99 protein-coding genes and 1 tRNA gene (2 of these 100 only partly in view) are annotated in these 115,343 nt (G+C 60.9%); 33 read left to right on the top strand and 67 right to left on the bottom strand.

Annotated elements, in window-relative coordinates:
• From AT395_RS18130 to AT395_RS18160, 7 genes are all read right to left on the bottom strand, one after another.
• A protein-coding gene (locus AT395_RS18130; protein WP_045852671.1) for an ABC transporter substrate-binding protein crosses the window boundary here: on the bottom strand, nt 1–699 show its 5' portion. 324 nt of this gene lie to the left of the window's left edge; the window shows 699 of its 1,023 coding nt (coding positions 1–699); the start codon lies at nt 697–699; its stop codon lies off the left edge, out of view.
• Nucleotides 700–773: 74 nt separating this feature from the next.
• Complete coding sequence (locus AT395_RS18135) at nt 774–1,595, bottom strand: ABC transporter permease (protein WP_052765687.1); 822 nt, start codon at nt 1,593–1,595, stop codon at nt 774–776.
• On the bottom strand, nt 1,592–2,443 hold the full coding sequence (locus AT395_RS18140; RefSeq protein WP_052765688.1) for an ABC transporter ATP-binding protein: 852 nt from the start codon (nt 2,441–2,443) through the stop codon (nt 1,592–1,594). Before AT395_RS18140 ends, AT395_RS18135 begins: the two co-directional genes overlap by 4 nt.
• Before the next feature lie 84 nt (nt 2,444–2,527).
• Nucleotides 2,528–3,121, bottom strand: coding sequence for a glutathione S-transferase family protein (locus tag AT395_RS18145; RefSeq protein ID WP_048629905.1), 594 nt, complete (start codon nt 3,119–3,121; stop codon nt 2,528–2,530).
• Nucleotides 3,122–3,186: 65 nt separating this feature from the next.
• On the bottom strand, nt 3,187–3,558 hold the full coding sequence (locus tag AT395_RS18150; protein WP_048629906.1) for a RidA family protein: 372 nt from the start codon (nt 3,556–3,558) through the stop codon (nt 3,187–3,189).
• 34 nt (nt 3,559–3,592) lie between these two features.
• Nucleotides 3,593–4,723, bottom strand: a complete 1,131-nt coding sequence (locus AT395_RS18155) for an LVIVD repeat-containing protein (protein ID WP_048629907.1) — start codon at nt 4,721–4,723, stop codon at nt 3,593–3,595.
• An 11-nt stretch (nt 4,724–4,734) separates the two neighbouring features.
• A complete protein-coding gene (locus AT395_RS18160) occupies nt 4,735–5,874 on the bottom strand; it encodes a cupin domain-containing protein (protein WP_231606172.1) in 1,140 nt (379 codons plus the stop codon).
• A gap of 308 nt (nt 5,875–6,182) precedes the next feature.
• Between AT395_RS18160 and AT395_RS18165 the strand changes: the two genes are divergently transcribed.
• Nucleotides 6,183–6,818, top strand: a complete 636-nt coding sequence (locus AT395_RS18165; RefSeq protein WP_042116918.1) for a FadR/GntR family transcriptional regulator — start codon at nt 6,183–6,185, stop codon at nt 6,816–6,818.
• A gap of 248 nt (nt 6,819–7,066) precedes the next feature.
• Here AT395_RS18165 and AT395_RS18170 read toward each other — a convergent pair whose 3' ends face one another.
• Both AT395_RS18170 and AT395_RS25695 read right to left on the bottom strand, forming a co-directional pair.
• On the bottom strand, nt 7,067–9,172 hold the full coding sequence (locus AT395_RS18170; RefSeq protein ID WP_042116919.1) for a putative bifunctional diguanylate cyclase/phosphodiesterase: 2,106 nt from the start codon (nt 9,170–9,172) through the stop codon (nt 7,067–7,069).
• A gap of 191 nt (nt 9,173–9,363) precedes the next feature.
• Entirely contained in the window at nt 9,364–9,534 is a 171-nt protein-coding gene (locus AT395_RS25695) for a hypothetical protein (RefSeq protein ID WP_156219784.1), read from the bottom strand.
• Nucleotides 9,535–10,440: 906 nt separating this feature from the next.
• On the opposite strand from AT395_RS25695, the gene AT395_RS18175 reads away from it, so the two are divergent.
• Entirely contained in the window at nt 10,441–14,082 is a 3,642-nt protein-coding gene (locus AT395_RS18175) for an autotransporter outer membrane beta-barrel domain-containing protein (protein ID WP_082164883.1), read from the top strand.
• Nucleotides 14,083–14,185: 103 nt separating this feature from the next.
• On the opposite strand, the gene AT395_RS18180 is transcribed toward AT395_RS18175, so the two are convergent.
• The 4 genes from AT395_RS18180 to AT395_RS18195 all read right to left on the bottom strand — a co-directional run bounded on the left by AT395_RS18180 (nt 14,186) and on the right by AT395_RS18195 (nt 17,841).
• The gene (locus AT395_RS18180) at nt 14,186–14,977 is read right to left on the bottom strand and encodes an EAL domain-containing protein (RefSeq protein WP_048629974.1); all 792 of its coding nucleotides are present in this window, start codon (nt 14,975–14,977) and stop codon (nt 14,186–14,188) included.
• Between the two features lie 91 nt (nt 14,978–15,068).
• Entirely contained in the window at nt 15,069–16,388 is a 1,320-nt protein-coding gene (locus tag AT395_RS18185; protein WP_048629909.1) for a sensor domain-containing diguanylate cyclase, read from the bottom strand.
• Nucleotides 16,385–16,756 carry a PAS domain-containing protein gene (locus AT395_RS18190; RefSeq protein ID WP_197090708.1) on the bottom strand — a complete coding sequence of 124 codons (372 nt, stop codon included), beginning with the start codon at nt 16,754–16,756 and terminating at the stop codon, nt 16,385–16,387. The genes AT395_RS18185 and AT395_RS18190 overlap by 4 nt, the downstream gene beginning before the upstream one ends.
• A gap of 290 nt (nt 16,757–17,046) precedes the next feature.
• Complete coding sequence (locus AT395_RS18195; RefSeq protein WP_042118903.1) at nt 17,047–17,841, bottom strand: DNA-binding transcriptional regulator; 795 nt, start codon at nt 17,839–17,841, stop codon at nt 17,047–17,049.
• A 289-nt stretch (nt 17,842–18,130) separates the two neighbouring features.
• Here AT395_RS18195 and AT395_RS18200 point away from each other — a divergent pair, with 289 nt between their 5' ends.
• The 6 genes from AT395_RS18200 (at nt 18,131) to AT395_RS18225 (ending at nt 25,872) form a co-directional block, all read left to right on the top strand.
• Nucleotides 18,131–19,999: a bifunctional 3-(3-hydroxy-phenyl)propionate/3-hydroxycinnamic acid hydroxylase gene (locus AT395_RS18200; protein ID WP_048629911.1), complete on the top strand. Its 1,869-nt coding sequence runs from the start codon at nt 18,131–18,133 to the stop codon at nt 19,997–19,999.
• A gap of 3 nt (nt 20,000–20,002) precedes the next feature.
• On the top strand, nt 20,003–20,962 hold the full coding sequence (locus tag AT395_RS18205) for a 3-carboxyethylcatechol 2,3-dioxygenase (protein WP_042116926.1): 960 nt from the start codon (nt 20,003–20,005) through the stop codon (nt 20,960–20,962).
• Nucleotides 20,963–20,977: 15 nt separating this feature from the next.
• Entirely contained in the window at nt 20,978–21,763 is a 786-nt protein-coding gene (mhpD, locus tag AT395_RS18210) for a 2-keto-4-pentenoate hydratase (RefSeq protein WP_042116928.1), read from the top strand.
• A 108-nt stretch (nt 21,764–21,871) separates the two neighbouring features.
• Nucleotides 21,872–23,149, top strand: a complete 1,278-nt coding sequence (mhpT, locus tag AT395_RS18215) for a 3-(3-hydroxy-phenyl)propionate transporter MhpT (protein WP_042116929.1) — start codon at nt 21,872–21,874, stop codon at nt 23,147–23,149.
• Between the two features lie 111 nt (nt 23,150–23,260).
• The gene (locus AT395_RS18220) at nt 23,261–24,142 is read left to right on the top strand and encodes an alpha/beta fold hydrolase (protein ID WP_048629912.1); all 882 of its coding nucleotides are present in this window, start codon (nt 23,261–23,263) and stop codon (nt 24,140–24,142) included.
• 539 nt (nt 24,143–24,681) lie between these two features.
• Complete coding sequence (locus AT395_RS18225) at nt 24,682–25,872, top strand: tyrosine-type recombinase/integrase (protein ID WP_048629913.1); 1,191 nt, start codon at nt 24,682–24,684, stop codon at nt 25,870–25,872.
• Between the two features lie 90 nt (nt 25,873–25,962).
• Here the strand turns inward: AT395_RS18225 and AT395_RS18230 are convergent, their stop codons facing one another.
• The 14 genes from AT395_RS18230 to AT395_RS18295 form a co-directional block, all read right to left on the bottom strand.
• Nucleotides 25,963–26,940: a 3-keto-5-aminohexanoate cleavage protein gene (locus AT395_RS18230; protein ID WP_197090709.1), complete on the bottom strand. Its 978-nt coding sequence runs from the start codon at nt 26,938–26,940 to the stop codon at nt 25,963–25,965.
• 30 nt (nt 26,941–26,970) lie between these two features.
• Nucleotides 26,971–27,894 carry a 3-keto-5-aminohexanoate cleavage protein gene (locus AT395_RS18235; RefSeq protein WP_048629915.1) on the bottom strand — a complete coding sequence of 308 codons (924 nt, stop codon included), beginning with the start codon at nt 27,892–27,894 and terminating at the stop codon, nt 26,971–26,973.
• Between the two features lie 44 nt (nt 27,895–27,938).
• Nucleotides 27,939–29,291, bottom strand: a complete 1,353-nt coding sequence (locus tag AT395_RS18240) for a spinster family MFS transporter (RefSeq protein ID WP_167370737.1) — start codon at nt 29,289–29,291, stop codon at nt 27,939–27,941.
• A 148-nt stretch (nt 29,292–29,439) separates the two neighbouring features.
• Complete coding sequence (locus AT395_RS18245; RefSeq protein WP_231606173.1) at nt 29,440–31,191, bottom strand: AMP-binding protein; 1,752 nt, start codon at nt 31,189–31,191, stop codon at nt 29,440–29,442.
• 91 nt (nt 31,192–31,282) lie between these two features.
• A complete protein-coding gene (locus tag AT395_RS18250; RefSeq protein ID WP_039365123.1) occupies nt 31,283–32,752 on the bottom strand; it encodes an aldehyde dehydrogenase family protein in 1,470 nt (489 codons plus the stop codon).
• A 14-nt stretch (nt 32,753–32,766) separates the two neighbouring features.
• Nucleotides 32,767–33,564, bottom strand: a complete 798-nt coding sequence (locus AT395_RS18255; RefSeq protein ID WP_048629917.1) for an SDR family NAD(P)-dependent oxidoreductase — start codon at nt 33,562–33,564, stop codon at nt 32,767–32,769.
• A 58-nt stretch (nt 33,565–33,622) separates the two neighbouring features.
• The gene (locus AT395_RS18260; protein ID WP_039365119.1) at nt 33,623–36,100 is read right to left on the bottom strand and encodes an efflux RND transporter permease subunit; all 2,478 of its coding nucleotides are present in this window, start codon (nt 36,098–36,100) and stop codon (nt 33,623–33,625) included.
• A 40-nt stretch (nt 36,101–36,140) separates the two neighbouring features.
• Nucleotides 36,141–37,199 (bottom strand): WD40/YVTN/BNR-like repeat-containing protein, encoded by a 1,059-nt coding sequence (locus AT395_RS18265; RefSeq protein WP_053086419.1) that lies wholly within the window; start codon nt 37,197–37,199, stop codon nt 36,141–36,143.
• A gap of 102 nt (nt 37,200–37,301) precedes the next feature.
• Complete coding sequence (locus AT395_RS18270; protein WP_048629918.1) at nt 37,302–38,687, bottom strand: DUF1329 domain-containing protein; 1,386 nt, start codon at nt 38,685–38,687, stop codon at nt 37,302–37,304.
• A gap of 365 nt (nt 38,688–39,052) precedes the next feature.
• Nucleotides 39,053–40,237: a thiolase family protein gene (locus tag AT395_RS18275; RefSeq protein ID WP_231606174.1), complete on the bottom strand. Its 1,185-nt coding sequence runs from the start codon at nt 40,235–40,237 to the stop codon at nt 39,053–39,055.
• Nucleotides 40,238–40,255: 18 nt separating this feature from the next.
• Nucleotides 40,256–41,554 (bottom strand): amidohydrolase family protein, encoded by a 1,299-nt coding sequence (locus AT395_RS18280; RefSeq protein WP_039365107.1) that lies wholly within the window; start codon nt 41,552–41,554, stop codon nt 40,256–40,258.
• A gap of 47 nt (nt 41,555–41,601) precedes the next feature.
• Nucleotides 41,602–42,498, bottom strand: a complete 897-nt coding sequence (locus tag AT395_RS18285) for an FAS1-like dehydratase domain-containing protein (protein ID WP_048629919.1) — start codon at nt 42,496–42,498, stop codon at nt 41,602–41,604.
• A gap of 34 nt (nt 42,499–42,532) precedes the next feature.
• Entirely contained in the window at nt 42,533–43,336 is an 804-nt protein-coding gene (locus AT395_RS18290; protein ID WP_039365101.1) for an enoyl-CoA hydratase, read from the bottom strand.
• A 24-nt stretch (nt 43,337–43,360) separates the two neighbouring features.
• A complete protein-coding gene (locus tag AT395_RS18295; RefSeq protein WP_237165727.1) occupies nt 43,361–44,209 on the bottom strand; it encodes a MaoC/PaaZ C-terminal domain-containing protein in 849 nt (282 codons plus the stop codon).
• A 242-nt stretch (nt 44,210–44,451) separates the two neighbouring features.
• Between AT395_RS18295 and AT395_RS18300 the strand changes: the two genes are divergently transcribed.
• Complete coding sequence (locus tag AT395_RS18300; protein WP_039365095.1) at nt 44,452–45,318, top strand: SDR family NAD(P)-dependent oxidoreductase; 867 nt, start codon at nt 44,452–44,454, stop codon at nt 45,316–45,318.
• 84 nt (nt 45,319–45,402) lie between these two features.
• A complete protein-coding gene (locus AT395_RS18305; protein WP_376738410.1) occupies nt 45,403–46,569 on the top strand; it encodes a lipid-transfer protein in 1,167 nt (388 codons plus the stop codon).
• 117 nt (nt 46,570–46,686) lie between these two features.
• Here the strand turns inward: AT395_RS18305 and folE are convergent, their stop codons facing one another.
• The gene (gene folE, locus AT395_RS18310) at nt 46,687–47,250 is read right to left on the bottom strand and encodes a GTP cyclohydrolase I FolE (protein WP_048629921.1); all 564 of its coding nucleotides are present in this window, start codon (nt 47,248–47,250) and stop codon (nt 46,687–46,689) included.
• Between the two features lie 197 nt (nt 47,251–47,447).
• On the opposite strand from folE, the gene AT395_RS18315 reads away from it, so the two are divergent.
• From AT395_RS18315 to AT395_RS18325, 3 genes are read left to right on the top strand one after another with little or no spacing between them, the layout of a single operon-like run.
• Nucleotides 47,448–48,389, top strand: coding sequence for an alpha/beta fold hydrolase (locus tag AT395_RS18315; RefSeq protein ID WP_048629922.1), 942 nt, complete (start codon nt 47,448–47,450; stop codon nt 48,387–48,389).
• Nucleotides 48,379–49,992 carry a class I adenylate-forming enzyme family protein gene (locus AT395_RS18320; RefSeq protein ID WP_048629923.1) on the top strand — a complete coding sequence of 538 codons (1,614 nt, stop codon included), beginning with the start codon at nt 48,379–48,381 and terminating at the stop codon, nt 49,990–49,992. The genes AT395_RS18315 and AT395_RS18320 overlap by 11 nt, the downstream gene beginning before the upstream one ends.
• Nucleotides 49,989–50,813, top strand: coding sequence for an SDR family NAD(P)-dependent oxidoreductase (locus AT395_RS18325; RefSeq protein ID WP_048629924.1), 825 nt, complete (start codon nt 49,989–49,991; stop codon nt 50,811–50,813). The genes AT395_RS18320 and AT395_RS18325 overlap by 4 nt, the downstream gene beginning before the upstream one ends.
• A 44-nt stretch (nt 50,814–50,857) precedes the next feature.
• Here the strand turns inward: AT395_RS18325 and AT395_RS18330 are convergent, their stop codons facing one another.
• Nucleotides 50,858–51,907 (bottom strand): phosphotransferase family protein, encoded by a 1,050-nt coding sequence (locus AT395_RS18330; protein ID WP_197090711.1) that lies wholly within the window; start codon nt 51,905–51,907, stop codon nt 50,858–50,860.
• Between the two features lie 72 nt (nt 51,908–51,979).
• Nucleotides 51,980–53,215 carry an acyl-CoA dehydrogenase family protein gene (locus AT395_RS18335; RefSeq protein ID WP_237165730.1) on the bottom strand — a complete coding sequence of 412 codons (1,236 nt, stop codon included), beginning with the start codon at nt 53,213–53,215 and terminating at the stop codon, nt 51,980–51,982.
• A 246-nt stretch (nt 53,216–53,461) separates the two neighbouring features.
• On the opposite strand from AT395_RS18335, the gene AT395_RS18340 reads away from it, so the two are divergent.
• Complete coding sequence (locus tag AT395_RS18340) at nt 53,462–54,289, top strand: SDR family NAD(P)-dependent oxidoreductase (RefSeq protein ID WP_072632872.1); 828 nt, start codon at nt 53,462–53,464, stop codon at nt 54,287–54,289.
• Between the two features lie 38 nt (nt 54,290–54,327).
• On the opposite strand, the gene AT395_RS18345 is transcribed toward AT395_RS18340, so the two are convergent.
• Nucleotides 54,328–54,930: a MarR family winged helix-turn-helix transcriptional regulator gene (locus AT395_RS18345; protein WP_167370738.1), complete on the bottom strand. Its 603-nt coding sequence runs from the start codon at nt 54,928–54,930 to the stop codon at nt 54,328–54,330.
• A gap of 136 nt (nt 54,931–55,066) precedes the next feature.
• Here AT395_RS18345 and AT395_RS18350 point away from each other — a divergent pair, with 136 nt between their 5' ends.
• Nucleotides 55,067–55,957, top strand: coding sequence for an alpha/beta fold hydrolase (locus AT395_RS18350; RefSeq protein ID WP_048629977.1), 891 nt, complete (start codon nt 55,067–55,069; stop codon nt 55,955–55,957).
• Nucleotides 55,958–56,049: 92 nt separating this feature from the next.
• On the opposite strand, the gene AT395_RS18355 is transcribed toward AT395_RS18350, so the two are convergent.
• Nucleotides 56,050–57,666: a DUF1302 domain-containing protein gene (locus AT395_RS18355; protein ID WP_197090712.1), complete on the bottom strand. Its 1,617-nt coding sequence runs from the start codon at nt 57,664–57,666 to the stop codon at nt 56,050–56,052.
• 378 nt (nt 57,667–58,044) lie between these two features.
• Between AT395_RS18355 and AT395_RS18360 the strand changes: the two genes are divergently transcribed.
• Entirely contained in the window at nt 58,045–58,992 is a 948-nt protein-coding gene (locus AT395_RS18360; protein WP_072632873.1) for a TetR/AcrR family transcriptional regulator, read from the top strand.
• An 81-nt stretch (nt 58,993–59,073) separates the two neighbouring features.
• On the opposite strand, the gene AT395_RS18365 is transcribed toward AT395_RS18360, so the two are convergent.
• The 6 genes from AT395_RS18365 to AT395_RS18390 all read right to left on the bottom strand — a co-directional run bounded on the left by AT395_RS18365 (nt 59,074) and on the right by AT395_RS18390 (nt 65,133).
• The gene (locus AT395_RS18365; protein WP_048629929.1) at nt 59,074–60,219 is read right to left on the bottom strand and encodes an acyl-CoA dehydrogenase family protein; all 1,146 of its coding nucleotides are present in this window, start codon (nt 60,217–60,219) and stop codon (nt 59,074–59,076) included.
• A gap of 4 nt (nt 60,220–60,223) precedes the next feature.
• On the bottom strand, nt 60,224–61,453 hold the full coding sequence (locus tag AT395_RS18370; protein ID WP_231606176.1) for an acyl-CoA dehydrogenase family protein: 1,230 nt from the start codon (nt 61,451–61,453) through the stop codon (nt 60,224–60,226).
• A gap of 17 nt (nt 61,454–61,470) precedes the next feature.
• Nucleotides 61,471–62,670, bottom strand: a complete 1,200-nt coding sequence (locus tag AT395_RS18375; RefSeq protein ID WP_197090713.1) for an acyl-CoA dehydrogenase family protein — start codon at nt 62,668–62,670, stop codon at nt 61,471–61,473.
• Nucleotides 62,667–63,782 (bottom strand): acyl-CoA dehydrogenase family protein, encoded by a 1,116-nt coding sequence (locus tag AT395_RS18380; RefSeq protein WP_048629930.1) that lies wholly within the window; start codon nt 63,780–63,782, stop codon nt 62,667–62,669. The genes AT395_RS18375 and AT395_RS18380 overlap by 4 nt, the downstream gene beginning before the upstream one ends.
• A gap of 10 nt (nt 63,783–63,792) precedes the next feature.
• Nucleotides 63,793–64,200: a Zn-ribbon domain-containing OB-fold protein gene (locus AT395_RS18385; RefSeq protein ID WP_039375736.1), complete on the bottom strand. Its 408-nt coding sequence runs from the start codon at nt 64,198–64,200 to the stop codon at nt 63,793–63,795.
• Nucleotides 64,201–64,341: 141 nt separating this feature from the next.
• Nucleotides 64,342–65,133, bottom strand: coding sequence for an SDR family NAD(P)-dependent oxidoreductase (locus AT395_RS18390; RefSeq protein ID WP_039375737.1), 792 nt, complete (start codon nt 65,131–65,133; stop codon nt 64,342–64,344).
• A gap of 196 nt (nt 65,134–65,329) precedes the next feature.
• On the opposite strand from AT395_RS18390, the gene AT395_RS18395 reads away from it, so the two are divergent.
• Complete coding sequence (locus AT395_RS18395) at nt 65,330–67,354, top strand: oxidoreductase (RefSeq protein WP_048629931.1); 2,025 nt, start codon at nt 65,330–65,332, stop codon at nt 67,352–67,354.
• Between the two features lie 35 nt (nt 67,355–67,389).
• Nucleotides 67,390–68,160 carry an SDR family oxidoreductase gene (locus AT395_RS18400; protein WP_039375741.1) on the top strand — a complete coding sequence of 257 codons (771 nt, stop codon included), beginning with the start codon at nt 67,390–67,392 and terminating at the stop codon, nt 68,158–68,160.
• A 34-nt stretch (nt 68,161–68,194) separates the two neighbouring features.
• Here the strand turns inward: AT395_RS18400 and AT395_RS18405 are convergent, their stop codons facing one another.
• From AT395_RS18405 to AT395_RS18415, 3 genes are all read right to left on the bottom strand, one after another.
• Nucleotides 68,195–69,712 carry an AMP-binding protein gene (locus tag AT395_RS18405; RefSeq protein WP_048629932.1) on the bottom strand — a complete coding sequence of 506 codons (1,518 nt, stop codon included), beginning with the start codon at nt 69,710–69,712 and terminating at the stop codon, nt 68,195–68,197.
• Between the two features lie 177 nt (nt 69,713–69,889).
• Nucleotides 69,890–70,834 carry an electron transfer flavoprotein subunit alpha/FixB family protein gene (locus AT395_RS18410; protein WP_048629933.1) on the bottom strand — a complete coding sequence of 315 codons (945 nt, stop codon included), beginning with the start codon at nt 70,832–70,834 and terminating at the stop codon, nt 69,890–69,892.
• A gap of 12 nt (nt 70,835–70,846) precedes the next feature.
• A complete protein-coding gene (locus AT395_RS18415; RefSeq protein WP_048629981.1) occupies nt 70,847–71,596 on the bottom strand; it encodes an electron transfer flavoprotein subunit beta/FixA family protein in 750 nt (249 codons plus the stop codon).
• 220 nt (nt 71,597–71,816) lie between these two features.
• Between AT395_RS18415 and AT395_RS18420 the strand changes: the two genes are divergently transcribed.
• The gene (locus AT395_RS18420) at nt 71,817–72,428 is read left to right on the top strand and encodes an NIPSNAP family protein (RefSeq protein WP_167370739.1); all 612 of its coding nucleotides are present in this window, start codon (nt 71,817–71,819) and stop codon (nt 72,426–72,428) included.
• A 62-nt stretch (nt 72,429–72,490) separates the two neighbouring features.
• On the opposite strand, the gene AT395_RS18425 is transcribed toward AT395_RS18420, so the two are convergent.
• From AT395_RS18425 to AT395_RS18440, 4 genes are all read right to left on the bottom strand, one after another.
• Nucleotides 72,491–73,441, bottom strand: a complete 951-nt coding sequence (locus AT395_RS18425; RefSeq protein WP_048629935.1) for a VOC family protein — start codon at nt 73,439–73,441, stop codon at nt 72,491–72,493.
• A 51-nt stretch (nt 73,442–73,492) separates the two neighbouring features.
• Nucleotides 73,493–74,344 (bottom strand): fumarylacetoacetate hydrolase family protein, encoded by an 852-nt coding sequence (locus tag AT395_RS18430; RefSeq protein ID WP_039373539.1) that lies wholly within the window; start codon nt 74,342–74,344, stop codon nt 73,493–73,495.
• Nucleotides 74,345–74,409: 65 nt separating this feature from the next.
• Complete coding sequence (locus AT395_RS18435; protein ID WP_048629936.1) at nt 74,410–76,047, bottom strand: FAD-dependent monooxygenase; 1,638 nt, start codon at nt 76,045–76,047, stop codon at nt 74,410–74,412.
• A 58-nt stretch (nt 76,048–76,105) separates the two neighbouring features.
• Nucleotides 76,106–76,792: an SDR family NAD(P)-dependent oxidoreductase gene (locus AT395_RS18440; protein ID WP_048629937.1), complete on the bottom strand. Its 687-nt coding sequence runs from the start codon at nt 76,790–76,792 to the stop codon at nt 76,106–76,108.
• Between the two features lie 190 nt (nt 76,793–76,982).
• Here AT395_RS18440 and AT395_RS18445 point away from each other — a divergent pair, with 190 nt between their 5' ends.
• Nucleotides 76,983–78,170, top strand: coding sequence for an amidohydrolase family protein (locus AT395_RS18445; RefSeq protein WP_039373534.1), 1,188 nt, complete (start codon nt 76,983–76,985; stop codon nt 78,168–78,170).
• A 39-nt stretch (nt 78,171–78,209) separates the two neighbouring features.
• Here the strand turns inward: AT395_RS18445 and AT395_RS18450 are convergent, their stop codons facing one another.
• From AT395_RS18450 to AT395_RS18460, 3 genes are read right to left on the bottom strand one after another with little or no spacing between them, the layout of a single operon-like run.
• Nucleotides 78,210–78,530, bottom strand: coding sequence for a 2Fe-2S iron-sulfur cluster-binding protein (locus AT395_RS18450; RefSeq protein ID WP_048629938.1), 321 nt, complete (start codon nt 78,528–78,530; stop codon nt 78,210–78,212).
• A 20-nt stretch (nt 78,531–78,550) separates the two neighbouring features.
• Nucleotides 78,551–79,159, bottom strand: coding sequence for a TetR/AcrR family transcriptional regulator (locus tag AT395_RS18455; RefSeq protein ID WP_048629939.1), 609 nt, complete (start codon nt 79,157–79,159; stop codon nt 78,551–78,553).
• A 40-nt stretch (nt 79,160–79,199) separates the two neighbouring features.
• Complete coding sequence (locus AT395_RS18460; RefSeq protein ID WP_048629940.1) at nt 79,200–80,519, bottom strand: cytochrome P450; 1,320 nt, start codon at nt 80,517–80,519, stop codon at nt 79,200–79,202.
• A 383-nt stretch (nt 80,520–80,902) separates the two neighbouring features.
• Between AT395_RS18460 and AT395_RS18465 the strand changes: the two genes are divergently transcribed.
• The 4 genes from AT395_RS18465 (at nt 80,903) to AT395_RS18485 (ending at nt 86,099) form a co-directional block, all read left to right on the top strand.
• Entirely contained in the window at nt 80,903–81,946 is a 1,044-nt protein-coding gene (locus AT395_RS18465; protein WP_048629941.1) for a hypothetical protein, read from the top strand.
• Nucleotides 81,947–83,238: 1,292 nt separating this feature from the next.
• The gene (locus tag AT395_RS25700; protein ID WP_072632874.1) at nt 83,239–83,769 is read left to right on the top strand and encodes a helix-turn-helix transcriptional regulator; all 531 of its coding nucleotides are present in this window, start codon (nt 83,239–83,241) and stop codon (nt 83,767–83,769) included.
• 282 nt (nt 83,770–84,051) lie between these two features.
• Nucleotides 84,052–84,975: a phage/plasmid replication domain-containing protein gene (locus tag AT395_RS18475; protein WP_072632875.1), complete on the top strand. Its 924-nt coding sequence runs from the start codon at nt 84,052–84,054 to the stop codon at nt 84,973–84,975.
• Between the two features lie 24 nt (nt 84,976–84,999).
• Nucleotides 85,000–86,099 (top strand): IS3 family transposase gene (locus AT395_RS18485; RefSeq protein ID WP_125347636.1). Its coding sequence is split into 2 segments (ribosomal slippage): nt 85,000–85,261 and nt 85,261–86,099, totalling 1,101 coding nucleotides; the frame shifts between segments, so codons are not numbered across the junction.
• Between the two features lie 102 nt (nt 86,100–86,201).
• Here AT395_RS18485 and AT395_RS18490 read toward each other — a convergent pair.
• From AT395_RS18490 to AT395_RS18505, 4 genes are read right to left on the bottom strand one after another with little or no spacing between them, the layout of a single operon-like run.
• A complete protein-coding gene (locus AT395_RS18490; protein WP_048629945.1) occupies nt 86,202–86,744 on the bottom strand; it encodes an HD domain-containing protein in 543 nt (180 codons plus the stop codon).
• A gap of 45 nt (nt 86,745–86,789) precedes the next feature.
• Nucleotides 86,790–87,263, bottom strand: coding sequence for a hypothetical protein (locus tag AT395_RS18495; RefSeq protein WP_048629946.1), 474 nt, complete (start codon nt 87,261–87,263; stop codon nt 86,790–86,792).
• Between the two features lie 53 nt (nt 87,264–87,316).
• Nucleotides 87,317–87,985, bottom strand: a complete 669-nt coding sequence (locus AT395_RS25705; RefSeq protein WP_125347935.1) for a lysozyme inhibitor LprI family protein — start codon at nt 87,983–87,985, stop codon at nt 87,317–87,319.
• Complete coding sequence (locus AT395_RS18505) at nt 87,982–88,374, bottom strand: hypothetical protein (protein WP_048629948.1); 393 nt, start codon at nt 88,372–88,374, stop codon at nt 87,982–87,984. Before AT395_RS18505 ends, AT395_RS25705 begins: the two co-directional genes overlap by 4 nt.
• A gap of 117 nt (nt 88,375–88,491) precedes the next feature.
• Between AT395_RS18505 and AT395_RS18510 the strand changes: the two genes are divergently transcribed.
• Nucleotides 88,492–88,803: a helix-turn-helix domain-containing protein gene (locus AT395_RS18510; protein ID WP_048629949.1), complete on the top strand. Its 312-nt coding sequence runs from the start codon at nt 88,492–88,494 to the stop codon at nt 88,801–88,803.
• 116 nt (nt 88,804–88,919) lie between these two features.
• Here AT395_RS18510 and AT395_RS18515 read toward each other — a convergent pair.
• The 5 genes from AT395_RS18515 to AT395_RS18535 form a co-directional block, all read right to left on the bottom strand.
• Nucleotides 88,920–89,010 (bottom strand) — tRNA-Ser (locus AT395_RS18515).
• A gap of 103 nt (nt 89,011–89,113) precedes the next feature.
• The gene (gene serS, locus AT395_RS18520) at nt 89,114–90,418 is read right to left on the bottom strand and encodes a serine--tRNA ligase (protein WP_042116933.1); all 1,305 of its coding nucleotides are present in this window, start codon (nt 90,416–90,418) and stop codon (nt 89,114–89,116) included.
• 163 nt (nt 90,419–90,581) lie between these two features.
• On the bottom strand, nt 90,582–91,988 hold the full coding sequence (locus AT395_RS18525) for a replication-associated recombination protein A (RefSeq protein ID WP_231606177.1): 1,407 nt from the start codon (nt 91,986–91,988) through the stop codon (nt 90,582–90,584).
• 123 nt (nt 91,989–92,111) lie between these two features.
• Nucleotides 92,112–92,762 (bottom strand): outer membrane lipoprotein chaperone LolA, encoded by a 651-nt coding sequence (gene lolA, locus AT395_RS18530; protein ID WP_042116935.1) that lies wholly within the window; start codon nt 92,760–92,762, stop codon nt 92,112–92,114.
• 5 nt (nt 92,763–92,767) lie between these two features.
• Nucleotides 92,768–95,089 (bottom strand): DNA translocase FtsK, encoded by a 2,322-nt coding sequence (locus AT395_RS18535; RefSeq protein WP_048629983.1) that lies wholly within the window; start codon nt 95,087–95,089, stop codon nt 92,768–92,770.
• A gap of 415 nt (nt 95,090–95,504) precedes the next feature.
• On the opposite strand from AT395_RS18535, the gene trxB reads away from it, so the two are divergent.
• From trxB to AT395_RS18550, 3 genes are all read left to right on the top strand, one after another.
• On the top strand, nt 95,505–96,461 hold the full coding sequence (gene trxB / locus AT395_RS18540) for a thioredoxin-disulfide reductase (protein WP_048629951.1): 957 nt from the start codon (nt 95,505–95,507) through the stop codon (nt 96,459–96,461).
• A gap of 98 nt (nt 96,462–96,559) precedes the next feature.
• Nucleotides 96,560–97,237, top strand: a complete 678-nt coding sequence (locus AT395_RS18545) for a Smr/MutS family protein (RefSeq protein WP_042116938.1) — start codon at nt 96,560–96,562, stop codon at nt 97,235–97,237.
• 121 nt (nt 97,238–97,358) lie between these two features.
• On the top strand, nt 97,359–97,979 hold the full coding sequence (locus tag AT395_RS18550) for a trimeric intracellular cation channel family protein (RefSeq protein ID WP_042118911.1): 621 nt from the start codon (nt 97,359–97,361) through the stop codon (nt 97,977–97,979).
• A gap of 173 nt (nt 97,980–98,152) precedes the next feature.
• Here the strand turns inward: AT395_RS18550 and AT395_RS18555 are convergent, their stop codons facing one another.
• The 3 genes from AT395_RS18555 to AT395_RS18565 form a co-directional block, all read right to left on the bottom strand.
• Entirely contained in the window at nt 98,153–98,491 is a 339-nt protein-coding gene (locus AT395_RS18555; protein WP_010805431.1) for a P-II family nitrogen regulator, read from the bottom strand.
• Between the two features lie 123 nt (nt 98,492–98,614).
• A complete protein-coding gene (locus AT395_RS18560; protein ID WP_048629984.1) occupies nt 98,615–100,720 on the bottom strand; it encodes an NAD(+) synthase in 2,106 nt (701 codons plus the stop codon).
• 178 nt (nt 100,721–100,898) lie between these two features.
• A complete protein-coding gene (locus AT395_RS18565; RefSeq protein ID WP_048629952.1) occupies nt 100,899–102,035 on the bottom strand; it encodes a GNAT family N-acetyltransferase in 1,137 nt (378 codons plus the stop codon).
• A 176-nt stretch (nt 102,036–102,211) separates the two neighbouring features.
• Here AT395_RS18565 and AT395_RS18570 point away from each other — a divergent pair, with 176 nt between their 5' ends.
• Nucleotides 102,212–102,826: an NAD(P)H-dependent oxidoreductase gene (locus AT395_RS18570; RefSeq protein ID WP_042116941.1), complete on the top strand. Its 615-nt coding sequence runs from the start codon at nt 102,212–102,214 to the stop codon at nt 102,824–102,826.
• A gap of 29 nt (nt 102,827–102,855) precedes the next feature.
• Nucleotides 102,856–103,458, top strand: a complete 603-nt coding sequence (locus tag AT395_RS18575; protein ID WP_042116943.1) for a TetR/AcrR family transcriptional regulator — start codon at nt 102,856–102,858, stop codon at nt 103,456–103,458.
• A 98-nt stretch (nt 103,459–103,556) separates the two neighbouring features.
• Here the strand turns inward: AT395_RS18575 and ppa are convergent, their stop codons facing one another.
• The gene (gene ppa, locus AT395_RS18580) at nt 103,557–104,084 is read right to left on the bottom strand and encodes an inorganic diphosphatase (RefSeq protein ID WP_042116944.1); all 528 of its coding nucleotides are present in this window, start codon (nt 104,082–104,084) and stop codon (nt 103,557–103,559) included.
• Between the two features lie 102 nt (nt 104,085–104,186).
• A complete protein-coding gene (locus AT395_RS18585) occupies nt 104,187–105,371 on the bottom strand; it encodes an alpha-hydroxy acid oxidase (RefSeq protein ID WP_048629953.1) in 1,185 nt (394 codons plus the stop codon).
• A gap of 153 nt (nt 105,372–105,524) precedes the next feature.
• Between AT395_RS18585 and AT395_RS18590 the strand changes: the two genes are divergently transcribed.
• Nucleotides 105,525–106,382 (top strand): IclR family transcriptional regulator, encoded by an 858-nt coding sequence (locus AT395_RS18590; RefSeq protein WP_042118915.1) that lies wholly within the window; start codon nt 105,525–105,527, stop codon nt 106,380–106,382.
• Nucleotides 106,383–106,473: 91 nt separating this feature from the next.
• Here AT395_RS18590 and AT395_RS18595 read toward each other — a convergent pair whose 3' ends face one another.
• The 5 genes from AT395_RS18595 to AT395_RS18615 form a co-directional block, all read right to left on the bottom strand.
• Nucleotides 106,474–107,385 carry a dihydrodipicolinate synthase family protein gene (locus tag AT395_RS18595; RefSeq protein WP_042116948.1) on the bottom strand — a complete coding sequence of 304 codons (912 nt, stop codon included), beginning with the start codon at nt 107,383–107,385 and terminating at the stop codon, nt 106,474–106,476.
• Between the two features lie 47 nt (nt 107,386–107,432).
• A complete protein-coding gene (locus AT395_RS18600) occupies nt 107,433–109,139 on the bottom strand; it encodes an ABC transporter permease subunit (protein ID WP_094068436.1) in 1,707 nt (568 codons plus the stop codon).
• A 99-nt stretch (nt 109,140–109,238) separates the two neighbouring features.
• Nucleotides 109,239–110,360 carry an ABC transporter ATP-binding protein gene (locus AT395_RS18605; protein ID WP_042116952.1) on the bottom strand — a complete coding sequence of 374 codons (1,122 nt, stop codon included), beginning with the start codon at nt 110,358–110,360 and terminating at the stop codon, nt 109,239–109,241.
• Nucleotides 110,361–110,405: 45 nt separating this feature from the next.
• Nucleotides 110,406–111,449, bottom strand: a complete 1,044-nt coding sequence (locus tag AT395_RS18610) for an ABC transporter substrate-binding protein (RefSeq protein ID WP_048629985.1) — start codon at nt 111,447–111,449, stop codon at nt 110,406–110,408.
• 192 nt (nt 111,450–111,641) lie between these two features.
• A complete protein-coding gene (locus AT395_RS18615) occupies nt 111,642–113,078 on the bottom strand; it encodes an FAD-binding oxidoreductase (protein WP_042116953.1) in 1,437 nt (478 codons plus the stop codon).
• A 272-nt stretch (nt 113,079–113,350) separates the two neighbouring features.
• On the opposite strand from AT395_RS18615, the gene AT395_RS18620 reads away from it, so the two are divergent.
• Nucleotides 113,351–114,817, top strand: coding sequence for an aldehyde dehydrogenase family protein (locus AT395_RS18620; protein ID WP_048629954.1), 1,467 nt, complete (start codon nt 113,351–113,353; stop codon nt 114,815–114,817).
• A 173-nt stretch (nt 114,818–114,990) separates the two neighbouring features.
• On the top strand, nt 114,991–115,343 hold the start of the coding sequence (locus AT395_RS18625; RefSeq protein WP_042116956.1) for an SDR family oxidoreductase. Its footprint extends 406 nt past the window's final position; the window shows 353 of its 759 coding nt (coding positions 1–353); its start codon is at nt 114,991–114,993; the stop codon falls past the right edge of the window.

Consider the following 115,343-nt stretch of genomic DNA (forward strand, 5'->3'; position numbering starts at 1 on the left):
TTGCGGGTTCGCGGCAATCATCTTGTCGGAGGCGAACATGCCTGAGCCGTATACATTCAGCCCATGATCCGCCGCCTGCAATATCGACAGCGAGCCCGGGCCACCCGTCTTCTCTTCGAGCAGCGGCACCTCGGCGTCGATATATCCGGGCACGGCGTCGACCCGGCCCAGAACGAGATAATTTTCATAGGGCGGCGCCACCGTGCTTTGCCTGATGTCGGCGAGCGACATGCCGTTCTTGCTGAGGAACGCTTTCAGGAACACGTACGTTGAACCGGCGGGATGCACGCCGACATTCATGCCCTTGAGGTCTCTGGCGGAATTGAGCGGCTTGCGCGATTTGACCGAAACCATCGCCAACGGACTCTTCTGGTTCACCGCCACCAGCGTGGTGTTCGACGCACCTTGTGTGCGGGCGACCATCAGCGTCGAGAGGTCCCCGAAGCCGAACTGCGCGCTGCCATTGGCCACCATGCGCAGCGCGTCGACCGAGCCGGTGCCCTTGCGGATCGCCGTCACGTTGATTCCTTGTTTGGCGAACATGCCCTTGTCGCGCGCCACAAAGAACATCGCATGGTTGGCGCGCACGATCCAGTCCAGTTGGACGATGACGTCGTCGGCCGCCGACGCCGGCGCTGCCGCGACCAGCAACGACATCGAAACGAGAAGAACCGAAAACAGTTTGCTCAATCTGCTCACGCTGGTACTCCTGCAAGAAGGAACGCTAAGAAAGAAGACGCAACGACAACCCGGCGAGTGGCGCTCAGTGGCGCTTAGTGACGCGCTTCGCCGCCCCACGTAATGAAGCGGTACTCGAACCACTCAACGGCGTAATAGAACAGCACGCCGAGCAACGACACTTCGACGAGTGCCGCGAAGACGAGCGGCATCTGCATTTGCGTCGAGGCAAACTGAATCACATAACCGAGACCTGCCGAGGCGCCGGCAAATTCGCCGACAATGGCGCCGATAACGCTCAGCGTGATCGCGACCTTGATACCCGCCATCAAGGCAGGCAACGAGTGGGGAATCTGCACTCGCATCAGAATCTGGGTTCGTGTGGCGCCCACCGACTTGAGCAGCGCGACCAGATTCGGATCGGCCGAGCGCAGGCCCACCAGCATGTTCAGCGCCACCGGGAAAAACGCCATGACGACGATGAGGAGAATCTTGGGCATCAGGTCGTAGCCGAACCAGAGCACGAAGATCGGCGCGAGCGCGATCTTGGGCACGTTCTGGAAGACCACCATGAGCGGATAGACAGCACTGCCCAGTCGTTCGAAACGGGCGATGCAGATGGCCAGAGCCGCCCCCACGACGGAAGACAGCACGAATCCGTACAGCACCTCGCGGGCCGTCACCCACGCGGCAACGGCGAGTTCCGATTGCTTCGCCACCAACGCCCCGACGATCTGCGTGGGTGTCGGCAGTACGAATGCCGGCACGTCGAACACACGAAGCCCCGCCTCCCACAACACCAGCAATGCGATCAACAGGGCTACCCCCGGCCCCGCGCGCCACAGGCCGCGGAATGGTTTCGGGGCAGCGCGCCCGCGCGCGCCGGCCGGCACGACATCGGTAGGCGATGCACTCATGATGTCCTCCCGGCCCGATGGCCCTCTTTGAGACGTTTGCGCAAATGCGAGGCCGTCTGGGCAAACGCCAGCGTGGCGTAGCTATCTTCGTTACGGGGATACGCCAGCGGCACGGTCAGGCATTCGAGAATGCGTGCGGGGCCGGTCGCCATGACCGTGACTTCGCGCGACAGAAACACGGCTTCGTCGATCGAGTGCGTCACGAAAACGATTGTCTTGCCCGTGCGCTTCCAGAGGTCGAGCAGAAAATCGCTCATCTCTTCGCGCGTAATGGCATCGAGCGCGCCGAACGGCTCGTCCATCATCAGCACTTCCGGATCAAGCGCCAACGCCCGCGCAATCGCGACACGCTGGCGCATCCCGCCGGACAACTGCGACGGCTTGCGATCCACCGCGTGTCCCAGCCCCACGATGTTCAGCAACTCGAGCGCGCGCGTGCGTATGGCGTCCTTCTCGCGCAGCGTGCCGACCAGTTCCATCAACAGACAGACGTTGTCGAACGCGCTCTTCCACGGCATGAGCGCCGCCTCCTGAAACACCAGACCGATGCGGCGCTGCCGGACTGCCTCGGCCGGCGTCATCCCGCCCACGCTCACCCGTCCGTGCGTGGGCGCCAGCAATCCTGCAAGCACCTTGAGCAACGTGCTCTTGCCACAGCCGGACGGCCCCACCAGCGAGGTGAATCCCCCGCGCTCCACCGACAGATGAATGTCGTTGAGCACGCGATTGATCCGCCCATGCGTCTCGAAATCGACGCACAGGCCGCTGACGCTGATGTACGGCTCAGACGATGTCGCTGCCGCCGGGAAGGTTGGCGGCGGCATCTCCGGCCGATCGAGACTTGCCATAGGGATGCTCCAGTCTTGCTGTGTAATTGGAATATCGCCGCGCCTCGATGGGCGTGCGGCGAGCCCGTCTGCTTCGATATTCGCTTAGCCGGCACTCGTGGCTTTCACAAATGCCGGGCGCTGCTCGATGCGCGCCAGCCATGCCGTAATACCGCGCAATTCCGGCAACTCGAAGGGGAAGTTCACACAGCGCCTGACCAGCGGCGCCAGCGCCACGTCCGCCAGACTGAACGACTGGCCGGCACACCAGGGAACCTCGCGCAGGTGGGTGTCCAGAATCTTCAGCTCGGCAGCCAGGTTCGGCCCTGTATCGGCAGACTGTTCGTCCTTCGGCTTCTTGGCGTCCTTGAACCCTGCGAGGTAGACAGGGTTGAGCGACGCGAGCGTCCAGTCCATCCAGCGCTCGACGAATGTGCGCTGCGCGGGATCGTCCGGATACAGCGACTTGCTCTGACGGGCGAGGTAGCGCAGGATCGTGTGCGACTCCCAGATGACGAGTTCGCCATCGGTGAGCGTGGGCACTTTATTGGTGGGATTCATCGCGAGATATTCCGGGGTGCCGGTGTTGCCGAACTGGCGGCCGTAGTCGAGCCGTTCGTAGGGCTTACCCAGTTCCTCGAGAAGGAAAATGACTTTCTGCACGTTGCCGGAAGTTGCACGTCCGTAGAGCTTCAGCATGTCGATGTCCTCAGATGATGATCAGTGTCTCGGCCGATTCGGTTGCTTCAGGCGAAGCACGGGCTTCATAGCGGCCGGTAAGCAATGCATTCGATCTCGATGCGCGTCGTGATGACGGCGCGCGCTTCGACCGTGGTTCGTGCAAGGCGGCCGTCAGGGAAGAATTCCTTGAACACGCCGTTGTAGCGGCCGAAGTCACGCGCATCTTCCAGATAGACCGTCGCCTTGACCACGTCCGGCAAATCGCACCCCGCCTCGTGCAGCACGCGCTGCACGGCGAGGATCGTGGCGCGGGTCTCCTCTTCGATGGTGCCGCTGACCATGCGCCCCGCTTCGTCCTTGGCGACCTGCCCGGAAACGAACACGTAATCCCCTGCGCGAACCGCCGGATGAAACGGCAGGTTGGGGTTCTTTTTGCCATGTACCGAAATCGTCATTACCGTCCTCTTCGTTTTCGTAGGGGCCCTGAAGTCATCCCGGGAAACACTCGATGATGTCGACCCCCTGTTGCCGGTCGAGCAGATACACGAGTCCGCGGTCGTCGATCGTGACGTCGTTGGACGAAGCGCGCTCGCAGCCGGCCGGGGCGTCCGGTTCGTAGAAAGCGATTTCCTTCGGCGCAAACGGATCGGAGAGATCGACAAGGCGCATGCCCTTGGCGAACCAGGCGAACGGCAATGTCGTTCCCACGAAGCGTTCCGAGGGTTGGTGACAACCCGACATCGGCTCGCGCGGGGCGCCGTCGGGGTCGACACCGGCGACCTGAAACGTGGATATCGGCATCGGCTGACGTTCGTCGGTGATGTCGTAGACCCAGGCGAAGGACGGTGGCGACGGCCGCAGTTTGGCAACGTCTTCGTCGGCCACCACCATGACGCGACGCCCTTTGACGAGACCGGGAATCGGCAGCGCGGTGTGCGTCGGGTGCGGATGCGCCGGGCTGCTGTTGATGCCCGAGATCAGCTTCGGCGACGACATGTCCGAAATATCGAGAATGAAGAAGCCGTGGTGCCAGTAGGAGACGTAGAGGCGATCGCCCATGCGCAGCGGGTGATGACAGCGCGGACGGACGTAGTCGTCCCACGGATACGCTTCGCCCGCACCGACGTTCTGGCCGGGAATCCACCAGCGCCCCACTTCCTCGGGACGCTCGGGCGTTGCCAGATCGAGAATCTTGACGATGTTCCCGACGAAGCCTTCTGCGGTTGGCGAGATATACGCGTAGCGGCCATCGAAGTCGTAACGATGTACCCCGCCGGCCTCGCCGCCGGAGTACCAGCGCGAGATCAATCGAGGCTCGGACGGGCGCGTGATATCGAATATCCCGAGCCCGCCGCCAAAGTCCGGCGCGCCCTCACGAAATTTCTCGTAGTTCACGAGCATCACACCGTCCTGAACGCGAACCTTGTGCGAATGCCAGCCCATCGGCACTTCGAGCGTCGCCAGCAAGCGCGGATGCTTAGGATCGGAGACGTCATAAATCGACGTGCCCGCGGGCGGACGCATGTGCGAGACATACAGGATGTTGCGATCGATCCACACCTGCCCGCCGCCGGGGCAATCGATGTGGCTCACGAGCCGCGTATTCCACGCCTTGGCCATGGACGCGCCCCTTAGTCGAGAAGCATGACGTCGCCGCCAGCGGTCTTGCCCCAGCGTTGCAGCAGGCCGAACGCGCGCAGCGCCGGCTCGTCGCTCGCAATGAATACGATGGCCGGCTGCGTGGCGCTCGTGTTCTCGAATTCGGCCCACGTCCCGCCGGGTACGGCGAGCGTATCGAATTGCCGGGTCTCGAAGGTTTCGCCGTCGAGCACGGCTCGCACGTCGCCCTCCATCGGCGACACCAACAGACTTGCCGTCTGCTTCATCGGCAATGTGCGCTCGCCGGGACGCAACATCTGCATGAAGAACGTCATCGTCTTGTAGACCGGACCGCCCCGTAGCGGGTCGACGTACTCGATGCGCAGCCCTTCATACGGGTTTTCGGCCCACTCGCGATGCTTCTCCAGCAATTCGCGCACCGCTTCGTAGCGATAGATGAACATCGGCGACGAACCGTTGGCACCGCGGCGATGGTCGACAAAACGCGGCATCAGGCCACCGGCCCCGTAGGTAATCGCCGAGTAATCCGCAGGGAAGCGCGCGGATTGCTTGCGCATGGCCGCGCCGCCCTCGCTGTAGTCGTGATCGAACGAGAGCGCGTTGAGCGTTTCGACCAGCGGGTAATCGAGCACCGAAAGGTTGATGGCCGGCTCGTTGCCGACGTTACCGTGGTTGTGCCATGTGTCGCGCGGCGTCAGCACCATGTCGCCGGGTCCGAAAACGACGTCTTCCCCCTCCACGCCGGTGAAATTCTGCGATCCGGTCAAACCCAGCCGGACGGCGCTTGCGGTATGGCGGTGCGGCGGCATGATCTCGTTCGGATCGTTAAGCCGGTACGCCGTGTACATGGTGGTCACTGTTGCCCGTCTCGGCTTGAGGCCCGGATTGGTCAGGATCAGTGAGCGACGATCGGAGTCGGCGGTGGAAATCAGGCGCGCCGACTGCTGCAACAGTGGTTCGAGCACCTCTTTGTAACGCCAGACATAAGGCACAGCGCGCTGGCCCTGCATCAGTTGCCTGATCTCGTCGTGTTCGATGTCCGAACTTCTGGCCCAGAACGGGAACAGATGCGCGTTACCAATCTCCTCGTACATCTGCCGGGTCTCCTGTTCGCTGCTGCGAACGGCGGCTTCCTGCGTGGCTTGCATCATGCTGCGCTACCTCCGAGTGGGGTTTCACGAACCGCTGACGCAAACGATTAGATCAATACAAATTTTTCATGTCAACCAAAAATGTATTTGGTCGTTTTGGTTGATATACTTTGGTTGAATTTTTGGTTGAACCGAATTTCCACCATCCGGGGGCAAAAACCTCACTTTCGCTTTGATTACAAAGCGCCACATTGAATTAGCAAAGCGTCCAGCGCGTTAGCCGATGGTTACGAATTCCGCTATCATGCTGCCTCTGGGATTTTTACTGCATGCAACCAGACACCTTGGTTGCGGCAAAGAGAAAAGTAATGGTCGATTTGGTTGAGAGTTTGCGAACCCGCCTCGCCAACGGCGAAGCGTTGCCGGCGGAACGGCAATTGGCAGACGAGCTGGGCGTGAAACGCCATCAGTTGCGTAACGCACTGAAGGTACTGCGCGACGAGGGTGAACTGGAATCGCCGCGCGGACGCGGCGAGGGGCAATCCAGACGCAACGGAGAGATATTGGCCGGGCACACGAATGTGCTGGAGGTGATCGAACTTCGGCTGGCGCTTGAACCGTTTCTGGCACGGCTGGCAGCAGTCCGCGCCACTCCGGTCGAGATTTCGCGCATCGAGCGTGCAGCCACGACCTCGCCCGGTGCCGATCGGGGATCGACCGACCTGGCCTTTCACCGCGCGGTCGCTGCGGCATCGGGCAATGCACTGGCTGCCGATATCTATCAGATCATTCGGCGAGTCGGCTCGGATATCCGCTTACATGTGCAACAACCGGTTCCGCACTGCCCGGAGCGCATTCGACAGCGTGACCGGGAGCATCAGGCGATTGCCGAAGCCATACGGAATCGGGCGCCTGACCTTGCCGAAACGGCAATGCGCGAACACCTGATCCGCGTGCGGGAGCAAATCATGGCGCGGATGGTGCCCGGGAGTCAGAACAACTAACGAGCTGGCCCCCGTGGAACGTCGATACGCGCCCGCGCCAGTTGCCGCCGGTTGAGCCCGGTTGAGGCCAACCGCCGAGAACACTTCACCTCGCACCGTCGGCATCGAGCATGCATGCCAATCAAGGAAGTTATTCCCCCAGTTTCAGCATGTCCGAAATTTTCAGGACAGGTCAGTCGCAGCAAGCGCCGGAGAGTGGGAACCGGTACGAAGAGCGCCTGACCCAAGCCGGCTCGCGCCGTACTATCCTACGCATCGCTGACAACAATCGGTTCTGCGCCGGTGAGCGTATCCCGACGTGAGGCGGCCTCGAAGAAAGACTCGGCTGGCGCAGGCTTGCCCAGGAGATATCCTTGCAAGGAGTCACAGCCAAGAGTCGTTAAAAACTCTTGTTGAGCGGCGGTCTCCACCCCTTCCGCAACCACATTGAGTTTGAGGGTGCGGCCGAGCGCGACAATCGCGGAAACAATTGCAGCATCCTCCGTGTCGTGAGTCAGGTCGCTAATAAACCCACGATCAATCTTTAATTCGCTGGCAGGCAGTCGCTTTAGATACAGCAAACTCGAATATCCCGTACCGAAATCGTCGATCGAAATCCGTACCCCCAAGTCATGCAGTTGCTGCAGAATTGCCAAACTGGCGTCTGCGTTTTGCATTGCTGTCGATTCGGTAATTTCGAGCGTTAGGCAGGAAGGTGCTAGTTTGTGGCGAGTCAGTACTGCTTGGACGGTCTGAAGCAAGTCAGTATGGGCAAACTGCAGGGGGGATAGATTGATCGCAATAGTCCAATCGGTGTGTCCAGCCTGATGCCAAACGCTCATCTGCCTGCACGCCTCGTCCAGCACCCAGGCGCCCATCGGTATGATCAGACCCGTTTTCTCCGCCGCGGAGATGAACTGATCCGGTGACAGAAGCCCGTGTACGGGATGATTCCAGCGCACAAGCGCTTCCGCACCAATCACCGGCCCGCCTGGCGCGGTAAATTTGGGCTGGTAGTACAGCACAAACTCGCATCGCTCCAGAGCCACTCGCAGATCCTGAACAAGCGCCAACTGGGCACGAACGTTCTCGTTCATCGACTCTTCAAAAAAACATCTCGTATTGCGACCGAGACGCTTCGCGTGATACATCGCGGCATCCGCGTTGGTTATCAGTTCGTGCAGGCTTGCCCCGTTACCGGGGTACATGGCGATACCGATACTGGTCGACACGCGCAGTTCGTGTCCGGCAACGTCAAATGGCGCGTGGATAGCATGTACGAGCTGGTCTGCCAGTGTCGCGGCATCCGAGGGTTCATTGACACTTGCAAGCAAGACGAACTCATCTCCACCGACACGCGCTACGGTGTCCTGGGCCCGGACACTTTGTGTGATGCGCTTTGCGACCTGCTCCAGAAGCAGGTCGCCGACATGATGGCCGTAGGCGTCGTTGATTGCCTTGAATCCGTCAAGATCCAGGAACATCAGCGCGAAGCCTGCCTGCTCGCGATCAGCGCGCTGCATCGCCTGCTCGATCCGGTCTTCCAGGAGTAGACGATTTGGCAGCCGGGTCAGGCCATCGTGGAGGGCGAGATAGGTCAGTTCCCGATTCGCCTCGGCAAGTGACACGGCCAGCCGAGCCGTACGAGACTCCAACCGTCTATCGAGCACCGAGACTATCAATGCTATGGCGAGGATGGACAACGTGCCCACCGTAATCACGAGCGCCAACCATCCGCTGCTCATGCCACTACGTGCCGCTCCGCAGATACTTCCCAATTGGAATTGCGCCGCTGCCATTCCCGTGTAGTGCATGCCGGCAATGGCAAAACCCATGACCACAGCTGCACCGAATCGGAACATGCGGGCTCGCGGAGATTGTCTGCGCAGGTGGAACGCGAGCCATAGCGCCGCCCCCGACGCGACCACCGCTATCACCACGGAAAGTCCGAATAGCGATGGGATGTACTGGATTCCGGGGTCCATGCGCATCGCGGCCATGCCGGTATAGTGCATCGAAGCCACACCCAAACCCATCAATAGAGCGCCCATCGCCCATCGCAGAATAGGCAGCGTCTCTTGACACACTAGCCATAGGGCAAAGGCCGACAGCGAAATAGCGATTAACAATGAAGCTAAGGTCACCAGCGGATCGTAGCCAAGCTCGATCGGCAGGGAAAAGGCCAGCATACCGACGAAATGCATCGACCAAATGCCGATGCCCATCGCGGTGCCTCCTCCCACAAGCCACCAAACGGCAGCCCTTCCCTGTGTAGTTGAAATGCGGCCGGCCAAGTCCAGGGCGGTATATGAGGCGAGTATTGCAACTAGTACTGAAACAAGCACCAGCAAAGTGTTGTAGCTACCGACGTACATGGACCGACTCCGGGATAGTGGTCAGATTGATACTTTGGATATGGGAGGGCATTACGGCCGATTGTTGGCTAGAGATGGAACGAGATAGATTTGCCCATGTACTTACACCTGACCTGATACGCCTATTCCAGAACTGATTTCCGTACCCCTGTATCCGGTACGTGCGCAACCATAGGATGAATGAAAAACAACTACTTGCGGCACAACGCATACCCACGACCGTTTTCGCGCGAAGCCCCCTCTTGCGCGGCGGTCACGAACGTCATGCCAGCGATGCCAAACTTCACCATTACGTGGGGGCAGTGGATCAGGTTTCGGGTTTCGCCCGACAACACCTGTAAGGTGTCATTGGGATGCGTCATACCTTCGCGTGAGATGTGTGCCACGTAGCGAATCTCGATACGGTAGGCACTGAGAATCTTGTCTTGCTCCCCAAGGTCGGCAGCCTGCGAGTATTCAAGGCGATGCCTGAAACCCTGACCACCGGCAGAACGAGAGAATGGCGGCGCCGAAGAGAATCTTGAGCTATGCCAATGACATTGCACCCACAACGCGTGCGCCTGACGGACATCTGCGGTCTGACTCGTACGAGACAATCAGAGCATGAATGCCAGATGGGCCGCAATATCGATTGCTTATAGTTAATCTATAAAGTGCTGCTGAAAACGTTTCCGGTCATCGTTCGTGGTTTGGCTGCAACAACAGGTTTCGCCTTTGTGGCTACGTCGGGGGATGCACACGCCCGTCAGACCTTTCGAAGCGGGTTAAGCAACGACCGAACACTCCCGGAACCCGGAACTATTCTTCACCGGTAGTTGCGACGAGCGACTGCTCGGCATGATTACGTCGGCAGCCGACAGGCGGCTGATAAACAATCGCCGAAGGCATTGCGGGGGACATGAATTCCGCGTTGCCATTCACTATCGGATAGCGAAATAGATTTTTCGCTGAGTCCGTTACTCGCGCCATGCAAAGCCGCCTCAAATATCCGGTGTAGACGGGCCGGTTTCAACCTCGATCGCAAACCTGAAGGTCCTTATGGAAGAACGCCCACGCAGCGAATCCCAGGATCAGCGTCAACGGTTTACCATGGACTTCAAATAAAATCAGATCAAGCGCCTTCTGGATTTTCCACCCATGAAACGAGACGTCATTTACGACATACCATTCGCACAAATAATTAAAAATACTTATGATCTTATCAAAATAAATCGAGATTGATCGCCAATTGGAGGAGAACCGTGCCAGGCAAGACGAAACCCGCGTTAATGAGCTCCCCCAGTACCAAACGCCACGTCTTGGCCACCGTCGTGGCGGCAATGCTGCCTTCGGCGCAAGCGCTGGCCCAGTGCGCCCCGTCGCCGGCCGCAGTCAACCTGTCGTCTGGCAGTTGCACCGATCCGGCCCTCACCGTACGAGAAAGTGCTGGTGCAGCCCCCGTCGTGCAAGTCTCCGGCACCGGGATCTACAGCGGCACGTCTGTCAGTCTTACCGGAACTGGCACTGGTCTGGGCGTACAGGCGACCGGCCAGGGAAGAGTGATGTTGGACGGCACGCCGCTGAGTGGTTCTACGATCACAACCCAGGGCGCAAGCGGGCATGGCATGTTTGCCGACGGTGGTGGCCAGATCACCGGCAGCTATACGACCGTCTATACGAGCGGTGCCAGCGCCAACGGCGTTGGCGCCATTGGCGCAGGCAGCGGGGTGACACTCAGCGATAGTGCCGTGAACACCAGCGGCGATGGCTCGTATGGTGCTTATGCGGCAAATGGCGGCACGCTTTCTCTGACCCGCACCGACATCACAACCACAGGTGCAGGCGCGTCGGCCGCCTTCGCAGACGCCGGGGGCTCGATCACCCTGAACAACCTGAGCACGTACAGCTATGGCGACAATGCCCCTGGCGCGGTTGCATCAGGCGCCGGCAGCAATCTCAGCCTGCTCGGCACTTACGTGAATATCTACGGCAACGGTAGCGCGGGGTTGTTTGCCACCGGAGGGGGAAGCATCACCATCAGCGGCGGCGCCATAGCGACCGGGGATTATTACGGAGGCACGGTCATCGCCAACTCCCCGGGCATGCTCGCTCGCGGCCCTGGAAGCAGCATCGTCGTGAGCAACGGCGCGACTTCGGCCACCTATGGCGCAAACAGCCCGGGCGTATGGGCCGATGCCGGGGGCAAAATCGACTTCTCGGGCTATGGCATCTTCACCTACCAACCCAATTCGCCAGGCGCGCAGGCCACTGGCGCCAGCACGATCACACTGACCAACACCATCGTCCGTACGTCAGGCCCGTCGAGTGCGGGCTTGCTTGTCAGCGATGGCAGCACGGTGCTCGCGACGGGCACCGAGATCACCACCGGATATCGGGTAAGCGGCAGCTCCCCGCCCGTCCTCCAGTTCCCGGACGCGCAGATTGGCCTGGAAGCACATGGCGTGAATGTGGTCGGTAACGGCAGTCAGTTGCAGGCCCAAAATAACAACGTGACAACCAACGGCGACGGCGCCGTCGGTATCTGGACCCAACAAGGGGGAACGGCTTCCGTTACCGGCGGCACCATTACGACGCATGGCGCCGATACTGCCTCTGCCGGCGGGGCCGATGCCGTCCGAGCCAGCGACAGCGGCAGCCTCATCGGCCTGACGGGTACGCGGGTCAGCACCACGAACATCAATGCTATTGGCTTGCACGCGGCGGCCGGCGGCACGATCACTGCCACCGACATTACCGTGAACACGCAGGGACAGAGCGCTCTCGGCGTCCAGGCGCAAGACGCCGGCAGCGCCATCACGCTGAACCGTGCCGCCATTACCACTGCAGGCGATGCGGCCAACGGTATCCAGGCCAGCAATGCGGGCCGCGTGCAAGTCACCGACAGTTCTGTCGCGACCACTGGCAGTGCGGCGCATGGGATCGCGGCTATCAACGGCGGCACGCTATCGGCCACGGGAACTGCGATTGCGGTAAGCGGCAACGGATCGGCGGCGATCTATCTCTCGGGCAGCGCCCCGAGCGCTGTCTCGGTGACCGGCGGCAGTCTGAGCGCCACCGGCGGCGCCGTCGTTCGGGCCGAAGGCGGCACTGGCTCCGTCACGCTCAGCGGCGTCAATACGATCGTTACGGCGGCAGTCAATGGCCGACAGTTACTGGCCCTGGCGACCGAAGACACTACGGGTACGCCGTCCAATCTGACGCTCAACATTCTCGACATGCCGACCGTCTCGGGCGACATCGTCGTCGATCCCTCCACCCTCACCTACCGTGTCGCCAACAGTCGCTGGGCCGGAGATCTGGTGCTGAGCGGCCCGGGCAATACCGCGAACGCGAGCTTTACCGCATCGCAATGGACGGGGAACTTGCTGGCCGATGCCGGCAACACCGCGAACGTCGCGCTGCAAAGCAGCCTCTGGACCGGTCTGGCGCGCAACGCCACCAATGTCACGATCGATGGCAGCAGCGTGTGGAACGTCACGGGGAATTCCAACGCCATTGGTGCGGTGAATAACGCGGGCCTGATCCAGTTCCTGGCCCTGCCGGGATCGTACAGCACGCTGACAGTGGGCAGCTACACCGGCAGCACCGGTAGCCGTATCGGTTTCAACACCTATCTCGGCACCGACAACTCACCGACCAATCTTCTGGTGGTCAATGGCGGCCAGGCCAGCGGAACCAGCGCACTTCTGGTCAATAATGCCGGCGGCCCCGGCGCGCAAACCACGGCAGATGGCATTCGACTGGTTCAGGTGACCGGGGGCGGCGCCTCCACGACGAATGCCTTTACGCTGGGCCAACGTGTCGCCGCCGGCGCCTATGAGTACCAGCTCTTTCGCGGTGGCAGTACCGGCGCAGACGACTGGTTCCTGCGCTCGCATTTGACCGTGGCATTGAGCAGCCCATCGGCGCCGGCCACGGAAATTCCACTCTACCGCCCCGAGGTGGCGCTCTACATGCCGGTACCTGCGCTGGCCCGGCAAATGGGACTGGCCACGCTCGGCACCCTGCATGAACGGGTTGGCGAGGAAGAAAATCTTCGTGGCATTCCGGAAAGCCGGACCTATGCCAATGGGAGCTGGGCGCGCGTGTTCGGCACGCACGTGAGCAACCGCTGGGCGGGCACGGTCGATGCCAAGGCGACCGGCAATCAGGCCGGGCTGCAGGTCGGCTTCGACCTTCTGCGACGCACGACAGACAGTGGACATCGAGACCATGCCGGCGTCTACGCCGCCTATACCGACTACAGCGCTTCGTCGGTGAGCGGCTTCGCGCTCGGTACGCAAGACCTGGAAGTCGGAAAGCTATCCATGCACGGGCCGTCCGTCGGCGCGTACTGGACACATTTCGGCCCGAGCGGCTGGTATACCGACGCCGTCTTTCAGACAAGCTGGTACGACATCAACGCAAGGTCGAACTACGGCGCCGAAATATCGCCCCATGCCACCGGCTACGCCGCCTCGCTCGAGACGGGGTATCCGATCCATTTCGGTGACGAGAGCGACTGGCAGTGGGAACCGCAGGCGCAGATCATCTGGCAGAGCCTATCGGTGAATCACACGCAGGACGCATACTCGAGCGTGGACTGGAATGCGGGCAACGCCGTGACGGGCCGGCTGGGCATGCGGCTTCAACGCACGGGACGAGACGCGCGGGGCACACTCTGGCAACCGTATGCCGTGGTGAATCTCTGGCACGCATTTTCGGGCAGCGACCAGGCGACGTTCGGAACGAATGCGCCCATCGCGAGCCGCTTCGGAGAGACGGCGCTGGAGATCGGCGGCGGTGTGACAGCGCGAGTGAACGCGAATACGAGCTTCTACGGCCAGGCGAGCTACCGCTTCTCGCTCGACGACAGCCGCTCGCGGCAGTCTGCCGCCCAGGGCATCATCGGCGTTCGATTGAACTGGTGAGGCGTCCCCTGGTGGCACAGACTGCGGCTGTGCGGAGAAAGCAACCTCAATGAAATGGGTGACGACGAACATAGGGACGTCGCCCTCGTTGGCAGCGCCGCCCTTAGGGGCGATATGACGCTTCGTCGATCACGGGAATTGCCTTGAAGGCCGGCTTTGCAAAAAAGTAGCCCTGCATCAGGCTCACGCCGTGCGAGAGGAAGAAATCGCGCTCGCCTCTGGTCTCGATACCCTCTGCGACGACCCGAATGCCCAGGTCGTGACACATGGAAATGACATTTCGTACGATTCGCTGCCGAACCGTATCCGTGTCAATGCCGCGCAGTAGCGCCATATCGAGTTTGATAATGTCGGGCTGAAAATCCACCAGAAGCGAAAGTCCCGAGTACCCCGCCCCGAAGTCATCGATTGCGGTCAGGAATCCGTATTCCTTGTAGGCCCTGAAAATATGGACCAGGTGAGTACGGTCAGCCAGATGCTCCCCTTCGACCGTCTCGAAGATGATTCTCTCGATCGGGAAATGGTTTGCGTGCGCTGCGTCCAGAGTGCTCCTTATGCAGACCTCCGGTCGGTAGACGGCATTGGGCATGAAGTTGATGGACAGAAACGCGTCGAGACCCAACGCGGCCGCACGGGTAATTGCAGTTTGCCGGCAGTATTGGTCGAACTGGTATTTCCCGGCAGCGTCGATTTTCGAGAGCACGGAATGCGCCGACTCCCCGTTCGCACCACGCACCAGCGCTTCGCATGCGAACACAGTCCTGGCGTTGACGTCGACAATTGGCTGAAACGCAAAATCTATCTCGACGGGCAAGGGCGCCGTGTTCCTGCATCCCGAGCACCCTGCCGATTGACTGGCCGCCTCGCCGTGGCTACGAATCCTGAAAGCATCCATCTTCATCCGTCTGTCTTTGGGCTGCGTCTATGGGTTGGGTTTGCGCCCGTTGGCGGCGGCCGGACAGTCGCTACGTTCGAACCGCCCGGCCTTATTTACCGAGGAAGTTAGCGGCATCTTCCGCCTGCACAGCAAAGCCGCGCACGCAATTCCGACCGGCTTGCTTTGCGTCATACAGCGCATGGTCGGCAGCAGCCAACAAGTCCTGAAGCGTATGGTTCTCGTCGCCAAGACTGGCAACGCCAAGACTGATCGTTACACTCAATGGCCCAACCGCCGTTTCGATAATCGCCTGCTCGACGGCCACGCGTAGCCGCTCCGCAACCGTCATTGCCTCTCCCGACGTTATCGACGGGAGCAGCAGAATGAACTCTTCCCCACCGAGCCGGGCGACGATGTCCGACCTTCGCAAAAGCGCCCTCGCCTCTTCCGTGATCCGCTTAAGGACCTCGTCGCCGGCCTGATGCCCTGCATTGTCGTTGATGCGCTTAAAGTGGTCTGCATCCAGCATCACCAACGACAATGTACGACCATTTCGCTTTGCCCGCGCCACTTCGGATTCCCCGATCTCGAAGAAGTGGGCTCGGTTCGTTACGCCGGTCAGATGGTCTGTCGTGAGAAGACGCGCGAGGTTCTCACTGTTGATCTTCCGTTCCGTGATATCTCTCAGAACGGCCGAATATCCCGATACCTCTCCGTCCTCCTCACGTAGCACCGCAACGAGCAGTTGCCCCCAATAGCGCCGACCGGATTTTGTCTTGCACCAGAACTCTTCCACATGCCAACCGTCGTCACGCGTCAGCGCCATATGTTCGGGCGAACAGTGCAGAACAATCTCGTCGTCGGCGTAGAGGCGCGAGAGCATATGACCGAGCAGGTCGGCCGCTTCATAGCCCGTCAGGCGCTCGATCGACGAATTCCAACTGTCGATGCAACCTTGCGCATCGAGCGTAAAGTACGCGAAATCGTTGACGCTCGTGTAAATGCCTGCAAGCCACGACTCGGTCTGTCGCGCACGGCGCTCCGCGGCGACCTGGCGCGAAATGTCCGTCAACACCATCATCAGCACGTCCGCACTCACCTTGATGATGGAACATGCCAGTACGACAGCGTCATCCTTGGCCGGCGTGACGAGAATGCGGTGGTTTTCGCAAACCGGCCCGCGCTCGGCCTCAAAACTGGCCACCAGATTGCGAAGCTCCGGCGCTACGGAGGCGAGGCTGTCGAAAATGTTCTCGATACTCCCACCGCTTATCAGAGGCATGAGCAACTGCGCGGCAAGCGGGTTCATCATGTCGACGGCGCCGGATTTGTCGCTACGGACAATCCCGACCGGCGATAGATACATGAATGACAGCAATGCTTCGTACTCGGACTCCAGGTCATACTTGTCCGTATTCGGCGCATTCAATTGTTCGTCCTCCGCTCAATCAGGACAAATCGAGTCGCACAGATCGGGGTCTTGAGCAGTCGCAAACGCACCGGCGTCGGGCGCATACGCAAGGTCAAGACATACGGAATGATGTCGTCCAGTTCGACCATGTCGTCGAACCGTTGCGCGACCATGAAGTTATTCATACAAGGCGCGACTTCTTCAAAAAAATGCTTGCCCAAAACGCGTTGCGGGCTTAATCCGGCATTTCTCGACTCCGTGGCGTTGTAGGTCGTAACAATTGCGTCCGACGTGAACCCGATTACGCCGAATGGCAACGCATCCAACCCTTGAGCGTCTAACTTTTCGAGTGCGGTGATCGGTACGTTTTCAAATTCGCTGTCCACACTTCCCCCACGTAGCATGATTTCATCAGGTCGGGATATTCGACCTTTCAATCGACCGTTATGCAACACTGGCCTCCCGCAAACATCCGTCAGACGCGATGTCGGGATGAGACCTCACGCAACGTATTATCGGCCGGTGGAAATAGAACTTTAGACTGGCTAACCTTGCGTGGAAGGTTCGCACCCTGATGTCTCGAGCCTCCCCCCAGGGGAGCCGGTCGCCGATGACGCAAAAAATCCGGTGCAAGGCCGGATTTTCCTGAAAGCGTTCGACGGTTCTCACTGTCCGATCAATCGGGCTCGGCCGGCGCCACTGCCGCCGCCATCTGTGCCGCCGCCTCCTGCAGCGGCGGTACGAACCGCCGCACGGCCTCGGCCGGGCTCACGGCCTGGTCGAGATAGATCACGTTCAGGCTTGCCAGCACACGTCCCTGCGACGGGATGGCGACCGCCACCGCGCCGATCTTGCGCTGGTCGAGCCAGTCCCCATGATTCGAGCCGAAGCCATTCTCGCGTGTCTGACGCACGAGATTGCGGATGAACGCATCGTCGCTGGCGAAACGCTGCTGCAACTCCCCGCCCGCGCCCGTTCGCAGCAAATCGAGAATATCCTCGCGCTCGGCCTCCGGACACATGCCGAAATACGCGCGTCCGGCAGCCGTGAACAGCATCGGCAAGCGCCGGCCAACCATGGCGCGGTGAAAAGACAACGGGCTGAAACGATGGGTCGTCTCGCGGATGATCATGGCGTCGCCGTCGGGCGTGGTCAGATCCGAAGGCCACACCACGCGCTGCATTAACTGCCCCATGATCGGCGGCGCGATCGTCGCGATGCGTTCGTCGTCCGTGAAGCCCTCGCTGAGCGAGCGCACCGCGAGCGCCAGACGGAAGGTGTCGTCGGAAGTGCTGCGTCGCACGAATCCGTCTTCCAGCAATGTCTCCAGCAATCGGCGCACAGTGGTGCGGTGAAGCCCCGTCGCGTCGCTCAACTGCTGCGGCGTTGCGCGGCCGCGCTCCATTGCATTGAGCGCCCGAAGCACCAGCAAGCCACGCGACAGGCCGCGCACGTTTGGATATTTGCCCATGAAATTGTCTTTCAAATCAACAATGTGCATTCTATGCACATTTCGTTGAAATTGTTGAGCGCTTTTCGCGACCTGCCTAGACTCATCGAAAAATCAGAGAGCGAATGGAGACACCTTCTTTTCCGTATGAGCGAGCGTGACCGACGTCACGTCGTTCGACGGCCGGCCCCAGCCCGACGATTAGCGGACGACACGAGCCGCGATTGAATCAACAAACGCAGCACGCCATTCGAACGCGCCAGACCGGCGCGCGGGGCGCGCTCGCGCTCAAAAAACAGGAGCGAGACACATGAGTGCATTCGTCAATGCCACCAATGCGGCCGATGCCGCGGCCGACACTACAGCCGACATCACGACGGACGTGGCCATTGTGGGCGCCGGACCGGTCGGGCTGATGATCGCGAATATCCTCGGCTTGCAGGGCGTGCGCGTCACGATTGTCGAGAAGCTCGACCAACTCATCGATTACCCGCGTGCCATCGGTCTGGACGACGAGGCCTTGCGTGTGTTCCAGGCGGTCGGCCTTGCCGACGCGCTGCTTCCGCACACAACCCCCGATCACTGGATGCGGTTTCTCACGAGCGACGGCCACTGCTTCGCGTCGATCGAGCCGCGTACCGACGAATTCGGCTGGTCGCGCCGCAACGCTTTCATCCAACCGCTCGCCGATCGGGTGTTGTTCGAGGGGCTCGCGCGCTTCGCGCATGTGGACGTGCGCTTCGGCCACAGCGTCGAGACGCTCGCGCAAGACCGCCGGGGGGTGACGCTGAGCACGCGAACCAGCGATGGCGAAGTCCGCACGATTCGCGCGGCGTACGTCGTGGGCGCCGACGGCGGCAACAGCATGATTCGCCGCCTGCTTCAGGTGCCGTTCGAGGGACGCACGAAGCCCAACCAGTGGATCGTGGTCGACGTGCGCAACGACCCGGTGGGTGCGCCTCACGTCTATCTGCATTGCGATCACGCGCGTCCCTACGTTTCGGCGGCCCTGCCGCACGGCATTCGCCGTTTCGAATTCATGGTCATGCCGGGCGAGACGGAAGAAGAACTCTCCAGACCCGAGAACATGGCGGCACTGATCCGCAAGGTGGTCGCGCATCCGGATCGGGTCGATTACATCCGCAAGCGGGTCTACACGCACAACGCGCGACTGGCGGAAACGTTCCGCGTCGATCGCGTGCTGCTGGCGGGCGACGCGGCGCACATCATGCCCGTATGGCAGGGCCAGGGCTACAACAGTGGCATTCGCGACGCCAACAACCTTGGCTGGAAGCTTGCAATGGTGATCAAGGGGCAGAGTCTTCCGAGCCTGCTCGATACCTACACTGCGGAGCGCCGGCCACATGCGCGCTCGATGATCCATCTCTCCGAAGTCGCGGGCGACATCTTTGCGCCGACCACGCGCTTCGGCGTGCGTTTCCGCGACGCCTTCGTGCGCAGCTTCAACCTGTTTCCGTCGGTCAAGCGCTACTTCGTGGAGATGCGTTTCAAACCGATGCCGCGCTACGAAGCGGGGGTGGTGCTGCTTCCTCCCGCGAAATCTACCGGCGGCTGGCTGGCCGCTTTGTTGAAGCGATCCGGCAATTCGGCGCCGGGCCGCCTGCTGGGCCTGATGAGCGAGAAGCGGGATTCGTGGCTCGGGCGCCGGGTGTATGGCCACGACCCGTTCGCCAGTTCGCCGGTCGGCCGTCTGTTCATTCAGCCCAGGGTGCGCACGTCGCGCGGCGATCTCCAGCGTCTGGACGACGTTATCGGCAATCACTTTGCTGTGCTCGGCTGGGGGGCGGATCCGACGTTCGGTCTGACCGCGCGTGCGCGCGCCGTCGCCGAGACGCTGGGCGTGCGCTTCGTGCTGGCCAAGCCCGATGTTCAGATGGCGCACACCGACGATGTGCCGCAGGGCGTGATCGCGATCGGGGATCCGCTCAATCGCCTGAAGGACTGGTTCGGCGCGCGTTCGCAATCTGTGGTGTTGCTGCGCCCCGATCGATTCGTCGCGGGGGTTTGCGCACCGCAGGAAGTGTCGGACGCCCTGATCGAACTGGCAGGCAAGGTAGCGCTCGCCGACGACGCAATGCGGCAACCGACGCCACTGCGCGCACCAACGAACCACACCGCCGCCGTCGCGCGGCAATCGCAACAAGTTGCCGGAGCCTGAGTGATGCCAATTCATCTCGAGTGTATTTCGCATACGCCGTTGCACGGGTACTTCGATCCGCCCGACGCGGTCGTGTCAGAAGTGAAGCGGGTGCAGGCGCAGGCACGCGAGCGCGTGCGCGCGTTCGATCCCGAACTGGTCGTCGTATTCGCGCCGGATCACTTCAATGGCTTCTTCTATGACGTGATGCCACCGTTCTGCATCGGCGCGGCGGCCACGGCCATCGGCGACTTCAACAGTCTTGCCGGCAAGCTGCCGGTGCCGTCGGACATCGCGCATGCGCTCGCCGAGCATGTGCTCGCGTCGGAGGTCGATGTCTCGCTGTCTTACCGCATGCAGGTCGATCACGGCTGCGCCTATGCCCTGGAAGTACTCACCGGCGGACTCGATGCCTACCCCGTCGTGCCGGTGTTCATCAACTCCGTTGCGCCGCCGATGGCGACGCTGCGCCGCTCGCGCCTGCTAGGAGATGCCATTGGCCGGTACCTGACCCGCACCGGCAAGCGCGTGCTGGTCGTGGGGTCGGGCGGCATCTCGCACGAGCCGCCCGTGCCCGAGCTGATCGGCGCGACCGAGGAAGTCGCCGAGCGCCTGATCGCCGGGCGTAACCCGTCCGCCGAGTCGCGCGCGGCGCGTCAGGCACGCACGGTGGCCGCCGCCGAAGCGTTCACGGCAGGAAAGAGTCATCTGCATCCGCTCAATCCGCAATGGGACCGTGCGTTTCTCGCCTTGCTGAGCAGCGGGAATCTGAGCGCCGTCGACGAAATCGGCAACGACATGATCACGCGCGAGGGCGGCAAGTCGGCCCACGAAATCCGCACATGGGTCGCCGCGTTCGCGGCGCTCGCCGCTTACGGCGAGTACGGCGCGTCGCTCGATTACTACCGTGCGATTCCCGAGTGGATCGCCGGCTTTGCCGCGATGCACGCCGTGCCGCAAACGACACTGGCTGCGGCCGCCTGAGAAAAGGAGTTTCCGATGTCGAGTTCCCCGCTGATTCAGACCCTCGCCGAGCGTCTTCGCCGTGCCGAGGTCACGCGCCAGCCCATTGCGCCGGTTCGCGGCGAGATCGCCCCCGACGACATGGCGACCGCCTATGCCGTTCAGCAGTGCAACGTCGACGCGCGGGCCGCCAGGGGCGAGCGCATCGTCGGCCGGAAGATCGGCCTGACATCGCTCGCCGTGCAGCGCCAACTCGGGGTGGATCAGCCGGACTTTGGCGCGCTGTTTGCCGGCATGGCTTACGGCGACGCGCAGCCCATGCCGCTCGCGAGCCTCATTCAGCCCAAGGTCGAAGCCGAGATTGCGCTCGTGATCGAGCGCGATCTCACATGCGAGAAACACACGTTCGCCGACATTCTGCGCGCTACCGCCTACGCAATCGCGGCTGTGGAAGTCGTCGACAGCCGCATCGAGCACTGGGATATCCGTTTCGTCGACACCGTGGCCGACAACGCGTCGAGCGCGATGTTCGTGCTGGGCAGCCGGCCGGTCTCACTCGCCGACATCGACCTGACGGCCTGCGAGATGACGCTGTCGCGCAACGGCGAGGTGCTCTCGCGCGGCAACGGCGCGGCTTGCCTGGGCAACCCGCTCAATGCCGCGGTCTGGCTTGCCGATCGCATGGCACAACTCGGCACGCCGCTGCGCGCGGGCGACGTGGTGCTCACCGGCGCGCTTGGCGCAATGGTCCCTGTGACCGAGGCGGGCACGTTCGTGACGGAAATCAGTGGTCTGGGCAGCGTACGCGCCACGTTCGCGTAAGAAAGCCCGAGGGCGTCAGGACAAGCATCGAGAGGTAAAAAGCGCAATTCCCGAGATATCACATGACCGCCGAGAAGAGCGGATTTTCCTGGAACTGGAGACAAAGCAATGCAAGCATCATCACCGCAAGGCGCGGCACCCACGAAGGGTAGCCTCGCGACCATCGGACTGTGTTTGGCCATCGCGCTGCTCGAAGGCCTCGACCTGCAATCGGCAGGCGTGGCGGCACCGCGCATCGCCAAGGAGTTCGCGCTTTCCGTGGCACAGATGGGATGGGCGTTCAGCGCCGGGGCCATCGGGTTGTTGCCGGGCGCCGCGCTCGGCGGGCGTCTTGCCGACCGCTGGGGACGCAAACGGGTGCTGATGCTGTCCGTCGCCCTGTTCGGCATCTTCTCGCTCGCCACGGCACATGTCTGGAACTTCGAATCGCTGCTCACGGCGCGCTTTCTGACCGGTCTCGGTCTGGGGGCTGCCATGCCCAATCTGATTGCGCTGTGTGCGGAAGCGGCACCGGAAGGCCAGCGAAACACGGCCGTGGGCGCCATGTATTGCGGCATGCCGTTCGGTGCTGCATTGGCGGCAGCGATCGGCATCGTCAGTCCGGGCGACGAAGGATGGCGTCACGTGTTTTACGTCGGTGGCTTCGGCCCCCTGCTGATGGTGCCGTTGCTGGGGCTTTGTTTGCGTGAATCGGCCCAGTTCGTCGCCATGCGCGTCACGCGTGGCGCCGGCACTACGGCAAGGCACACCGTGCAACGCGAGACGCCGAGTATCACACACGCGCTCTGGAAAGAGGGTCGCGCTCGCACGACGATCGCCCTGTGGACGAGCTACCTCGGCACGCTCATCGTCCTGTACTTCCTGATGAACTGGCTGCCATCGATGGTCGTGGCCAACGGGCTGTCGCGCGCGCAGGCGGGCATGGCCATCATGATGTTCAACATCGGTGGCGGCCTCGGGGCGATCGGTATTGCCAATGTGATGGATCGCTGCTCGCCGCGGCTGACCGTGATCGGCATGTATGTCGGCATTGCCTTGTCGCTGGCCGGCCTGTCGGGGGCCAATGGTGCTTTGACGATGGCCTGCGGCGCGTTCTTCTGCGGATTGTTTCTGGTGGGGGGGCAGTCGGTGCTGTATTCGATGGCCGGTCAGGCGTATGCCACGGAAGTGCGGGGCACCGGCGTGGGCGCGGCGGTGGCCGTCGGACGTCTCGGCTCGATCCTGGGGCCGTTGATCGCCGGTCAGTTATTCGCGCTGGGACAGAGTGCATCGATGCTGGTGTCGTCGAGCATTCCGTTGATCGTGATTGCGGCCATTGCCGCGCTCAGCGTGGTGAGCACGTTCGCGCCGCGCGTTGTCGCCGGCATCGCCCAGCCGGGGCGATGACCGGGCGGTGCTGAGCATCATCGAGTGCTTGAGAGCGTTTTTGGGAGGGCGGCGCTTTTCGTGACGAAGGGCGCCGCCTTCAACGATTGAATATTGTTAGAGGGAGTCATCATGACGACAACGCAGGCTGGCACGACGTTCACGGAAGCGTCCACGAGCCGTTTCGTGACGATCTGCGACGCGGACACGAGCACGGAATTTCGCATTCACTACAACGATGCCGGCAGCGGCGCTGAGACGGTCGTGATGCTGCATGGCTCCGGACCGGGTGCGACCGGCTGGGCCAATTTCAGCCGCAACGTCGAGCCGCTGGTCGACGCCGGCTACCGCGTGCTACTGGTCGATTGCCCCGGCTGGGGAAAAAGCGATCCGGTGGTGAGCACCGGGTCGCGCTCCGAACTGAACGCACGGGTACTCAAGGCCGTGCTCGACGCGCTCGACATCGAGCGCGTGCACATCATCGGCAATTCGATGGGAGGCCACAGTACTGTGGCGTTTGCGCTGGCGAATCCCGCGCGCGTCGGCAAGCTAATTCTGATGGGCGGCGGCACCGGCGGTCCGAGCCAATTCGTGGCCATGCCGACGGAAGGCATCAAGCTGCTCAACGGTCTGTACAGGGAGCCGACGCTAGAGAACCTGAAGCGCATGATGAACGTGTTCGTCTTCGATGCCAGCGCGATCACCGATGCGTTGATGCAAGCCAGGTTGGATAACATGCTCGCGAATCGCGAGCACCTCGAGAACTTCGTGAAGAGCCTTGCTGCGAATCCGAAGCAGTTCACGGACTATGGCGCACGGCTGGGCGAAGTCGCGGCGCCGACGCTGATCGTCTGGGGACGCGAAGACCGGTTCGTGCCGATGGACGTCGGCCTGCGACTGCTGGCTGGCTTGCCAAATGCGCAACTGCATGTATTCAACCGCTGCGGACACTGGGTGCAGTGGGAGCACGCAGACGCGTTCAATCGCATGGTCATCGACTTCTTGTCGCACTAGAGGAAAAGCCCGTGTCGGATTTCGTGGCATGGGGTCAATCCACGCTGAAAAATCCGACAGGCAAGAGTGTGCTCGGCTATACGCGATGGTCGTAGGTGTCGGCGCGCCACCGTCCACAATCGACCAGGCGGTGGCCGTCGATATCGAAGTACGTGTGCAAGAGGGTTGGTCAACGCCGATGTCGATTGATTCGGGATAGGAGACGTATCCTCGAACATCGGGATGCACGGAGTACGCAACGATATGCGCAGTTGCGCCGTCGACTCGCTGGCAAGCGCAGTGAACAGGAAAGACAGAAAATCCCCACCGCAAAAACAAAAATGCCCGCTAGATTAAGCGGGCATTTCTTTGCAAAGCCAAATTCTTGGCGGAGAGGGTGTCTTTCTAACTGCATTCCAAAAAATTCCAACAAGATCCACACACCCCCTTATTTCAAAGGGCTTTCCGTGGTTTTCCATCCCCTATCGTCCGACATGTTCCAGATGAATCCAGCGACAATTTGATAGTCATTTTGATAGTCGACGAGGTAAACTGGCAACATGGCAAACGCAATCAACAAACTTAGCGCGCTTCAGGTCAATCGACTGTCGGAGCCTGGACTGTACGGCGACGGAGCCGGCCTTTACTTGCAGATCACTAAGGGCGGAGTGAAATCTTGGCTGTTCCGATACATGAGGAGCGGCCGAGCGCGCGGCATGGGTCTCGGCTCGGTGCACACAGTCAGTCTGTCGGAAGCACGCATCAAGGCCCTCGAAGTCCGCAAGCAGCTTCTCGAGGGAATCGATCCGCTCGACGCGAAGCAACAAGAGCAGGCGCTAGTCAAGGCCAGTGCAGTCAAGGCAACCACGTTTGACGAATGCTCTGCAGCCTACATTGACGCTCATTCGAGTGGCTGGAAAAACGCGAAGCACGCTGATCAGTGGCGCAATACGCTCGCGACCTACGCTTCCCCTCATTTTGGGTCCCTGCCAATCACTGAACTCGACACCGACCTAGTCATGAAGGCACTCGAGCCGATTTGGGCCTCAAAGACCGAAACTGCCTCGCGCGTTCGTGGCCGGATCGAATCTGTACTCGACTGGGCTACCGCACGTGGCCATCGCACCGGCGAGAATCCTGCAAGATGGAAAGGCCACTTGGACCATCTGCTTCCCAAGCGCTCCAAAGTTCAAGCAGTGGTTCACCACGCAGCGCTACCTTATGCGGACGCCCCCAAATTCATGACGCAGCTTCGGACCATCGACACGATGGCCGCGAAGGCGTTGGAGCTACTGATCTTGACGGCCACGCGGACCAGCGAAGTCATCGAAGCGCGTTGGGACGAGTTCGACCTCGCAACTGCCATTTGGCGAATCCCAGCGGAACGAATGAAGGCCGGAAAGGAGCACCGCATCCCGCTGTCACCATCCGCAGTGACGTTGTTGAAACATATGCAGGCCATTAAGCAGAACGAGTTCGTTTTTCCGGGCCAGCGCAAAAATAGGCCGCTGTCCAATATGGCTCTCCTCCAGCTGCTGAAGCGCATGGACCGGTCAGGTCTCACTGCGCACGGGTTCCGCTCCACGTTTCGCGATTGGGTCGGAGAAACCACGCACTACCCACGTGAAGTGGCGGAGGCCGCACTGGCACACCTACTGAAGGACAAGGCAGAAGCAGCCTACGCCCGCGGTGACTTGTTTGAGAAACGGGCATCCATGATGTCCGACTGGGCCATATATCTTAGTCAGTAAATTGGGGGATTTTGTATGTGAACTCATCCACACGTCATGACGGGAAGCGCCGTGCCAAAGGGATACGGCAACTTCCGTTCAGACAAGAAATCAAGCAGCGAGCGCTGCGTGGGGTCGCTTCAGCACGTCAAGCGCCTCAGCCCCTCTTGCAATGGGGCGGCCGACTTGTCTTGCCAATTCCACCGCAGCCTCCACCGTCTGCGCGTTCGTCAGGGTGGTACAGCCAGCCGTGTCTTCCACGCCAACGCGCAAATGCCCCCCCAGTTCAAGGGCATATCGCGCCAGGGGAAGATCAAGCAACGCGCCGCCCTGCACGCTGACACACCACGGCATGTCGACATCTGCCAGCATGCCCAGGTACGTGTCGAGGCTTTCCGGGGTCGGCGCAAGACCGAAGGTCACGCCAGGCACTCGATCCTGGCCCATCAGATAATCACCGCCGAAATACAGCTTGATGATCGATCCGGCCGGGAACTTCCCGGCACGAGCATAGGCTCGAATCCATCGCAAATTGCCCGGCTCATACACCCCTATCGAGATGGGCACGCCCACCTTACGCCCGAAAGCCACCATCGCGTCCGATTCCGCATAGGTCGCCCCCCCTGTGACGGAGGCCGACGGCAAACCTTCCGCATCCATTTGACCGAAAAGCGTGAAACCAGGATCCAGCGCGAACATTCTGAGCACACCCGCGTCGTACATCGGCTGTAGCAGCGCGTCAGGCTGATAACGTCGGCCAATCGCACGATCGGAATCACGACCGGCAATATAGTCGGGATAGATCAATGCCGAAGGATAGGCGTCAAGAATTCCTCGTCCGATATCGACAATCTGCTGGGTTGCCTCCTCTCGCGACAGTCGAAAATCATGATGATGATGAATGACGGCCGCGCCGGCCGCCAGACAGGCCTTCGCCTCGGCAATCGTAACGTCGGCAGGCTGCAGAGGTGCCCCCTTGCGAAGCGGGGTCACCGCAGCCTCGATCACCACCGGCGCGCCATTGTGCTTCTCACTATTGGCCATGATATGGGTAGCTCCTGAATCGGGTGTTGGTGTAAATGACATCATTGGTTGGCGCACAAATCTTTGCGTCGAACGTCAACCGGCCAATCTCTCGGTGACGGGATCAAGCCCCAATACGCACCGCGCCTGATCGGGTGTGGCGACCGGACGGCCGACGGATTGTGCCAGGGCCACCGCGACTTCAACCATCTCTCGGTTGGTCATATCCGAGCGCCCGGCCGCGTCCTCGATTCCCACCCGCAAATGCCCACCAAGCTGCAACGCGTGACGGGCGATCGGTGTGTCCAGAAGCGCATCGCCCATCACGCCCACGCTCCAGGGCAACCCGGTACCCTCGAGCATCGAGACATAGGCATCGAGCGCGGCCGTGGTCGGAGGCAACCCAAAGTTGAGCGCACGCCTGCCAATCTTGATCAGGCTGTACTCGCCACCGAAGTAGAGTTTGATCATTGAACCGACCGGCAGCGCGCCAATGGCATGCTCCGCGAGCGCCCAGCGCAGATTGAACGGCTCCGACACCCCCACGGTCAACGGCAACTTGCAGTCGTTAGCCGCACGCAGCGTGGCGTTGGCATCGTCAAACGTGAAGCGAACTTTGTTGGACCCCATCGGCGCGCCGGCGTCGTCCAACTGCCCCGAGAATGCGCCACCGGGATCCACCGGGCAGAAATCCATCACGCCCGCATGGGTCAGCGGCGCAAAATGGGCAATCCATTCGCCGACCACGTTACCGCTGAGAAAATCCGGGTACAGCATGGCTTGCGGATGCGCCGCCTTCACGGCACGGCCCATGGTGAGCATTTCATCAATCGACGCCGCGCTGTCAAAGCGCATATCGTGATGGTGATGAATGATGGCGGCTCCCGCTGCGATGCATGCCTTCGACTCGTTGATCATGCCGTGCACATCCCACACGGGCGCCATTGCGCGGTACGGACAGATGGCAGCCTCAATGACCACAGGACGGTCTTGCAAAGCCACAGTTGAGCTCACGGGCATCGGTGTCTCCTAAACCATTCGAAGTGTTTTGAAATGCGCCTGGGTTAAGGGGCTCGCGTGCCGAAGCGCCGCCCACAAGCCCGGGCGGACAATGCAAAGGTAACGGCGGCCAGCACCAATGAAACACCCCCACCGGTCATCATCGCCAATCGCAACGATTGCGAGCCACCATAAAAGTCGCTTAACCAGCCGACTGCGAACGGCCCCACGCCATAGCCCACAAAGTTGGATACGATCTGAAGTGTTGCCGAGGTCGTCCCACGCATTTGCGGTGCGGTGATACCCAGCATCGTGCCGAACGCCGCCGGGAAGACCACGAAAATGCAGAACATCGTCAGACACAGTGCGCCCAATGCCGCGTACTCGGAAGTGCTCCACAACCCACACATCGCCAGCAGCACTGCCACGAGACACGCTGCGGCAGAGAGATCCATACGGCGGCGAACAGCCGTATTGGCGAGGCGATCGCTCAGGAATCCCCCGGCCAGAGAACCGAGCGAACTAAATAAACCCCCTGCGATCGCGGCAGAAAAACCGGCTTCCTTCAGGCTGAATCCATGAAAACGCATCATGTATGACGGTAACCAAGCCGCGATGGTCGACACCCCTCCTGCCGCAAAACACACCCCCAGCAACAGGTTTCGCATCGCCGGGTTGGCAAAAGCGTGACGCAACACATCCCAAATGCCGGCAGACTCGCGGTTGACGACGCCCATGGTTGGGTCATTCGCACCACGCACCGGATGGCGCACGGTGAGCAGCGTGATAAATGCCAGCAGCACACCGGGGATACCCGCGACCATCATGGCGGCCCGCCAACCGTAGTGTGCTGACACAAAACCACCGATCAGAAAACTCGCAAGTGCGCCGATACCCGTTGCCAGGAAAAAATAGCCGACCGCCGTGGAGCGCTTGTTCGGGGGAAATAGATCACCAATCAATGACATGGACGTCGGCGACCCCCCTGCCTCTGCGGCACCGACACCCATTCGAGTCAGCAGAAGATGATGAAAGGACTGCGCAAAGCCCGCCAACACCGTCATGCCGCTCCAAATGAACACTAGCCCCGCGAGCAGGCGCACCCGATTCACCCGATCGACCAGCAGCCCGATCGGGATTCCTGCCAGCGCAAATGTCGCGCCGTATGCCAGGCCTGTCAAAAGACCAATCTGGCTGTCATGAAGGCCGAACTCGGCACGCACCGGCTCCACGATGATCGAAATCATGGTGCGATCGAGGAAGTGGCACGCATTGATCAACGTCATGATCGCCAATGCATACCAACTGGCTCGTGCCACCTTGCTCGCGACCGTCGAACCCGGCTTGAGCGCATCGGCCGGCACGGTATTGCCATGATCGGTACCGGAACTTGCTGTGAGTGAATCTGGTGTCGACATGAACATGTCTCCATAGTCCCAAGCCCGGCACCGGGACGAACGAATCCCCGGCAAGCATGCCGTGCGAGGCTCCGTCGCACCGACGGGTGAAGTCGAAGGGAGCGCAATAGGTGTGCAGGTCATGAGACCTCCACACCCTGCGTTCAAACTAGCGCTTGATCAGTACGATGTCGGATTTTTCGCGATCCCATGTGCCTGGCGTGACGCCCTGATCGCGCAACTCGTACTTCTGCACCTTGCCAACCGGACTGCGCGGCAACGCCGTCCGGAACTCGATGTAACGCGGCACGGCGTAATAAGGGAGTTGGTCGATCGCCCAGCGACAGAGGGCCTCTTCAGTCAGTTGAGCCCCGTCGCGCAAGACAATTGTCACCTTGAGCTCGTCCTCACCGAGTGTGTCGAGCACGGCATGGGCGGCCACATCTTCGATCGCCTCATGAGCTCGAAACGCATTCTCAACTTCGAAGCTCGAGATGTTTTCTCCGCGACGACGCAAATAATCCTTCTTCCGATCGACGAAGAAGAAATAGCCCTCCTCGTCGAACCTGCCAATGTCACCGGTGTGAAACCACAGGTTCTTCATCACCTTGAGGGTCTCTTCCGGACGACGCCAGTAGCCGTCAAACATGATGTTCGGCATGCGCGGGCGCACGATCAGCTCGCCCGGCGTATTCGCCGGCAGCTCGTTCTCGTTCTCGTCGACGATACGCACGTCGAACCACTCATTACGCATGCCCGAACTGCCGGGCTTGGCGGGCGTGCCGAATGGCAGCACCGTCATCAGCGAACACTCCGTCAGGCCAAAACACCCCGATGCGGTATAGCGCAAGCCGAAACGATCTTTCCAGACCTGCTGGATCTCTGCCGGAAACGGTGCCCCCCAGGCGGCGTTGAGCTGTCCCTTGCAACGCTTCATCGCCTCATTGTCCGGAGCGTTGGCCAGCATCGGGAACATGGCCCCGAGAATGGAGACCTCCGTGGCCTTCGTTCGCTCGATTTCCGGCCAGAAATTCGACACGGAGAAACGCGGATACAGGGAGACTCGTGCGCCGACAATCAGATTGACCATGACCGTCGAGCAAATCGAGTTCATGTGGAACAACGGCAACGGCGTCCATGTATGGGTTTCGCTATTGCGGTTGGTCATCTTCAGCATTTGCTGGCAGAAGACGTAGGTGTAATTGTGGCTGAGCATGCACCCCTTCGACGGCCCAGTGGTGCCACCGGTATACACCAGCATCGCCAGATCCGTGGGCTTGACCACCACGTCCTGATCGGTCTTGTCGTCGGAAACGATCTCCGCCCAGGGCAGCACATCGGCACGCAGTTGCCCCAGCGACGGCTTCGCTCCCCGATAGACCAGCGTGCGCAACGACGGTAGACGATCGGCCACCGCAGCCACTCGTTCAGCATAGTCGTGCTCGGCCAGCACGACCGCGGCATCGGCATCACTGAGTTGATGACGCAAGAACTCCCCTTTCAGCGCGGTGTTGACCGGCACGCTGATGGCGCCCAACTTGTTGATGGCCAACCAGATGAACACTGCGTCGGGAGAGGTATCAAGGATCGTGACGACGGTATCACCGTGCTTGACGCCCAAGGCTTTCAACCCGTTTGCCAAACGGCAGGCATGATCGTTGACGTCAATAAACGAATACTCGTCGCCGAGAAATTCAAGGAACATTCGATCGCCGTAGGTGTGCACGGCACGACGTAATACATCGTTCACCGTCCCTTGTTCCGTCGGCTTCCAGGTTTCAGCGCAGACTGCGTTCATTGTGGCGAACTCCTCCAGATAGTTCGTTGGAGCAAGCGCCAGTGCATCAGTGCACCTGTGTATGCCGCCTACTCCGTGTCTCCCGCATTCAACCTTTCTCATCAGGTTGTATGCAGCGATCATGCCATAAATTTCAAATAAATGAAATTATGTCAGCTTTTAAAGGGGATTTTCGCCCCGTCAGTGTTTTACGAGGCGAAATACCTGTGCTTCTTTAGGTAGAACGAATCCAGACGGCCTTGACGGCCATGAACTCATCGATGTGATCCACCCCGCCTTCGCGGCCGAACCCGCTCATCTTGTAGCCACCAAACGGTACCGCGGCGTCCATGAGTTGATAGCAGTTGACCCAGACCGACCCTGCGCGCAAGCCTTGTGACACCCGCTGGGCAGTGTTCAGATTCGTGGTCCACACGCCACTCCCCAGGCCATATTGGGTCGCATTGCCGCGAGCGATCACTTCCTCGACGGAGTCGAATGGCATCGCCGCCACCACGGGGCCGAAAATCTCCTCCCGCGCGATGCGCATGCTTTCATCCACGCCACAAAAGACCGTTGGCTTGACGAAGTAACCGTTGGCCAGGTCTCCTTCGGTCGCTTGTTCCCCACCCGCGGCAACACGCGCGCCCTGCTCGCGCCCCGAGTCGAGGTAACCGAGAACGCGGTCGAGTTGTTCTTTCGAGACCACCGGCCCCAAGTGCGTTGCGGGATCCATCGGGTCGCCCAGGCGGAGCTGGCTTGCATAGCCGGCGACACGCTCGACAAACTCGTCATGAATCTTGCGCTCCACGTACAACCTCGATCCGGCACTGCAGATTTGCCCGGAATTCGCGAAAATTGCCATCGCAGCACCGGGCACGGCCAGATCGAGGTCGGCATCGGCAAATACGATATTGGGCGACTTGCCCCCCAACTCGAGCGTCACGCGCTTCACGTTGCCGGCAGACGCCCGGAGGATTTTCTGACCGACTTCCGTCGATCCGGTAAACGTAATCTTGTCGACATCCGGATGCTCGGCCAGTGCCGCACCCGCCTCACCAAAACCGGTGATGACGTTCACGACACCCGGCGGAATTCCGGCCTCTAGACACAATTCGCCAAGTCGCAACGAGGATAGCGGTGCCTGTTCAGCCGGTTTGAGTACGACCGTGCATCCTGCCGCGAGAGCGGGCGCCACTTTCCATAACGCCATGAACAGCGGACCGTTCCACGGAATGATCGCCCCGACCACGCCGAGGGGCTCCTTGACCGTGTAGGACGCGATGTTGCCGGGCTGCGAGTTCTCGATGGTCCGTCCATGCGTGGCCGTCGCCAATCCCGCGTAATACCGCAGCGTCGTGAGCGCTCGCTCGCGACGGCGCGGCAGACTGGAGATCGGGCCGCCCATGTCGAGTACGTCGAGCACACCGATCTCATCGAAGTCCTGCTCGATCAGGTCCGCCAGACGCAACAGCACACGTTGCCGATCCACCGGCTTGAACTGTTTCCAGGGCCCTTCGAACGCGCGGCGCGCGGCAGCTACCGCCAGATCGACGTCGGCCGCATCCCCATGCGCCACGGTAGCAAGGACTTTGCCGTTGTAAGGATTGATCGTATCGAAGGTGCGGCCCGATTGAGCCTCGACCCACTTGCCGTCAATCAGCAGTTGCTTCTGCTTGCCATCCAGAAAAGGAGTGCGTGTCATGATGTTTGTCGTCCTTAGATTGCCGTATAGCCGCCATCGACCGTGAGTTCGCTTCCGGTCATGTAGCAAGAGGCGTCGCTCGCCAGAAAGCCAATGCAGCCGGCAATGTCGCTGGTCACCCCCATGCGGCCAAGCGGGATAATCCGCTCCATATTCGCGCGTGCCTGCTCAAGCGAGATGACATTCCCGGCAGCATCCTTGGGCGGGTCCCAATCGGCGCTCAGGTTGGTGAGAATCGCGCCCGGATGGATCGTATTGACTCGGATGCCGGCGCGCGCGAATTCAAACGCTACGGCCTTGGACATCAGACGGATCGCCCCTTTCGACGCGCTATAGGCGGCAAACGTCGGGCCGGCCACCTGACCGAACACCGATGCCACATTGATGATCGACGGCAATGCCCCCTTGTCCCGGGCGGTGCGCTGCATCAGGGGCAGCGAGGTCTGCATGCCGATAAACACGCTTTCGACATTGACGCGCTGCTGGTGCCGAAAATCGTCCAGCGAGGTCTCCAGAAAGCCTCGCTTGAGCATGATGCCGGCGTTATTCACCAGCACGTCGAGCCGCTGTGACTGGCTGCCGACACGCTCGATCGTCGCGGCCCAGGCCTGCGCATCCGTGACATCGTGGGCCAGGGCGACCCCAGGCGTAGGCAACGTTTCCACCAGGGCTTTGACGCCCATTTCGTCGCGATCGGTGGCATAAACGGTTGCGCCAAGGTGAGAGAGCACAAGTGTCGTCTCGCGACCGATGCCGGATGCTGCGCCAGTGACCAGCGCAACGCGCCCGGTCAGGTCGAACAAATTTTTCATGAGTTGTTTTCCACGGTGTTGTGTGTGATCGGCGCTCGCTTGGAATGACCTCACAGCGTCATTCGTTGGTCACGGAGCGCAACGCACCTGTGATATCCGTCCGGCGTGTGTCGTCCACGACGGGGGCATCGGATTGCGATACCCCCTTGGCGGAAACCCTCGGCAGCAGGAAGTGTGAGAGTGCGGGAATCAGCATGAGCGCGCCGATCATGTTCCACAGGAACATGAAGGTGAGCAAAATGCCCATGTCGGCCTGGAACTTGATGGGAGACCAGACCCAAGTCACCACCCCGGCAGCCATGGTCACGCCTACCAGTCCGACAATCTTTCCGGTGAAGTCGAGCGAGCCACGATAGGCGTCACGCAACGAGGCTCCCTGACGCTGCAAGTCCAGTTGGATACTCAACAAGTACAGCGCATAGTCCACCCCTACGCCTACGCCGACCGCAATCACCGGCAGGACAGCCACCTTGATACCGATGTGCAGCCACACCATCAGCGCCTCGCACAGAATCGAGGTCAGCATCAATGGAATGATGGCGACGAGCGTTGCACGCCAACTGCGGAAGGTCAGCAGACATAGCAGGATCACAGCGCCGTACAGCACGAAGTGCATCGTCCAGAAGCTCTTCTTCACCACAATATTGGTGACCGCCTCAATGCCTGCGTTACCCGCGGCCAGTTGAAACGCGCGCTTGGGGGTGTCGTGAGTCGCGGAGAATGCTTCCACGGCGTCCATGACCCGGGTTAATGTGCCTGCCTTGTGATCGGTCAGATAGGCGACAAGGGGCGTCACCGCACAAGTCCGGTCGGCCAGATCGGGACGGTCTCCCTGAAAGATGGCGAACGCTTGTGAGCGATTCGTCGTATTGCGCGAGATCGTCTGCCATTTCGGGTTGCCCTCGAACAGGCTCGAGGTGCCACGCCGAACGCCATCCGCAATCGACAAGGTGGTCTGAACCCCGTCGAGTTGGCGCAGTGCGGCCCCCAGACGATCGATCTCCACTACGTTGTCGTAAGCAAAGCACTCGCCCGGCGGCGTCTTCATCATGACCACAAATTGGTCGTTCGCCAGCCCGTAGTGAGCCGTCAGGAATGCAGAGTCGCGGTTGTAACGCGATTCCGCACGTAGTTCAGGCGCCCCGGGACTCAAATCACCGATGGCGATATGTTTGCGCACCGACAATGCCGTGCCCGCCAGCGCTACAGCGATCGCGATCATGATGATGGCATTGCGGCGCTCGGTCAGACCGACCAGGCGATGGCGAATCCACGCCGCCGCGCCGCCGCCAACGGATGCGTCGACCCGGATACTGCGGCGCGCGGCCCGCTCGCTCACACCGGTATAGGACAACAGCACCGGTATCAGAACCAGCTTGGTGAAAATCAGGACAGTGACACCGATACTGGTCGTCAGCGCCATATCGCGAATCACCGGAATATCGATGATCATCAGGACGGCAAAACCGACGATATTCGTGAGGAGTGCCGTCAGTCCGGCCATGAACAAACGTCGGAAGGTGTAGCGCGCAGCCACATACTTGTGAGTACCGCGTCCGACGTCCTGCATGATGCCGTTCATCTTCTGTGCGCCATGGGACAGGCCGATGGCGAAGATGAGAAACGGCACCAGAATCGAATACGGATCCAGCACGAAGCCAAAGAGCTGCATGATGCCGAGCAGCCAAACCACGCCCAGCGCCGCGCTCGCCACCAACAGCAAGGTACTGCGCCAGCACCGCGTGTACAGGAACACGAACACGGCAGCAATCAGAATGGACACCGCGAAATACGCCATTACCGCGTAGAGGCCGTCGATCAGATCCCCGACCAACTTGGCGAATCCGACAATGTGAATGCGATACGGCCCGCCCTCCTGAGCGCGAATCTGCTTCTCCAATTGACGGGAGAATGCCGCGTAGTCCAGGGGTTTTCCGCTTTCCGGATCTTTCTCGATCAGCGGCACCACGATCATGGACGACTTCAGATCGTCGGCGACGAAGCTGCCGATGATGCCCGCCCTTGCGATATTCGCCTGAAGCTGACGTATTGCGGCAGGACTACCGTCCCACCGATCAGGCATGACAGGACCACCTCGGTAGCCCTCCTCGGTGATCTCGGTCCAGCGCAAACTCGTCGTCCAGAGGCTGCGCATCCACGCGCGATCAACTCCCGGCATCAGGAAAACCGTATCGTTGATCTTTTGAAGGCGCTCCAGGTAGGCCTTGTCGAAGATGTCGCCGTCGGTGGTCTCAAGCACGATACGCAAGGAGTTACCCATACCGCGCAGCGTGTCCCGATTCTCGAAGTAATGCTTGATGTAGGGGTGCGAGCTCGGAATCATCTTCTCGAAGCTCGCGTTGACCGGCAGGCGCGTCGCATGCCAACCGAGGAATGTGGTCATGACCACGCAGACCAGCACCATCAAGGCCCGATGGTTGAAAATGAAGCGTTCGAGCCATGACCCGCTGTTGCGATCAAATTGTGCCGGGTCCGTAATGACCGGAAGATCCGCGACCCGGGGGGACATTGCCATTGCTGTGCTCCGAAAACTAGACCGCTCAATAACAGGGACGCTACTTCAGTGGTACTTGTTGCACGCCACTTAGGCCGGCGACGACGGCGGTATGCGCATCGACCTGGGTCACGGCGGTCAACACGCCCGGCCGTGGCACCCGAATCGCTCGAAAGTGCTCGCCCGCGTCGTCCGATACCAAAAGATTGCCGTTCTGACTGACCATCAACACTCTCGCCGCGCCGATACCAACGGCCCCCGTAATCGAGGAGCCCTGCCCGGTTTCGAGCTTTTGCCAGCTTCGGCCTGCATCGCTTGAGCGATATGCCGTGCCGCGTAGTCCCGAAGCGATGATCTGTTTGCCCACCGACGCCAAGCTGAAGAAACTGCCCATGTAGCCAGTCTCGACAGCGATGAACTTGCCCTTATCGCGATCGAGACGGAATACCAGTCCCTTTTCCGAGGCGATGAAAATGTCCTGGCCAACGCCATGAATCGCATTCAGGTGCAGCAAGGTGCCGTAATCCAGACGCTCAACCCAGGACTGCCAGGTCTTGCCACCATCGGTGGTCGCCAGAAGCGTGCCGAACGAGCCGCACACAATGCCGTTACGTTCATCGGCAAACCACAAGTCGAGCAACCCCTGTTCGGGCCCACTCTCGTAGTTCAGCTTCATTTCACCGAGCAAGCGTTGAGCGTTGGCGTCGCCCGCATCGGCCAATTGCTGGAAATGGCGGATGAACATCTCCCCAGCCTGGCGACCATCGAACTGTTTGATCCAGGATTCGCCACCGTCCTCACTGTGAAGAATTACGCCGTCGTGACCGACCGCCCAACCCTTCGTAGGCGAGACGAACTGCACCGCAAGCAGATCCGACGATACGGGTGCCGCACGCTGTACCCACGTCGCACCGTTATCGTCAGACGTGACGATCAGGCCCCGAATACCCACGGCGACCAACCGCTTGCCCGCGTGGGCGACACCATTGACCTGAGTGGTCGTGGTCAGGCGAGTCGCTGACGCGGGCACATCCAGCGAGTCACGCGCTGCGTCACTCACCGCCCAAGCGGGCGCGCCGATCATGAAAGCAGCCAAGACTGCCAAAACCTGCTTTTGCACTTCCCTGCTCCTTGCCAGAACGACCGGCTCCGGGATTGACCCCACTCCGACGAACGCCGGGGCGGCCGGAGGCGGCCAACCTGCGCCGCCTCCGTCTGCACATCAACGCACTCCGGCGCCCGCCAACGCGTCTGGGAGAAAGCGGTTCTGAGGGAACTTGTCGATCGTTATCACGCCGTACTGATCCGGTCGCCCCTGCGGTTTCGTCTGGAAGCCATAAATCCCGCGGCTCATGTCATACAAGATGAAACCCAGCGTACGGGGACCTGGCTTTTCATACTCCTGGATCAGCGGCAAGTGCATCAGGTGGTGAACTTTGCCGGAATGGTCGAGCGCGTAGTACACGGGCGACATCCAGCTGTCCTCGTCGATCAGGAAGACCTTCTTCTGCTGAATATGGCGCTCGCCCGGCTTGAGCGTACCCTCCACCATCCACACGCGGTGCAGCTCCCAGCGCATGACCGCAGGATTCTCGTGGTCCTTGGCCATGGCCTCCTCGATCGGTGCCGCAAGCGCTTTGTAGTTGTTGTATGGCAGGTAGACTTCCTTCTTGCCAACCAGCTTGAAGTCATACTTGTCCATTCGGCCGTCCCAACCGTTGATCTCGTCGAAGATCAGCAGGCCACCCGAGGTCGTCGAGACCGTGTCGTATGTGAATTCCGGCGCACGTCTGACACGGCGCTGCCCCGGAACGTAGCTCCAGGCCACGTCTTCATGCAGATCCTGACGCAGGTAGGTCGTGCGCAACTGTGCCAGCCCGGCTTGCGAAGCCGGCTCCTTGCTCCAGGCAAGCAGATTGCGATACGGGCGGTCTTCGGGCACCGTTGTCAGGGTGTTGTCCCAATAGAGATTTTGGGTATCGGCGATCTGGTAGGACGCGCGCGTGAAAGTGCCCGAGGCGTCCATCAACCCGGCATCGAGACCGAAGCGGAAATTGGTCGGCTCCCACTTGAGCACCATGTTCCACATCACCTCATAGCCATTCTTGGGAATGGGAAACGGAATCTGCGCGTGTGCGCCGGTGATACCCGGCGCCGAGCCGATCAGCTTCGGATTCATGATCCGCTTTGCCGTGTTCTCGTAGACCCACTTCGGCATGCACGCCGTGCGATGCGACGGGTACACGTCCATGACATAGGTGTTCGGATAGCGCTTGAACAGCTCCTTGGTACCCGCATCGACCTTGTCGCCGTATTGACTGAGATTGGCGGCAGTGATGCGGTACAGCGGCTTCTCATTGGCGAACGGATCGACGTACGGTGCACCGCCAGCGGCCGCGCCCATCTTCGGTTTGTACCCGGCTGGCGGCGTACAGATCCCACCGTCCCAGGCGGGAATCGTTCCGTCCTTGTTGCCGGCTTTCTCAGCGCCCACCGGCGTCAGCGTGGTTCCCAATTGCTTCGCCTCTTCAGGCGTCGGGGTTGCCATGACATGCCCGCCGATGAGAATTCCGCTGGCGATGGCAATGCAATGCCTCCAGTAATGCATGAGTGTCTCCTGCTTATATTTTGTGGCGAAATTTAAGACACGTTTGCCGTACTCATCACTGAATCGACATCGCATCCAAGAAACTGATACACCATCATTTTTTCAAAGAATATCCAATCTCCAAACACGTGTCAAATGAGATTTGAAAATTCCGTTGAATGCTCGAATACCCTGATATGGCGCGGGTTTCGGCAGAATCTGGGGGAGTTGAAGCGGGGACGCGAGATCACGCACGACGACGGTGCGTAGCAATACGAGAATCGACTATCGGACGCCAGCGGATACACCGCAAGTCAGCGGTGCCAGCGAGAAATCGCAATGAGGATGCGGCGTGTCAGAACGACACGTCGCATCTGAGGAAGAGGTCAATCCGATGTGAGTAGCATGGCCCCGGCTATCGGACCGCCGCCGTTGGAAACCACTGCCACGCGCGGGTCTCCCGGGATCTGACGAGCCCCGCCCTGTCCCCGCAATTGCGTGACGGCCTCGACGACATGGATCATGCCGTGCAGACGGCCGGCCGAGAGTTGCCCACCACCGGTGGACATCGGCAACTCGCCGTCAAGTGCGATCCGGGAACCATCGCCGACGAAATCGGGCGCCTCGCCGCGTTGGCAGAACCCCAACCCTTCCAACCACAGCCAGGTGAGGAAACTGAAACCGTCGTAGAGCTGCGCCATATCGACATCGTGCGGCTTGAGGTCGGTGCGTGCCCACAGTTGTTTGCCGCAACCCTCCGCGGAAAACCGTGTGAGGTCGTCCAACTGATCCCACGAGTCTCGCGTGTGCAATGCACCGGACATGGCCTCCACGCGTATCGGCTTCGATTTAAGATCGCGTGCCGTGCTGGCGTGAGAAACAATCACGGCAATCGAACCATCGATCGGAATGTCGCAGTCGTACAGGCAAAGCGGCGTGGAGATCATGCGCGCCTGCATGTAGGCGTCCAGCGTCAATGGGTCGCGATAGATGGCGGCCGGATTCAATCCGGCGTTGCGCCGCGCATTGATGGCGATCTGCGCCAACTGCTCGCGACGCGCGCCGAATTCGTGAAAATACCGGCTCGCGATAAGCCCAACCCAATTCGCGCCCGAAGGCGCGAGAAACGGCGCCATGTACTCTGCGAAACCACGCACTCGCTCGCCCCCGGTGCCGATGAGGCTGGGCCGACCGCCCTGCTGCGACATGGCCGACGTTTCCGTGACCGTGCGAAAACACAAGACATGGCGCGCCTGCCCGCTTGCAACGGCCATGCAAGCGTTGATCACGCCGGCCATCTGGGTGGCTTCAATGCCGGCGTTATACCAGTTCAGGCGCAGGCCCAATGCCTCCTTGATCTCGCTGATCGTCACCGGCGAAAAGTCCGGGGCGTCGACCCGATAGCCGGGCCAACTCGAGATCCCGTCGATCTCGCGGTGATCGAGCCCGGCGTCGGCGATCGCGGCGAGCACCGCATCCAGAGTCAGGTCGAGACCGGTGCGCCCCAGTCGGCGGCCCGCCGCCGACTGGCCTATCCCGGAGATGACCGCCTGTCGTTCCAGTACTGGCATGTTCATCGGCGGGCGCGATCAGGCAAACAGCTTCATGACTTCACCCGCGGTGACCGGACGGCCTTCGCGGTTCGAGGGATTGTGCCCACCCATATTGGCCACCGGGCGCGTATCGACGTGCGTGGAACGGGCACGCAGTGCCCCCACCGTGCATGCCTCGCGCGGTGCGAATTCAAACGGATCGAAACGGAATTCGCGCATCGTGTTCAAGTGCGTGATCTTGTCGATCGTCTCCTTGGGCAGATGCTTGATCGACGGCCACAGACCTTCGGGAGCATTGGGCCAGAGTGCGTCGGAGTGCGGATAGTCAGCCTCCCAGGCAATCATGTCCGTGTTCATGAAGCGCGTGTTGGCCAGGCCAAACGCGTCGTCAATGAAACAAGTGATGAAGTTGCGCTTGAACAGGTCGCTCGGCAGCATGCCGTTGAAGTTGGCGTTGGTCCACGCCTTGTGATGCTTGTAGGTGAAGTCCGCACGCTCGAGCAGGTACGGAATCCAGCCAATCCCACCTTCCGAGAGCGAGAGCTTCAGATTCGGGAATTTCTGGAACACCGGCGAGAACAACCAGTCGGTCGTCGCGTTGGCGATATACATCGGGAACGACGTGATCCAGGTGTCGATCGGCGAGTCGTTGGAAACGGGAGGTGCGCTGGCGCCCGAGCCGATATGAATACTGATGACAATGCGGTTGTCTTCCAACACCCGCCACAGCGGATCCCAATAGTCCGTGTGAATGCTCGGCAACCCCTTGGCCGTCGGGCTGTCGTAGAAGCTGATGGTACGGCACCCCTTGGCGGCCACACGCTTGGCTTCCGCCACTGCAGCGTTGATGTCATGGCACGGCAAGATGGCCAGCGGAATGAAACGCCCCGGCGCGCCACCGCACCACTCGTCGATGTGCCAATCGTTATAGGCGCTGATCACCGCATTGGTCGCCTCGGGATCTTTCGGATTGAGGAACAGACTGCCGGCAAACGTCGGAAACGTGGGGAAGCAAATCGACGCCAACACGCCGCTCACATCCATGTCATCCAAACGCTCCTTGAGCGACCAGGTACCCTTGCGGATCTGGCTATAGGAGGCCGGCTCCATGCCGTACTCTTCGGGAGGGCGCCCGACGACGGCGTTCAGGCCAAAGTTCGGGGTTCGGCGACCTTCGTATTCCCACGTGTCTTCCGTGGCGCCGGGGTTGTCCCGCAGCGGCACCATCTTCGGCGCGTGTGCCATGTACTTGGCCGGCAAGTGTTTTTTGAACAGATCCGGCGGCTCGATCACATGGTCGTCCACGCTGATCAGGATCATGTCGTTCATTTCCATCGTCTCTCTCCTATTTCCCAGTGGGGATATGTTGCTCAACGATTCCGTTAGCCCAAGGCAGGGGCAGGAATCGCATCAGCCTTGTCTTCCATCATCATAGCTTCGGCCGCCAGGAATTCGACCCGACCGCCATCGACCACCAATGCACTGCGTTCTCGCGAGCTCATACGAAACACCGCACTGTCCTCACCCGTATGCCAAAGCTCGAGCCACATCGTCTCGTCTGTAAGCATCGGTCCCACATACCGCAACGCCAAGTGACGCAATCGCGCGGGTCGATTACCGCACACGAGGTGCATCACACCCCGACCCGCCAGACCGAAGCAGCCCAGGCCGCGCATCATGGCTTTGCCTCGCGGCAGACCGGCGGCCACCGCCAGACTGGTATCGAGCCGGAATATGGCTCGCTCGTCGTTCGGCGGGGTGCGTATTGCCAAGGTGGCATCGGGTGCTCGATCATCTGGCACTCTGACTCTCTCGCCACTTGGCGGCTCGCCGCCAAACCCGCCGTCGCCCTTGAGCAAGGTCGTCACCGTGATGGTCGCCAGCGACTGACCCTGCATGTTCGCAAGTGTCTGGATCTGCCGCATCACAGCCCCCTTGCCGACGCCTCGATCGTGAATGCTGTCGATTTTCTGCGTGAGCCTGAGTTCTCCGGATGTCGGCAGTGGTCGGTGCATCGTCAATGACTCTTCGGCATGAACGATGCGTTGCCAGTCGATACCGGTATCGGGCGACTTTTGCCAGAACTGGCCGTCTGCAAGGGCCAATGCCATCATCGGCAGAACCTCGATGCCGCCAAGAAAGGAGGTGTCGCCAATGCGCAACTCCCCCGGCATACCGGCACCGAAGCCCACTGCAACCCGGCTGGTCTGGGCCGGCCCGTAACACCGCGTTTCGACAGGGAACCGGCGTCCCATCAAAGACGCGTAATCAATCGCCATGGTGCTCCTCCGCTGTCGCCGATTCCGTAGCCATTCAATCCTGCCTTACCTTCTTGGCCGTATTCATCGACGCGTCCATGCCGCCTGAGCGCAACTTGTGATGCTCGGCCGTCTCGGTCGAGAGAATGTGAGTGTCGAAGTGGGCCATCAGCGAATTGCGGAACCCCATGATGTCGTAAGAGCGATTGAGCGAACGCTTCATCAGGCGAAGGCCGATCGGTGGCGCCTGCGCGATGCGCTCGGCCAGCTGCAAGGTAAAGTCCTCAAGCTCCGCGCGGGGAACGACGTGATTGACCATTCCCCACTCCTTGGCCTCGCTCGCGTTCAGGCGTTGCCCGGTATAGAGAAACTCCTTGGCCTTGCGCATGCCCAACACCCACGGGTGCAACAGCGCCTCGACAGAAGCGGCGGCCAAGCTGTGCACCACCGGATCGCTGAAGAATGCATCGTCGGCAGCCACCATCAAATCGCACATGTTCGCCACCATGAATCCGCCTGCCACACAGGCGCCTTGCACTTGTGCGATGGTCGGTTTCGGAAAATCCCAAATACGCAGCGCATTGCCAAGGTAATGCTCGCTCTCCCAGAGCCAACTCTCCTCCGGGGTGTACTGACCTCGCTTGGCCATGCCCTCAACCAGATCATGGCCGGCCGAGAAATGCTTACCGACACCGCCCAGAATCAGCACGCGAACGTTGTCGTCGCGCCTGGCGCGTTCGAGGGCGTCATCGATTTCCGCCAACAGGTTCTCCGACTCCGCGTTGGCCATCTTCGGGCGATTGTGGCAAATCCGCAGGACCGGCCCGATCATTTCATAAGTAATGTCTTGATACGTCATCTTGTCCGTCTCCAGAGTTCCATATCAGGCCGCGTATTCCGCGTACCCGTTATTCAATGCCACCGTGTCACGCTCCAGCACCTTCACCCGGAACGCGAGCCTTCCCGGCGCCAGATCCCAGATTTCAGTGACCAAGGTCTCCCCCGGATACACCGGGCTGGCAAAGCGCACATTCAGCTTTCGCAAACGCGAGGGGTCTGCGCCGCAACGTAGGTTCAGAATGGCGCGACCGGCAATGCCGTAACTGCACATACCATGCAGAATCGGCTTATCAAAACCTGCCAGCCTCGCCATCGCAGGATCGATATGCAGAGGATTGTGGTCACCCGAAAGACGATAGATGGCCGCTTGTTCGGGACGAGTGATCATCGCCAGCGACGCGTCCGGGTCGCGGTCCTGCGGCATTGGAAAGGGTTTGGGCTGTCCCTGTGCACTCCCGCCAAACCCGCCGTTGCCTCGCATGAAGATCGAATAGCCCGACATGGCCAGCAAATCCCCCGTCACCGCATCGTGAATCTTGCGAGACAGGTACATCACGGCCCCCTTGTCTGGCCCCTTGTCGTAGATCTCATCCACCGTCTCGACACCTTGCACAGCGCCCTCGGCGGGCAATTGTCGATAGATCGTGAGGAACTGTTCGCCGTGCAGCACCTGCGCCAAGTCAATCCCTGTACGTGCATCTGCCATCCAGTCGCTACTACCCGCGAGCAAGGCAGCAAATGTAGGTAACGCCTGCAGCTTGCGTTCAAACACAAACTTCAGATCCGCCTCCGTCAGCGGGTTCTCGGTCGCAGCAGCCACGCCAAGGGCATACAAGATCGTGTCCTTGGCGGTGTAGTGCTGAGTGACCGGAGGCAGTTGCCAATGCTTCACGAGTGAATAATCCAGGGACACGCCATGCCTCCTGCGCTTTGCGCAAAGTCTCCGTTTTGCCGGTCTATCCGGCCACAAAACTGTTACATCGTCAGTTTTATGGGATATCATAGCAGAACGAAAGCTGATCTTAAATCAGTTTTATATTTTTAGCGAAGGCGGCCCCCGCTCCCCGCACGAGGAGCAGATCAAGGCCCTCACGGCGCCCGTCGGCTGTCCCGCATCCTTCAAGGGAGACATCAATGGCATTACTCGAGAACAAGGTGGTCGTGGTAACAGGCGCCGGACGCGGATTAGGCGCGGTGTACGCAAGGCGGCTGGCTGCGGAAGGGGCTGCCATCGTCGTCAATGACGTGGGTCGCGACGCGCAGGGAGTGGCGTCAGCCGAGCAGGTCGCCGCCAGTATTCGAGACAACGGTGGACGTGCTGTCGCACATACCGAGGACATCTCCACGGTCGTCGGTGGGCAGTCGCTACTGCAGTGCGCGCTCGATCATTTCGGCCGCGTCGACATCCTGGTCAACAACGCCGGCATTCTGCGTGACAAGTCATTTGCAAAAATGGACGAGGCCGACTGGGACGCCGTGCAGCAGGTGAACTTCAAGAGTCTCTATACCGTAACCCGGCCGATCTTCAGTTGGATGAAGGACAACGGTGGGGGCGGCGTCATCGTCAACACCAGCTCCGTGTCGGGCATCGTCGGCAACTTCGGACAGACGAATTACGGCGCGTCAAAAGCGGGCGTCTGGGGCTTCTCTCACGTTCTGGCACTCGAAGGCGCGAAGTTCGGCGTGCGTGTCTGGACCCTGGCTCCGGCCGCCACTTCTGCACTGACCGCAGGCCTGATGTCTGAGGCCATGCAAAAGGAGCTCGCACCGGAACATGTCGCCGAGGTCTTGCTGTACATGGTCAGCGACCTCTCGGGCACGCGCACCGGCCATACGATCTTCGCCTCGGGACAGTCGATTCGCGAGTTGAAACTGTTGTCGTCCGAGGGTATCCCTGGGGCAAGAGGCGGCGCGCCGATTTCGGCACAGGCGATCGCCGCCAACGAGGGCCGCCTGTATCGCGAAGAGCCCGCACTCACCATCATGGATTTCAGTCAGTAACTCCGACATCTCCCCTGGATCTGGATGTCGTGGGATACGCCAGCGACATCCTCTGTTTATGGAATACCCAAAATGAGTCACGTCATGATCGCCGGCGTGGGCATGGTGAAGTTCGCCAAGCCCGGCAAAAGCCAAACGTATGATGTCATGGGCTGCGAAGCCGCACGAACTGCCCTGAACGACGCCCGGATACGCTATGAGGATGTGCAACAGGCTTATGTCGGTTATGTGTCCGGCGACACCTGTTCCGGGCAAACCGCACTCTATGGTGTGGGCCTCACACAAATTCCGATTGTGAACGTCAACAACGCCTGCTCGACCGGCTCGACGGCTCTCTTTCTCGCACGGCAAGCGGTCGCCAGTGGAGCGGTTGATGTCGCGCTTGCCCTCGGCTTTGAGCAAATGAGCCCTGGCGCACTGGCGCTGTCGTCCACCGATCGCCCGCCGATCACCTGGCGTATCGACGAAGCCATGCGCTCGATCTCGGGCTTCGACGACAACGTGCCCACGGGACTGCAATACTTCGGCAATGCCGGCGCGGAATACCTTGAGAAATACAACGTGAGCGCCGACTTATTCGGCCGCATATCGGTCAAGGCGCGCAGCCATGCGATTCGTAATCCTTATGCCCTGTTCTCCGAGGCACTGACGCTCGAACAAGTGATGACGGCGCCGCACGTGTACGGTCCCCTGACACGGTTGATGTGCTGCCCTCCGACCTGCGGTGCCGCCGCCGTAGTGGTTGTCTCGGAGAAATACGCGCGAGAACACGGCCTCGATGCAACGGTAACGATCGCCGGCATGGGGCTGACCACGGACAGTCCCGACAGCTTTGGATCAGGAAGCATGATGAACGTCGTCGGAGCGGGCATGACCCGACGCGCCTCCGCCCTCGCCTACTCGGAGGCCGGCATCGACGTCGATGACATCGATCTGGTGGAATTGCATGACTGCTTCTCCCCTAACGAAGCCATCAGCTACGAGGCGCTGGGCCTTTGTCCCGAAGGGGGGGCAGAGAAGTTTGTGATGGATGGCGACAACACCTTCGGTGGCAAGGTGGTGACCAATCCGTCCGGCGGCTTGCTCTCCAAAGGGCACCCGCTCGGCGCGACCGGCCTCGCTCAAATCACGGAAATCACCTGGCACCTGCGGGGTCAGGCCGGCGAGCGCCAGGTGCCACACGCCCGACTGGGTGTTCAGCATAACGTCGGGCTTGGGGGAGCTTGCGTCGTCACGGTACTCAAGCGCTAAATGACCTTGCCCCGCCCCGAGCGGCAGCAACGCCGCTCGGGATCGGGACATGGACGCAACCTAATGTCGATGAGGTACGTCCCTCCCATCACGCTCAATACCGGTTTCGCCGTCTCGTCATTTCATACGAGCCAAAGACAAGAACTCGGTTCTCAGCGCCAGATTCGGTTGTAGTTCACCCAACATCGCAGACGTCACCGACTCCTCGCCAGGCGTGCGGATCCCGCGACTCTCCATGCATAAATGACGGCAAGTCAGGATCACGCCGACTGCCTTGGGTTGCAGGTGCGCCATCAAAGCATTGGCGACTTGCGTCGTCAGACGCTCCTGAACCTGCAACCGCTTGGCGAAACAGTCCACCAGCCGGGTCAACTTGGACAGACCCACGATACGCCCTGCCGGCACATAGCCGATCGTTGCTTGCCCGAAGAACGGCGCAAGATGATGTTCACAATGGCTATACACCGGGATGTTGCGCACGATAATCAGTTCGTTGTACATCTGCGCCCCGTCCTCAAAGACTTTCAGGACTTCCGCCGGATCCTGACGATAGCCTTGAGTCCAGTGCTCCCACGCCAGCCTCACGCGTTGCGGCGTTTCCTGCAACCCCGAGCGATCCGGGTCTTCACCAACACTTGCCAAAAATCGACGCCAGTCGCCGTCTCCAAAAAGCTGCTCCATGCTCCTTAATTCTCCGTCTACGCGTTCGATATGCACTCTCGCGCCCTGTGGGTAGCGCTCGAATACAAAGTGTAACTGAGCCTCGATTCAATAACTAACATTTAGTTAGTTTTATGATAATCTGGCACCTAACCCCGGCGCATTGGCACCGGGACAAAGTCTGCGGCTAATGGGCTGCGCTTTTGGAATTCGAATTCATGGTGACTGAACGCATGCTCGCCAGCGGAGCTGAGGAACCAGACGATCACCCGGGTAGCAACGGCACGCCGATGTGGTACCGCAAGGCCATGGAGCAACCGGGGGAATCGCATTTCCTCAATGTCGACGGCGCGGCTATTCACAGCCTTCATTGGGGGCATCGCTCGGGCGAGAAGCCATTGCTGTTGTTACTTCACGGCTTGCGGGCCCACGCGCGCTGGTGGGATTTTCTTGCCCCTATGTTCGCGTCCAGCTATCACGTCGTTGCGATGGACTTCTCCGGCATGGGGGACAGCGCTCGGCGCGAGTCCTATGACGTATCGCAATTTGCCCGCGAAATCATCGCGGTCGCACAAACATACGGCGCCGGCGCTCCCGTCAACGCCGTGGGGCATAGCTACGGCGGCGGGCGATTGCTGCGTGCATGCTACGAGCAACCGTCATTGTTCGAACGGGCGATTGCGGTCGATGCGCATGTGTACTTCCGCGACGACAACCTACGCATGCCACCACAGCCCCTTGGCACGAAAATTTATGCGTCGGCGGACGCCGCGATTGCGCGCTTTCGTTTGACGCCAGAGCAACCGGATACGCCGAACTTCCTGCTGACGCACGTCGCGCGGCACGGCTTGAAACACACTGATGATGGCTGGCGGTGGAAGCTCGACCCAGCCGTGACAGCCGACGGCCACACGGAGATCGATGGCGAGACGCTACTGTCCGGGATTTCGGTACCGGTAGACGTTGTCGTTGGCGAGCAAAGCAAGGTCGTGTCCCAAGCACTGGCGCAACGGATTGCCACGCACCTCGTCAACGCCCGAGGACCGATCACGATCCCGTCGGGACACCACCATCTCATGCTCGATCAGCCGATTGCTCTGGTCGCTACGATAAACGCGCTGCTGGCCAATCAGACACACGGAGCACCCCATGCGCGTTGAGCATCGCAACGCCGATTCGTTCCGCGTTGAAGGAGCAACACTTTGGCAGCTTGTGGCGCGACGCGCTGCCCTCACGCCCGACGCGCCGATACTGATCGACGACAACGACCAGGTGTGGACCTTTCGCACGTTCGCGCGGGCAGCCGAGAACGTAGCCGCGTGGTTACTGACCCGCGGAATCGTCCGGCAGTCGGTGATTGCATGGCAGTTTCCCACCGATGTCCGTGCCGTCGTACTGTCGGTGGCGCTCGCGCGTCTGGGCGTAGTCCAAAGTCCGCTGATCCCTCTCTACGGGCCCAAGGAAGTCGCCGCCATCCTGCAACGCAGCGCTGCGTCGCACTTTATCTTGCCTCGCCCCGACTCGCAGGACGCCGAGCAAGTGGCACGCTCGGCGCAAGTGTGTCGCACGCTTGCGCCAGGGCCGGCGATCATCGAGCTTGACAGGGATGCCTTCGCATACGACGCGCCGCTCACCTTACCCGCTCCGCCTACCGACGCTCGGGCAGCGCGCTGGATCTACTACACCTCGGGCACCACATCGGAGCCCAAGGGCGCGCTGCACAGCGACGCCAGCCTGATCGCGGCGGGGACCGCTTTTGCAGACGCACTCGACGTCGTCCCACAGGACATTGCCGCCATCGGCTTCCCGTATGCGCACGTCGGCGGATCGATGAATCTTGTCATGCTGCTAACGGCGGGCATGTCCGCCGTACTGATACGGCGCTTCGCCGCAGACACGGCTGTCGCGCGCTTGCGCCGTCATGGCGTCACGATCAACTGCGGCAGCACTGTGCACTACCAGACATTGCTCGGCGAACAGCGCAAGGCGCCGGGAACACCGGTGGTCCCGAGCCTGCGTCTGCTTTGCGGTGGTGGGGCGCCTAAGCCGGCCACCTTGTTCCACGACATCAAGCGCGAAATGGGCTGTCTGACCACCCACAGTTATGGGATGACCGAAGCCCCCTTGATCACTGCGGCATCACCGCACCACGGTGATGAACGGTTGGCAAACACCGACGGCGCACCGGTCGATGGCATGGACATCCGGATTATCGGCTTCGACGGCAGGGTCGCCGACGTCGACGAGGAAGGCGAAATCCGGATCAAGGGTCCGACGGTCTGTCTCGGATACACCGACAGCGCCCTGAATCGCAGCGCATTCGATGATCAGGGCTATTTCCGCACCGGTGACGTGGGCAAGCGCCGATCGGACGGCCATATCGTACTCACGGGTCGCATCAAGGATGTGATCATTCGCAAGGGCGAGAATATCTCCGCGCGCGAAATCGAAGACGTACTTCTCTCCCACCCGCGAGTCGGCGCAGCCGCGGTCATCGGTCTGCCCGACCCGGAGCGCGGGGAACGCGTCTGTGCCGTCGTGGAACTACGCAACCCGGCGTTGCCGCTCACGCTCGATGCGGTAATTGCGTGGTTTTCGGACGCCGGCGTGATGCGCCAAAAGATCCCCGAGCAACTGGAAATCGTCGCGCAGTTGCCACGCAATGAAACCTTTAACAAGATTCTCAAACACAAGTTGCGCGAGCAGTTTGCTCGCCCTTGCTCCGAGGATGAATCAACCTGCCACAGAGGGACAACAGCATGACGGATGCCGGGTATCGACTCGATGACAAAGTCGCCTTTATCACCGCCGGCGCGAATGGTCTCGGCGAAGCCGCCGCGATGGCCATCGCTCGCTTTGGTGGAAAAATCGCCTTCCTCGATATCGATAAAGATAACGGCGAGCGCGTCGCGAGGGCGCTTCAGGCTACCGGGACTCAAGCGCTTTTCGTCGAAGCCAATGTACTCGACACCGAAGCCATCAACGACGCCGTCGAACGCACGGTAAAGACCTTCGGGCACATTGATATCCTGGTCAATAATGCTGGTGGCGTACGAAAAGGCGACTTCCTGTCTCAGCCGGAGAAAAGCTGGCGCAAGCATATCGACATGAACCTGGTCAGCATGCTGGCCGCGACACAGGTGGTCGCGCACGTCATGATCGGCGCCAAGCGAGGCGGCACCATCATCAATATCTCCAGCAGCGAAGGACTTCGCGCCGCCCCCGGGTATGCCGTCTATGCGGCCTGCAAGGCAGGCATGGTGAGCTTCACCCGCTCCATGGCGCTTGAGCTGGCGCCTCACGACATACGCACCCATGTCCTCGCCCCGGACATGATCGCAACGGCCGGCTTGCGCCGTTTCGTGGAGCGTGCGGAACCTGCGGAGAACGCCGCTCGCGACCGCTATATCCCCATGGGACGCATGGGACGCGTCGAAGAGTTCGGCAATGTCATCGCGTTTCTGGCCTCGGACATGGCGTCATATCTCAATGGCGTTCTGATCCCCGTGGATGGGGGCACGATTGCGTCCTCCGGCTGGACGCGCAACGTGCACGGCGACGACTGGGCGCTATTTCACGGCTGATCTCAGGCGGCGACGCTGCGAAGCAGCGCCGCCCGCGAACCGTTTCACTCACATAGCTGACGCGCCCTGGCCATCAGCCAGGTCGCGTAGTTGTGAAGAAACAATCCCATCTCCATCGACGCCTTGCCAGCGCACGCACGGGAATAACTTCCTTCCAGCAGGCACGCAAGCTTGAAACAAGCCAGCACGGCGTACCACGGCATGTCTGTCATGCTGCGCCCACTGAGTTCGCCGTACCTGCGCACCAATGCGTCGCGCGTGGGGAACCCGGCCCATGGCGTCACCGCCGGTGTGCGACCGCCCACCTGAGGATCGCCCGGTTCGGTCCAACTGCTCAGAAGCCACCCGAGATCCAGCAACGGGTCACCGAGTGTGGAGAGCTCCCAATCGACAAGGCCGATCAATTCGGGACGTTCATGTGAAAACATGACATTCGCAAACTGGAAGTCACCGTGAATCACGCCGACGCGACACGTCTTGGGTCTATGGCGCTCCAGCCAGTCGCCCACCGTGTCGATGTCTGGCAATGACGTTCCCGGATATCCCGGCGTGTCACGATAGCTCTCAAGCTGTGTACGCCAGCGAGACACTTGACGTTCGAGCCAGCCATCAGCCTTGCCGAAATCCGTCAAACCTACCTGGTCTGGGTCGATCCGCCCCAGTGCGGCAGCGGCATCTACCATCGAAAACCCCATTGCATGACGCCACTCGTCAGACGTTGCGTAGTTCCCGGGCAGCGCCCCCATGGGCGTAAAGCCATCAAGGGGCGCCATCACATAAAACGTTGCCCCAATGACGTCGGGATCGTCGCACACGGCATACAGACGCGGATGTGGGACATCGCTGTCGCGCAGTGCCGCCAACACCCGGGCTTCGCGCACCATGGTTTCGTTGCTGTTGGCACGCAAATGTCGGGGCGGACGCCGCAACACGAAGCGTCCATCGGTGCGCGACAGCAGGAAAAGGTTATTTTGCGAGCCACCCGTCAATCGCACGCATTCAGTCACCGGACCACAGCCGGGAAGCGCTTGCTGGGCAATCCAGGCCTGAAGTGGCTCCCAGGCGAGCAGTCCGTCAAAATCGGATAGAGGCATTGTCATCGTCGTCCGGAGATTTCACTGTGAATACCTGCGCGTGAGGAAACACTTCGCACGCGCCCTCGGGACTCAATAACGCCCCGCGTATTTTTCGCGCGCTGCCGCGATACGCGGTGGCAGGTGCGCGCTGGGAAACAGTCCCGGTGCCGGCTTGGCATTACGCAGCAGATGCTTGGCGATGGTCAGTTTGTGAACTTCCGTCGGCCCGTCGACAACGCCCATCATCATGGCATGGATCCACATCTGGGCGAGCGGCATTTCGTCGGACAGGCCAAGCGCTCCGTGAACCTGGATCGTGCGCTGCACGATGTCATGCATGACCTTTGCCATGGCCACCTTGATACCGGCGATCGGCACCTGGTTGGACTTGTAATCGTGGCCTTGATCGATCAACCATGCCGTGTGCATGACCTGCAATCGCAATTGCTGGAGTTCAATCCAGGAATCCGCGACATACGCCTGCACCAGTTGTTTGTCAGCAAGTGCCGAGCCTTTGGTATGACGCGACACTGCCCGCTCGCACAACATTTCCAATGCCATGCGGCACTGCCCGACGGTACGCATGGCGTGATGCACCCGCCCGCCCCCCAACCGCGCCTGCGCGACAGCGAAGCCCTGTCCCTCACCGCCCAGCAGGGCATCTGCCGGCACCCTTACCCCTTCGTAGCGAATGTAGCCGTGCGAGTAATCGCTCTCCGGCTCACCGAACACACCGGTATTACGCAGGATATTCACCCCGGGCGTCGCTCTGGGCACCAGGAACATCGATGCTCCCCGATAAATCGGAACATCCGGATCCGTCACGCACATCACGATCAGAAACTCCGCATAGCGGGCGTTCGACGAAAACCATTTTTCTCCCGTAATGACCCACTCGTCACCATCGCGAACGGCGCGGCACTGGAACTGACCGGGATCGGCTCCTCCCTGAGGTTCGGTCATGCTGTAACACGACACGATCTCGCCTTCCAGCAAAGGCTTCAGATAGCGATCCTTCTGTGCCTGCGTACCAAACATTGCGATGATTTCGGCATTTCCCGTATCTGGCGCTGCGGTCCCGAACACAATAGGCGCCCACTGAGAGCGGCCGAGAATTTCATTCATGAGCGCCAGCTTGACCTGCCCATATCCCTGACCGCCGAGTTCGGGCCCCAAGTGGCAAGCCCAAAGCGCTTGCGCCTTGACCTTTTCCATAAGGGGACGCGCCAGCGCCCGGGCCTTGTGATTGGTAATGTCATACGGTGCGCCCATGCCCGGATAAAGACGATCCAGCGGCTCGCACTCTTCCTTCACGAACGCAGCCATCCAATCCAATTTTTCTTGAAACTCCGGGTCCGTCGAAAAATCCCACATAGCAATGTCCCCTCGCCTTCCTGGCGTTGATGATTCAGGAGGAGGCACGCGGGCAAAGCGTTCGTGCGCCCTCACAGTTGACAGCATATTTCCACATTGACAGCATACTGTCAATGTGGAAAATAGCCTTCATGCCGAAACGAATTACGCTGAGTGCGACAACGCGCACGAACGGGCGCCAGCCACAAAGGAGAGAACATGCAAGGACAGGGAACAGCACTTGTCACAGGGGCGAGCCGGGGACTCGGCAGAGCCATCAGTCTTGAATTGGCCCGACGTGGCTACGATGTGATTGCCTGTGTGCGCGACTTGGCATCGGCAAATGGACTGGTGGAGCAAGCAGAACATCTATCAGGAACAATCCGGCTGCAAAAGCTCGACATGGCAGCACTGGGCGAATTCCGCGTGCCCGACAATTTACGCATCCTGATCAATAACGCAGGGTATCGAGGGCCGTATCTACCGATCGAAGAAACCTCGATGGACGAATGGCGCAGGACCTTCGAGACCAACTTTTTTGGTTTGATCGACCTGACACGTCGCGCCATCCCGGCACTGCGAAACGCCGGCGACGGCATCATATGCAACATCGGCTCCATGGGCGCCTATATGCCCATGCCTTTCTATACAACCTACCGCGCCAGCAAGCTTGCGCTGACGGCGATATCGGAAGGCTTGCGAATCGAACTCGCCCCTTTTGGCATACGCGTCATCGAAATCCCTATTGGCGGTGTCGACACCGACATGCTGCGCACCAGCATTGCCAACCGTCCGCCCGAGGCCATCGATTACGAACGCTATCGCCCCATGGCAGAGCAGCATGCCGCCATGCCGGCACAGATTCGCAGCCGTGTGATCTCGGCCGACGATGCCGCACGCAATGTCGTCGATCAACTGGAAGTGGCGGGGCCGCTCAAACGGGCTTGCGATCCCAATGCGCAAATACAGCTTGCCGAGCTGTCCACATCGACGGAAGAATCCCGGGCTCAGGCCCTGTTCGCCCGCTTCGGGGCAGCGCCTGCCTGAACCGCTTCCGCGCCCGGGCGGCGGCAGGGGCCGACGACTCAGGACAGATCGTCGACTTCCGCGTTGTCGCTATCCGGATGTTCCAGGTGCTTGCGCATCCGGCGCAGCGTTTGAACCGCTTGCGCAAGCGCTTCCTCCCCAACGGCCGCGCCTATGTCGTCGGCCCACTGACCGCGAAAGTCAGCGTCCCGTTCGTATAGCGCCCATCCTGTCGGCGTCATGACAAGCTGCTTGGCACGCTTGTGAAATGGATTGTCTTCAAATGCCACCAAACCGGCGTCGGCCAGCTCGTTGGCAGTGCGCTGCACCGATTGGCGGGTCAGATCAAGACTACGGGCAATTCGCGCAACCGTCGGCGGTTCAACCGCGCGCGCGACGGCAGACAGAATCAACCCTTGGGAATGGCTGCTGAGCCCGCGACTCTCGTTCATGGCGCGTGTTGCAGACAGCACGCGCCCTCTGAGACGCAGCACTTCGTCGATCAGGCTCTCGACCAGCCCCCCGGCCGGTGTATGGACTTTTTTCTTCATGCGCGAAACGTGCCATTTCAACCCGGTGTTGTCAACTTCTGGCCAGACCGACGACCACGCAATCACCCCAATAACTGTTATATTGTCAGTTATATGAAGACGTGTCTTCATGAGATTTTCGGCCGTAGCCTGCATGCGGCCAGACCTCGCCGATAACCATCTCGGTTATGCGTCAACCCAACATCCTTTCCGCATCGGCGATCGCCAACCGTCGTCGATGTCGCCATGGCCCATTCTGGATTTCTCTATGGACAATGTGATTCGCAAGACAACCTTTCTCGGCGGTACCCACAATCGCCTCACGGCAGACGTCGGCGGCAATCCTGCGTCCGCCCCTGTCTTGCTGCTGCATGGCGGGGGGCAAACGCGGCATTCCTGGCGCCAAACCCAACTCGAACTTATCGCCGCCGGCTTTTTTGTCGTCTCTCTCGATGCACGCGGTCACGGTGACTCGGAGTGGATCGCCAACGCCGACTATTCTTCCGACGCTCAGATACAGGACATCATCGCCGTGGCGAAAGCCATCGGCAGGCCTCCGGCGCTGGTGGGTGCATCCATGGGCGGGATGAACGCGCTAATGGCCTGCGGCGAGCACCCTGGGATCGCCAGCGCCCTGGTATTGGTCGATGTCACACCGCGATTGGAGATGGGCGGCGTCGATCGGATTCGCGCGTTCATGCACGCCAATCTCGACGGCTTCTCCACGCTTGACGACGCCGCCGACGCTGTCGCTGCCTATAACCCTGCCCGTCCGCGCCCCAGGAATCCCGACGGGCTTCGCAAGAACCTTCGGCAGCATCAGGATGGCCGCTGGTACTGGCATTGGGATCCGAGAATCTTTGCTGACGACCCACGCACGAAACTTCATGGGCTGGCGCAGCGCATGCTGACTGCCGCCGAACGGCTCCGGCTACCCGCACTTCTGGTGCGAGGGGGCGAGAGCGACGTCGTAGGACAAGAGGGCGTTGACGAACTACGAGCCCACATTCCTCACCTTGAGTACGCGGATATTGCCGGCGCCGGGCATATGATCGCCGGCGATCGCAACGACGCCTTCACCAACACCGTCGTCGGATTTCTGGGTCGGCATCTGCTGCCCGTCCGACGCGACGCCATGCTACAGCCGAACGCCCGATGACACGCGTCGCCGGCGAATAAAAAAATGCCCCCGAAGGTCACTTCGGGGGCAAAGAGACGGTGCCGGATTTGACTCCGGCAACGATGAGCCCGTCAGAATGTGGTCTTGAACGTCAGGGCAACCCAGTCATGTTGCGACTGCACCGCGTTGCTACCGTTCGTCGTTGTGACAACGCCCGTGATCGGATTCACGTTGTAGCGAGCGCGCGCGCTCACATACTTCACCCCTAATTCATACTTCGAATACAACAGTCCAGTCACACCGATGGACCATGAGATCGAGCCCTGATTGCCACCGCCCAGTGCCGGACCATTGCCCGCGATCTGGTAGGCCAGCGACATCGGCATCGAAATATCCCAGCCCGCGATGGCTTGTGGCCACTGCGGCGTGAAGCCGATATTGATCCCCCACGCGTCCTTGGTTGAGCAACCGTCGTTCTTGGTTTGCCCGGCCGGACATCCGTAGCCAACGCCGTTGTACAAATTCGGATTGGTGGTGACGGCAAGCAGGCGGCTGTAGTTGATTTCCCCCTGCAACGTACCGCCAGCCCATAGCGGCGAGCGCGGCAGCAAGTAGACCGCGTTAATCACAGCATGCAATGTGTTGCCTCGTGGCCCTTCCGCCTCCGCATAGCTCGCCGAGCTGCCGTTTGTGGGACGCACCACATACCCCCCGACGGCGTTAAGCGCGGTATTGCGGCGGAACGACATTTCCGTACCGACACTAACCGTCGAGATGTTGCGAGTAAAACTCACCCCGTATAGCTCGGTACCCCGCGCAAAGTTATAGCGAAGCGACGAGCCCGCAGGCGTGACCTGCGTAAAGCCCCACGGAAGTTTTTCGTCAAACTTGCGGAAGTAGAGCCCGACTGTGCCCCCCAGCTCAGCCGGACTCCACCGCGCATTGACACCAAAATCCCCATGGTTCTTCGGGGTGAGATCTGGACCGTTAGGCAAACCCGGGGCCGCATAATCCGACCGCGCAGCGTCGCCTGACGCGAAATAGGTGCCGCCCGGCACAATCCGATAAGGTGCCCAGGCAAACGCATACTGCCCGGCAACGGAGAAGGTATCCGTCAACTGCATCTGGGCCGACAACTGATTACGGGGCAAGTACAGTTCCTTGGCCTCGGCCCCCGGGCTGGTGGCAGCCTTGATGGTGTCCACCGCCCCTTGCGCGTAGGCAATACTGTTGCTAACGGAGTAAAGCGACTCCCCCCAATACACATTGTGCTGACCGAGCTTGACGCTCAGCGATGTTTGCCCCAACTCGAAGGTGCCGAATACAAACGCATCGAGCAGTTCTCCCGAAGGGCCAACGATGTAACGTCGGGCATAGCTGTTGTACGCCCCGTTCGCGTAGTTGCTCGACGAAATCGCAGGATTTCGCACGGAGTTGGTACCGTATGCCATCTCGTTCCAGGCGGCGCCACTCACGCGAAAGCCGTATTTCCCCTGATAAATGAAATCGAGTTCCGACAAGAGGTCGACCCGATTGATAATCATGTCACCGGATTTGAAACGTCCCTCCGTTTCATCGTAGCCAGGGCTTCTATAGAACGCCGGACTGATCGGGTTCACCCGCCACGCGCCCGTGTAACGGACCGTGTTGTCCCAGCGCAAATCAATGTCGGGATTGCCCACATCGATCGACATGCCCTGACTCGCGCCGGACACGCCAAGCAGTACCGTCGCCAAGGCGATGGACATTCTGTTTCGTGGGAAACGGACTCGTATATTTCTTTTCATACCGCTCGCTCTCCTCCTGTTGGCACACCCGCCACCGAAGTCGTATTGCCGAGGGTCTCCAACCTCGGCCGCTCCGTGCGGCTCAATTACTGACGTTTCATCAGTTTTCAGAAGTAGGCCACGGATACCCTGTCATCGTCAAGGAATAACAGATAGATCGTCAGCTTTTAGCCATAGGGAATCCCCCCATTTATTCGCGCGCGACATTGCTGCAAATAAATGATGTATCATCAGTTTTGTATTGATGTAATGCCCTCCCTGCCAGTCGCGATTCCGCGACAACTACCTGCCCTTATCCGGATGTGTCAAAATAAAAAGATATCTCCGCGGATTCGCTTGATGGAAAGCGACATCGCGTATGTGGACCACATGAAAATCACGGACATGCACATGAGCATCGTCGTCAATCAGAACAAGCAGGGACAGAAGCTAGGCCGCAAGGGCCAGGAAACGCGTGCACGGCTGATGGAAGCCGCACGCAGGTTGCTCGATACCCATTCGCCGGTCGAGCTGACGGCCGTCGCGATTGCGGCCGAAGCCGGCACGTCGCCGGCGAGCTTTTATATGTATTTCGACGACACCAAGGATTTGCTGTTCGCGCTGAGCGAAGTCGCCGGTCAGGACATGGCGAAGATCCATGCGATCTTTGACGAGCCTTGGGCCATCGACAACCTCTACCATCGGGCGATGGATGTCATCGAAGCGCTGAACGCGGTATGGGACAAGCACCGGCCCGTCTTGCGCTACCGAAACCTCGAGGCCACGCGCGGCGACCCGCGCTTTGCCGAGCTTCGACTCAATACCTTCATCCCCTTCATCCAGCGCTTTGCTCAATGCATCCTTGCGGTCAATCCCGCGCAGGGCACACGTCGGCGTGCGGACGCCTACGCTGAAGCCTCCATCATCCAGGGGGCCATGGAACATATGGCCGCGACTGACCCGGAAGTCATGGAGCGAGGCCTGGGTATCAAGCGAATTAACGACAATATGGCGCGGATCATCACGCTGGTAATGACCGGTGGTCAGCCCCCGGGCGATGCCCTGCTCGACGCCCCAGCGTCTGCCAAGGCCGCACAAGCCGCGGAAACCGCGAAGAAGAAGCCGCGGGCCTCGGCACGCAAACCCGCAGCGCCAGCGCAACAGGGGGCCGTTGCGGCCAAGAAGCCGGCGAAAGCAGCCCCTAAGCGCGTCCTCAAGTCCGCGGGTGCTCAAGCGGAACTGAAGCTGAATCCTCCGCCGGCAACCAAGGCACCTCGCAAGACCCCCAAACGAACAGCCGCCCGTTAAGCGCTAGCCGGCAACGCCTGTCGCCGGCAGTAGGGATCGCAGATCGCTCTGCGTGCCAGTAGCGGCTGCGAGCCACTGCGATTAGCCAACCACGATTCGCTCGCGCTCCGCCAATTGCTCCAGATGATAATGAGAGCTGCCGAGAAGATTTTCGAAGGTTGTGATCCGCTTGAAATGATGACCGACGACGTACTCGTCGGTCACGCCGATTCCTCCGTGCAATTGAATGGCCTGCGCGCAGACAAACCGGGTGCTGCGGCCAACGTGAACTTTGGCTGCCCTGAGCGCTGCCTCACGCGCCTGCCGTTCCTGAGGCATCGCGGCCAGCGCCTGAAACACCATGCAGCGCGCCAGCTCCAACTCAATCAGCATTTCGCTCATGCGGTGCTGCAGTGACTGGAATGTGCTGAGCGTCACGCCAAATTGCTTGCGCACCTTCAGGTAGTCACGGGTGATCCAAAGGGCACGGTCTGCCACGCCCACCGCCTCGGCGCACGCCGCCAATAATGCATGGTCTGCGCCGATCTGCAACGCATCGGCCGCGCCGCCCACGGGTCCGAGCAATTGCGCCCGGTCGAGCACGACGTCATGCAACGAAATGTCGGCACACCATCGGTTATCGATCATGCGGACATCCCGAATCACCAGGCCGGGCGTATCACGCTTGATGACAAACAGCGAAATGCCCTGCGCATCCGACACCTCGGACGCCGTGCGTGCCGAGACGAGGAAGCAATCGGCCACATTGCCGCCCACGACTGCGGATTTGTTGCCATTGATCCGCCAGCGCTCGCCCCCGATCGAACTCGCCGTGGTTTCCACCCATGACAGATTCCCGCGCGCCTGCGCTTCCCCATGCGCAACCACCGGTCGCGCGGCCCCAACAACGAGTTGCTCCACCAGCGCTTTGGCCTGAGCATCGTCGCCCAAGGCCGCCAACGTCTGCCCCGCGAGAACGGCGATCGCCCAAAACGGCTCGACGAACAATACCTCGCCCATCGCTTCCATCAGGATCGCGGTATCGATCTCGTTGCCGCCCAGCCCGCCGTGAGATTCAGGCAATGCCATGCCAAGCCATCCCAGCTCGGCCATCGTGGCCCAACGCTCGGCGTCGAAACTCCCGCGAGCGACCAGTTCGTGACGTTTCTCGAACCCGCAATGGTCAGCGAGATAACGACGCACGCTGTCCTTCAACATCTGCTGCTCTTCGTTCAGGTGAAAATCCATGGGCTCACAATTCCAGGAATGAACGCGCAATAATCGTGCGCTGCACTTCGTTCGCACCGCCATAGATGGTAGTGGCGCGGCGATACATGAAATCGGGCAATACCCCCGGTGCGTATTCTGGTCCCGGGGGCCATGTGGCTTCGCCCCCCGGCGTTCGATCCGGATCGGGATAGATATAGGTTCCGTAATCACCCAGCGCTTCGACTTGCATCTCGCCGATCTTCTGCAGCAACTCCGAGCCACGTACCTTCAGCAACGAGCCCACGGGTAGCGTGGAACCCTCGTCCTTTTCGTACAGTGCCCGCAACGTGAGCCACTCAAGCGCCTGGAGGTCGATCTCCAACTGCGCAAGCCTGGACGCAAAGCCGGGAGCATCGATCAATCGCGTGCCGTTCGTTCGCTCGAGACGCGCCATCGCGCGCAGCTGCTCGAGATTTCGTTTATTTCTCGGCCACTCGGCACTAAAGGCACGCTCCAGGTCGAGCAAGTACTTGCCATAGGTCCAGCCCTTGCCCTCTTCCCCCACCAGGTAGCGAGCTGGTGTGCGCACGTCGTCGAAGAAAACTTCGTTGAGCGTATGGCTCTCACCGATATCGATGATCGGCCGTATCGTCACACCCGGCGCATTCTTGTCGACCAACAACATGGATATCCCGCGCTGGCGCGCTTCCGGATCGGTTTTCGCAAGCAGAAAAATCGTCTCCGCCGTCTCGACGTATGAGGTCCATATCTTTCGACCGTTGATCACATAGTCGTCGCCATCACGCACGGCACGGGTCGACAGAGACGCCAGGTCGGATCCGGCGTTGGGCTCGGAGAAGCCCTGCCCCCAAAAAACGTCTCCATTGAGGATACGGGGACCGAACTCCTGCTTCAGTGCATCGCTACCGAAGGTCATGATCACTGGGCCGATCATCTTGAAGCCCGCGGTGTCGATAGGGGGCGCACCCGCCATGAAGCATTCTTCCTCGAAGATGAATTGCCGAACCGGCGACCACCCCGTGCCCCCCCACGCCGTCGGCCAGTTGGCCCCGGACCAACCGTGACGGTTCAGGATGCGTGTCCAGTCGCGCTGGTCTTCACGCAAAAAATGGTAACCACGCCGCGTGCGAACCGCCATATCGACCGGAAGATGCTCGCGAAGGAACACCCGCACTTCGTCGCGAAATGCGACATCATCGGGATCGATGTCAAAATTCATGGGAACTCCGGAAATGATGGACGCCGCGCCCATGCGCCGACGTCCGACGATCACAACTGGTTGAACGGCACGCCTTTATCGGGGCGGTAGTCCTGGGGGAGCCCCAGAATTCGCTCGGCGAGCGTATTGATAAGGACTTCGTCGGTTCCGCCTGCAATGCGCAGACTGGGATCGATCCAGGAACGGGCGAAGTCCCTGAGAGGCGATGCCTCTGGATCGAGTTGAACCCCGTCGGCCCCCAGCAGATCGAGCGCGAGCGCGCTCATGCGCTGCCGTGTGCGCCCGAGCAGCAGCTTTCGGATCGCGCCCTCAGGGCCGGGCTGACGACCACGGGCCATCGCGCTGACCGCACGTTGATGGATCGAGCGCAGCCCCTGGCGCTCCGTGATCACTTGTGCGATCAAGGCTCGCACCTCCCCATCTTCAAGGGCGGGACGTCCTTGAATTCGTGCGTGTCTCGCAATCTCGACAAACGCTTCCAGGGTCGGCCCGTAGCCCGACTCGTCAGTGACTGCATAGCGCTCTATCATCAAGGTCTCGATGGCGACCTTGAAGCCGGCGCCGACTTCACCGAGCCGCTGGGCATCGGGCACGAAGACGTTATCGAAGAACACTTCGTTAAGATCAGGTTCATCCACCAGACGGCGAATCGGGCGAACCGTGATCCCGGGCGAGCGCATGTCCAGGTAAAAATAGGTCAGCCCGGCATGCTTGGGGACCGTCGCGTCGGTGCGTGCGATTATCACGCCCCAATCCGCGATCTGAGCCCAGCTCGTCCATACCTTCTGCCCGTTTAACACCCATCCATCGTCCTTGCGCTCGGCACGCAATCGCAACGCGGCAAGATCGGTGCCGGCCGATGGCTCGGAGAACAATTGACACCAGATATGTTCCCCGCGGATCGCGGGGGGACCCAAGCGCCGACGCTCGTCCTCGGTCGCATGCCTTAGCATGATCGGCACGGGATTGCTCAGACTCACACTGAAGTAAGTCCATGGCACGTCATAGCGCATTTCCTCTTCGCTGAACACGATCTTCTCGAGCTCGCTCCCGCCCGCGCCGCCATAGCATGTGGGGAGTGTGATGCCAGCGTAGCCGTTGGCAGCCTTGAGCGCCTGCCATTCCCGCGCGAGGGCCAAATCGGCCTCGAAGCTCAATCCGTGCCGAGCCTCTCCCGAGTAGCGAGGCGCATTTTCCGCCAGCCAATGTGCGGCGCGCGCCCGGTAGGCTTGCAGATCGTCGTCCATCATTTTGTCGTCTCCCGCGCCATGCCAGCATTGAACCCCGCCCCGGCCATCAACTGTTCCCGCCAGAACAGGGCATTTCCCCATTCGAGCGCGAGTGTGCGTGAGCGACGGTAATAGTGATGCGGCTGTGCCTCCCAGGTAATACCAATGGCACCGTGCGTCTGGATACTCTCTCGTGCGGCAAACTCATACGCCTCGGTCGCCGCCAGACGAGCCCCCGCGGCAAGCCCCAACCATGTCGGCTCGCCGGCGTCGAGCGCAGCGAGCGCGTCAAGCGAGCAACCGCGCGCGATCTCGATGCGCACATACATCTCGGCAAGCTTGGTCTTGATCGCCTGGAACCGACCGATCGGTTGTCCAAACGCAGTGCGCTCCATGGCGTAGTCCCGCGCGAGATCCAGGCACGCCTGCGCCCCCCCCAATTGCTCAAAGGCGGTCGCCAACGCGATCTCGCCCGCAACTCTCCAGAACAGCGCGGGGGCGTCGTTACCGACGATCTCGGCCGGGGCTCCTGTAAAGCGGAGCCGTGCCGACGCCCGGCTGTTGTCCAGCGTCGGTGCCGTTTCCCGTGTGACGCCCCCGCCTGCGAGTTCGACCAACACCAAACAGGTGCCGGTATCGCAAGACGCGTGTACCAATGCGACATCGGCACTTGCGCCAAACGGGATAAACGCGGTTTCGCCAAACAGCCCATCGGGCGTCAGAGAGACCGTGGGATTCACGGCCAACCCTCCCTCGCCGGGCGCAGTAAAAGCCAGGCAAGCATGCGTCTCACCTTCGAGCAGCCTCTGCCCGGCCGCAAGCAATGAGGGTGCGTCGTGGCATTCAAGCAAGACACGAGCCAGTGCCCCACTCGCGATCAACGGCAAAGACCCGGTGGTTCGCCCCAATTCCTCTGCGAACATGCACGTTGCCCCCCACCCCAACCCGAGACCACCGGCAGCGTCGGGCACGGATGCAGACGGCCACCCCAGCGCGACCACTTCACGCCAGGTAACGTGGTCGAAAGTCCCCGGCACCTCAAGCAGTGCTTTCAGGTGGTCGTGCGAGAGTGCATCTTTCAAAAAGCGCCGGGCCTGGTCCCGGATCGGCGCGAGATCGTCGTGATCTTCCATTAGATTCTCGTTATTCGGTCACTGGCGTGAACAGCGGCAGAAACACATCCTCCACCGGTTCAAACACAACCTTGACGCGCTGCCCGATTTTCACCAGATCGGGCGGCACGCCGACAATGTTGGTGGTGAGATTCAGACCCGGCTGCTCCGGCAAGCTGACGATGGCGATGGCATACGGCACCTCCACGTCAGGAAACCATGGTTGGTGGTTAACCGTCACCGCTTCGACGGTGCCAAACCCCGACAGCACTTCGGGCGCCACATCCCGGCTCAGACATTGCGAACAAATTACCCCGGCCGGGTGCTGCCAGTGACCGCACCCGCGACAACGCTGCATTCGCAATTTGCCGTCGGCCCCGCTCGTCCAAAAGAAGCGGTTGATATCGGTGAGAAGCGGAAGGGGGCGAAAGGTCGTCATAACGGTTCCCATTGAATCGAGTGGCGCCCAAGTACCGCATGTCCTCAGGCCAGTTGCATCTCAAAATGCAGATTAACACAAAACTGTTACATCGTCAGTTTTTCGAAACGCAACACGTATGTGAGTGCAGGACAACGGTCATTAGCGGCTCATATTCTCCGGCAACCCCGTGAGCGGAACCATGCTGACACCTCCGTCCACGAGCAGCGCGGCACCGGTGATGTACCTCGCGTCGGACGAGGCCAGAAAAAGTGCCGCCGCAGCGATTTCGTCAGGCGTTCCGGCGCGTGGCACCGGATATCCGGCAGACATGGCATTGATCTGGGCATCATTGAATTTCTGCTTGAGACGATCCGACGCGATCAACCCCGGCTCTATGACGTTGACGAGAATATTCTGCCCTCCGAGCTCCACCGCCAGGCCGCGGGCAAAGGCATTCAGGTACGCTTTGCTCGCCGCGTACGGAATCAATCCGGGGACGAACGTGCGATTGGCCATCGCCGACGAAATAAAAATCATGCGCCCCTTGTCCGGCGCGTTGGCCAACAGGGGAGCCGCAGCCTTCGCAATCCAGAACGGCGCGTAAATGTTGCTCTTGATCAGATAATCGTAGGTCTCATCCGGCATACCGACAACCCGACCGTGTGCCGCATCGGCAGCGCAGTGCACGACGATATCCAGACGAGCATGCGCTTGCGCCGCCGCGTCGAAGGTGGCCTGTACCGCCTCTCGATCCGAAATATCTCCGCCGACACGCAACGCCTGGCTCCCGAGCGCCCGAATTTCGGCCACCACGGCATCGCCGTGGCGCGCTGTACGAGCCGAGACGACCACCGATGCCCCTTCCGATGCCAACGCGAGCGATACCGCTCGCCCCATTCCACGTCCGGCACCTGTCACTAGCGCCACTTTGCCTTCGAATCGACGTTGCATACGCGCTCCTCCCGATACGACCGATGTCGTCACCAATTGACGTGCCGATCGATTTATATGAGACTTCTAAAAACTAACACATTATCATTTATGTTGATTCCGCGACGTACACTTGTCAATCGGCAAAAACAGAACGGGTGGCGGTAGCGGGCCTGCGCCGTCCTACGGCACTCACGCATTCTTTAGTCGGTCATCGATGAAAGCCAGCCCCGAAAACACGCCTTACCCGTCATTGTTCAGCCCATTTCGTCTGGGCACGCTTGCCTTGCGCAACCGCACTGTCATGGCGCCGATGTCAACCAACATGAGCCATCCTGACGGTTCGGTCTCCCCACGGCAGGTAGCGTTCTACCAGGCGCGGGCCGCCGGCGGCATTGGATTGATCATTGTCGAGTTCTGTTGTGTCGACGCAGCCACCGGGCGCTCGGAGCATCGGCAACTCACCCTGGAGACCCCTCACTTCCTCGATGGCCATCAACGGCTGGTTGAAGGTATTCACCGGGGGGGCGCGGCGGCCGCACTACAACTACAGCACGGTGGCAACGGTGCCGTTCGAAGTCTGTTGGTCGACGGCATCGCGGTAGCGCCCAGCGACGTCCCCTCTCGACGGGACCCCACAAAGCGCTCGGCGCGCGCCCTTACGGCAGACGAAATCGAGCAACTGATCGAACGTTTCGGACGCACGGCCGAGTTGGGTGTTCGCGCGGGTTACGACGCTTTCGAGTTGCATGGTGCGCACGGCTATCTGCTGACGTCGTTCCTGTCGCCGATGACCAATCATCGCGACGACGCTTGGGGCGGCGATGAAGCCCGCCGTCTGCAATTTCCCTCGCAGGTGATCGCCCGGGTGAAATCCGCGATTGGCAACCGTCCGTTGATCTATCGATTGTCCGCCGACGAATTCAGCCCGCACGGACTGAACATCGACGACATGGTGCGAATCGCCCCGGCTTTGGTACGAGCCGGTGCAGATGCGTTGCACGTTTCCATCGGCACCGGATGGACCGGACTGGACAAGGTCATCGAACCGATGTCGGTCCCCGAAGGCTGGCGCTTGCCCTACGCACGCAGAATTCGCGCCGCTGTCGACGTGCCTGTCATTGGGGTCGGCCAGATACGTTGGCCCGAAACCGCGGAGGGAGCAATCGTCCGTGGCGACGCCGACCTGGTTGCCTTGGGACGCCCTCTGCTCGCGGATCCCGAGTGGCCCAACAAGGCCAAACGAGGGGAGATCGAAGCGATCCGGCCATGCACCTCGTGCAACTATTGCGTCTCCATGCACGCCGGAGAACACGGCGGCATCGGGTGTGCTGAAAATCCACGCACCGGCCACGAGCTCGATGCTCTGCCCGATGCGGGGGCATTGCGAGGTGCCCGAGCCGTGGTAATCGGTGGCGGCCCGGGAGGCATGTCGGCCGCACTCATGCTCGATGCTGCCGGGTTTCGCACCGAACTCTTCGAAGCGCGCCAACAGTTGGGGGGTGGCCTGATCGCATCGGCAGCGCCTCCCGACAAGGAGAAACTTGGTTGGTATCAGCAATACCTCGAGCAATGTCTCGCAAGCGCCGATATCAAGGTTCATTTGGGGCACCGGGTGCGGAGTGAAGATTTATTGAGCGCTCCGCCGGCAATCGTTGTCGTGGCAGGCGGCGGCACCCCGAAGCCGATGTCCATCGACGGCATAAGCCTGCCGAACGTGCATGATGCCTATGCGCTGCTAATGGGTGACGCAAGCGCCCTGCCCGCTCCGGGGCAACACCCGGTGATGGTCTACGGTGGCGGAGAAACCGGCTGCGAAACCGCCGAGTACCTGGCTGCACGCCACTATCGAGTCGTGCTGGTATCGCGCTCTGCGGCCAAACAACTCGCACGATCCGCAGAAATGATCTACCGACAGGTGCTGCTCGCCCGCCTACAGGCCAATCCTGCGATTGAGATCGTCGACGAATACGAAATCCGACGCATAGCCCCCGACGGCACCGTCACATTGGTCTCACCGAGCGGCCAGTCCAAAGAGGTACAGACCGATGCCGTCCTGATCGCCCAGGGACGAACCCCCGACACATCGCTGACCGAAGCCTTGCTCGAGGCAGGCATCCCCGTCGTCACGATCGGCGATGCCCGTCGGGGCGGACGTATCGGCGACGCCGTGAATCAGGCGTATAGCGCGGTGGTCGCGCTATGCGCCACCGGCGCGCCCCCGCGTGAACTCCGTTGCTGATGCCGCAAGCCTCCCTCATTTCGCCGACACAACTCATGCTCATAGATTCCATGTTTGATCTTGCAGGAAAGGTGGCCCTCGTCAACGGCGGCAGCCGGGGTATTGGTGAGGCCATCGCGAGAACCCTTTCCGCCTATGGCGCACATGTGGTGATCGCCAGCCGCAAGGCCGACGCGTGCGAGCAGGTTGCCCACAGCATCCGCGAATCGGGCGGGCAAGCCAGTGCGAGGCCCTGCCACCTGGGCGACTTGACGCAAATCGAAGCGACCTTTGCCGAGATCGAAGCCACTCACGGAGGCTTGGACATACTCGTCAACAATGCCGCAGCCAACCCGTACCAGGGCCCCATCGTCGATACCTCGCCCGCCGTCTTTGCGAAGACGGTCGACGTCAACGTCCGGGGTTTCTTCTACAGTTCCGTGTGTGCTGCGCGGCAGATGGCTCGCCGAGGCGGTGGCTCGATTCTGAACGTGGCGTCGGTCAACGCGTTCGCCCCGGGGGATCAACAGGGTATCTATTCGATTACCAAGGCAGCGGTCATTTCCATGACGCTGGCGTTTGCCCGCGAATGCGCGGCTGACAACATCCGTGTGAATGCCCTGGTACCGGGGCCGACCGATACCCGCTTCGCCGCGCCCCTGATCCATGACCCAGCGTCCATGGCGTCGCTGATGCCTCGGTTACCGCTGGGTCGCGTCGGACAACCAAGTGACATGGTCGGTGCTGCCCTTTATCTCGTCTCGGATGCGGCGAGCTTTACCACTGGGGCCAGCCTCACCGTGGACGGCGGCTTCCTGCTCTCCTGAGCCGCCCAGCGACCGTCCCGGTTGCCCGCCGCGCTTAGTCGAGCGCGATCAGCCGCTTGAGTAGCTTTCCTGTCGGTGTTCGCGGCACAGCCTCGACGAAGCGCACCTTGCGCGGGCACTTGAACGACGCCAAATGCGCACGACAGTAGCTGCTCAGCGCGGCGGCGAGGCGCTCATCCGGCGCCACGCCCGGCGTGGGAACAACAACGGCTGTCACGATTTCACCCAGGTCTTCGTCGGGAGTGCCGATAACGGCAAGATCGTGTACGTCGGGGTGCAAGGTGAGCAGGCTCTCGATTTCCTGAGGATAAATGTTCACACCGCCCGATACGATCATGTTGGCCTTGCGATCCGTCAGGTAGAGATACCCGTCGGCGTCCACGTAGCCGATGTCGCCAACCGTACTTCGTCCCTGGGCATCGTATGCCGCACGCGTCTTGTCTTCCGCCTTGTGATACGAGAAAGCAACGCCCGCCGACTCGAACCAGATCAATCCCGGCTCTCCCGGTGGCATTGGCTGCCCTGCGTCGTCGGTGATGCGAATGCTTCCCCGAGTCACCTTGCCGACCGACCCGGGGTGGGCGAGCCACTCATGAGGCCCGATCATCACAAATCCGTTGGCCTCGGTGCTGGAGTAGAACTCATGGAGGATGGGGCCCCACCATGCCATCATTCGGCGCTTGACCTCCACCGGACACGGCGCACCCGCGTGAATCACCCGCTGGAGGGACGCCGTCGAATACCTTGCGCGAACTTCGCTGTCCAGTTTCAGCAATCGAACAAAGTGAGTCGGCACCATTAGGGCATGCGTGACCCCATGTTGGGAAATCAGTTGCAGGCAGGTGTGCGCGTCGTACTTGTCCAACGCAATGACCGTCGCCCCCAGTCGCTGGGCCGCCCCCATCCAGCTAAGCGGGGCGGCATGGTACAGCGGACCTGCCAGCAACAACACACTGTCGGGGCCGATACCGAATCCGTCGCGCAGAAGCTCCGCGATAGCGACAAACTCCCCGTACCGCTGCCTCGGCCGGTCGTATTTCACGCCCTTGGGGCGCCCGGTCGTGCCCGACGAGTAGAGCATCATGGCCCCCTCCACCGCCGGTGCATCCGCGAATATCCTCTCGGCGGCATCCACGATCGTTTCGTAACGAGCATACCCGCTCACATCGCGATCCATGCACAGTGCCACCCGGATCAGAGCGGGGAATTCGGGAAGCAAGGACTCGGCGAGATCGGCCGATGTCACGACACAGACAGCGTCGCTATCCTGCACGATATAAGCGACATCGGCGGGCAAGAGATGGTGATTGATGAACGTATAACGCAGGCCGGATCGCTGCGCGGCCCACATGATTTCGGCAGCCTCGACCCGGTTTTCCAAAAGAACGGCAACCGTGTCGCCCTCACGCAACCCCTCTCGCGCCCAGTAAGCGGCGAGCTGACGGCTGCGCTGACTCAGACGCCGATAATCTAACGTGGTCGCGCCATTGGCATTGGCGACGACAAGCGCCGCCCTGGCGGGGGTGGCGGCGATGTGGTCATCCGGTCGCATCGGATAGTCTCAAACGGGAATGGCGGGTGGCAATGGGCCTGTCATCCAGATCGATGGCATGCAAGAACGCACAGTTTCCCGCATGCGATGCCCTCAAAAAATCGGTTACATCCCTAGTCCGCGCCACGCATCGCATCGCATCCAGGCTGCAATCTCGCGCGGACAGCCCGAACCCGATCAGGCAATGGCCTTTACGAGAAGCGGAACCGCAGAGAACAAATCGTCAACGAGCCCGAAATCGGCCACCGAAAAAATCGGCGCTTCCGGATCCTTGTTGATCGCCACGATCACCTTCGAATCCTTCATTCCGGCCAAATGCTGGATCGCCCCCGAGATACCCACCGCCACATATAACTCTGGCGCGACGATCTTGCCCGTCTGGCCGACCTGGTAGTCATTGGGGACATACCCTGCGTCCACGGCCGCGCGAGAGGCCCCCAACGCCGCGTGAAGCTTGTCGGCCAGCGGTGTCAGCACATTGGCATAGTTCTCCGACGACCCCAGGCCGCGCCCACCCGACACAATAATCTTTGCTGAGGTCAGTTCCGGACGGTCAAGTTTCGTTACCTGTCGACCCACGAATTGCGACAGACCCGAATCCTTGACCGCCGGCACTGACTCGATCAAAGCGTCCCCACCGCTCGGTGAGGCCGCATCGAATCCGGTTCCGCGCACAGTGATGACCTTGACGACATCGGCGCTCTGTACCGTAGCGATAGCATTGCCCGCGTAGATCGGACGCTCAAACGTATCGGCACTTTCGACGCGAGTGATATCTGAAATCTGAGCCACGTCGAGCAACGCCGCCACGCGCGGCGCCACGTTCTTCCCGTAGGGTGTGGCCGGCGCCAGAATGTGCGTGTAGCCATGCGCCATTGCGATCACCTGCGCCGCCACATTCTCAGCCAACCCGTCGCCCAAATGTGCCGCGTCGGCCAGCCACACCTTCGCGACACCCGCAATCTTTGCGGCGGCCTCTGCCGCGGTCGAGGCATTGGCGCCAGCCACCAGCACGTGTACGTCAGCGTCGCCCGACGCACAGTTCAGCGCCGCAGTGACCGTATTCAAGGTGGCCGACTTGATCGTTTGATTGTCGTGATCCGCAATTACCAAAATGCTCATCGTTGTGTCTCCTTAAAGCACTTTGGCTTCGTTTTGCAGTTTCTCGACCAACGCCCCGATATCCGGCACTTTCACTCCCGCCCCCCGCGCAGGCGGTTCCGCAACCCGCAGAGTCTTCAGACGAGGCGACACGTCCACGCCCAGATCCGCTGACTTGATGACCGCCAGTGGCTTCCTTTTCGCTGCCATGATGTTGGGCAACGTCACGTAACGCGGCTCATTCAAGCGCAGATCCGTCGTCACCACGGCGGGGAGCGACAACGACAGCGTCTCCAACCCGCCATCCACTTCGCGTGTCACCTCAACCCGATCGCCGACCACCGCGACTTTCGATGCAAACGTTGCTTGGGGCAGTTTCGCCAGCGCCGCGAGCATCTGCCCGGTCTGATTCGAGTCGTCGTCGATCGCCTGCTTTCCCAGGATCACCAACTGCGGCTGTTCACGGTCCACCAACGCCTTGAGCAGCTTGGCGACGGCCAGGGGCTCCAGCGCCTGATCCGATTCAATCAGAATCGCCCGGTCCGCACCGATCGCCAGCGCCGTGCGCAACGTCTCCTGCGCTTGAGATACCCCCGCAGACACTGCGATCACCTCCGTAGCCACACCGGCCTCCTTCAATCGCACCGCCTCTTCTACCGCGATCTCGTCGAACGGGTTCATCGACATCTTCACATTGGCGATATCGACACCACTCCCGTCGCGCTTTACGCGGATCTTCACGTTGTAATCCGTGACGCGTTTTACCGGCACCAGAATCTTCATCTCGTCCCCAAGCAGTTCTTCGCTGAACACCGTATGATGCTCACTTCAATAACTGATATTATATCAGTTATTGAAGTTCAGCAACCCGATCGCAAGCCCCGCAACCCATGGAAACGCGGCGATGCCCGGGCCCTTCCTTTTTTAACTATGAGATGACGTTATGGAAACTTTGGACGAATCATTCGTCGAACTGCGCCTCTATCACGTCGCATCGGGACGCATGCCCGATATGCGCGCGCGCCTTCAGGAAGATTTGTGTCGTGTCTTCCCGCGTCACGGCATCGTCCCTGCGGCGACGTGGGACGTATTGGCCGGCCCAAACACGCCGCTTCTGGCATATGTGACGCCTTGGCCCGACATGGCGACCCGCACCCGGGCATGGGCTGGCTTCTACGCAGATCCCGACTGGGCCGAGATCCGTGCGCGAACCAATGCGGGCAGTGAGTTGGTCGAGCGCTTTGACATCCTGTTTCTCCGAGCGATCGTACCGTGGCACTTGCCCGAAAACGGAGTGCGCCCGGCACTCACCGAGATGGTGGTTCAGTCGACGACCGTCGGACTCTCTGGCGCGGTGAGAGACGAGATTACCCACGGGCTTGCGCCCGAAGTAAAGGGCGCTGGCGCCCATTTGTATGGTGCGTTTGATGTCACCAGCGGCTATACCTCGCCCAGCGCCGTCTATTTCATCGGCTGGAACGATTCCGAACAGCGCGTCGCGGCACAGGCGGCCATAGACACGCGAATTCGTACTCGCCGGCATGCCCACCAGCCCGCTTTGCTGGAGCGGGCGGATCGTTATCTGATGTCGGAGATCAAGGTGGATTGGGCGTGACGCAACAGGTCGGAAGCGAACCGCACCCCGCGAACGCGCGGGATGCGGATGCAGGAACGCTGTCAGAACCCGGGGACGTAAGGATTGGGGGCACGCAGACCATTGGCTGCGGCCTCAAGTCGCATTTGCAGCAGATGTGCTTTTTGCTGCTCAGGCATGTCATACAGCCGATCATGCCCCCACAGACTGGGCCCGCCAAAGGTTTCGTGCGGCGACCAGCTCTCGGGATCGATGATCAAGCCGCCCCAACCGTACTCGACAAAGAATCCGGAAGGGGTGTGCACGTAGAACGACGTGACCTGATCGTTGAGATGCCTGCCAAGCGTGTAGGCCACACGCCCTGGCTCCTGCTGTGCGAGATCGTAGGCTTGCCCCACGTCGTCCAGACTGCACAACTCCACCATGAAGTGATGGAACGCACGCCGCCCGGAGCCCACCATGGCAAAGCTGTGGTGCCGATGGTTCAGATGGAAAAAGTACAGTTTGTAAGGTGTCAGACCATAGTCGGTGGTCCGAAAGCCGAGCAGGTCCCGATAGAACGGCAACAGCGCATCGACGTCTTCAACATGCAACACCACGTGCCCCATGCCAAGTGCTCCGGTACGGAATCCAGACAGCGGACGCCCCGGCGCAAAGGGTGCCGTGGCCAACGCGGCCGAACAGAAGGCCTCAAGGCGATTACCCACCGGGTCGCAAAAGGCAATCAGCTCGCTCACTTGACGTTGCTCGCACAGTGCTCGCGTGCCGACCTCGACGCGAACTCCCGCATTCTCAAGACGTGACGCGAGCGCTGACAGATCGGTGGCACTGTCGACTTCCCAACCCATGAAGTCCAAGGCGTCGTGGGCACCTTCACTCACCACCAGGCGCTGGGCACGCTCATCCATACGGAAAAGCCGGGTGCCAGCGCTGCCGTCGACCTGCTGCATGCCCAGTAGTCGCGTGCTGAAGTCCCTCCACTCGGCGAGCTTCGAGGTGCGCAACCCCAGATATCCCAATGCTTTGAGCTCCATCGTTCCCCCTACTGCGCGAGGCGCGCAGGCGCACCTCGCGGCGCTTTGCGATCAGACTTCATCGGCAATCGAGTTGCGCAGCACGCCAATCTGCGAAATTTCGACTTCGACCACGTCACCCGGCTTCATCCACAACGGCGGCGTCCGCTTCGCGCCAACGCCCCCCGGGGTGCCGGTTACCAGCACATCACCCGGCTCCAGCGGCAGGATGGTCGAGCAGTACTCGATCAACGCCGGGATGTCCGTGATCATCAGATTGGTCGTGGTGTGCTGTACGACCTGGCCATTCAATCGGGTCTCGAGCGTCAACCGGGTCGGGTCGGGAATGTCGTCCGTGGTCACCAGCCAGGGGCCGAACGCGCCCGTGCCGGCAAACGTCTTGCCCGGCAGGAATTGACTCGTGTGCTTCTGCCAGTCGCGCACGCTGCCGTCGTTATAGGCGCTGTAGCCTGCCACATAGGAAAGTGCATCTGCGCGAGAGATGTGGCGACCACGCTTGCCAATGATCACGGCCATTTCGCCCTCGAAGTCGAAATCGCTCGAGATCTTCGGTCTCACCATATCGACACCATGGCCGACCTGACTACCGGGCCATCGCGCGAACAACACCGGCTTTTCGGTCTGAGTACGCCCCGTCTCCGCCAAATGATCGTGGTAATTGAGCCCGACGCAGATGATCTTGTCAGGATTGGGAATCACCGGCAGAAGCTTGACATCGGCCAACGCAAAGTCTGCGGCGCTCTCTTCCACGACGCGGCGAGCAGCCGCCAGACCGTCGATTTCGAGCAGCGCGCGCAACGTGGGCGCATCACTGCCGAATCGCCGACCGAGGTCGACAATGCCGTTCTCGCGCACCGCACCATAGCCGGCTTTTCCGGCCAATTCAAAGGAGACAAGCTTCATGAAACCTCTCTGTTCACTTCATTAACGTGAATGCGTGGGCGACAGGCCGTCACCCCATACCGAAATTAGTTGCCTTTCGCCAAGCGCCCCAGTACTCGGGCGAAAATCGCCTCGGCCTGACGTTCGTCGTCACATTGTTCGCCGCGCCAGGCCACATGCCGGTCGGGCCGAACGAGCAGCAGCCCTCGCCCAAACAGCGCATGCCAGCGCGATGTGTCGTGCATGACCACCGCAAGAGGAATCCCCAACCGGGCAGCCACCGATACCAGCGCATTGCCCGGCACGGCGCCGCCAACGCAGACCAACGTGAACCACGGCCCCAGCGTGGCGTGATTTGAGGTGCCGTTGTCGAACCACACGCTGGGCAACCGCGCCCCCGGCGCGACGCTCGGCACGTAATGAAGCGGATCGTCGGAGGCGTCACGCGTGCCTGAGTCGGCGCATACAATCGGCGAATCGCGGTAGACGTAGCCCAGCTCAATCCCAAAACTTTCGTTCTCCGCGTTGCCCAGCTCGCCGATACGCTCTCCGATGGACAGGCGATGGGCATCGGCTTGCGCACCATCACCATCAAGCCGGTCGTCGTACAGGCCCGCGATCGTCTTTCGCATCTCGTTGTGCCGCCCGGAGCCCTCTCGGTTGCGCAAGCCGACAGGCCGTCGCTCGGTCTCATAGGAACCCGTCAAACCCGCACCGCCGAAACCACGCACGCGAGCCGCCAACTTCCACCCGAGGTCGCAGGCATCCCCGATCCCCGTATTCATGCCGTAGCCACCCGTCGGAATGTACTGATGGGCGGCATCGCCCGCGAGAAAAATGCGCTCGCCGTCCGAGTAGCGATCGGCCACCAGCAAGTGAGGCGTCCAGGCATTCGACACCAATACCTCGTGATCGATATCCTCGCCGATGAAATCCCGCACCAACGCCCGGGGATCAACGTTTTCAGGACGCACCCCTTCGGGCCAGCGGGTGTGCAGTGTCCAGACGTCACGGTCGTTCTGCGCAATCAACGTGCCTCTCGGCGATTGGTAATGCCAGGCGACACCCCAGCGCTGCAGCAGATGACGCGCGTCGGACCGGAAGTGCGTCATGAATCGCTGCATCACGGCCGCTTGTCCGTCGAGCGCCACGCCCATTTGCTGGCGCACACGACTGCCGCCGCCATCGCATCCGACGAGGAATTCGCAGGCCACCTGTTCGATCGTCCCGTCCTCCTCACGACGCAGCGTCACGACGACCTGTTCGTCTGACGCGGCGTACGCTTCGAACGCCACTCCCCAACGCGCATCCACCAACGGTTCATCGAGAATGGCGCGTTGCAGCACAGGCTCGATCTCCACCTGCGAGACGCGCATCGGCGCTTCGCACGGCAACGTACCGTCGTTGATCTCGCGAATGCGCTCACGCCATTGCGTCACACTCGCATAACGGAAACGATGCAATTCGTGGCCGTTCATGCGCGTGACCCACGACACATCAAAGTTGTGGTCAGGGTGCACGGCGACGGCCCGCAGTGCATCGGCCAGGCCCAACTGCGCAAAACACTCCATGCTCCGCGCGTTGGTGATATCCATCTTCGGATGACGTGTCGTGCCTGGGTTGCGCTCCACCAAAAGACTGCGCACGCCATAACGTGCCAGCGCGAGGGCAAGGGTCATGCCAACGGGCCCGCCGCCAGCAATCAGAACCGGAATCTTCTTCATGTGAGATTTCGTTAAGCGGAAATGAGCGGCGCGGCTACCCGCGAGCACCGCCAAAAATTCATGACAGGCCGACCACCGGCACAACCGCACCGTTGACGGCACACGCCTGATCCGACGCAAGGAAGGCAATCACCGCGGCAAGGTCTCGAGGACTGACCCACCGCGTGGGGTCTGCGTCGGGCATGGCGCCACGGTTGGCAGGGGTATCGATGATGCTCGGCGCCACGGCGTTTACACGCACGCCGTGTTCTCGCACCTCAAGCGCCATCGATTCGGTGAGTCGGGCCACGGCGTCCTTGGCGGCGCAATAGGCCCCCATCGACGCCTTGCCGCTCGACGCAGAGGCTGCCGCCACGTTGACGACCGCTCCTCCTCCGGCAGCGATCATGCCCGGCACGACCGCCCGGCAAGCATGAATCAACGTCGTCACATTCAACGCCATCATCCGTTGCCACAGCGCATCCGCGGTTTCGTGCACCGCCGGCCCCATGTCAAAACCGCCTGCGATATTGCAAAGCACGGAGACGCCCGGCAATCGAGCGAGCGCGGCATCGGTGGCGTCCCATCGCGTGAGGTCGGTCGCGACGGTTTGCACTCGTTCGTTATCGCCGTAGAGCGTCTGCAACGCCTGCGCGTCAAGATCCACCGCCACCAACGTATCGCCACGAGCGAGGAACATCTCGCATACCGCCCGGCCCAAAGCGCCAGCGGCACCGGTCACCATCACGACCGCTCCTTTGGACATCGCTATCTCCTTGGCATCTCGCCTGATCGTTATCTTTTTACAAACTAACACATCGTTAGTTTTCATTCAACCCCATCAGATCCGCAACGATTTCGCTCGCCCCCCATCAATTGACCGCCATCAATAACTGACATATATTTAGTTATTAGAATTCGTCGCACCCAATCCATTTTGTATAGCGAGGACCAAGATGACTGTCGCGAATTACCCGGTGTATGACGCTGATCGACATTTCTACGAGCCCCCCGAGGCCTTTCTGCGCCATCTTCCGAAGAAGTTTCAGAAAGAGTTTCAGTATGTAGAGGTCAACGGCCGGACCAAGCTGGCCGTAGCAGGCGTGCTCTCGGACTACATTCCGAACCCGACCTTTGAAGTCGTGGCGGCGCCGGGCTCACATGAGAAGTGGTATCGCGGGCAGAACCCGGAAGGCTTGTCGCTCCGGGAATGCACGGGCGCACCGGTGCCCTCTCAAGCCGCGTTTCACAGTGGCGATGCGCATTTGAAGGTGATGGATGAGCAGCGCATTCATGCCGGCCTGTTCATCCCGACGCTGGCGTCGATCATCGAAGAACGCCTGGCGCATAAGCCGGACGTGATTCATGCGCTGCTTCAGAGCGTGAATCGCTGGACTGCCGATGAGTGTGGATTCGCGCACCAAGGCCGCCTGTTCCCGGTGCCGATGATCAATCTGTCGAACGTCGATGCCGCCTGCGAGGAACTGGATTACCTGCTGGCAGCCGGCGCGCGAGTCGTGGGCATTCGTCCGGCCCCCGTCACCGGGCTCACGGGCGGTCGATCCATGGGCTTTGAGGAGTTTGATCCGTTCTGGGCACGCATCAACGAAGCAAAGATCTTTGTCGTGATGCACGTATCCGACTCCGGTTACGACAAGATCTATCAGTGGTGGACGGCGGGCGGGAAAGGCGAGTTCCGTCCGTTCGAAAAGGACCCCTTTGGCGAAATTCTCGACTGGATGGGACGTCCGATCGCTGACTCATTGGGCGCATTGATCTGCCACGGCGTATTCGATCGATTCCCGAATGTGCGAGTCGCCTCACTGGAGAACGGTTCCGGTTGGCTGGAGCCGCTGCTGCATCGCCTGAACATGACGTATCACAAGATGCCGAAGGCCTTCCGCCGGCATCCGGTTGAGACATTCCGTCAGCATGTCTACGTTGCACCGTTCTATGAAGATCCCGTCGAGAAAGTGATCGAGCTGATCGGCGTGGAGCGCGTTCTCTTCGGTAGTGATTGGCCCCATCCGGAGGGGCTGGCACATCCGCTCGATTTCTTCAAGGATATCGAGAGCCTGAGTGCCGAACAGACGCAGCGCGTCATGAGTACCAATTTGAAGGAATTGCTCGAGGGCGTTCGATAATGAGCGTCGCCGGCCCGATTCATGCGGGCCGGCGACGAATCACCAGGTGTTCGCGGGGACGTGGACGACCATGCCATCCATCTCCGGGTGCACGATGATCTGACAGGTCAAACGGCTGGTGGGTCGAGGTTCCAGCGTTCCCTCCAACATCATCTTCTCGTCCTCGGACGGTGGCGGCAGGCGCGCAAACCACGCGTCGTCGACATACACATGACAAGTCGCGCAACTGCAAGACCCGCCGCATTCCGCCGGAATGCCGGGCACCATCTCCTTCACCGCCGCTTGCATCAGCGAATATCCAGCGTCAGCGGGCACCTCATGCGTCACACCACCCGGTTCGACAAAATAGATTGTCGGCATTGTTCTCCCCTCACATATGTCTAGTTGACAAGCGTCTTCGCGAACGCGTGATCCGGCACAAACACCGGCAAGATAAAACAACGAATATGTCGACGTAATGTGGCCTCATCGCACGGTCGCATGGCGAGTAGCGCCAGCAACTCCCTGAGAAACCAAGAAAGTGTGGCCTCGAGATCGAGACCGGGACGTATCCCGGGTTCCTTGAGCAACAGGTGCAGGACGGCTCGGATACGCTGTCGATAAGTGGCGTGAAAAAGCGCTTGCCCTTGGGTATGCGATGTCGCCTCGAATACGTTCTCTAACCAGGGCTGACGAGGCATTTCCAGCACGCCACGCACAAGCGCCAACTCGATGCGCTGCGCTATGCCCCCTTCCCTGGCCATCAATATGCCAATGGCGGCTTGCGCTGCCGGGCCAACCTGCTCGCCAATCAACGCTTCGAGAATCGCATCCTTGTTGCCATATCTTCGATAGAGCGTGGCGCGGGAGATCCCCGCGACCTCGGCAATATCGTCAACCTTTGTGCGATCCAACCCAAGACGGTTGACACATTCCTGGGTCGCGTCGATCACTCGCTGATGGAAAGCACTCGGCTGTACCGGCTCAATGTCGATACCCTCATCGCTCATGGGTTCTCGTGCCTTGGTGTGTGGGGGCGTCATGTCGGCCTCACTCGCCATGCGAAGTCACGGGACACCGCGTCGCAGAGGGTGACGAATGCGCAGGACATCCCTCGTTTTCCGCCGCATACCAGCGCGCGCTCGGGCCGTCTCCGAGCACGATCCCGGGCGTGAAGCGAACAGGCATCTGCTTGATTCCGTTGGCGAAGTTTGAGCGCAAACGCACCACCGGCCCGGCGAGCGACATATCTGGCATACGCTCCAGAAGCGCGTCGAAAACCGCCACCAGTTCAGATCGGGCCAGCATCGACCCCAGGCATTGGTGGATGCTGCCGCGCACACCGAACGCCTGATGTTCACGCGCGTTGTGCCGATCAACGTCAAACACATCCGGATTGGCAAACACCGACTCATCGCGGCTGCCGGAGCAATACCAGAGCACGACCTGCTGTCCGGCCTTGATGGCCTGTCCGCCCACCTGGGTGTCGACCAAAGCCTTGCGTCCGAAACACATGGCCGGCGTACTCCAGCGCAGCATTTCCTCGATGGCGTTGGTCAATTTACTGCGATCTTCGATAAGCTTGCGGCGCTGATCCGGATGTTCGATCAGCGCCAGTGAGCCCTGCAATATCTGTGTGCGCGTGGTTTCGGTGCCCGCGGTCGCAAGCAACAGGAAGAAACAACCGAGGTCCACGTCCGACAGCCTCTCGCCGTTCTCCTTGGCTGCCGCGATGGTGCTGAAGATATCGCCCTGAGGATTGCGCCGACGCTCGGCCCCCAGGCGGCTAGCGTATTCGAACATCTCTTCGGCGGCTTGCTTGCTGCTGATATGCCGCGTGGCGTCCGGATCTGCGCTGCCGACGGTTGCATCGGCCCACGCGAACAATCGAGCTCGATCCGATTCGGGCACGCCAAGCATTTCCGCCACGATCTCGATCGGAACATAGGCCGCCACGTCGACAAGGTTGCACTCACCGGACTCGATTACCGAGTCGATGATGCGCGTGGTCAGGACACGCACGCGCTCATTAATGCCCAGAATCGCCTTCTGCGTAAATGCGCTCATGATGACGCGTCGAAGAAAGCCATGACGAGGGGGATCGGACAGGATGATGTTGTGATCGATATCCCGCGCCAGTGTGTATTCCGGGATAGGCAGCGGCAGAATATTGGCGCGCGAGCTGAAGACTTCCGGACGTTTCTCCACATCCGCAATATCTGCATAACGCGTAATCGACCAAAAACCGTCATCCCCGACGCGCGGAACCCAGGAAACCGGTGCTTCACGCCGCATCATCGCAAAGTAGTCGTATGGGACCGCCGTGAAAAAGGCATCGGGGTCCGCCAGATTAACGTCACCAATCTTCATCGTGTGTCTCGCTCCAGGTATGTTGGCAGTTCGGTGAGACGGAAATGAAAATTCGTCTCACCGGACAATCGGAATAATAGGCGAGCACAAACCGATTAACAATCAGTTTTTTAATTTTGTTCGATGATGGAGAAACCCCCTGCTTTTCCCGTCGGACGTTTTCTGGGAGAGGGAATTGCCACATGACCTGTCCCATCGGGTCATCCGGACGGAAGGTCATCTAGCCTATCGGCAACGTTATGAAAAGGCTCGGGGCGACGAGTTGGCTATCGATACTCGGCCCGGCCCCATTTGGAAACAACCGGCATGACCGCCATCAACGTTGCCTCGGCACGTCAACACTACTGATCGAGCAAGCGGTACCAATTCACGGCAACTGCAGAATGCAATCGTTGCAAAAGCTGCTCGCCTCGGCTTCACTTTGTCTCGCTTCATCGGCCCATGCCATCGGCGTGTCGGTCGACATGCAGAACCTCGAACTGCGTTACGAATTCGTATCGATGCAGGTACGCGGCACTTCGCTCGTGCATGAATACAAGTCGCGAAACACGTACCGGAATTCACTGGGTACGGGCTGGTGCAACGCCATCCATATCAGCACCCCGCTGGCGGACGAGCACTTCGACATCGAATCGCGCGCGGTCATCGAGAAGGACGCTATCACCATTGAAAACTGCGGAACGCGCGCTCAGTGCGGGGATGTCACGCGTTATGTGCCAGACGCGAAAACGCTGGCCAGACTCAACGGCACCACGCTTAAGGCACTGGCAAATACCGGCGAACAAATCGTTCTCAAGAGTCCGGAAACCTACCAACGTGTCGTGGTAAACGAACTCGGCATCGACGTGCAACGGCCCCGCTTCCCCGGGGGCGCGCAATTCTACGGGTGGGACGGGCAACTCAGGCGAGTGGGCGGCAAGCGCGTATCGACCGATCCTCAGGGACGCGTCGTTACGCTTCAGGCAGCAGACGACGAGCAGGTAATTTTCGTCTACGACGGCGATCATCTCAAACAGATTCAAGGTCCGAACGGTATTCGGGCCAACTTTACCTTTGACGGCGACCAGATGATTAAGGTCGACAACGCCTGGCTCAAGCCATACACGTTTGCCTACAGCGCTCAGTTCAACCTGCAATCCATCGTCTATCCCGACCAGACGAAGTTCACATTCTTCCACGATGAAACTCGGGACGTCATCACCGGTCTGCTCAATCGCAACGGCTGTATGGAGACATATAGCCAGATCGCCGGACAAGACCAGAATCACTACAAAGTGCAGGCGATCCTGATGTGCAATGGGAAGAAAATGCAGGAGCGCACATCGACGTTCGTCTTCGATGAAGACGGCTATCTGAAAGACCAGCGCGACGTTACGCTCAATGAAAATGGTGAAATCGTCAAAAATCTGACATATCCCGATCGCTGACGCCGGTCGGCGCGGCGTTATTGCAATCTGGAGATTCTGGTAACTTATTAAGAATTCCTAATATTCTGTTTGCCATTCAGTGTCGACAGCGTTAAGGATTGCAGCGCAGATGGTCTGCATCTGGGACTGCCTTACATGCAAACCCTCGGGCGCCATTCGGTTCAAATCAACGGTCCCGCACGACCGAGTTCTTCACTCGATCGGCCAACAGCCATCCATAGGTGTCGCCGATTCGGCGTCTCATCCGAGTGAAAAATATGAAACCGCCTGGTCTATAGTAAATAGTAGCCCCATCGCATTCGAGGTCGATTACGCAGGGGGCAAGCGGGTCACCGATTTTTGGCGTCTATTTACCGTTGCGGAGGTGCATCCAATTCGAGGCCGCCCACATCCAATTTCAGAAACTGAACTGGCTGACTCGTGTCAGGACGAAGCCTGATCTTCATTGATGGACCGCCGAACGTTGCGGGCGCGCGCCAGTCGCATTTCGATTGGCTCGAAACGGGTTCGAGATCGAGCAACGATAGCGAACGTCGTCGGCGCTAGTAAATAATCACACGCACAAACTCGATCACGCACGTACCAATTCGTGCCTGAACGACGTCGCCAGTTCTGCCACAAAGTCGAGCCACACTCGAAATCTTCGGTCGCCCCGAATTCGATGACGATCGCCACCGTTTGCAGCCGCTGCGTCAACAGCAAACCAATTGCCGAAGTTCCAGCAGATCGTTGTTCTGTGAAGTCGCACCAATTCACATGATCTCAGATCCCGGAAGATCGGGCCCAGTCCCGGAACAATTTGGTCCCTAGTAAATAACGCGCCCGCAATCCTCGGATCGGCAGTCGGACGCCGAGCTCAAATTGAACGTCTACACACGCAACGGTGCTTAGTATTCTTCTGCGGCCGATACCGATGCTGATCAATTCATCGACGATTCAGAAAAACGCTCGGGTTGCTCGTGCACGTCATGAACCCGAATTCGATGCCCCATAACTTCCGTACGTTCATCATCATCTTTGAGTACGCAAGGAACAACACTGTGAGCGGTAACGTCACGTCGCCAAATCTCGGGACCATGCCCCGATCCAGCGATCAATTCGGGCAGCACCAAATCATTGCACGGCCGGGCATCTGACGAGACGAATTGGATTGCCGTTTTCCTGTTTCGTGGCCGCCTTCGGGGCCCATCCCGGGCTCCGAAGTCGAACTTCGACGTCGTCAGTAAATAAATTGTGCTTCGGGGCCTCCGCCCGATGCCGGAACAGGCAACGATTGTCTGCTGGAGCACACCATGAATAATCAAATTTCAATTCATCAAGAACTGACCAAGGTCGCGTTGCTACGCCGTCCTGATGTTGAACGCATCACCGGCCTTTCCCGATCATCGATATACGCAAAGATGAAGATCGGTGAATTCCCACGATCGATTCCGCTGACAGGTCGAATCGTGGCGTGGCTCGAATCTGAGATTCTGGGTTGGGTTCAGTCAAGAATCAATATCCGCGAAGCGAATTCGACATCCACAAATCCCCAGCACGATCCGAAACGAATTCGCGATGCGTCATCATCAGATCGATGTGACGGGCAACGTCCCTGCAATCACAGCAATCACAGCAATCACAGCAATCACAGCAATCACAGCAATCACAGCAAAATTTCGCTCGGGACTTCAATCCGAAGTTTCGAGAATTCCGTTCTCGAAGAAACCACGTCAGCAGAAGTCATCGCACATGCGTCGTCCGAGCCGTCAAATCATCCGACGGACCCCGCAAATATCACAGTGACCGAACCTGCGAATTCGCAAACGGTTCTTATCGCGTAAGTGCCCCGATTACACGTCTTCAACGACTCTCAGTAATACATACCAATTAATATCATTCTGACCATGGCAAGACCTACCCTCACTCCAAAGCACATCGTTCGACGCATATTCCCTACCGGATTCCCCTTAAACGTTGACACCGTAGAATTCGTGGTAACCAATCCAGAGATTACATACCAGACTGACGCAACGAAGTGCGTGATCGTAAAATCCGAAGACGAAATCGCGAGCATTCGCACGAATCGCGCTCGTGTTCCCGCGACTTCCGCTAATCATCAAGTCATGTATAGAACGCGAACTGACGGTGGCCCATCGTTAACCGAAATCTCGTTTTCAGGTTCGCCTTTCGGTGCCCTGTACGGCCAGAACGTTTGCACTTGCGCCAGCGTTAAGCGTGCAGTCCGTGAATTCCTTACCCACTGCAAGATTCATATGGGTCTGAGCATTCGAGATCGTCCGAACGACCCGATGCTCAACTACGTGAAAATCACGCGAGTAGATCTCGCCGCAAACCTGAGGTTCGAATCGGACGATGCGGCCGAACAATTTCTGGGCGATCTTCGCCTTCAACTTGGTTCAACCAAGATACCGATCTCAACCATCGGATCTTCGATCATGATCTGCCCACGTCGTGGCCGCGACTACGAGATACTTCTATACAACAAGGGGTGCGAACTCAAACATAATCGCAGACAGCGAACGTCGCCGAACAAGAATCTGATCGAAGAATTCACAGGTACCGTGCGAATTGAACTGAGATTGCGAACCGCGGAGCTCGAAAAGCTTGGCTTGATCCAACCCACGGCCTGGACGCCGAAGATCGCGCGCTTGATATTCCGCAAATACTTCCAACGACTGCCGATATACGACGCGATCACGATTCCCGACAAACATGCGTTGTCGACATTTCCACGCAAGCTCAGAGCACTGATTGCTGCCCTGAGTGCTGGAATTCCAATCGAATACCTCTGTTCGCCGTCAACGTCCCGACGGCACAAGGGAAAACTGCGCGATCTTGGTCTTGGCCTCAATCCGTGTCCAACGCTGGCCAAGTCGACCACGATCGCTACTGACCTGATGAACTCGGCAACAATCGTAAAGACGCCGCAATGGATGATCGAGCACGGCCTAGTTCCAAAACCTCAGACACTGACCTCCCCCCGAAAAAACGTAGCGGCGAGAAGTAGAGATTTCTGGCAAATTTGAAGCCCTGACGGGCGGGAAGTTTGTATGAAGAAATCGAGATACACGGAAGAGCAGATTGCGTTTGCGCTGAAGCAGGCCGAACTGGGTACCACGGTGGCAGAAGTGTGTCGGAAGATGGGTATTTCCGAAGCCACGTTCTACAACTGGAAGAAGAAGTACGGCGGCCCTCGGGTTTCCGAGTTGCAGCGCCTAAAGCAACTCGAAGAGGAGAACGCCCGACTCAAGCGCATGGTGGCCGACCTAAGCCTCGACAAGCAAATGCTTCAGGAAGTGGTGCAAAAAAAGCTGTGAAGCCAGCCCGTAAGCGCGAGCTGGCTGATTTTTTGATTCAGGCGTATCGGGTGAGCATCCGGCGTGCGACAGCACTATTGCAGCTACGCCAGGCCACGTACTTCTATGTGCCGAGCCCACGTCACGACCGTGCCGAGCGCCGGCGCATCCGGGAGAATGCCGAGACTCGGATACGCTACGGCGTAGAGCGCATTCACGTTCTACTGCGCAGCGAAGGCTGCTTGATCAATCACAAGAAGACCTACCGAATCTACTGTGAAGAGGGACTGAACCCGAGGCGTAAGCGGCCTCGCCGTCGTGTCGCGGCCGCACACCGTATGGAGCGCCCCGAAATCTCTACGGTGAATGCGTGCTGGAGCACGGATTTCGTGGCCGATCAATTGTTCAACGGGCAGAAAATCCGGGCCTTAACTGTGGTCGATAACTTTAGTCGGGAGAGCTTGGCGATTACCGTCGATTACGCCTTGAGGGCAGTCGATGTGGTGGCAACGATGGGACATCTAAAAGCGCTGCGAGGTACCCCGAAACGGATACAGGTCGATAATGGGAGCGAATTTATTTCTCATGCGCTGGATCACTGGGCGTATGAAAATGGTGTAACGTGGGACTTCTCCCGTCCCTGCAAACCCACGGACAATCCGTTCATCGAGTCATTTAACGGCAGTTTTCGGGATGAATGCCTAAACGTGCATTGGTTTCTGTCACTGGACGATGCCCGAGAAAAGATCGAAGGCTGGCGACAGGATTACAACGACTTCAGACCGCATAGTTCGCTAGGCGATTTGACTCCGGGTGAGTTCCGACTTGCCCACCTTGAAGCTGAAAATCTCTAGGCCAAAGTGCTCGGTTATCCGGGGGAGGTCAATAGCCTCTGCGATCGCAGAAGAAAAATTTACACGGTATCCGAGATGGGTTGATCACTACACTCTCCTCTCTCACCGAGAATGCAGTTCAACACCAACGTCATGCACAATTTTGAACGCACGCAAGAGCGAAACGTTCTCACACCGTAACTTCGCCACGACCCGCGCTGACCAATCGAAGTACTCCATACGACGCTCAGTAGACCACTGCGGTGGAGGAGCGCTCACTAGATCCCGCAGATTGCACGTAAAGTCAGCGATTTTGATAAGCGCTGCCTTATCAGATTTCGCAGGTGCAAGCTGCACTTGAGGGTCTTTACGTCGCTGCTTTGGCAGAGATTTGTCATCCGTTACCTCGACAACAATCTGTGCGACTTCTTGGCCAAACAACAATCTCAGTTCATCGACTGTCGTATGCGTATCTTCGATAGTGTCGTGAAGAACCGCAGCCTGTAGTACGGCAACGTCTCTAACCTCCCCCGTCGTTGCAAGCAAATTGGCGACGGCGATCGGATGGTTGATATAAGGTGACGACTCAACGTCCTTCCGACGCTGGTTTCTATGTCGCTCAGCCGCAAATTGAATTGCACTAAGCAGATCCGCAGGACTACTCATACGCCTCCGTGAGTTGGACACCTTCAAACTGGATCCGCCCATTTCTTATCGAGGATCAGACGAACCCTGAGTTTGCGGTTGCTTATGGCCCATACCAGCATTCGCCCCGTCCTCGATGGACCATGCTGCTCCGGCGAGCTCGGCATGCTCGGGCACTGGGCAAACGTATCCGCGTCGAGCGAGAGTTTGTGCAGTTATCTTGTTGCCCCATAGCGCGTAACGCCCAACATAGAGACCGTATGCGCACCAAAGCAGCAAAGACACCATGTAGAAATCCTTGCTTGGGTATGCTGACTCGTCAGGTATCACGTCAATCAACCCCATCCATGTCGAACCACCGGTCCGAAGAAACGTTTGAATCGCGATGTATCCAATTACGATCAATGCTGGAATGTACAGACGGCGCCTCACATAAGCGACTATCGCGACAATTGGAAACGCCAGGCCGAACCAAAAAGACCAGGCCACGCCGACCTTCACTGGGACCACGGTCTCATTCTTTTTCATCAGGACATTCATACTTTTTCTCCAATGCGGGCGCGACATTCACCCTCAATAGGTACTGCTGCAGTTCATTTCTGAGGAATAAGTACGATGGTCCTCGAACGGTTGTCGAATTCCTTTGTACCGTCAGGCCAAACGACGAGGTCACCGACAACGGAGACCATCTGGGCGCTGTCTTCGAGACGTTGGATTTGTACGCGAATAGGCTCGGGTACATCCCAAACGTATCGAAGCTTGTATTGCCGATCGCCGACTTGGAGTGCGGTAAAGCCGCCTGCGGGGTCATGATCAAAAACGAGCGTTCCGTATAGAACTGCGCCCGAAAATGCCGACGTCTTCGCGGGAAGTGACGCGTCTCCAGTACGAGGAAGTGTGAGCACCAGACCGTTCGCGGCACTTACACGAAGTGCGCGTGTTCGGGTGACATAGGCGTCGGCGATGCATTCGTCGCTACCACACTTGTCGCGAACCGTGACGCGCCACTTGTTTTGATCCTTTCGAAGTCCTGCCTTGTCGACCGTCCGACTCGTCGCCGCCGCGAATGCCTGTGCAAGCTGGCTATCCGATTCGGCAAGCGAAGGGCTCGCGCAAATGGACCGCTCCACCGAACTCGACGCTTTGCGGCAGTCGAACGAAGGTTGTGCCGCCTGCGCCGAGACGGAGTCAAAATTTATCGATATGAGCAACGCCGCTGCGCACCGAATCGCGACCTGGCACCTCGAATTGAAGATCTTCATCGGATAGCCGCGACCGCGTCGTAACAACGTTGACTCATCCCACCCAACATCGAGAGCGGCCCGACGATGTTATTGATAGTGGCCATGAAACGATCCCGGGCGTCGGACGTAGCGCAATATTCAGCAACCTTCTGCGCATGCCCTTCGCTGACCCCCTTCTTCAAGATGGCGATTGACGGCTTCATGTCGAGCGATTTCTTCAGTTCGCCGACACTGCCCGGCTCGCGGAGTTCGGTAAGACGCACGAGATCGGCGCCACAAATATCAATCGTCCGAAAGTACTGTTGGCACGCCGGAGGCAGGCTTTGCGCCTGAGCATGGGACACTGCCAATACACAGAAAAAGAAACTGAACAAAACGCGGTTGCGATTACTTTTTTGATTTTTCATTGGTATTCCTGGGCTAGAGACGAGCGGACCGCGTTTTGCTGGCCCACCAAATACTAAGGAATTCTTAGTGTAGCAAATATCGTCAACGCCCAGCATGTTTTCCTTTCGGGGAAGAACATGTCCGTATTCGCGAAACGCTTGAAGGAAGCGAGGAAGGCCGCAGGTCTATCGCAGGAGAAGCTCGGGGTACTCGCCGGCATTGACGAAATGTCCGCCAGCGCCCGCATGAATCAGTATGAGCGCGGCAAGCACGCCCCTGACTATTCGATGGTCGAGCGCATTGCCGCCAACTTGAATCTTCCGGTCACTTATTTTTTCTCGGCTGACGACTCAGAAGCGAAATTGCTGGTCGCTTATCATCGGCTGCGTGACGAAGACAAGGATCACATCCTTTCCCAAGCTCTGGAGATGATCCGCACTGACAAATGATCGTGGAGTACACGAATTCGGTGGGGTAAGGTGGTCAGCGCCTTGATAGTCATTTTGTAAGTCACTGACGCACAAAACAAAAAAGCCCTTGAATTTCAAGGGCTTAATTGTTTGCTTGGCGGAGAGGGTGGGATTCGAACCCACGATACGGTATAACCGTATACCGGATTTCGAGTCCGGCGCATTCGACCACTCTGCCACCTCTCCAAGCGTTCTTTCTGCTTTGGTTCGCTGCCTGAGTGGCCTCAAGCAGCGAGAAAGAGATTATAGCCGAATTTCTTCCGCTGCCAACCCCTTTTTACTAAATTTTTTACGCAGCCGGCTCAAGACGCTCGATGCCGCCCATGTACGGCCGCAGCACGTCGGGGATCGTCACCGATCCATCGGCGTTCTGATAATTTTCAAGCACGGCAACGAGTGCGCGTCCCACCGCCAATCCCGAACCGTTCAGCGTATGCACCAACTCCGGCTTGCCCTGCGCATTACGGAAGCGGGCTTGCATCCGGCGCGCCTGGAAGCTCTCCATGTTCGAACACGACGAGATCTCGCGATACGTGTTCTGCGCCGGAATCCACACTTCCATATCGTAAGTCTTCGCGCTGCCGAAGCCCATGTCGCCCGTGCACAGCACCAACGTCCGGTACGGCAGCTTCAGCTTCTGCAAAATCGCCTCCGCATGCCCCACCAGCGTCTCCAGCGTGTCGTACGACGCCTCCGGACGCACCACATGCACCAGCTCAACCTTGTCGAACTGATGCTGACGAATCATGCCGCGCGTGTCCTTGCCGTAGCTGCCCGCCTCCGAACGGAAGCACGGCGTGTGCGCCACCAAGTGCATTGGCACGGCGTCGGCCGCCAGCAGCTCGTCACGCACCAGGTTCGTAAGCGACACTTCCGCCGTCGGGATCAGATAGAAGTTCTCGACACGCTCGCCATCGTCACCGCCCACCTTGCGCGGCACCTTGAACAAGTCGTCCTCGAACTTGGGAAGCTGACCGGTGCCGCGCATCGAGTCCGCGTTCACGATGTACGGCACATACATTTCCGTATAGCCGTGCTCCGACGTGTGCGTGTCGATCATGAACTGCGCCAACGCACGGTGCAGTCGCGCAATGCCCCCCTTCATGACCGAGAATCGCGCACCGGCCAGCTTAGCCGCCGCATCGAAGTCCAACCCCAACGCCGCGCCAAGATCGACGTGATCGCGCACCGGGAAATCAAACTCACGCGGCGTGCCCCAGCGGCGCACCTCCACGTTCTGCGTCTCGTCCGAGCCGACAGGCACACTCTCGTGCGGCAGATTCGGCACCCCCAACATGAGGTCCGACAAACGCGCCTGAACTTCGCCCAGCCGCACTTCCGACGCCTTGAGCGTGTCGGCAATGCTGCCAACTTCGGCAATCTCGGCCGAGGCATCCTCGCCCTTGCCCTTCTTCATGCCGACCTGTTTCGAGAGCGCATTACGGCGTGCCTGCAACTCCTCGGTTTGCGTCTGGATCTGCTTGCGCTCGGCCTCGAGCGCAGCAAACGTCGCTACGTCCAGCGTATAGCCACGCGTCTTGAGTCGCGCGGCCACGCCGTCGAGATCCTTGCGAAGAAGTTGAATGTCGAGCATGGTGGGATGTCTGTCGTTAGTGGCCCACGGTCTTGGGCCATGGAATTCGTTCTGGCCGCCCCGCGCCCTCATGGCACCGGATGCAGCATCAAAGCAGGGATTTTACCAAACGCGCACCGCGTTTTCGTCATTTGGCGCGTTTGCGATGTCCGCGACGTCGGCGTCAGGTCGCCTCGTCGTCGGAAGGCTCAGCCGGCGGATTCCTGCCGGAAGACGTGGCGCTCGCCCCGGACGGCTTCATCGACGCATCGGGCTTACGCCCCTTGGCATTTGCCCGCCGCCACTCGGCGTCGAGCGATTTCAGCCAACTCAGCTTTTCCCCAATCTTGCCCTCCAGACCCCGCGGCACCGGACGGTACCAATGCTGAGCCCGCAAATCGTCGGGGAAATACGTCTCGCCCGCCGCGTAAGCATCGGGCTCGTCGTGTGCATAGCGATACTCGTGGCCGTAGCCGAGTTCCTTCATCAGCTTCGTCGGTGCATTGCGCAAATGAATCGGCACTGCCCGTGACTTGTCCTTGCCGACGAAAGCCCGCGCCTGGTTGTAAGCGTTGTAACCCGCGTTCGACTTCGGCGCCGACGCGAGATACAAAATAGCCTGCGCAAGTGCCAGTTCCCCCTCGGGAGTTCCGAGACGCTCGTAGGTCTCAGCCGCGTCGAGTGCGATACGTGCCGCGCGCGGGTCGGCGAGGCCAATATCCTCCCACGCCATCCGGACAATCCGGCGCGCCAGATACCGCGGATCGGCACCGCCATCGAGCATGCGGCAAAACCAGTACAGCGCACCGTCCGGCGAGCTGCCGCGCACCGACTTGTGAAGCGCACTGATCTGGTCGTAAAACGCATCGCCGCCCTTGTCGAAGCGTCGCAGATTCTCGGCAAGTACACTGGCAAGCAACGCGTCGTCGATCGTATCCAGACCTTGCGACGTTGCCGCCTGCGCGACGATTTCCACATTGTTGAGCAGTTTGCGGCCGTCGCCATCCGCCGAGTCGATCAGACCTTGTCGTGCCTCGTCGGTGAAACCGATATCGTTCAGTTCGCGCGACGCCCGCGTGATCATCTCGCCAAGCTCTTCGTCGTTCAGGCTCTTGAGCACATAAACGGCCGCGCGCGAGAGCAATGCCCCGTTCACCTCGAACGACGGATTTTCCGTCGTCGCGCCAACGAAAATGAATAACCCCGACTCGACGTGCGGCAAGAAAGCGTCCTGCTGTGCCTTGTTGAAGCGGTGCACTTCGTCAACAAACACCAGCGTCTGCTTTCCTTGCGCGCGCTGAATCTGTGCCGCCTCGACAGCATCGCGAATGTCCTTCACGCCCGAAAGCACGGCGGACAATGCAATGAAGTACGCCTTGAAGGCGTCTGCCATCAGGCGCGCCAGCGTCGTCTTGCCCACGCCCGGCGGCCCCCACAGAATCATCGAGTGCGGACGTCCGGCCTCAAACGCCACACGCAAAGGTTTCCCCTTGCCCAGCAAGTGGCGCTGGCCAATTACGTCGTCGATGGTATGGGGGCGCAGGCGCTCGGCCAAAGGCACCGAAGCCGACAGCGGGGTGTCGTCTGGCATGTTCTCAAGCAGCGCGGCCGGGGAGTCCCCGGCCGCATTCGGATAATCAGATGGCCCCATTATGCCAGCCCGCCGGCAGGGCCGTGAGCAAAGCGCATTCAAGGCATTGGGGACAAGTCACGCTCAACCCTTGATCAGGTCGGCCCCCTTGGGCATCGTGAACTTGAAGTGGTCCGCCGACATGGGCGGATTCTTCTGAATCTTGTCGAACGTCAGCAACGTGACATTGCCGAACGCATCGTAGAGTTCCATCGCCGCCAGATTGCCATCGCGAAAGCCAATGCCCACGCGCTGGAATTGCGTATCCTGCGACTTCGGCTTCAACTCTACCCAGTCGATACCGTTCTTCACGCCGGCATCCTTGAGCGTGAAATTCTTCTCGATGTCGTTGCTGCCGAACAGAATCGCCGCAGGACTCGCGCCCAGCGAGGTGCCCAGCTTACGCTCGGTCACCTGATTCAGATCCTTGTCGTAGATATAGAGCGTTTCGCCATCGGCCTGCAACAACTGGTCGTAAGGCTTGACGTAACGCCAGATGAAGCGGCCCGGGCGCGAGAATTCGAACGTCCCCGACGCCGAGTTCGTCACCTTCATGGCACCGTCCTGCTGCCCCTTGACCTGCTTTTGCTCGAACTCGCCCCGCGCCGACTTCACCTGCGCCGCAAATGCCTTGAGCTGCGCCGTGCCGCTTGCATACGCCGGCGCAACCAGCGCCGCCAGCGTTACGCCAACGGCCCCCGCGATCAGCGGCAAGCCTCGCTTGAATCCCAGCATGTTCCTTATTCTCCTTCGCGATTCGGCACCAGAATTTCCCGGTTGCCATTACTCGCCATTGCCGACACCACGCCGGATTGTTCCATCTGTTCGAGCAGGCGCGCCGCCCGGTTGTAGCCGATGCGCAAATGCCGCTGTACCAGCGAGATCGACGCACGGCGCTGCTTGAGCACCACCGCCACCGCCTGATCGTACAGAGGATCGGACTCGCCTCCGCCCTCGCCAGTTCCACCGGCGGCGCCGTCCACGCCGCCGTCCTCACCTTCGACAGCGCCGTCCAGCAACCCTTCGACGTAGTTGGCTTCGCCCTGCTCCCTGAGCCGCTCGACCACGCGATGCACTTCGTCATCGGCCACGAACGCGCCGTGAACACGCAACGGCAGCCCGGTGCCCGGCGGCATGTAGAGCATGTCGCCCATGCCCAGCAACGTTTCCGCACCTTGCTGATCGAGAATGGTGCGCGAGTCGATCTTCGACGACACCTGAAACGCCACACGCGTCGGCACGTTCGCCTTGATCAGCCCCGTAATGACGTCGACCGACGGACGCTGCGTGGCCAGAATCAAGTGAATCCCCGCCGCACGCGCCTTCTGCGCGATACGCGCGATCAATTCTTCGACCTTCTTGCCGACCACCATCATCAGGTCGGCCAACTCGTCGATCACGACCACGATGTACGGCAGACGCTGCAACGGCTCCGGCGCCTCGGGCGTGAGCGAGAACGGATTCGGAATGTGCTCTTCGCGCTTCGCAGCGTCGTCGATCTTGTTGTTGTACCCGGCAAGATTGCGCACACCGAGCTTGCTCATCAGCTTGTAGCGGCGCTCCATCTCGGCCACCACCCAGTTCAACGCATGGCCGGCCTGACGCATATCGGTCACCACCGGACACAGCAGATGCTGAATGCCCTCGTACATGCTCATTTCGAGCATCTTCGGATCGATCAGGATCAGCCGGACCTGCTCGGCCGTCGCCTTGTAGAGCAGCGACAGAATCATGGCGTTGATCCCGACCGACTTACCCGAGCCGGTGGTACCGGCCACCAGCAAGTGCGGCATCTTCGCCAGATCGGCCACGACCGGCTTGCCGCCGATGTCCTTACCCAGCGCCAGCGTCAGCAACGACGAAGAATCGTTGTAGACCTCCGAACCCAGAATCTCGGTCAGACGCACGGTCTGACGGCGCGGATTCGGCAACTCCAACCCCATGAAATTCTTGCCCGGGATGGTCTCGACCACACGAATCGACACCAGCGAGAGCGAGCGCGCCAGATCCTTCGCCAGATTGACGATCTGACTGCCCTTCACGCCCGTTGCCGGTTCGATCTCATATCGGGTAATGACAGGCCCGGGATACGCCGCCACGACATTCACTTCGACGCCGAAGTCCTTGAGCTTCTTCTCAATGAGGCGCGACGTGAACTCGAGCGTTTCTCCCGAAACTGTCTCCTGCACCGGCGGTGCCGGATCGAGCAGCGCCAACGGCGGAAGAATGGAGTCAGGCAGATCGGCGAAGAGCGGCGCCTGCTTTTCCTTCTCCACACGCTCGCTCTTGGGCACGACCTTGACCGGCGGCACGATCTGCACAGGCTCGTGAACTTCCGTGCGCACCCGGTTCTGCACCACCGCGCCCTCACGCGCGATGGCCGCCTCTTCACCCAGCCGCCGGTCCCGGCGCGCCTCACGGCGGCGGCGGATCACGGTGCCGGTATCGAGAATCAGCGCGCCGAGCTTTTCGGCGGCGGACAGCCACGAGAAATGGAACAGCAGCGACAGCCCGAAGGCAAAGATGAGCAGCAACGCCAGCGTGCCGCCCGTAAAGCCGAGCGCATGCTGGAAGAAACCACCAACGGTCTCACCGATCACGCCGCCCGAGGCTCGCGGCAATTGGGCCTTGAGACGGTAAAGACGCAGGGATTCGATACCGGCGCTCGAGAGCAGCACCATCAGGGACGAGACGATCTCCACCCAGCCGCCGCTGGCGAGACGCTCGCGCAGCGGGGGCGCTTCGCGCTTGGCCGAGATACGGCGGTAGCCCGAAATCACGCGACGGCCGATAAAGACCACCAGCCAGTAGGCGGACAGACCGAGCATGAGCAGCAGCATGTCGGCCACCCAAGCGCCGACGCGCCCCGCCCAGTTGGCGATGCGCTCCACGTGCGCCGCATGCGTCCAGCTGGGGTCCAGACGGCTGTATGAGAACAACGCCATCAACAGGAACACCATCAGCGCGACCTGCGCCATCCAGCGGATTTCATGGAAAAGGTGCGTCACCCGGTTGGGCAACGACGATCCGGCACCAGCAGAGTAGGAAGATTTCGTCGTCATCAAGCCATACGGTTGGGCGGGCAGACGGGCGGCCTGCCGCGCAGCAGGCTCCATTGTAAACAACTATTACATTGCTCAATGCACGAAAAGGTGACAAGCAGTAACGTCAGGCCTCATGGCCCCGTTCAGGGTCGTCTGGCAACACGCAGCCGGTCCGCCACCGGCGAGCCGGCGCCTTGCATCCGGCGCATCTGCCCCCAAATATAGGAGACTTCCCGCTGTCGAGATCTTTATCTATCGACGCTCAGCCCCCGGAGGACCGCACGGCCCGGAGGCTATCGCGTCGATTGCAAGGCTCGATCAACGAAACGACGTCGGCCCCTTATAATGTCGGTTTGCGCCATTCGCCCCCTGCTGCTCTTACGCGGTGCGGGCCTGGCGCCAGCCCCCATCCCCCTTTCCGGTGAGTCCGTCCATGTCCGTTGCCAAGCATGCCAAAGTCCTGATTCTCGGTTCCGGCCCCGCCGGCTACAGCGCCGCCGTCTATGCCGCGCGCGCCAACCTCAAGCCCGTGCTGATCACGGGTATCGCCCAGGGCGGTCAGTTGATGACCACCACGGACGTCGAGAACTGGCCCGGCGACCCGACCGGTGTGCAAGGCCCCGAGTTGATGGCCCGTATGCAGGCTCACGCCGAGCATTTCAACACCGAGATCATCTTCGATCACATTCATACGGTGCATCTGAACGAGCGCCCGTTGCGTCTGATCGGCGACTCCGGCGAATACACGGCCGACGCCCTGATCATTGCCACCGGCGCCTCGGCACAATACCTTGGCTTGCCCTCGGAAGAAGCGTTCTCCGGCCGCGGCGTGTCCGCCTGCGCCACCTGCGACGGCTTTTTCTACAAGGGCAAGGAAGTCTGCGTGGTCGGCGGCGGTAACACGGCCGTCGAAGAAGCGCTCTACCTCTCCAATATCGCCAGCAAGGTCACGGTGATCCACCGACGCGACAAATTCCGCGCCGAGCCGATCCTGATCGACCGCCTGCTGGAGAAGGCCAAGCAAGGCGTGGTGGAACTCAAATACGACACCGTGCTCGACGAAGTGACCGGCGACAATTCGGGCGTGACCGGCGTGCGCATCAAGAACGTGAAGACGGGCGCGCACGAAGACATCGCACTGCATGGCGTGTTCATCGCCATCGGCCACAAGCCGAACACCGATATCTTCGACGGCCAGCTCGAGATGAAGAACGGCTATATCGTCACGCACAGCGGCCTGAACGGCAACGCCACGGCCACCAGCGTGCCGGGCGTATTTGCCGCGGGCGACGTGCAAGACCACGTCTACCGTCAGGCCATTACCAGCGCCGGCACCGGTTGCATGGCCGCGCTCGATGCCCAGCGTTACCTCGAAAATCTCGATCAGTAATCGCTGAGCGCCCGGCTGCGGCGCCCTCGCTGTGTGAGTTTTCATGCAGCGGCGGCGCCGTTGTCGTCTGCCCCTCCAACGTCCTTGTTCGCACGACCATGAGCAAGAAGCCCCCCAAACTCAGCCTCGGCGACCTCGCCAGCCTGCGTGACACGCTCGCCAGGGAAACGGCAGCCCGCGAAGCCGAACGCCTCGCCGCCGCCAAACGTGCCGCGCAAGCCAAGCGCGATGCGAACGTGTTCCGCGATAGCGTCGGCGACATCGCTCCGTTGTCCCACAAGGGCGCGACCAATCGCGTGGAGCATCCGCGCCAGCCGCCCGAGCCTGTCGCGCGTCAGACTCAGGAAGACGAAGCGGCTGTCCTGTTCGAATCGCTGTCGGATGAATTCGATCCCGAAGCGCTGCTCGACACCGACGATCGATTGTCGTATCGCCGCCCCGGGATCAGCCACGACGCCGTGCTAAAACTCCAACGCGGGGAATGGGTCGTGCAGGCGCAGATCGACCTGCACGGCATGCGTCGCGACGAAGCGCGCGAAGCCCTCTCCGCCTTCCTGCACGACGCCGTGAAGCGCGGTCTGCGCTGCGTGCGCGTGATTCATGGCAAAGGCCTCGGCTCGGTGAATCGCGAACCGGTGCTCAAGGACAAAGTGCGCGGCTGGCTGGCCCAGAAGAACGAAGTGCTGGCATGGGCGCAAGCACAAGGACGCGACGGCGGGGGTGGCGCGCTGGTAGTATTGCTCCAGGCTGCGCAGACGAAGGCGACGCGCCGGTAGTTCCCCTTGCCCGGGGCGGCACATAGCATCGCGATATCGTCTCGGCCTGCGCGTCCTGATACCGCCAGTTCTCCCGCAGATCACGACGTTTCACTGACAGGATTCGCCGATGATTCACGAGATGAGCGCCCAACTGCATACGATACTGGCCGTCATGGAGGCCATTGCCGTATTGTCGTGCGCGATCTCAGGTTTCGCCGAAGCCCGCAAGCAGCACCTCGACCCGGTCGGCGCGTTCGTGCTGGCCTTCGCCACCGCCTTTGGCGGCGGCACGCTACGCGACGTGCTGCTCGACCACCGCCCCTTCTACTGGGTACAGCACCAGTGGTACACGGTCATCATTCTCATACTCTCGCTATCGACGTCCGGCGTGTTACGGCTCGTCTCGCGCGTGGCCACGGAGCGCGTGCTGCTCATTACGGATGCGATCGGTCTGGGGTTCTTCAGCGCGTCCGGCACGTCGCTGGCGTTGCAGACCGATATGTCGGCGTTCATGTCAGTGATGATGGGCGTGATCACTGGTGTGGGCGGCGGAGTCATGCGCGACATCCTCTGCAATGAAGTGCCCCTCGTGTTGCGAGATACGCGCCCCTATGCGGTGTGTGCTTTCATCGGCGGCTGGATCTACATCGCCCTGACCTACGCCGACCTCGATCCCGTCTACACCTTGTCGATCAGCGCATTCTCCGTCATTTTCGTACGCCTGATCACCGTCGCCTTCGACGTACGGCTCAAAACCTGACGCCACGATAAGTGCCTCGGCATGTGCATCGATAAATGCATCGATGAGCATCGGTAAACGTCGAAGGGCGACGCTGCTTACGCAGCCGCCGCCCTCGTCAGTACTTTGACCCTTCGATCATTCGAGCCTTCGCCCGCCCGCCGCCACGCTCGGCAGCGCCGCCCGAACCGGCCTCAGACCGCCTGCTCGCCCTCTTCGCCCGTACGGATACGAATCACGCGCTCAACGTCGGTCACGAAGATCTTGCCGTCGCCGATCTTGCCGGTGCGCGCCGCACCCAGCACTGCGTCGATGACCTGCTCGGCCTGTGCCGCGCTCACCACGACTTCGATCTTGATCTTCGGCAGAAAGTCGACGACATACTCGGCGCCACGATACAACTCGGTGTGCCCTTTCTGACGGCCGAAGCCCTTCACTTCCGTGACGGTCAGGCCGGTCACGCCGACTTCGGCCAGCGCTTCACGGACTTCGTCGAGCTTGAAGGGTTTGATGATGGCAGTTACGCGTTTCATTGTCGCCTCGATATCTTGGTTGGTTTGTTCTGAAAATTCGCCGGGCTATTGTACCGGGCCGGCAACGGCACGCCGATGACAGTCCGCAGCGCCCCGTTCCCGGCAGCCTCCGCCCGATTTCGCTCAGGCGTGGGGGTCGTCCGGCACCGTGTCCAGATCTGCGAGCCACACCACCGACTCCGAATCGCTGGGTGCACGCCAGTCGCCGCGCGGCGAAAGCGAGCCGCCCGTGCCGACCTTCGGCGCGTTCGGAATACACGACCGCTTGAACTGACTCGTGCGGAAGAATCGGTCCAGGAAAATCCGCAGGTTGCGTTTGATCGCGACCAGATCGTACTCGTTGCGGGCGAGGTGCCCTTCGTCGGGCCAGCGGCCCGCCGACGCATCGTGCCAGGCACTCCACGAGAGAAACGCCACCTTGCGCGGGGCGTAACCGAAACGCAACGTGTAATAGAGATTGAAGTCCTGCAACGCGTACGGCCCGATGAAATGCTCGGTGCGCTGCTCGGGCGCGCCATTGGCCTTGCCGGGCACCAGTTCCGGGCTGATCTCCGTTTCGAGAATATCGATGAGGACGTTGCGGCGCGCCCCGGCGTCCCGCCCCCCTTTGACCGGAGAAGCCTTCGACGATGCGGCGCCACCCAGCTGCCCGGTCTCGGCCACCCATCGCACGAGGTGCATGATGAGTGTCTTGGGCACACTGGCGTTCACGTTGTAGTGAGACATATGGTCGCCCACGCCGTACGTGCACCAGCCCAGCGCCAACTCGCTGAGGTCGCCCGTGCCGATGACGATCGCGCCCAGGTGATTCGCCAGACGGAACAGATGATTGGTACGCTCGCCCGCCTGCACGTTCTCGAACGTGACGTCGTAGACTTCTTCGCCCTTCGCGAACGGGTGATCGAGGTCTTTCAGCATCTGCATGCAACTCGGGCGAATGTCGATCTCCCGCGCCGTGCACCCGACCGCGTCCATCAACTCGCGCGCCTGACGCAACGTACGCTCGCTCGTAGCGAAGCCCGGCATGGTGTACGCCAGAATGTTGATGCGCGGCAAACCGAGACGATCCATGACCTTCGCGCACACGAGCAACGCATGCGTGGAGTCGAGACCGCCGGACACACCGATCACAACCTTCTGAATCTTCGACGACGCCAGACGCTGCATCAGCGCCTGCACCTGAATGTTGTAGACCTCGTGGCAACGCTCGTCGCGCCGGCGCGGGTCCGAAGGCACATACGGGAACCGTTCGACATTGCGCGCAAGCGGCAACGCTGCGTCGCGCGGCAGGGCCACATCGACCTTGATTGTGCGAAAGCGCGCCACCTCGTCGGCATGGCGGCGCACCGAAACGCCAAAGGTCGTCTGATGCATGCGCTCGCGCGCCAGACGCTCCAGATCGACGTCCGCATAAATCAGATGCGACTCGCTGGCAAAGCGCGCCGACTCGGCCAGCATGTCGCCGTTCTCATAGATGAGTGCCTGTCCATCCCATGCGAGGTCAGTCGTCGATTCGCCTTGCCCGGCCGACGTGTATAGGTACGCCGCGAGGCATCGTGCCGACTGTTGACCGACCAGTTGATGACGATACGCCGACTTGCCCACCACTACGTTCGACGCCGATAGATTGACGAGGACGGTCGCACCGGCCAGCGCCGCAAACGACGACGGCGGCACCGGCACCCAGACGTCTTCGCAGATCTCGCAGTGAAAGCGCAGCAGCGGCTGGTCGACGGCTTCGAAGATGAGCGAGCCGAACGGTACATCGTCGCCAAGCAAGGTCACGGTATCGACGCCAGCGTCGTCGGCAGCATTGAACTGCCGCGCCTCGTAGAACTCGCTGTAGTTCGGCAGGTATGTCTTGGGAACGACGCCATGAATGCGTCCGCGCGCCACGACCACGGCGCAGTTGAACAGGCGCTGCTGCACGCGCACCGGCATGCCCACAATCAGCGCAGCCCCCAACTCGCGGCTTGCCGCCACGATGTCGGCCAGCGCCACGTTGCAGGCGTCGAGCAGGGCGCGCTGCTGGAACAGGTCTTCGCAGCTATAGGCCGGAATGCCCAGTTCGGGGAAGGCGACGAGTACCGCCCCCGCGGCATCGGCTTGCCTGGCAAGCGCGATGGTCTGTGCGGCGTTGTAGACGGGGTCGGCCACGCGGCACTGCGGCACCCCGACGGCTACACGCGCGAAATCGTGGTTATAGAGATTGAGAAATCGGTTGGTCATGTCGGCGGCTACCATGCATCGCCCATGTGCCGTGGCGTCGGCAGGCGATGCCCCCGAGGGCTGGCGCCCGCCCGGCGCGAGCGGCGGACGTTAGATTCGTCAGTATATTACGCGAGGCCCCGCCGTGCCGGGGGCTTGCGCGTGATGCGGCGACGCCGGCAGCACGTCGATCGTAGCGTCAGGACACCGGGCGTTTGAACGGGGTATGCGCTTCCAGCTCGCCGATATGCGCTTCCATCGCCGACGTCTCCGAATCGAGAAACTCGGCAATGGCGTCGGCAAAGCGCTGATCCGCAATCCAGTGCGCCGACCACGTGGGGGTGGGCAGCAAACCGCGCGACATCTTGTGCACGCCCTGTGCCCCGCCCTCGAAACTGCGCAGCCCATGCGCGATGCAATACTCGATGCCCTGCGCGTAGCACGTCTCGAAGTGCATGCCGGAGACGAAGTCCGTCGTGCCCCAATATCGCCCGTACATCGTGTCGCCACTCACCACGTTGAGCGCGCACGCCAGCGGCGCGTCGTCACGCTCGGCGACCACGAGCAGCAGTGCATCCGGCATGGCGGCATGCACCTGAGCGAAGAAAGCGCGGCTCAGATACGGCGCATTCCAGTGCTCGCGGTACGTGTTTTCATAGCATTGATAGAAGAAATCGAGCGCCGCGTCGTCAATCTCGGCGCCGCGCAGCCATCGGTAGCTCACCCCGGCCTCGCGCACACGCCGACGGTCCTGCCTGAGCTTCTTGCGCTTTTCCTGGTTCATCTGCGCGAGGAAGTCGTCGAACGTGGCAAAGCCCGGATTCTCCCAGTGAAACTGCACGCCCTCGCGCAGCAGGTAGCCGGCCTCTGTCAGCGCCGCCAGATCGTCTTCATGGGTGAACAACACATGGATCGACGACAACTCGAGCTGCTTTGCGAAGGCAATCGCCCCCCGGGCGAGCGCTACCCGGTCGGCGTGCGTGCGCGCCAGCAGGCGCGGGCCCGTGACCGGCGAAAACGGCACGGCGCATAGCAGCTTCGGGTAATAGTCCAGACCGTGGCGCGCAAACGCATCGGCCCACGCATGATCGAAAACGTATTCGCCGCGCGAGTGCGATTTGACGTAAAGCGGCATGGCGCCCACGAGCACGTCGCCGGCGTGCATGAGCAAATAAGCCGGCTGCCAGCCAGTGCGCTTCGATGCGCACCCGCTCGTATGCATGGCATGCAGGAATGCGTGCTTCACGAAGGGGTTGCTGCCCGCGAGGGCATCCCACGCATTGGCCGGCACCCCTTCAAGCGATTGCACTACACGAATGACTACGTCGCTGCTCACATCACACCTCGTTTGCCAATCAACGGCCGCCGCACGGCACCCGCCGGCGCAACACCCTGCCACTGGCCGACATTGTCGCCGAACTCGACGCTGCCTTCAGGCAACCGATGCAACAAAACACAACCTACCAAAAGTAAGTTACCATTGGTAGGTTATTTATTAAGGAGCCAGTTGTCATGCATGCCCTTGTCGTCGTCGCACACCCCGACGCCCAATCGCTCACCCATGCCATTGCCTCACACGTTGCCGAGGGAATCGCCACAACGCCGTCGCAGGCACACCCGCCTGCCTCTCACACTGTCGAGATTGCCGATCTGGCGGCGGAGGGCTTCGACCCGCGATTCTCTGTCGACGATCTCGCGCTGTTCCAGAAAACGCGCGAGGCGCCCGCCGATGTCGCGGGTGAGCACGCACGCATTGACCGGGCGGACGCACTGGTGCTCGTCTACCCGATCTATTGGTGGTCGTTTCCCGCCCTGCTCAAAGGATGGATCGATCGCGTATTCACACAAGGCTGGGCCTATGAAGACGTGGAAGGCGGCAAAGTGATGAAGAAGCTGCAACGACTGCGTGTGCATCTGGTGGCGGTCGGCGGCGCCGACCAACGCACGATGGCCCGGCATGGCTACTTCGGCGCGATGAAAACCCAGATCGATCACGGCATTTTCGGCTATTGTGGCGCACAAGTCGTCACATCCGAGTTGCTCCTGGCCTCCGACACCGGCTACCCTGAGGCCCATCTCGACACCGCGCGTGCGATCGGCCGGAAGGTCTTCGCAAACGCCCCCTGACCGTTACCCCCATCGCGTATTGCCCAGCCATGAGCCCAGCCACCGACGCCGCCCCCCGCCAACGCATGCCGCGCGACGCCCGCACACGACAGTTGCTCGACGTGGCGTGGACCCTCATCGGCGACGAAGGCACCGACGCCCTGACCCTGGGGCGGCTGGCGGAGGCGGCGGGGGTCACGAAGCCGGTGGTGTATGACCACTTCGGCACGCGCAATGGGCTTCTCGCCGCGTTGTATCAGGACTACGACGAACGTCAGACCGTGATCTTCGACCGTTCGGTGGCGGCGGCGAAACCGACCTTGCAGGACAAGGCCCGCGTGATGGCGTCGAGCTACGTGACGTGCGTGTTGACGCAGGGCCGCGAGATTTCGGGGGTACTGGCCGCGCTCAGTGGCTCGGCAGAGCTTGCCGCAGTGAAGCGGCAGTACCAGCAGACCTTCATCGGAAAGTGTGCGGCCGTGCTCGCGCCGTTCGCCGGATCGCAGGGTGTCCCTGCGCCCGCCATGTGGGCCATGCTGGGGGCCGCAGACTCACTCTCGGACGCCGCGGTCGCCGGCGACATCACGCCAGACGACGCCCAGGCGGAACTGACGCAGACCATTCTGGCGATAGTCAAGCGCCACAAGGCGTAACCGCATTGCCTGCGCACGAAGCGCGCGGCGCGTAAAAAAACCCGGCGCACGGCCGGGTTTCTCTGGTGTCGACGCGCGACGCCGCAGGCGACGATCGCTTACTTCTTGGCGTTGGCCACGCCTTCGACGATTTCCTTGTGGGCGGCTTCGATGCCTTCCCAACCTTCGATCTTGACCCACTTGCCCTTCTCGAGCGCCTTGTAGTTCTCGAAGAAGTGCTTGATCTGGTCCTTCAGGTAACCCGGCACGTCGTCGATCGACTTCATGTGCGCCGTCATCGGGCAAATCTTGTCGACCGGCACGACCACCAGCTTGGCGTCCACGCCCGATTCGTCGGTCATGTTGAGCATGCCCAGTGCACGGCAGCGAACCACCGAGCCGGCCAGCAGCGGGAACGGCGTGACGACCAGCGCGTCGACGGGGTCGCCGTCGCCTGCCAGCGTTTGCGGAATGAAACCGTAGTTGGCCGGGTAGCGCATGCCCGTACCGATGAAGCGGTCAACGACCAGCAGACCCAGATCCTTGTCAGCCTCGTACTTCACCGGGTCGCTTTGCGCCGGGATCTCGATGATGACGTTGAAATCGTTGGGGATGTCCTTGCCGGCAGGCACGTGGTTGAAGCTCATGATCGCATTCCTGTGTATGAAAAAGGGCATTGCCGCCACACGGCGCGCACGCCCGTCATCTGCCGGATGCCACGCCGCCCGACGGCAATCGGGCGCGGAACATTATAGCGGGTTTGCCCGATTTGCCTGTATTGCCGGGAGACGGGCAAGCCGCTGCGGCGTGAGTTCGTCCACCTGTTTGCAACCGAGCAGTTGCATGGTCGTGCGCAACTCGCCGAGCAACAGCGCGAGCACCTCGGCAGCGCCCTGCCCGCCGCGCGCCGCCACGCCATACAATGGCGCCCGGCCAAGCAATACGCCCTTGGCGCCCAATGCGACGGCCTTGGCCACGTCCGCACCTCGCCGCACGCCGCCATCGACGAAGACCGCCATCGCAGGGCCACCAGCGCTGAGGGCCTCGACAATCGACGGCAAGACTTCTACCGGTGCGAGCGTGCTACCCAATTGCCGTCCGCCGTGATTCGAGACGACGATACCATCGGCGCCATGCGCCTGCGCCAGCCGGGCGTCGTCCACCGTCTGAATGCCCTTGACGAGCACCTCGCCCGGCCAGTGACGTCTCACCCAGGCCAGATCGTCCCATCCGAGCGACAGATCCATCTGACGGCTGAGCATTGCCGCGTGGCGCGCCAGATCCGCCCGCTCGCCCACGCTTTTCGCAATGTTTCGCAGCTGCGGCGCACCGTGAGTCAGCATCTGCCAGCTCCAGTGCGGATGCCGCAGGCAATCGGCCACCAGACGCGGCGTGAAACGCAACGGCAGTTTGAAACCATTACGCGTGTCGTGATCGCGCTTGCCATGCACTGGCGTGTCGACCGTCAGCAGCAAGGTGCGAAAGCCGGCCTCGCGCGCACGGCGCATCATGCTCTCGGCAATGCGCCGGTCCTGCTGGACATAGAGCTGGAGCCATAGCTCGCCGTCGGGCACGGCCGCGCGCACGTCCTCAAGCAACGAGGTCGACGCCGTCGACAACACGAACGGCAGCCCGGCATCGGCAGCCGCGCGCGCGAGCAGTTCGTCCGCGCGCGGCCAGAACAATCCGTTGAGGCCGGTCGGCCCCACCACCATCGGGGCGGCCGCTTCACGCCCCCAGAAGGTCGCCGCGCTCGACATTTCCGACGTATCGGTCAGCACGCGTGGCGAAAAGCCCCACAACCCGAAGGCCTCTCGATTGCGCCGCAGCGCGTCGCCGTCTTCCGCGCCGCCTTCCAGATAATCGAACGCGAGCTTCGTCAACCGCCGCCGGGCTGCCCGGCGGTAATCCTCCACGCAGGAAAACGCGTGCATTCCTCCCCCCTGTCCTCATGTCCGCTCGTGGGAATCGCCACGAGACGTCGATCCGTGTCACGCCCATCCGGGCGCTGACGAAGTTCGCTAGTTGGGCACAAACAATTGCATTACAATCACAATCATTACAATTCGAACACGTTCGCACACTCCATGCCGCGCTTGCCTGCCCGGTCGTCCCGTCCTTCCGAAGACGCGTCAGCCCAATCCTCCAGCGACGCGACGCAGCTCGCGCCGCGCTCGTCGCTCTTCGTCGGCTCGACAGAGAAGACCTTTCAGGTCTTGCACGCCTTCGACGGCCCCGCGCGCTACATGACGCTCAGCGACATTGCCAAAGCGGCCGAACTCGACCGGAGCGCAACACAGCGGCTCGTGCACACGCTCGAAGCGCTTGGCTATCTCTACCGCGTGCCCGACACCCGCACTTACGGCCTGACCACGAAGGTCCTTCAGTTCTCGTACAACTACATCCGGGCAAACGAACTGGTCGACAAAGCCTCGCCGTATCTGCTCGACATCAGCCGGCGGGTCGGCGAGACCACCAACTTGCAGGAGCTGGACGGTCACGAAATCGTGTTCGTCGCACGGTTTCCCGGCCAGCATCTGGTGAACATCGATATCGTGGTCGGCGCGCGTCTGCCGGCCATGTTCACGGCGTCAGGCATTGCGATCTTGTCGCGGCTGCCCCAGGCGCGTGTGGACGACATTCTCGCGAAAACGCCCCTCGACCCGATGACGCCGTACACGGTCACCGACAAGACGAAGCTTCTCGAACGTATCCGGAACACTGCGCGTCACGGCTTTGCGATCATCGAGAACGAAACGGTGATGGGCGACATTTCGGTCGCCGCGCCCATCACCGATCACGACGGCCACGCGGTGGCCGCCATCAACATCTCGGTGCCGACCTCGCGGTGGACGCGTCAACGCGCGGAAGCCGAACTCGCCCAACACATTCAGGTCGCCGCGACGTCGATCTCGAAATCCCGGTTGTCGACCTTCCGCCGATAAGCCACGTCAGTGTGCTGTCGATGGTCCGCTGCCGCATAACGAACTGCGGCGAGCGGACCCGGGCCCTTCGGCGCGCTAACGGCGTATCGCCTCAACGCCCTTCGAAAATCGCCAGTTGCCGGGCCAGTTCCTCGCGCAACTGTGCCGACAGCGCCGGTGCGGGCGGCACCAGCGGTGCGAGCATCGCCGGCGCCGTCACACCGATCAGATCCATGACCGACTTCATCGGCCCCGGATTCGTCTCGGCAAAGGCGAGATTCATCAGCGGAATAAGCGAGCGATGCAGCGCAAGCGCTTCCGCCGTCTTGCCCTCCGAAGCGAGCGCGAAAATACGTTGCCACGCCGTCGGCAACAGCGACGCCGTCACCACAATGCCACCGCGCGCGCCTGCCGCCACATGCAGCGGGAACAGCGTGTCTTCGCCGCTCAGGACGGCAAACGATTCGTCGACCCCGGCCACCGTGCGCAGGAAATGCCACATGTCGGTGTTGCAGGCCTTCATGCCGATGATGTTCTCGTGGCGCGACAACTCGTGCAGCACCTCCGGGGCAATCGCGATCCGCGTGCGGTACGGAATCTCGTAGATCAGGATCGGCAGCGGCGACTCGTCGGCGTAGCGCAGGAAGTAGTCGCGAATACCGGCCTGCGTCGGGTTGGTGTAATACGGCGTGAGCACGAGCAACCCGTCGGCGCCGGCCGCGGCGAAATCACGCCCGGCCTCGATGGCGTCGTGATAGCCCGGGTCCAGCACGCCAGCGATCACCGGCACGTCGCGGCCGTGCGCCTCGACTTCCTGCGCGGTGAGCTCGGCCATGCGCACGCGCTCCGTGCGCGAGAGCGCACCGTACTCGCCCGTGCCGCCCAGCGGCACCACGCCATCGATGCCCTGCCCCAGCAGGTAGCGCATCAACGCGCGGGCGGCGTCGGTATGAATCGTGTCGTCGGCATTCACCGGCGTGGGAATCGCCGGCAGAATGCCCTTCAGTTGTGCAGAACGAAGCATGAATTAAACGTCCGTGAATCGTAAGTTCGGAGAAGTCGGATACCGCATCAGGTCGCAAGGCTGCGCCGGCGCAAACGCTCGGCCACCCAGATCAGTGCGGCGATGAAAAGGAACAGGCACGTGGAGACGGCAGCGATCACCGGCGAAATCTGCATCGTCAACTCATCCCAGAATTGCTTGGGCAATGTGGTCGAGAGGCCGCCCGACGTGAACAGCGCAATCGTGAGTTCGTCGAACGACGTGGCGAACGCGAACAGGAACGACGACAGCAGGCCCGCGCCGAGAATCGGGAACGTTACGCGGCGCAGCGTGGCCCACGGACGCGCCCCCAGGCTGTAAGCCGCCAGATCGAGACGCGTGTCGTAGTTGCGCAGCACCGCCATCATGGTGATGACGACGTACGGCACAGCCACCACTGTATGCGCGATGGTCAGCCCGACATTCGAGCCCACCAGACCGATCTTGGCGAAGAAATAGAACACGCCGACGGCCAGAATCATGCGAGGCACCACAATGGGGGCCAGCACGAAGGCGAGCATCGCCGACTTGCCGCGCATGCCGCCGCGCACCAGCAGGAACGCGGCCGGCGTGCCAATCAGCATCGACAGCAGACCGGCGCCAATGCCAACCAGCATGGAGCGCGTGATTGCCTGCATCCACAGGGGCGAATCCCAGACCTGCTGGTACCACTGCAGCGAGAAACCCTTCGGCGGCCACGCCAGTGCCGAGGCCGAATCGAACGACACCGGAATCATCAGCAGCGCCGGGGCGGCGAGGAACACCACCAGCAGGAAGACGATCACGCGCAGCACGAGTCCGTCGCCCTGCTCGCCCTGATGACGCGGCATTGCGCGCAGCATGACGTCGGTGGCGCTGCCCAGCGCACCGAGAACCTTCTCGCCGAGCGTGCGGCTCCAGCCACCGCGACGCTTGCCCGCTTTCACGTCGCCTGCGCCGCCCGCCATCGTCGACAGGCCGACCATGCGGTCGTAGACGAGGAACACAACGAGCACCACGGCCAGCAGCAGCACTGAAATCGCACCGGCAAAGCCCCAGTTCAACGCTTGCATCACCTGATCGATGATGAGCTGCGTAATCATGGTTTCATGCCGCCCGCCCAGCAGTGTCGGCGTAATGAAGAAGCCGATCGACGTGACGAACACCATCAGCGCACCCGCCGCCACGCCTGGCAGCGACAGCGGGAAGTACACACGCCAGAACACCGTGCCCGGACGCGCCCCCAGTGTCGATGCTGCACTCGGCAGACGGCGATCGATGTTCTCCATGACGGAGAGCATCGTGAGCACGGCCAGCGGCATGAGCGCATGCACCATGCCGAGAATCACGGCGGGGAAGCTGTAGAGCAGCGAGAGCGGCGCGTCGATCAGGCCGAGATCGAGCAACGTGCGGTTGACGACCCCGTTGCGCCCGAGCAGCACCACCCACGCAAACGTACGCACGAGGAAGCTGGTCCAGAACGAGACCAGCAGCCAGAAGAGCAGGCGCTGCTTGCGCGCGCCGGTGAGCGTCGAGAGCCGGTAGGCAATCGGGTAACCCGTGAGTACCGCGAAGAAGGTCGTGTAGAGCGAGACCTTGAGCGTAATGAGCAACACCTCGACATACACCGACGAGGCGAACAGGCGCTGATATTCGGCGAGCGTGAAGCCCCCCTCGCCGCGAACGCTCAGCAACAGCAACTGACCGACCGGATAGATCAGCATGACCGTCAGCAAAATCACGATCGGCGCGGCCATGAGCATCGGACGCAGGCGAGCGCGCCAACGCGACCGGCGCGGCGCCGGCTGAACGGGACTGGACGACGAAGGGCGAACCACGGCGGATGCACTCATTGCTTACCCCGCGATCGCAACGGCGTCGTCGGCATGCCAGGCGAGACCCAGCGTCTGCCCGATCTCGAAACGGTTGCCCTGACGATGCGTCGGGAATGCCGCAACGAGCGACTTGCCGGGCTCGCCGGCCTTGCCGCCGGTCACATCCGATTGCAGGTACAGCTTGGTCATGCCGCCCGTAACCATGATGTCGGTGAGCTTCGCCGAAATCGTCGACACACCATCGCGGCGGCTCTCGCCGTCATGGACATGCAGGTTCTGCGGCCGCAGCATCAGCTTGACCGCACGGCCTTGCTCGACCTGCGGGTCGTAGACCATCGCGCCCGCGCCGTTCGCCCCCTGCACACCCGGCATCGCCACGCGCACCTGATCGCCCGCGCGTTCAAGCACGGTGGCGTCGAGCAGATTGGACTCGCCGAGGAAGTCGGCAACGAACACGCTCTTCGGACGGAAATACAGGTCGTCGGGCGTGCCCAGTTGCGCGATTTCTCCGGCGTTCATCAGGCAAATGCGATCGGACATCGTCATCGCTTCTTCCTGATCGTGTGTCACGTACACGATGGTGGTGCCGAGTTCGCGGTGAATGCGCTTGATCTCGAGCTGCATGTGATCGCGCAGCTTCTTGTCGAGTGCGCCCAACGGCTCGTCCATCAGAATGATCGACGGCCGGTAGACCATGCAGCGCGCCAATGCGATGCGCTGCTGCTGACCACCCGAGAGCTCGCGCGGATAGCGCTCTGCCACATGCGGCAGGTGAACCATTTCCAGCGCGTTCATGACCATCTTGCGAGCCGTCTGAGCGTCGGTGCGGCGCATCTGCAACGGGAAGGCAATGTTCTCCGCCACGGTCATGTGCGGGAACAGCGCGTAGTTCTGGAACACCATACCGATGTCGCGCTCGTACGGCGCACCGTATGTAACATCGGTCCCGTTGATGCGGATAGCGCCCGCGTCGGGCTGCGACAGACCGGCGATGAGCGAGAGCAACGTGGTCTTGCCCGAGCCGCTCGGGCCCAGCAAGGTCAGGAATTCGCCCTGAGCGACATCGAGGTCGGTCGGTGCAAGCGCGACGAAATCGCCGTAACGCTTGGACAGGCCCGAGACTTGAAGATTGGCAACGGTCATGAGATCAGCACCCCAAAAAACGTGAAACGAAACGGCAGGTGAGGATCAGGTCAGGATCCAGCGGTTGAAACGTTCGAGCGCCGCGCTCTGGTTCTGCTGCCAGAACTGCGCGTTGATCTGCACGCCGCTCTTGATGTTCTCCGGGAACGTGGGGCAGTGCTTCGCCACCTCGGGCTTCACATAGTTGAACGCTTCGGGCTGCGTCATGCCGGCGGGGAAGAACTTGACCAGTTCCGCCTGACGCTTCGGATCGCTTGCGAACTTGATGAACTCACGGCACGCCGCCGCGTTCGGCGTGCCCTTGAGGATCGACCAGTTGTCGCAACCCCAGATGTTCTGGTTCCACACAATCTCGACCGGCACGCCGTTGGCCTGTGCCGACTGCGCACGCGAGGCCCACGTGGCGACCATGTCCACTTCGCCCGAGCCGAGCATCTGCTCGACCTGTGCGCCGGTGGTCCACCACACCGCGACTTGCTTGGCGATCTTGTCCAGGCTCTTGAACGCGCGGTCGAAGTCGCACGGATACACCGAACCCGGCGCAACGCCATCGGCCATCAGCGCTTCTTCAATGGTGTCGAACGGATACTTGCGGATCGAGCGGCGCCCCGGGAAGTCTTTCACGTTCCACAGATCGGCCCACGACGTGGGTGCCTTGCGGCCCTTGAAGGCATCCGTGCGATAGGCGAGCACCGTCGAATAGACGTTGGTACCCACGCCGAACGGCGACATGTACTGCTTCGGAATCTTGGCGACGGTCGGGTCCGACTCGAGGCCGTGCCGCTCCAGATATTCCTTGCCGCCCGAGGTCAGCAGCAGAATCGCGGGTTGGCTGATCTTGGCCATGTCCCACGTGTAGCTGCCTGCCTCGACCATGCTCTTGATCTGCGCGGTCGGCTCGGCGTTGGCCTGCACGCCAACGACTTCAATGCCCGTCGCCTTGGCGAACGGCTTGTAGTACACGGCGTCGTACGCCTTCGTGTAGATACCGCCGTCGTCGCGCACCACGATGCGCTTGGTGGCGGCGCGCGAGGGCGTCCACACGAACGGGAACGCCACGGCGGCCGCGCCGGCGAGCGCCGTCTTCATGGCCGTGCGGCGGCCCGGTTGCGCAAGCGACGCTGCGTGGTTATCGGCGATGTCGAGCGGGCTTGCGGAGGTCTTGCGTTTCATCATGGTCTCCGGTCTTGGCTAGGAGGGTGGGCGCGGCGACGGACCGCAACTTCGGCACAGCCGCCGCGCGCGCAGTTATGGCAAAACAAACAGCAGAACTGAAATGACTCAGGGAACGAGGCGTCCCGGGTTGAGCAACTGGTTCGGGTCGAGCGCCGCCTTCACGGTGCGCATGAGCGCGAGTTCGGCCGGCGACTTGTAACGCTGCATGAGCGGCAACCCCGTCTGGCCGACACCATGTTCGGCGCTGAACGTGCCGGACAGTCGAGCGGCAACGTCGTTCACGCAGGCGCGCATCGCGTCGCCCATCGACGCACTGTCGGGTAACGCCGCCCACGCGGCAAACGAGAACATCGGGATGAAGTGCACGTTGCCGTCACCCATATGGCCGACGATGGCGATGTCCAGCCCCGGTACGATGGCATGCACGGCGCGCGTGGCGGCGTCGATGAATTCGGGCACGCTCGAGACCGGCACGGCGCAATCGGTGGTGAGACCGACCGCAGCCTTCTTGTTCGCTTCGCTCACACTGTGGCGCACTTCCCAGAGATCGGCGCGCTGGGTTTCGTTCGCCGCGATGACGGCGTCTGCCACCAGCCCTTGTTCGATCGCTTCGCCCAGCGTTTCGGTGAGCACGGCTTCGAGCCCTTCGGCGTCGCGCGTATCGCCCAGTTCCACCAGCACATGCCAGTCGTGCGCGCCCGTGAGCGGATTACGCCGGTTCGGCACGTTGGCCAGCACCGTATCGAGCTGGTAGCGGTTCATGATTTCGAACGCCGACAAACGCGAGCCGCAGGCGTTCTGGAACATGCCGAGAATCTGCCCGGCGGCGGCCGGATCGCGTGGTGCGAACCAGGCGAGCGCATGACAGGTCGGCAGCGGATGCAGCTTGAGCGCTGCGGCCGTAATAATGCCCAGCGTGCCTTCCGCACCAATGAACAGATGCTTGAGATCGATACCCGTGTTGTCCTTGCGCAGCGCGCGCAGGCCGTCCCAGACCGTGCCGTCGGCCAGCACCACTTCAAGACCCAGCACGTTCTCTCGCGTGTTGCCGTAGCGCAGCACACTGGTGCCGCCGGCGTTGGTCGAGAGCGTGCCGCCGATCTGGCACGAACCCTCCGCGCCGAGACTCACCGGATACAGACGACCGGCATCCGCCGCCGTGTCCTGCACGGTTTTCAGAATGCACCCGGCTTCGACGATCATCGAGCCGTTCGCAGCATCGACCTGACGGATGTGACGCATACGCGCCAGATTCACAATCACCGGCGACGGGCCGCCGCCCGGCGGCACCGCACCGCCGCACAGACTGGTGTTACCGCCCTGCGGGAGGATCGGCACGCCGGCCGCCGCGCATCGCTTCACCACCTCGCTCACCTGCGCGGTCGACGACGGCAACACGACACACAGTGCTTCGCCCCGATAGCGTCCGCGCCAGTCTTCCGTGTACCCGGCGGTATCGGACGCATCGCTGAGCACGGCATCCGCGCCAAGCGCTTTTTGCAAGTGGTGGATCAGCGTCTCGCGCGTCACTGCATCGTTCATTTCCTGCCGACTCCTGAATTGCCTGAATGCATCGGTTCACCTGCCTCGCCACGGTGTGCGTTACAGCGCGCGGCGAGCGGTAGTCGCCCTGTGCCAGACGCACGTCTGGCGATTCGATGTGATCAAGGATAGGCGATAAAAAATTGCAATAAAATATCTTTAATTGCAATGCACTCATTTTAGGTGTTTATGCGGATGTGCCCTATCCGACGGTCAACGCCCTCGCGAGTTAAGTGATAATGAGCGTCACCCCCACACGAGGTGACGTCGACATGCCCGAAGCTACACACTTCATCGGCAATCAATGGGTCGCATCCACCAGGCGGTCCGGCATTTCCGCCACGCCTGCCGCCTCCCCCATTCCCGTGATCGACCCGTCCGACGGACAACCCTTTGCCGAGATTGCCCGGGGCGACGCCGAAGACATCGACCGCGCCGTGAAAGCCGCGCGCGCCGCCTTCGAGGGCGAGTGGGGACGCACCACCGCTGCCGAGCGTGGCCGTATGTTGTACGCCCTGGCGAATACCCTCGCCCGGCATCATGAAGCGCTGGCGCAACTCGAAGCCCGCGACACCGGCAAGCCGCTCAGGCAGGCGCGCGCCGACGCCGCAGCGATCGTTCGCTACTTCGAGTTCTACGCGGGCGCCGCCGACAAGCTGCATGGCGAGACGATCCCCTATCAGCAGGGCTTCACCGTGTTTACCGTGCGAGAACCGCATGGTGTGACCGGGCACATCATTCCGTGGAACTACCCGTTGCAGATCTTCGGGCGCAGCGTGGCCGCCGCGCTGGCCACGGGTAACGCATGCGTCGTCAAACCGGCCGAAGACGCTTGCCTGTCGCTATTGCGCGTTGCCGAGCTGTCGCTCGAAGCCGGGTTGCCTCCGGGGGCGCTCAATATTGTCACGGGATACGGGGCGGAAGCCGGCGCAGCGCTCGCGCGGCACCCGGGCATCGATCACATTTCCTTTACCGGCTCGCCCGCGACCGGCACGTTGATCTCGCAAATGGCCGCCGAAAACCATACGCCGGTCACGCTCGAACTCGGCGGCAAGTCGCCCCAGATTGTCTTTGCCGATGCCGACATGGAGGCCGTGCTGCCCGTGGTCGTCAACGCCATCGTGCAGAACGCCGGACAGACATGTTCGGCCGGCAGCCGTCTGCTGGTCGAGCGCGACGCCTATGAAACCGTGCTCGCCCATCTGGCCGAGGCGTTCGCGCACCTGCGCGTGGGACCGTCGCACGACGATCTCGACCTCGGCCCGCTAATCAACGCTCGCCAACAGCAACGCGTGTGGGACTTCCTGTCCGAAGCGCAGCACGACGGCATAGCCGTGATGTCGCAGGGGGAAGTGGTCGGCAGTGCGCCGGAAGCCGGGTTCTATCAGGCCCCCACACTGCTGCGCGACGTGCCAGCGACGCATCGTCTCGCCCGCGAGGAAGTGTTCGGCCCGGTGCTCGCGGCCATGCCGTTCACCGACGAGGCCGACGCCGTGCGTCTGGCCAACGGCACGCTCTACGGGCTGGCGGCCGGTGTATGGACACGCGACGGCGGACGTCAGATGCGCATGGCGCGCGCCATTCGCGCGGGACAGGTGTTCATCAACAACTACGGCGCCGGCGGCGGCGTGGAACTTCCGTTTGGCGGCATGCGGCACTCCGGCCACGGACGCGAAAAAGGCTTCGAAGCGCTTTACGGCTTCACCACGCTCAAGACGGTCGCTATCCGGCACGGTTAGTCCGTTCGAGAGCGATTGCTTTGCACAGCAACACCCGATAGCACCTCGCGGCATCTGCATCTCTCAGTAACTCGCCGCACCCCGCAGTCACCGACCTGACTTAGATCGCAGCGAAACGCGGCCCTTTCATCGCTCCGCGCTTCGCCATAACACGGCAACTCAGGAGACAAGGCATGCGTTTGCAAGAGAAAGTGGCCATCGTGACCGGCGCCGGTTCCGGCTTCGGCGAAGGCATCGCACGGACGTTTGCGCGCGAGGGCGCCGCGGTCATCGTCAACGATCTGAATCGCGAGGCCGGTGAGCGCGTTGCCGAAGCAATCGCCGCCGCAGGCGGACGCGCCGCGTTCGTGCACGGCGACGTGTCGCGCGAAGACGATCACGTCACGCTGCTCGACGAAGCCGTCACGCGTTTCGGGCATCTCGACATCGTGGTCAACAACGCGGGCACCACCCATCGCAACAAACCTCTGCTCGAAGTCACCGAGGCCGAGTTCGATCGTGTTTATGCGGTAAACGTCAAGAGCAT

Origin of the sequence: Pandoraea apista, assembly GCF_001465595.2 — a bacterium.
In the GTDB taxonomy this organism is placed as follows: Bacteria; Pseudomonadota; Gammaproteobacteria; order Burkholderiales; family Burkholderiaceae; genus Pandoraea; species Pandoraea apista.

What these genes read in the sequence shown, in the direction of transcription:
- AT395_RS18510 (WP_048629949.1), top strand. Translation starts at nt 88,492, where the DNA reads ATGTCCGTATTCGCGAAACGCTTGAAGGAAGCGAGGAAGGCCGCAGGT.
- AT395_RS18150 (WP_048629906.1), bottom strand. Translation starts at nt 3,558, where the DNA reads ATGACGATTTCGGTACATGGCAAAAAGAACCCCAACCTGCCGTTTCAT.
- AT395_RS18430 (WP_039373539.1), bottom strand. Translation starts at nt 74,344, where the DNA reads ATGAAGCTTGTCTCCTTTGAATTGGCCGGAAAAGCCGGCTATGGTGCG.
- AT395_RS18340 (WP_072632872.1), top strand. Translation starts at nt 53,462, where the DNA reads ATGCAAGGACAGGGAACAGCACTTGTCACAGGGGCGAGCCGGGGACTC.
- AT395_RS18320 (WP_048629923.1), top strand. Translation starts at nt 48,379, where the DNA reads ATGCGCGTTGAGCATCGCAACGCCGATTCGTTCCGCGTTGAAGGAGCA.
- AT395_RS18495 (WP_048629946.1), bottom strand. Translation starts at nt 87,263, where the DNA reads ATGAATGTCCTGATGAAAAAGAATGAGACCGTGGTCCCAGTGAAGGTC.
- AT395_RS18145 (WP_048629905.1), bottom strand. Translation starts at nt 3,121, where the DNA reads ATGCTGAAGCTCTACGGACGTGCAACTTCCGGCAACGTGCAGAAAGTC.
- AT395_RS18205 (WP_042116926.1), top strand. Translation starts at nt 20,003, where the DNA reads ATGCCAATTCATCTCGAGTGTATTTCGCATACGCCGTTGCACGGGTAC.
- trxB (WP_048629951.1), top strand. Translation starts at nt 95,505, where the DNA reads ATGTCCGTTGCCAAGCATGCCAAAGTCCTGATTCTCGGTTCCGGCCCC.
- AT395_RS18590 (WP_042118915.1), top strand. Translation starts at nt 105,525, where the DNA reads ATGCCGCGCTTGCCTGCCCGGTCGTCCCGTCCTTCCGAAGACGCGTCA.
- AT395_RS18235 (WP_048629915.1), bottom strand. Translation starts at nt 27,894, where the DNA reads ATGCCCGTGAGCTCAACTGTGGCTTTGCAAGACCGTCCTGTGGTCATT.
- AT395_RS18380 (WP_048629930.1), bottom strand. Translation starts at nt 63,782, where the DNA reads ATGGAAGATCACGACGATCTCGCGCCGATCCGGGACCAGGCCCGGCGC.
- AT395_RS25695 (WP_156219784.1), bottom strand. Translation starts at nt 9,534, where the DNA reads ATGACGCATCCCAATGACACCTTACAGGTGTTGTCGGGCGAAACCCGA.
- AT395_RS18245 (WP_231606173.1), bottom strand. Translation starts at nt 31,191, where the DNA reads ATGATCGCTGCATACAACCTGATGAGAAAGGTTGAATGCGGGAGACAC.
- AT395_RS18175 (WP_082164883.1), top strand. Translation starts at nt 10,441, where the DNA reads ATGAGCTCCCCCAGTACCAAACGCCACGTCTTGGCCACCGTCGTGGCG.
- AT395_RS18545 (WP_042116938.1), top strand. Translation starts at nt 96,560, where the DNA reads ATGAGCAAGAAGCCCCCCAAACTCAGCCTCGGCGACCTCGCCAGCCTG.
- AT395_RS18615 (WP_042116953.1), bottom strand. Translation starts at nt 113,078, where the DNA reads ATGAACGATGCAGTGACGCGCGAGACGCTGATCCACCACTTGCAAAAA.
- AT395_RS18165 (WP_042116918.1), top strand. Translation starts at nt 6,183, where the DNA reads ATGGTCGATTTGGTTGAGAGTTTGCGAACCCGCCTCGCCAACGGCGAA.
- AT395_RS18195 (WP_042118903.1), bottom strand. Translation starts at nt 17,841, where the DNA reads ATGGGCAAATATCCAAACGTGCGCGGCCTGTCGCGTGGCTTGCTGGTG.
- AT395_RS25700 (WP_072632874.1), top strand. Translation starts at nt 83,239, where the DNA reads ATGAATAATCAAATTTCAATTCATCAAGAACTGACCAAGGTCGCGTTG.
- AT395_RS18345 (WP_167370738.1), bottom strand. Translation starts at nt 54,930, where the DNA reads ATGAAGACACGTCTTCATATAACTGACAATATAACAGTTATTGGGGTG.
- AT395_RS18315 (WP_048629922.1), top strand. Translation starts at nt 47,448, where the DNA reads ATGGTGACTGAACGCATGCTCGCCAGCGGAGCTGAGGAACCAGACGAT.
- AT395_RS18425 (WP_048629935.1), bottom strand. Translation starts at nt 73,441, where the DNA reads ATGGAGCTCAAAGCATTGGGATATCTGGGGTTGCGCACCTCGAAGCTC.
- AT395_RS18465 (WP_048629941.1), top strand. Translation starts at nt 80,903, where the DNA reads ATGCAATCGTTGCAAAAGCTGCTCGCCTCGGCTTCACTTTGTCTCGCT.
- AT395_RS18225 (WP_048629913.1), top strand. Translation starts at nt 24,682, where the DNA reads ATGGCAAACGCAATCAACAAACTTAGCGCGCTTCAGGTCAATCGACTG.
- AT395_RS18230 (WP_197090709.1), bottom strand. Translation starts at nt 26,940, where the DNA reads ATGATGTCATTTACACCAACACCCGATTCAGGAGCTACCCATATCATG.
- AT395_RS18200 (WP_048629911.1), top strand. Translation starts at nt 18,131, where the DNA reads ATGAGTGCATTCGTCAATGCCACCAATGCGGCCGATGCCGCGGCCGAC.
- AT395_RS18250 (WP_039365123.1), bottom strand. Translation starts at nt 32,752, where the DNA reads ATGACACGCACTCCTTTTCTGGATGGCAAGCAGAAGCAACTGCTGATT.
- AT395_RS18290 (WP_039365101.1), bottom strand. Translation starts at nt 43,336, where the DNA reads ATGACGTATCAAGACATTACTTATGAAATGATCGGGCCGGTCCTGCGG.
- AT395_RS18360 (WP_072632873.1), top strand. Translation starts at nt 58,045, where the DNA reads ATGGAAAGCGACATCGCGTATGTGGACCACATGAAAATCACGGACATG.
- AT395_RS18505 (WP_048629948.1), bottom strand. Translation starts at nt 88,374, where the DNA reads ATGAAAAATCAAAAAAGTAATCGCAACCGCGTTTTGTTCAGTTTCTTT.
- AT395_RS18550 (WP_042118911.1), top strand. Translation starts at nt 97,359, where the DNA reads ATGAGCGCCCAACTGCATACGATACTGGCCGTCATGGAGGCCATTGCC.
- AT395_RS18270 (WP_048629918.1), bottom strand. Translation starts at nt 38,687, where the DNA reads ATGCATTACTGGAGGCATTGCATTGCCATCGCCAGCGGAATTCTCATC.
- folE (WP_048629921.1), bottom strand. Translation starts at nt 47,250, where the DNA reads ATGGAGCAGCTTTTTGGAGACGGCGACTGGCGTCGATTTTTGGCAAGT.
- AT395_RS18555 (WP_010805431.1), bottom strand. Translation starts at nt 98,491, where the DNA reads ATGAAACGCGTAACTGCCATCATCAAACCCTTCAAGCTCGACGAAGTC.
- AT395_RS18410 (WP_048629933.1), bottom strand. Translation starts at nt 70,834, where the DNA reads ATGAGCATTTTGGTAATTGCGGATCACGACAATCAAACGATCAAGTCG.
- ppa (WP_042116944.1), bottom strand. Translation starts at nt 104,084, where the DNA reads ATGAGCTTCAACCACGTGCCTGCCGGCAAGGACATCCCCAACGATTTC.
- AT395_RS18600 (WP_094068436.1), bottom strand. Translation starts at nt 109,139, where the DNA reads ATGGCCGCGCCGATCGTGATTTTGCTGACGGTCATGCTGATCTATCCG.
- AT395_RS18260 (WP_039365119.1), bottom strand. Translation starts at nt 36,100, where the DNA reads ATGGCAATGTCCCCCCGGGTCGCGGATCTTCCGGTCATTACGGACCCG.
- AT395_RS18535 (WP_048629983.1), bottom strand. Translation starts at nt 95,089, where the DNA reads ATGACGACGAAATCTTCCTACTCTGCTGGTGCCGGATCGTCGTTGCCC.
- AT395_RS18280 (WP_039365107.1), bottom strand. Translation starts at nt 41,554, where the DNA reads ATGGAAATGAACGACATGATCCTGATCAGCGTGGACGACCATGTGATC.
- AT395_RS18525 (WP_231606177.1), bottom strand. Translation starts at nt 91,988, where the DNA reads ATGCCAGACGACACCCCGCTGTCGGCTTCGGTGCCTTTGGCCGAGCGC.
- AT395_RS18140 (WP_052765688.1), bottom strand. Translation starts at nt 2,443, where the DNA reads ATGGCAAGTCTCGATCGGCCGGAGATGCCGCCGCCAACCTTCCCGGCG.
- AT395_RS18420 (WP_167370739.1), top strand. Translation starts at nt 71,817, where the DNA reads ATGCCCGATATGCGCGCGCGCCTTCAGGAAGATTTGTGTCGTGTCTTC.
- AT395_RS18350 (WP_048629977.1), top strand. Translation starts at nt 55,067, where the DNA reads ATGGACAATGTGATTCGCAAGACAACCTTTCTCGGCGGTACCCACAAT.
- AT395_RS18335 (WP_237165730.1), bottom strand. Translation starts at nt 53,215, where the DNA reads ATGGCTGCGTTCGTGAAGGAAGAGTGCGAGCCGCTGGATCGTCTTTAT.
- AT395_RS18375 (WP_197090713.1), bottom strand. Translation starts at nt 62,670, where the DNA reads ATGATGGACGACGATCTGCAAGCCTACCGGGCGCGCGCCGCACATTGG.
- AT395_RS18400 (WP_039375741.1), top strand. Translation starts at nt 67,390, where the DNA reads ATGCTCATAGATTCCATGTTTGATCTTGCAGGAAAGGTGGCCCTCGTC.
- AT395_RS18370 (WP_231606176.1), bottom strand. Translation starts at nt 61,453, where the DNA reads ATGGGCGCGGCGTCCATCATTTCCGGAGTTCCCATGAATTTTGACATC.
- AT395_RS18435 (WP_048629936.1), bottom strand. Translation starts at nt 76,047, where the DNA reads ATGAAGAAGATTCCGGTTCTGATTGCTGGCGGCGGGCCCGTTGGCATG.
- AT395_RS18415 (WP_048629981.1), bottom strand. Translation starts at nt 71,596, where the DNA reads ATGAAGATTCTGGTGCCGGTAAAACGCGTCACGGATTACAACGTGAAG.
- AT395_RS18300 (WP_039365095.1), top strand. Translation starts at nt 44,452, where the DNA reads ATGGCATTACTCGAGAACAAGGTGGTCGTGGTAACAGGCGCCGGACGC.
- lolA (WP_042116935.1), bottom strand. Translation starts at nt 92,762, where the DNA reads ATGCTGGGATTCAAGCGAGGCTTGCCGCTGATCGCGGGGGCCGTTGGC.
- AT395_RS18575 (WP_042116943.1), top strand. Translation starts at nt 102,856, where the DNA reads ATGAGCCCAGCCACCGACGCCGCCCCCCGCCAACGCATGCCGCGCGAC.
- AT395_RS18605 (WP_042116952.1), bottom strand. Translation starts at nt 110,360, where the DNA reads ATGACCGTTGCCAATCTTCAAGTCTCGGGCCTGTCCAAGCGTTACGGC.
- AT395_RS18285 (WP_048629919.1), bottom strand. Translation starts at nt 42,498, where the DNA reads ATGGCGATTGATTACGCGTCTTTGATGGGACGCCGGTTCCCTGTCGAA.
- AT395_RS25705 (WP_125347935.1), bottom strand. Translation starts at nt 87,985, where the DNA reads ATGAAGATCTTCAATTCGAGGTGCCAGGTCGCGATTCGGTGCGCAGCG.
- AT395_RS18595 (WP_042116948.1), bottom strand. Translation starts at nt 107,385, where the DNA reads ATGCTTCGTTCTGCACAACTGAAGGGCATTCTGCCGGCGATTCCCACG.
- AT395_RS18365 (WP_048629929.1), bottom strand. Translation starts at nt 60,219, where the DNA reads ATGGATTTTCACCTGAACGAAGAGCAGCAGATGTTGAAGGACAGCGTG.
- AT395_RS18460 (WP_048629940.1), bottom strand. Translation starts at nt 80,519, where the DNA reads ATGAAGATTGGTGACGTTAATCTGGCGGACCCCGATGCCTTTTTCACG.
- AT395_RS18160 (WP_231606172.1), bottom strand. Translation starts at nt 5,874, where the DNA reads ATGATGCAAGCCACGCAGGAAGCCGCCGTTCGCAGCAGCGAACAGGAG.
- AT395_RS18585 (WP_048629953.1), bottom strand. Translation starts at nt 105,371, where the DNA reads ATGCACGCGTTTTCCTGCGTGGAGGATTACCGCCGGGCAGCCCGGCGG.
- serS (WP_042116933.1), bottom strand. Translation starts at nt 90,418, where the DNA reads ATGCTCGACATTCAACTTCTTCGCAAGGATCTCGACGGCGTGGCCGCG.
- AT395_RS18170 (WP_042116919.1), bottom strand. Translation starts at nt 9,172, where the DNA reads ATGTACGTCGGTAGCTACAACACTTTGCTGGTGCTTGTTTCAGTACTA.
- AT395_RS18385 (WP_039375736.1), bottom strand. Translation starts at nt 64,200, where the DNA reads ATGACGACCTTTCGCCCCCTTCCGCTTCTCACCGATATCAACCGCTTC.
- AT395_RS18220 (WP_048629912.1), top strand. Translation starts at nt 23,261, where the DNA reads ATGACGACAACGCAGGCTGGCACGACGTTCACGGAAGCGTCCACGAGC.
- AT395_RS18620 (WP_048629954.1), top strand. Translation starts at nt 113,351, where the DNA reads ATGCCCGAAGCTACACACTTCATCGGCAATCAATGGGTCGCATCCACC.
- AT395_RS18405 (WP_048629932.1), bottom strand. Translation starts at nt 69,712, where the DNA reads ATGCGACCGGATGACCACATCGCCGCCACCCCCGCCAGGGCGGCGCTT.
- AT395_RS18330 (WP_197090711.1), bottom strand. Translation starts at nt 51,907, where the DNA reads ATGCCTCTATCCGATTTTGACGGACTGCTCGCCTGGGAGCCACTTCAG.
- AT395_RS18305 (WP_376738410.1), top strand. Translation starts at nt 45,403, where the DNA reads ATGATCGCCGGCGTGGGCATGGTGAAGTTCGCCAAGCCCGGCAAAAGC.
- AT395_RS18395 (WP_048629931.1), top strand. Translation starts at nt 65,330, where the DNA reads ATGAAAGCCAGCCCCGAAAACACGCCTTACCCGTCATTGTTCAGCCCA.
- mhpT (WP_042116929.1), top strand. Translation starts at nt 21,872, where the DNA reads ATGCAAGCATCATCACCGCAAGGCGCGGCACCCACGAAGGGTAGCCTC.
- AT395_RS18455 (WP_048629939.1), bottom strand. Translation starts at nt 79,159, where the DNA reads ATGAGCGATGAGGGTATCGACATTGAGCCGGTACAGCCGAGTGCTTTC.
- AT395_RS18560 (WP_048629984.1), bottom strand. Translation starts at nt 100,720, where the DNA reads ATGACCAACCGATTTCTCAATCTCTATAACCACGATTTCGCGCGTGTA.
- AT395_RS18440 (WP_048629937.1), bottom strand. Translation starts at nt 76,792, where the DNA reads ATGTCCAAAGGAGCGGTCGTGATGGTGACCGGTGCCGCTGGCGCTTTG.
- AT395_RS18450 (WP_048629938.1), bottom strand. Translation starts at nt 78,530, where the DNA reads ATGCCGACAATCTATTTTGTCGAACCGGGTGGTGTGACGCATGAGGTG.
- AT395_RS18180 (WP_048629974.1), bottom strand. Translation starts at nt 14,977, where the DNA reads ATGGATGCTTTCAGGATTCGTAGCCACGGCGAGGCGGCCAGTCAATCG.
- AT395_RS18445 (WP_039373534.1), top strand. Translation starts at nt 76,983, where the DNA reads ATGACTGTCGCGAATTACCCGGTGTATGACGCTGATCGACATTTCTAC.
- AT395_RS18255 (WP_048629917.1), bottom strand. Translation starts at nt 33,564, where the DNA reads ATGAAAAATTTGTTCGACCTGACCGGGCGCGTTGCGCTGGTCACTGGC.
- AT395_RS18240 (WP_167370737.1), bottom strand. Translation starts at nt 29,291, where the DNA reads ATGTCGACACCAGATTCACTCACAGCAAGTTCCGGTACCGATCATGGC.
- AT395_RS18325 (WP_048629924.1), top strand. Translation starts at nt 49,989, where the DNA reads ATGACGGATGCCGGGTATCGACTCGATGACAAAGTCGCCTTTATCACC.
- AT395_RS18275 (WP_231606174.1), bottom strand. Translation starts at nt 40,237, where the DNA reads ATGCCAGTACTGGAACGACAGGCGGTCATCTCCGGGATAGGCCAGTCG.
- AT395_RS18135 (WP_052765687.1), bottom strand. Translation starts at nt 1,595, where the DNA reads ATGAGTGCATCGCCTACCGATGTCGTGCCGGCCGGCGCGCGCGGGCGC.
- mhpD (WP_042116928.1), top strand. Translation starts at nt 20,978, where the DNA reads ATGTCGAGTTCCCCGCTGATTCAGACCCTCGCCGAGCGTCTTCGCCGT.
- AT395_RS18490 (WP_048629945.1), bottom strand. Translation starts at nt 86,744, where the DNA reads ATGAGTAGTCCTGCGGATCTGCTTAGTGCAATTCAATTTGCGGCTGAG.
- AT395_RS18610 (WP_048629985.1), bottom strand. Translation starts at nt 111,449, where the DNA reads ATGAAGACGGCGCTCGCCGGCGCGGCCGCCGTGGCGTTCCCGTTCGTG.
- AT395_RS18355 (WP_197090712.1), bottom strand. Translation starts at nt 57,666, where the DNA reads ATGTCCATCGCCTTGGCGACGGTACTGCTTGGCGTGTCCGGCGCGAGT.
- AT395_RS18475 (WP_072632875.1), top strand. Translation starts at nt 84,052, where the DNA reads ATGTATAGAACGCGAACTGACGGTGGCCCATCGTTAACCGAAATCTCG.
- AT395_RS18155 (WP_048629907.1), bottom strand. Translation starts at nt 4,723, where the DNA reads ATGGCCAAGGCGTGGAATACGCGGCTCGTGAGCCACATCGATTGCCCC.
- AT395_RS18390 (WP_039375737.1), bottom strand. Translation starts at nt 65,133, where the DNA reads ATGCAACGTCGATTCGAAGGCAAAGTGGCGCTAGTGACAGGTGCCGGA.
- AT395_RS18570 (WP_042116941.1), top strand. Translation starts at nt 102,212, where the DNA reads ATGCATGCCCTTGTCGTCGTCGCACACCCCGACGCCCAATCGCTCACC.